The organism is Microbacterium sp. NPDC058389 (genome assembly GCF_042722305.1).
In the GTDB taxonomy this organism is placed as follows: Bacteria; Actinomycetota; Actinomycetes; order Actinomycetales; family Microbacteriaceae; genus Microbacterium.
On record NZ_JBHXJQ010000001.1, the window covers coordinates 171,313 to 283,626 of the forward strand.

Below are 112,314 nucleotides of genomic sequence, written 5' to 3' on the forward strand. Positions count from 1 at the left end.
CCACTAACGGGCCCGCCGCGGCGGCGCCCCGGCCGCGGTGGCGCTGTGGGGGGGCGGTGGACCGGGCGCCGCGCTAACCCCCACCCGCTTACAAATTCTACGTGGGCTTGCGGACCGGTGCCGCAATCCCCTCTTCTCATGGGTGACGACGGTGCGCCTCAGCGGCGGAAGCGGGCCGCCAGCTTGCGCTCCCGCCCGGATACGGGGGAGTCGGCCGGCACGATCGACCCGCGCCGCGCACGGCGGACGTCGACGATCGCGCCGATGGCGAGCGTGAGCGTGATCGCCCAGCTCAGCCAGGCCAGTCCCGTGCGCCACGTGAACGGCTGGCCGTCGCGGATGTCGCGCAGCAGCGCGATGCCGCTCGTGATCGCGGTGAGGATGCCGGTGCCGAAGAGGTACGTGCGCATGCCGCAACGTTATCGCGGCGGCCGGCCGACCGTGCGACCCCTTCGCATGCACACACCGCGTCGTCGAGGGGCGACAGGCGGCCCGACCCCGCTGTTAGCCTGGCCATGCCGAGTCCCGAACCGTCAGGAGCCCGCGTGACAAAGCCCCCGCCTGCAGAGCACACCTCAGAGCCCGACCGCAAGGCCGCGCTCGTGGTCGTCGCCAACCGCCTCCCCGTGGACAAGGTGACCGAGCCCGACGGCGGCTCGGAGTGGCGGCGTTCGCCAGGCGGGCTCGTCACGGCGCTCGAGCCGGTCATGCGGCGCGCCGACGGCGCGTGGGTCGGCTGGCCCGGCCAGCCGGACATCGAGGTCGAGCCCTTCGAGTTCGAGGGCACGCACCTGGTGCCGGTGTCGCTCAGCGCCGACGAGATCGAGAACTACTACGAGGGCATGTCGAACGACACGTTCTGGCCGCTCTACCACGACGTCATCTCGCCGCCCCGGTACCGCCGCGTGTGGTGGGACGCGTACGTCAAGGTCAACCGCCGGTTCGCCGAGGCCGCGGCCTCCGTCGCAGCGGAGGGCGGCACCGTATGGGTGCAGGACTACCAGCTGCAGCTCGTCCCGGCCATGCTGCGGGAGTCCCGGCCCGACCTCACGATCGGGTACTTCCACCACATTCCCTTCCCCGCATACGGCCTGTACTCGCAGCTGCCATGGCGGCGACAGGTTCTGGAGGGACTCCTCGGCGCCGACGTCATCGGCTTCCAGCGGGTCGCGGATGCCGGCAACTTCGCGCGCGCCGTGCGACGCCAGCTGCGGTACCAGACGAAGGCCACGGGCATCACCGTGCCCCAGGCCGACGGCACGACACGCAACGCGCTGGCGAAGGCGTTCCCGATCTCGATCGACACGTCGTCGTACATCGAGCTGGCGGAGCGCCCCGACATCCAGGCGCGCGCCGCCGAGATCCGCGCGAGCCTCGGCAACCCCAAGAAGATCCTCCTGGGCGTCGACCGCCTCGACTACACCAAGGGCATCCGGCATCGCCTGAAGGCGTTCGGCGAGCTCCTGGAGGACGGCCGGGTCAGCGTCGAGGACGTGACACTCGTGCAGGTCGCGAGCCCGAGCCGCGAGCGCGTCGACGCGTACATGCAGCTGCGCGACGAGATCGAGCTCACCGTCGGCCGCATCAACGGCGACCACGACACGATGGGGCACACCGCGATCCGCTACCTGCACCAGGCCTATCCCCGTGAGGAGATGGTGGCGCTGTTCCGCGCCGCCGACGTCATGCTCGTGACGGCACTGCGCGACGGCATGAACCTCGTCGCGAAGGAGTACGTGGCCACGCGCACCGACAACCGCGGCGTGCTCGTGCTGAGCGAGTTCGCCGGAGCGGCGGACGAGCTTCCCAGCGCCATCCGCATCAACCCGCACGACATCGGCGGGATGAAGGACGCGATCATGCGCGCCATCGAGATGCCCCCCGCAGAGCAGGGGCGACGCATGCGCGCGCTGCGCAAGAAGGTGCTCGAGAACGACGTCGACCGCTGGTCGAAGTCGTTCCTCGAAGCCCTGGAGGACGCGCGCCGCGGCAAGAGCAAGCGGGGCCGGGCATGACGGCGGCGACCGACGCGATCGCCCGGCTCGCGGCATCCCCCCGCCTGCTCGTCGCGCTGGACTTCGACGGCACGCTGTCGCCGCTGGAGGACGAGCCGATGGACGCGCGGATGCTGCCGGCCGCGCGCGACGCCGTCGACGCGCTCGTCGCCGCCCCCGAGACCGTCGTGGCGTTCGTGTCAGGGCGCAGCCTCGTGGATCTGCGGGTGATCGCCGAGCACGACGACGGATCGCGCGTGCTGCTCGCGGGGTCGCACGGCGCGGAGTTCTGGATCCCCGGCGAGGGCGTGGTCAGCCACGGCGAGGACGAGTCCGACGTTGCGCTGCGCGATGCCCTCCGGGCCCACGCGGAGCGCGCCACCGCGCACCTGGGTGGCGTGTGGATCGAGCCGAAGACCTTCGGCTTCGGCGTGCATACGCGCCGCGCCGACCCGGCGGACGCCGCCGACGCGAATCGCATCGTCGACGGGATCGTCGCAGCGGAGGCGCCGCACTGGCGTCGGCGCACCGGGCACAACATCGTCGAGTACGCCTTCCGTCACGAGGGCAAGGACTCCGCCGTCGCCGAGCTGCGCCGGCGCGTCGGCGCGACGGCCGTGCTCTTCGCGGGCGACGACGTCACGGACGAGGACGCCATCGCGAGCCTCGGCCCGGAAGACGTCGGCGTGCGCGTGGGGGAGGGACCGTCGGCGGCAGCCGTGCGGGTCCCCGACATCGCCGCGCTGGCGGCGCTGTTGGCCGGGCTCGCCGGGGAGCGCACGCGCGCCGTCGGCTGAGTCGTCATGCCGGACGAGCGGGTGTCGGAGCGGGAATAGACTGCAACAATGGCCCAGCCCGATTCACCCGCAGCTGATAACTCCATCGACATCAAGCCCCGCAGCCGCGTCGTCACCGACGGCATCGAAGCGACGACCTCCCGCGGAATGCTCCGCGCCGTCGGCATGGGCGACGAGGACTGGGACAAGCCCCAGATCGGCATCGCGTCCAGCTGGAACGAGATCACGCCCTGCAACCTGAGCCTCGACCGGCTCGCACAGGGCGCCAAGGAAGGCGTGCACGCGGGCGGCGGCTACCCGCTGCAGTTCGGCACCATCTCCGTCTCGGACGGCATCTCGATGGGCCACGAGGGCATGCACTTCTCGCTCGTCTCGCGCGAGGTCATCGCCGACTCGGTCGAGACCGTCATCATGGCCGAGCGCCTCGACGGCTCGGTGCTGCTCGCGGGCTGCGACAAGTCGATCCCCGGCATGCTCATGGCCTCCGCCCGCCTCGACCTGTCGAGCGTCTTCCTGTACGCCGGCTCGATCGCACCCGGCTGGGTGAAGCTCTCGGACGGCACCGAGAAGGACGTCACGATCATCGACTCGTTCGAGGCCGTCGGCGCGTGCCTCGCGGGCAAGATGAGCGAGGCGGACCTCAAGCGCATCGAGTGCGCGATCGCGCCCGGCGAAGGCGCGTGCGGCGGCATGTACACCGCCAACACCATGGCGTCGGTGGCCGAGGCGCTCGGCCTCAGCCTCCCGGGATCGGCCGCTCCGCCCTCGGCGGACCGCCGCCGCGACTACTTCGCCCACCGCTCGGGCGAGGCCGTCGTGAACCTGCTGCGCCAGGGCATCACGACGCGCGACATCCTGACGAAGGAGGCGTTCGAGAACGCCATCGCGCTCGCGATGGCCCTCGGCGGCTCGACCAACGTCGTGCTCCACCTGCTCGCGATCGCGCGCGAGGCGGAAGTCGAGCTGAGCCTGCACGACTTCAACCGCATCGGCGACAAGGTGCCGCACGTGGCCGACATGAAGCCGTTCGGCAAGTACGTCATGAACGACGTCGACCGTCACGGCGGCATCCCGGTGATCATGAAGGCGATGCTCGACGAGGGCCTGCTGCACGGCGACGCGCTCACCGTCACCGGCAAGACGCTCGCCGAGAACCTGGCTGACCTGAACCCCGACCCGGTCGACGGCACGGTCATCCACTCGTTCGACGACCCGATCCACGCCAAGGGCGGTATCACGATCCTGCACGGCTCGATCGCCCCCGAGGGCGCGGTCGTGAAGAGCGCAGGCTTCGACGCCGACGTGTTCGAGGGCCCCGCGCGCGTGTTCGAGCGCGAGCGGGCCGCGATGGACGCACTCGAGGCGGGCGAGATCACCGCCGGCGACGTCGTGGTCATCCGCTACGAGGGCCCCAAGGGCGGCCCGGGCATGCGCGAGATGCTCGCGATCACCGCGGCCATCAAGGGCGCGGGGCTCGGAAAAGATGTACTACTCTTGACGGACGGACGATTCTCAGGCGGCACAACCGGCCTGTGCATCGGCCACATAGCACCCGAAGCGGTGGACGCAGGTCCTATCGCCTTCGTGCGCGATGGTGATCTGATACGGGTCGATATCGCGGCTCGCACTCTCGACCTACTCGTCGATGAGACCGAGCTGAGCTCCCGCCGCTCTGGCTGGGAGCCGCTTCCCCCGCGCTATACCCGTGGCGTCCTTGCCAAGTACTCCCGTCTCGTGCGCTCCGCTGCGGAGGGCGCGACGACCGGTTGAGTCCTGGCGTCCGACATCGCTCCGACAGGAATCAGAGGATCCCTTTCATGTCAGCCGACACCGCCGCCATTCCCCGGCCGCCAGCCCGCACCGCCACGACGCCCGTGATCACGGGTGCCGAAGCGGTCGTCCGTTCGCTCGAGCTCCTGGGCGTCACCGATGTCTTCGGGCTGCCGGGCGGCGCCATCATGCCCGTGTACGACCCCCTCATGGACGCCGAGTCGGTGCGCCATATCCTGGTGCGCCACGAGCAGGGCGCCGGCCACGCCGCGCAGGGCTACGCAGCGTCGTCCAACAAGACCGGAGTCGCCCTCGCGACGTCCGGCCCCGGCGCGACCAACCTCGTGACCGCGATCGCCGACGCCTACATGGACTCGGTGCCGATCGTGTGCATCACCGGACAGGTCTTCTCGACCCTCATGGGGACGGATGCCTTCCAGGAGGCCGACATCGTCGGCATCACGATGCCCATCACCAAGCACTCGTTCCTGGTGAAGCGCGCCGAAGACATCCCGGGAGCCATCGCCGCGGCCTTCGAGATCGCCTCGACCGGCCGCCCCGGCCCTGTGCTCGTGGACATCACGAAGGATGCGCAGCAGACCGAGGCGCCGTTCGTGTGGCCCCCGAAGATCGACCTGCCGGGCTACCGCCCGGTGACGAAGGCGCACGGCAAGCAGATCCAGGCGGCGGCGCAGCTGATCGCCGAGGCCAAGAAGCCCGTGCTCTACGTGGGCGGCGGCGTCATCCGTGCGCAGGCGTCGGACGAGCTGCGCACGCTCGCCGAGTCGACCGGCGCTCCCGTCGTGACGACGCTCATGGCCCGCGGCGCGTTCCCCGACTCGCACGCACAGCACCTCGGCATGCCCGGCATGCACGGCACGGTGCCGGCGGTGCTCGCGCTGCAGGAGGCCGACCTCATCGTCGCCCTGGGCGCGCGCTTCGACGATCGCGTCACCGGGAAGGCGTCACTGTTCGCGCCGAACGCGAAGGTGGTGCACGTCGACATCGACCCGGCCGAGATCTCGAAGATCCGCACGGCCGACGTGCCGATCGTGGGCGACCTCAAGGACGTCCTCGTCGACCTCGAGGCCGCCTACCGCGTCACCGCCGCCGAGGAGTCCGCAGACACCACCGAGTGGTGGTCGTTCCTCGACGGCCTGCGCGACGAGTTCCCGCTGGGATACTCGCAGCCGACCGACGGTCTGATGGCGCCGCAGTACGTGATCCAGCGCATCGGCGAGCTGACCGGGCCCGAGGGCGTGTACGCCGCGGGAGTCGGCCAGCACCAGATGTGGGCCGCGCAGTTCATCAAGTACGAGCGCCCCAACGCCTGGCTCAACTCCGGCGGCGCCGGAACGATGGGCTACGCGGTGCCCGCCGCCATGGGCGCCAAGGTCGCGGAGCCCGACCGTGTGGTGTGGGCGATCGACGGCGACGGCTGCTTCCAGATGACCAATCAGGAGCTCGCCACCTGCGCGATCAACAACATCCCGATCAAGGTCGCGATCATCAACAACTCGTCGCTCGGCATGGTGCGGCAGTGGCAGACGCTGTTCTACGACGGACGCCACTCCAACACCGACCTGAACACGGGCCACGGCACGGTCCGCATCCCCGACTTCGTCAAGCTCGCCGAGGCCTACGGCTGCCTCGCGCTGCGCGTGGAGAAGGAGGAGGACGTGGATGCCGCGATCAAGACCGCGCTGGCGACGAATGATCGTCCCGTCGTGATCGACTTCGTGGTGAGCGCCGACGCCATGGTGTGGCCGATGGTGCCGCAGGGCGTCAGCAACAGCTACGTCCAGTACGCGCGGGACCACTCGCCCGCCTTCGCAGAGCAGGAGGACTGAGACATGACGAGTCACGTGCTGAGCCTCCTCGTCGAGGACAAGCCGGGTCTGCTGACCCGCGTCGCGGGCCTGTTCGCCCGTCGCGGCTTCAACATCGAATCGCTCGCCGTGGGCGTCACCGAGGTGCCGGGTCTCTCGCGCATCACGGTGGTCGTCGATGTCGACGAGCTGCCCTTGGAGCAGGTCACGAAGCAGCTCAACAAGCTGATCAACGTGATCAAGATCGTGGAGCTCGACCCCGCAGGGTCGGTGCAGCGCGAGCACATGCTCATCAAGGTGCGCGCCGACAACCAGACCCGCTCCAACGTGCTGGAGGTCGTGAACCTCTTCCGCGCGCAGATCGTCGACTACGCGCCGGACGCGCTCGTGGTCGAGGTGACCGGCGACAAGGGCAAGGTCGAGGCCTTCCTGCGCGCCCTCGAGCCGTTCGGCATCAAGGAGCTGGCCCAGTCGGGCCTCGTCGCGATCGGTCGCGGCGGCAAGAGCATCACCGAACGAGTGCTCCGCGGCTGAGCTTCGAAAGCTCTGACGCGGCATCCCGATTTCCCAAACCGCAACATCAAGGAGAAACAACGAAGATGGCTGAGATCTTCTACGACGCCGATGCCGACCTGAGCATCATCCAGGGCAAGAAGGTGGCGATCGTGGGCTACGGCTCGCAGGGCCACGCGCACGCCCAGAACCTTCGCGACTCGGGTGTCGAGGTCGTCATCGCCCTCAAGGACGGCTCGAAGTCCACCGAGAAGGCCCAGGACGAGGGCTTCGAGGTCAAGTCGGTCGCCGACGCGGCCGAGTGGGCCGACCTCATCATGATCCTGGCGCCCGACCAGCACCAGCGCTCGATCTACACGGAGTCGATCAAGGACAAGCTGACCGCCGGCAAGACGCTCGCCTTCGCCCACGGCTTCAACATCCGCTTCGGCTACATCCAGGCGCCCGAGGGCGTCGACGTGATCCTCGTCGCCCCCAAGGCCCCGGGCCACACGGTGCGTCGCGAGTACGTCGCCGGCCGCGGCATCCCCGACATCATCGCCGTCGAGCAGGACGCCTCGGGCACCGCCTGGGCGACCGCGCTGTCGTACGCCAAGGCGATCGGCGGCACGCGCGCCGGTGTCATCAAGACGACGTTCACCGAAGAGACCGAGACGGACCTCTTCGGCGAGCAGGCCGTCCTGTGCGGCGGTGTGTCGCAGCTCGTCGAGTACGGCTTCGAGACGCTGACCGAGGCCGGCTACCAGCCGCAGATCGCCTACTTCGAGGTGCTGCACGAGCTGAAGCTCATCGTCGACCTCATGTGGGAGGGCGGCATCGCCAAGCAGCGCTGGTCGGTCTCCGACACGGCCGAGTACGGCGACTACGTCTCGGGCCCGCGCGTCATCGACCCGCACGTCAAGGAGAACATGCAGGCCGTGCTCGCCGACATCCAGTCGGGCGCGTTCGCCAAGCGCTTCATCGACGACCAGGACAACGGCGCCGTCGAGTTCCACCAGCTGCGCGAGAAGGCCGCCCAGCACCCGATCGAGGCCGTCGGCAAGGACCTACGCGCCCTGTTCGCGTGGAAGCAGCAGGACGAGGACTACGTCGAGGGCTCGGCCGCGCGCTGATCCGACGCTCCGCAGAAGACCCGGTTCCCGTTCGCGGGGCCGGGTCTTCTGCGCGTCACCCGTTGTTCGCCGTTTGCTGAGAGTTTCCTCATCGTCCGACCCTTGTCGCGGACCGGCGGCGCATGGTGTGATCCTCGCCATGGGAGAACACATGCCTGACCACGCATCCGACGACCTCACCCCTCTCACGGATGATCCACCGCGGTCAGGCATCAGCCGCCGTACCCTTCTCGTCGGCGCGTCTGCGGCCAGTGTGCTCGCCGCCGCCGGGTGGGGCGCCGCGCCCAAGGCCGTGGCGGCGCCCGGTGAGAAGGTCGTGAAGATCGCGATCATGGGCACCTCCGACATCCACTCGAACGCACTCAACTGGGACTACTACAAGGACGCCGCGTACAGCGACAGTGCCAAGAACTCGATCGGCCTCGCCCGCGTGTCGAGCCTGGTGAACCAGGTACGCGCCGATGTCGGCCGCGAGCGCACGCTGCTGTTCGATGCCGGAGACACGATCCAGGGCACGCCGCTCGGGTTCTACTACGCCACGGTCGAGCCCGTGACGACGACCGGCGCGATCCACCCGATGGCGGCCCAGTTCAACGCGATCGGCTACGACGCCGTCGCGCTGGGCAACCACGAGTTCAACTACGGGCTCGACTTCCTCGACAACTGGATCTCGCAGCTCGACGCGCCGGCTCTGGCGGCGAACGCTGTGCACGCGGGCACGACGGTGCCGCGGTTCGAACCGTTCGTCATCAAGAACATGCACGCCGGCCGGGGGCTCCCCGCGATCCGCGTCGGCGTGCTGGGTCTCACGAACCCGGGCGTCGTGATCTGGGACAAGGCGAACGTGAGCGGAAAGGTCGACGTGCTCGACGTCGTCGAGACCGCCGCGCGCTGGGTGCCGGTCATGCGTCGCCGCGGTGTCGACGTCATCGTCGTGAGCGTGCACGCCGGCGACAGCGGTCTGTCGTCGTACGGCAGCGATCTTCCGGTCGAGAACGCGGCCGCGCTCCTGGCCGAGGAGGTGCCCGGGATCGACGTGATCCTGTTCGGCCACGCGCACAAGGACAAGCCGGAGGTCCTCGTGACCAACAAGGCGACCGGTGATCAGGTCGTCATGAGCGAGCCCGCGATGTGGGGTCAGCGTCTCAGCGTCTTCGACCTCGAGCTCGCGTTCTCACGAGGGTCGTGGAAGGTCGTGTCGAAGTCGGCGCATTCGATGAACGCGAACACGGTCGAGGACGATCCGGCGCTCGTCGCCGTCGTGAAGGCGCAGCACGACGCCGTCGTCGCGTACGTCAACACGGCGGTCGCGACCTCCACGGAGGTGCTCTCGGCCGCCGAGTCGTGCTGGAAGGACACCGCGATCCTCGACTACGTGAACCACGTCCAGGTCCAGACGGTCACGAAGGCGATCGCAGGCACGGCCGAGGCGTCCCTCCCGGTCATCTCGATCGCCGCGCCGTTCAACCGGGCGGCCACGTTCCCGGCGGGGCAGGTGACGATCAAGGACATCGCCGGGCTCTACATCTACGACAACACGCTGATGGCGTCGGTGCTCACGGGTGCGCAGATCAAGGACTACCTCGAATACTCCGCGAAGTACTTCGCCAAGGTGGCTCCTGACGCGCCCGTGGCCCCCGAGACGTGGACGAACGCGCTCGGCACGCCCGACTACAACTACGACCAGTTCTCGGGCGTGACGTACGACGTCGACATCTCGCAGGAGCAGGGCTCACGCATCGTGAACCTCCGGTTCGACGGTGCCGATGTCGCACCTGACCAGCGCTTCGTCGTCGCGGTCAACAACTACCGGCAGTCCGGCGGCGGCGGCTTCCCGCACATCGCCACGGCGCCCGTGGTCTACAACGCCCAGGTCGCGATCCGCGAGGCGATCGTCGCCTTCGCATCGGCCGCGGGAGTGATCGATCCGGCCGACTTCCATGTCGTCAACTGGCAGCTGGTGCGTGCCGGCACCCCGGTGTTCTGAACCGGCGGCGTGCGGCCCGGTCCTGGTGAAGGGGCCGGGCCGTCGTCGTGCGGGGCATCAATCGTCCGGCGCCGCGCCCGCAGTGGCGAGCAGGTCCTCGCAGAGGGGATGCCGCGCGCCCAGGTCCGCGAGGAAGCTCTGCCACTCCTCGGGCGTGAGCTCCCGTCCGGCGAGCCGGCACGCGGCGGCGGCCTGCTCTGCAGGATCGAGAGTCCGGTACTGTGCGCCACGGTCGCCGGAGGCGACGAACCCGCCGCCGTCCGCATCGATGGAGGATCCCTCCGAGTAGCGATAGACGTCGATCGGCTGGCCGAGCATCCGCCCCGATGCGAGATCCACGACGGTCAGGCCGTCGCGGCCGCCCGCGGTGGTGAGCAGCAGACGCCCCGCGTCGTCGACGCTCAGATCCAGGAACCACGCCGACTTCGAGGTGATCGACTCGGCCGGCTCCAGGTCGAGCGTGAGCGACAGCAGCCCGGACACGTCGGAGGCGATGACGCGGTCGCCGGTCACGACGGTGCGCGTCGTCTCGTCGAGCCCTTCGGCGACGACCTCGCCGGTGGCGTCGAACACCCGCGTCTGCCACGGCCGTGGCGCAGACGACCAGGTCGTGACCACGACGCGGGAACCGTCGGACGTCGCCGAGACCGTCACGGGGATGCCGTCGAGGTCCATCGGCGCGCCGACCCGGCGCAGCGTGACCTGGTCGTAGCGGACCAGGCGCGTCCGCTGGGTATCGTCGTCGAGGCTGATGAGGCCGTACAGGCGCCCGCCGGTCGCGGTGAAGAAGCGCTCGATCGTATCGTCCAGCACCGCCCGGGTGAGGATCGCGTTGGCGACGTCGTAGATGGCGTAGTGCTCGTTGTCGGTGCGGGGATCGTGGAACACGAGGAACAGGCGTGCCGGTGCGATCCAGGTGGCGGCGACGACGAACGCCTGCGTGCGCCACGGGTCGGGGTCGGTGAGCGCGGTGAGGTCGGTCGCCGCGCTCGCGGTCGCCGTGTCCCAGACGGTCAGCGGTCGCGGATCCTCGTCGGGGGCGCGCTCCGTGGCGGTGCGCGAGCCGAGGACCACATAGCGCCCCGACGGGTCCGTGCCTGTGAGGGCGTACGCGTCCGGGCCGCCGAACGACGTCGAGGCCGGTCCGCCGCCGTCGATGCGCATGCGGCCGATGCTCGGCGAGAGCGCATTCATGAACCAGACCTCGGTCTCGTCGTCGGTCAGCACCGGCTCGCCGGCATCCCCGAGCTGATAGTCGAACGGGTCCGACGCCAGCTCGCCGGTGTCGAGGGAGCGGATGACGATGCGGCCGGAAGGCGTTCCGCACACCACGAGGCGCTGCACGGCCGACGCCGTCATGCGGCTGCACTCGTCGCCCTCGGTCGGGACGATGCGCCACAGCGGAGCCCCGGCCGGGTCGAGTCCGGCGATGACCGAATCGCGCGCGACGATCATGGTTCCGTCGTCGGCGACGGCGAGTCCGACGCCTCCGGTGTCGGCAGGCACGGCGCCGAGCGCGTCGGCCCTGCCCGTCGCCGGATCGACGACGAAGAGCCGGTCGTCGATGTTGGTGGCCACGATGCGGCCGTCCGGCCGGAACGCGGACGCCGCGTACGACGAGGTGACGCCCTCCGTAGGCGCGGGGACGGTGGCCGTCACGCGGGTGAGCGCGCCGGTGTCGCGGTCGACGATGACGGTGGTGCCTGCCGAGGCCCAGGTCGCGAAGCGTCCATCGTGCGACAGGTCGACCGTCTCGCTCCACTCCTCGACGTGCACGGGCGTGCCGTGCGCCGCGCCCGTGTCGGTGTCGAAGAAGTACAGCATCTCGTCGCGGTCCACCGACGGATCGCGGTCCTCCCAGTCCGGCATCGGGAGCTCTTCGACATGCTGCATCACGAGGATCGTGCTGCCGTCGGCGCTCACCCTGATCCAGGGGCGGACCTCCTGCCGGCTGCGCGGGAAGTCCGTGGGGATGCTGCGGACGAGCGAGCCGTCGTCGACGTCGCGCACTTCGAGCGTGTCGTAGTCGCGCACCAGCGCCACGGTCCGTGTGCCGGGGATCGGCGCGGCGGCCACAGGCTGGGTCGTGTCGGGGATGTACGTCGTACCGACGAGTCCGGCGGCCGCCGACATCGTGCCCAGCAGCGCCGCCCTGGTGCGTGCGTCGTCTGGCCAGCGCTGCCAGGCCGCCACCGCCATCAACGCGGCGACGGCACGGTCGGTCCCGGTGAGGTCCAGGGATCGGCTGGTCGTGGCCTCGATCAGCCGGTCCTCCGCGGCGGCCGCGGCGTCGCGTCCTCGGCTGATCGCGACCCCGCCCGAGACGACCGCGGCGACCAGCAGGACGCCGGCACCCGTCAGCGTCCAGCGCAGCCGTCGGTTGCTGCGCGCCTCGTGGGCCGCGTGATCGGCGAGCGTGCGGAGCTCGCTCTGCTCGTGGGCGCTCGACTCGTCGATCAGGGCGCGCTCCGAGGCGGTGAGATCGGGATCGGACCCCTCGGCCCACTCGATGGCGGCCTGCAGCCGCGCACCGCGCAGCAGATCCTCGTCGCGCCGGCCGTCGGCGTCCCACAGCTCGGCTGCCGACGCCACGAGCGCCATCACCCGTGCGCTCGCCGCGTCCCGTTCGAGCCAGCCGTCCAGGCGCGGCCAGGCACGGGCGACCGCCTCGTGGGCGACCATCACGGTGTCGCCGTCGACGGTCAGCAGGCGCGCCGCGATCAGGCGGTCGAGCACGCGCCGGCGGGCGGTGTCGTCGACGAGCGGCTCGAGATGGGCGATCCTCCGCACCGACGCACCGTCGGGGCCGCGCTGCACGAGCCGCAGGAGCAGCGCATGGCAGGCCTCGGCCTGCTCGGGTTCGAGTGAGCGGTACAGCGTCTCGGCGGACTGCGCGATGGCCCCGGCGATGCCCCCGGATGCCTCGTACCCGGCGACCGTGAGGGTCGCTCCCTCGCGCCGGATCCACGTCTCGACCAGGGCGTGCGAGACGTGGGGGAGCGTGGCGCGCCGGTCGCCGGCATCCCGCAGGATCAGTTCGACGAGTCCGGGTTCCAGCCGCAGCCCCGCGCGTGCGGCCGGCTGCTCGATCGCCTCGCGCAGCCCGTCGGCCGTGAGCGGGCCGATCGCGTAGACACCGCGACCGATGAGGCCGCCGATGCGGGGGAGGCCCGTCGCCCGGTCGAGGAAGTCGCTGCGGAGCGTCATCAGCACGGTCGCGCCCGCGGCGACCGCGTCGGCGATGATCGTGCACAAGTCCTCCTGCTCGCGCTCGTCGAGCTGGAAGATCGTCTCGACCTGGTCCACCACGACGATGTCGGCGACGCCGTGCTGCGCGATGCGTGCGCGCAGCACGGCGGCGACGTCGCGTCCGGCCGTGACCACCGCCGCACGTCGACCGCCCGAGATCCGGGGGAGCACTCCGGCGAGCACAAGGGACGACTTGCCCGAGCCCGAGGCGCCCACCACGGTCGTCAGCGACCCCGGCAGTGCACGGTCGCGGATCGCCGCGACGTCGTCCTCGCGTCCGAAGAACACATCGGCGTCATCGGGTGAGAACGCCGACAGGCCGCGGTAGGGGCAGTCGTCGCTCACGCGATGCCGCGTCCGTGCGGGCGTCAGCGCAGGATCCTGCTGCAGCATCGACGCTTCCAGGACGCGGAGACGATGGCCGAGATCGATGCCGAGCTCCTCGGAGAGGCGGACGCGCGCCGCCCGCACGGTCGCCAGCGCCTCGGCCTGCCGGCCCGCACGGTAGTTCGCCATCGCGAGGATCGCCCAGCGGGACTCCCGGAGGGGCCGGGCGCGCACCAGGCGCTCCGCGTCGGCGATCACGGACCGGTGCTCGCCCTCGGCGAGCCGGGACTCCAGCAGCTCCTCCTCGGCGCTGTCGCGGATCTCGGTGAGCCGCTCGGACTCGACCGCGGCAGGCTCCCAGTCTGCGAGCTCCGGGTAGGGCGAGCCCCGCCACAGAGCCAGGGCGCGGCGGTAGGCGTCGACGGCGCGGTCGTGCTCGTCGTGCAGCGCGTGCTGGCGAGCGGCCGAGACGAGACGTTCGAACTCGAAGGCGTCGATGGTCGCGGGGTCGAGTCCCAGCGTGTACTCCGAGCCTCGGGTGATGACCGAACCGGCCCCGAGCCCCGCGCGGATCCGGGCGACGGCGGTCTTCACCTGCTGCGACCACGTGCGGGGGGTGCGCTCTCCCCAGTACGCCTCGGCGAGTTCGCCGGGCGCCACCGCCCGCCCCGCATACACGATGAGTGCTGCGAGGACCGCCCGCTCCCGCGGGCTCAGGGCGGGCTCGTTCCCCGTATCGAGCGGCCCCAGCACCCTGATGGCCATGCAAGAAGTGTGAGATCCGGCGACGTCCGCGTCAACGGCCTGGCCGTCGGCGAGTACCGGACGAGTACCGCAGGCCTGCGCGACGGATACCGGCCGTCACGACGCCGGATCCGCCACCGCGTGCAGACCGCACCGCGCGGCGCGACTCCGGCGATCGCGGGGCACACGTATCACAGGGGGCACCCGCCTGCTCTCCACTGAGCACAACGCCGAGACCCGGCGGGACCCGAAGGAAAGGAAAGGCCATGGACGCCAGCACTCTGACCCTGGCCGACCGCATCCACCGCGAGCGGACGGCCACGCTGTACCGCGAACACGAGAACCAGCTCACGATCGCCGACCGTGGCGTCGGCCTCACGCCGTCGCGCCCCGAGGTGCACGCGCACGCAAGCCTGGGGGTGTGGCTGCGAGAGCACTTCGCCGCACCGCGCCGGCCGCTGTTCTCATGATCGGAGGGACCTGCCGCAGACGGGGAGCGGCGGGTCCCACGGCGGGCGATCGCGGGGTCAGGCCGATCCGCGGACGATGAGTTCCGGTGCCAGCACCTCGTGCCGCGGCGGCATGCCCGGATCGTCGACGATGTCCAGGAGCAGACGTGTCATCTCGGCGGCGACGGCCTCGATCGGCTGCCGGATCGTCGTGACGGTCGGGCGGCACATGAGGGCGGCGATCGTGTCGTCGTATCCGATGACCGCGACGTCGCCGGGCACGTCGACGCCGCGTTCATGCGCCGCCAGGATCGCACCGACCGCCATGTTGTCGTTCGAGGCGAACACGCCGTCCACCCCCTGGGCGAGCAGCTGGATCATCGCGTGGGACCCGCTGTCGACCGAGAACGTGCCCGCGGCGGTGGCCACCTCGTCGAGCCCGAGGCGCCGCGTCGCCGCGAGGAAGCCCGTCAGCCGGTCTTCCGCTCCCGCGACCTCGGTCGGACCCGTGATGATGCCGAGCCGGCGGCATCCCCGCGAGAACAGGTGCTCGGCCGCGAGCCCGCCGCCGGCCCGGTTGTCGACGTCGACGTAGGAGATCGGCGCGGGGGTGCTCGGGCGTGAGAACAGCACGACCGGCACCTTCGCCGAGGACAGCATCGCCGGAAGGGTGTCGTTGGCCTCGGCCGAGACGAGCAGCACGCCGTCCGCGTTCCCTTCGCGTACGTAGTTGACCACGCGTTCGCGCTCGGCCTGGTCGACCGCAAGCATGAGGACGGGGTCCACGTTCCGAGGGCGCAGCGAGCCCATCAGCCCGCCCGCGACCCGGGCGAAGAACGGGTCGGCGAGAACCTCGCCGATTCCCCATTCCCGCATGCTGGTGTCGGTCCCTGACACGACGACGAGCACGATGCCGGTGCGCCGCGTCACGAGCGTCCGCGCCGCGCGGTTCGGGACGTACCCGGTCGCCGCGATCGCCGCCATGACCGCCTCAACGATGTGGGGCGCGATTCCGGACTTGCCGTTGACGACCCGCGACACAGAGGCGCGGGAGACTCCGGCGATGCGTGCGACCTCCTCGAGCGTGCTCGCGGTCGGCGGGTCGGGGAGGGGTGCGGGGCGCGCGTCGTCGGGATCCACGACGCCGAGCCTAGATGGTCGTCGCGGCCGGCGGGCGGGCGTCACGCTGAGAGCGCTCTATGAGAACCCAGAGAGCGCTCTATGCAAGGCCGCCGATCTCCGGCATACTGAGCGGGTCCGGCGCCCAGAGAGCGCTCTATGACAGGAACCGCGAGTACCCGGTCGAAGACGACCAGATCCAGGAGAGACGCCGCATGCATCGTGCAGCATCCCGTATTCCCGCGTTCCGAGACCGTACCCGACAAGCCTTCGCCGCAGCCACAGCGCTCGCGGTGGCGGTCGTCGCGGTCGGTTTCGGAGTCGGGGGAGCCGACCCCGCCCGCGCAGCCGATCCCGAGCTGCTGTCACAGGGAAAGACCGCGACAGCCTCGAGCGGCAACGCCGCGCTGGCCTTCGACGGCAAGACCGACACGCGCTGGGAGTCCGCCAGCAGCGATCCCCAGTGGATCGAAGTCGACCTCGGCAAGACGAGCACCATCACCGAGTTCGTCCTCAAGTGGGAGACGGCGCGGTCCAAGGACTTCATCATCGAGGTCTCTGACGACGGCAGCAGCTGGACGACGGTCCACACCACGACCAACGCCCCTGCGGGCAACAACACGGTCGAGACCTTCGCGCCGGACGGCGGGTCGGCGGAAGGCCAGTTCGTGCGACTGACCGGCACGTCGCGCACGACAGGCTACGGCCACTCCCTCTGGGAGTTCGAGGTGCGCGGATCGATCGCGGTGTCGTCGCCGACGACCCCGACCGGCAAGACCGTCGAGGTCGTCGGCACCTACGGCGACTGGCAGCTGTACGTCGATGGCAGCCCGTACACCGTCAAGGGCCTCACGTGGGGGCCGAAGACGACCGGGTCCGGCGCCATCTCGGCGGCGAACCTCGACGCCTACATGAACGAGCTCGTCTCCCTCGGCGTGAACACGATCCGGACCTGGGGCACCGACGCGGACTCGCAGGTGCTCTTCGACGCTGCAGCGGCTCACGGCATCCGCGTCATCGCCGGGTTCTGGATCCAGCCCGGCGGCGGACCCGGCTCCGGCGGCTGCCCCGACTTCGTCGCGGGCACCGACAGCTACCTCGACGCGGTGCGCTCCGACGTCGCCACGTTCGTCGAGAAGTACAAGAACCACGACGCGGTGCTCATGTGGAGCATCGGCAACGAGTCGCTGCTGGGCCTCGGCAACTGCTACACCGGTGCGCAGCTCGAAGACCAGCGCAACGCGTACGCGGCGTTCGTTGAGGAGCTGGCACAGGATGCCAAGACGATCGACGCGAACCACCCCGTCACCTCGACCGACGCGTGGGTGGGCGCATGGCCGTACCTGAAGAACAATGCGCCCTCGCTCGACCTGTACGCGATCAACTCGTACGGGGCGCTGTCGGGCGTGCAGCAGGCGTGGGAGGAGGGCGGGTACACCGTTCCCTACGTCGTCACGGAGACCGGTCCGCAGGGGGAGTGGGAGACTCCCGCCGACGCGACCGGAAAGCCGTCAGAACCCTCCGACGCGGCCAAGGCGCAGGCCTACCTCGACGCGTGGGCCGAGATCACCTCGAACGCCGGCGTCGCGCTCGGCGCGACGATGTTCCACTTCGGCACCGAGACCGACTTCGGCGGCGTGTGGTTCAACCTCTACCCCGGCGAGAAGAAGCGCGCCGCGTGGTACGCCGTCGCCCAGGCCTACGGCGGCTCCGCTGCGGCGGGCGACAAGGCGCCGACGATCACCGCAGTCACCGCGCCCACGTCCTCGGTCGTCGGCGGATCGACCTTCGAGATCGGCGCCGCTGTCGCGGACCCGGAGTCCGACCCGGTGGCCGTCTCGATCCAGCAGTCCGGCAACTATGCCACGGGCGCGAGTGCGCTGGCTCCGGCGACCGCGGTCGCCAAGAGCGCCGGCGTGTGGACCGTCACGGCACCGCAGGATGCCGGCGTCTGGAAGTTCTACGTGACCGCGACCGACGACCACGGGAACATCGCGTACGCGCCCGTCTCGGTGGCCGTTGCCGACGCGGCGGGCGTCAACGTCGCACTCGGCAAGGCGGCCACGGCGTCGTCGTCGCAGGACCCGGCGGCCAACGCGGTGGACGGCAGCACCGGGACCAAGTGGGGCAGCGCGCTCGACGGCAGCTGGCACGGCAAGGACGACGAGTGGTTCCAGGTCGACCTGGGCGCGACGTACCGGGTCAACCAGGCAAAGCTCCTGTGGGAGGGCCAGGCGTTCGGCAAGGACTACGACATCCAGGTCTCCGCGAACGGCACCGACTGGACGACCGTCTCGGAGCAGCGCGGCAAGTCGGCCGGCACGCACACCGTGGCGTTCGCCGAGACCGAGGCCCGCTACGTCCGCATGCGCGGAATCGCGCGCGGTGACGTCTACGGCTACTCGTTCTACGAGTTCCAGGTGTTCTCGCCGGACGGCCTCGCGGTCGGCTCGCAGGTGGTCTGCGGTCGTGACCTCGTGAACGCGGGCGGCGTCACGGCCTCGGCCTCGCACGGTGCGGGCAAGGACGCGATCGACAACAACGTGTGGGCGCGCTGGGACTCCGGTGTGGTCGAGACTCCGGCCGGCTCGGGCAACTACGTCGGGCGTGACGGCGAGTGGCTCCAGGTGGACCTCGGTCGTGTGACGAGCGTCTGCGGCATCAAGCCGTACTGGGAGGCCGCGTTCGCCGCCGACTACGACGTGCTCGTGTCGACCGACGGGCAGAACTGGACCACGGCGGCGCAGGCGCGCGGCGTCTCCGCGGCGGGCCCACAGGTGAGCCGCTTCGAGCCGGTCACCGCCCGCTACGTCAAGATCGTCTCGGTCACGCGCGGCACGCAGTTCGGCATCTCGATGTGGGACCTCGAGATCTTCGAGCCGCGCACGATCGTGATGCCGACCACCGAGCTGCTGGGCGACCGCGTGGTGGTGTTCGACCCGTCGATGGACGCGCTCGACATCCAGGCCGTCATGGACTCGGTCTTCGCCGACCAGGAGGAGGACCAGTTCGGTGCGGGACGCTGGCAGTTCTTCTTCACCCCCGGCGAGTACGCCGTCGATGCCCGAGTGGGCTTCTACACCTCGTTGTCGGGTGCGGGCCTCAACCCGACCGACGTCGACATCCACGGCGCCGACTGGGTGGATGCCGAGTGGTTCGGCATGAACGCGACCCAGAACTTCTGGCGCTCGGCAGAGAACCTCTCGTACACCCCGGACGGCGGCCTCGGCCGGTGGGCCGTCTCGCAGGCCGCCCCGTTCCGGCGCGTCCAGGTGAACGGCGACCTCCAGCTCGACTCCGGTCGCTACGGCTGGTCGTCCGGCGGCTTCATGGCGGACTCGAAGATCACGGGGTACGCCAAATCGTTCACGCAGCAGCAGTGGTACACACGTGACAGCTCGGTGGGGACGTGGGCAGGTGGAGTGTGGAACTTCACCTACTCGGGAGTCGAAGGCAAGTGGGCCAAGGGTGACGGCGTGAACGACGCGAAGGTGTCGATCCTCGACGCCGGCGACGACTGGCCGACTCCTCCGGTGACCGCGCTGGAGCACACCGGCGCGGTGGCCGAGAAGCCGTTCCTGTACCTGTCGGGTTCGGATGCCGACCTGGAGAGCGACTGGTCGGTCTTCGTGCCGGCCGTCCGCGAGGGCACCACAGGAACCACGTGGGAGAACGGCACGGACGCCGCCGACGGCACGTCGGTCCCGCTGAGCACGTTCTTCATCGTGAAGGCCGGCGCCACGGCGACCGAGGTCAACGCGGCGCTCGCCGCGGGCAAGAACCTCCTGTTCACGCCCGGCGTCTACGAGATGGACAAGACGATCGAGGTCACCCGACCCGGGACGATCGTGCTGGGCCTCGGCCTCGCGACGATCATCCCGACGGGCGACGGCTTCGGCATGCACGTGGCGGATGCCGCGGGCGTGCGGGTCGCCGGGTTGCTGTTCGACGCCGCAGTGACCGAGTCGCCGGCCCTCCTGGTCGTCGGCGACAAGAACGTGCACACCGACCACGCCGCGGACCCGATCGTGCTCAACGACGTGTTCATGCGCGTGGGCGGTGCGGTCGCCGGCAAGGTGAAGGCGGCCATGATCGTGAACGCCGACGACACGATCGTCGACCACGTGTGGTCGTGGCGCGGTGATCACGGTGACGGCATCGGCTGGAACCTGAACACGTCCGACTACGGGTTCGTGGTCAACGGCGACGATGTGTCGGCGTACGGGCTCTTCGTCGAGCACTACCAGAAGTACAACACCCTCTGGAAGGGCGAGAACGGCCGCACGATCTTCTACCAGAACGAGCTCGCGTACGACGTGCCCGATCAGGAGACGTGGACCCATGACGGCATCCGCGGGTGGGTGTCGTACAAGGTGGACGCGGGCGTGAAGAAGCACGAGGCGTGGGGACTGGGGTCGTACTCCAACTTCACGTCCGACACCGAAGAGAACGAGATCACGGTGGACAACGGATTCGAGGTGCCCAAGAACGTCCCGGGCGTCAAGATGCACAGTCTGCTGACGGTGTCGCTCGGCGGCGAGGGCATCTTCGAGCACGTGATCAACGGCGTCGGCGCACGCCAGGCCGACGCGGCGACGGTCCCGTCCTACGTGGCGGAGTACCCGATCCCGGGCGACGAGGATGCCGGGATCGACCCCGCGCCGGCGCCGAAGGATCCGGCGACGAACCCGGAGACGAGCCCCAAGACGGGTGAGCCGGGTACGGGTGAGCCGGGTACGGGTGAGCCGGGTACGGGTGAGCCGGGTACGGGTGAGCCGGGTACGGGTGAGCCGGGTACGGGTGAGCCGGGTACCGGTGAGCCGGGTACGGGTGAGCCGGGAACCGGTGAGCCGGGAACGGGCGAGCCGGGAACGGTCGGGCGCGTCGTCGTCGAACTCTCGGCAGGATCGGTCGTGCAGGGCGGTTCCGTGCTGGTCGAGGCCAGCGGACTCCCGACCGGTGCGACGGTCGAGGTGTGGCTGCACTCCGAGCCGAAGCTCCTCGCCACGGTGACCGCGAACGGGGCCGGCGAGGTCTCCACCTCGGTGAAGATCCCCGCCGACACCGCGGTGGGTGCGCACACCCTCGTGGTCACGGTTCCGGCGACCGGTGAGCAGGGTGTCGCCTCGCTGCAGGTGACCGCCGCAGGTGGCCTGCCCGCGACCGGCGTCGAGATCGGCGCCACCGTGACGCTCGCTCTGCTTCTGCTGGCCGGCGGTGTGACGCTGTTCCTCCTGCGACGCCGGAAGGTGCTGGCGGGCGAATAGCCGACAGGCAGATGGGTCGGTGGCGCGACTGCGCCACCGGCCCATCTGTCTGCCCCCGGCATCCGCACCCCGCCGGTAGGCTTCACCGCATGTCCGCATCGCGCCCCGTCGAGATCGCCGTCCAAGACCCCGCGGGGGCCCGCATCGCGATGGCGGGCGGCGCGACGCGCCTGGAGCTGTGCCAGGCCTTGGAGGCCGGCGGCCTGACGCCGTCCCTCGGGCTCCTGGAAGCCGTGCTGGCGGCGGTCGATCCCGTCGTCGTGAACGTGCTCGTGCGCCCGCGCGGTGGCGGATTCGTGTACGACCCGGACGAGGTCGCGATCGTGACCGCCGACATCCGCGCGTGCGTCGACCGCGGCGCGGGAGGCGTGGTCATCGGCACGCTCGACGCCGCCGGCGGCCTCGACGTCGACACGCTGCGCCGGTGGCGGGATGCCGCCGGCCCGGCGACCCTCGTCTTCCATCGTGCGATCGACGCGTCGGCCGATCCGTCGGCGGTGTTCGACGCGCTCGTCGCCGAGGGTGTGGACCGGGTGCTGACCTCCGGCGGAGCCCCGCGATCGATCGACGGACTCGATGCGCTCGCCGCCTTCGCGGCCCGGTCGGGCGACGTCGAGGTGATGGCGGGCGGCGGCGTGCAGCCCGCCGACATCGCCGCGCTCTTCGCCGCCGGCGTCGACGCGGTGCATCTGTCGGCCCGCTCCCGCGCCGGCCACGACGCGCCGTCCGGCCCGGGCGGCGGCTCCTCGGGCCACGACGTCACCGATGCCGCCACCGTGGCCGAAGCGGTGGCCGCTGCGGGTTGAGCGTCGCCGCGCGGGGAGCCGCGGCATCCATCGCGTGTTCGCTACGCTGGGCAGGTGACGAACGGCCGCGACGACGACGCCCTGTCGTGGGACGGCGATGACGATCCCACCCTGGATGTGGGCACGTCCGCCGATCCTGACGACACCCCGCCTGATCCGGCCGACGCCGACGTCGACGCCGCCGCAGGCGCCGAACTCCCCGACGGCTTCACGGCCGTCGGCAAGGGGAGCGAGACGGTGGGCGCCGCTGCGGCTCCGGACATGGCCCGCGCGGACCGGGGACCGATGGGCAACGGCGAGCTCATCGGCGTCGGAGTGCTCGGCGGCGTGTACGCGCTGTTCGCGATCGGCTGGATCATCGGCGGATTGCGGCTGCAGGACTGGCGTCCGTTCCTCGTCAGCGACGCGATGTACCAGGGGAGCCTGTGGCTCGCCGTGCTGGCGCCGGTGCTGTGGTTCGCGACGGTGTTCCTCCTCACGCGGGCGTCGCGCGCGTGGGTGCGGTTCGCATGGCTCGCGGCGGGCGTGGTGCTGCTGGTGCCGTGGCCGTTCGTGCTGATCGGGGCGGTGGGGCAATGACCGACGAACACGTGGATGCCGTCACCCCCGCGCCTGCGCGTCGCTCCGCGCCGACCTGGGCGGTGGCCGCGATCTCGGGCCTCATCGGCCTGTTCTACGCCTACGCGGTGTGGAACGCGATCGGCAACCTCGTCGAGACCATCGGGTTCCTCGGCGACAACGACCTCTCGCTGAACGCGCTCGGATGGTTCGTGTGGATCTTCGCGGCCGTCTTCCCGCTTCTGGTGTGGGCCGGCGCCTTCGCCATCGGCTTCCGCCGCCCCGCGCACGAGCTGTTCCTGGTCATGCTCACGGGCCTGGGCCTCGTCGCGGTCTTCTGGCTCAACGTGGTGGCGTATACGACGCTCAACACGTCGTCGCTGGTGGGCTGAGCGCCCACGGGCGTCACACGGTCAGAGGCGTTCGCGCACCCGCGATAGGCTGGAAGGTGAGGCCTCGCCCCCGACGGCGTGCGGCGCGGCAACGATCCCATCCGAGCAATGCCGCGTGCTCGCGCGCTGTCACCGAAGGAACACCGTGACGAAGCCTGTCGTTCTGATCGCCGAAGAACTCTCTCCCGCCACGATCGACGCCCTGGGTCCCGACTTCGACGTGCGCAACGTCGACGGCACCGACCGGCCCGCGCTGCTGTCGGCCCTGGCCGACGCGAACGCCGTGCTGATCCGCTCGGCGACGAAGATCGATGCCGAGGCGATCGCGGCCGCCCCCGTGCTCAAGGTCGTGGCCCGCGCGGGCGTCGGCCTCGACAACGTCGACATCAAGACGGCGACGACCGCCGGCGTCATGGTCGTCAACGCGCCGACGTCGAACATCATCTCCGCTGCCGAGCTCACGGTCGGCCACATCCTGAGCCTCGCGCGCCGCATCCCCGCCGCACATGCGTCGCTGTCGGGCGGCGCGTGGAAGCGCAGCTCTTACACCGGCACCGAGCTGTTCGAGAAGACGGTCGGCATCATCGGCCTCGGCCGCATCGGTGCGCTCATCGCCGCTCGCCTGCAGGCGTTCGACATGCGCGTCGTGGCGTACGACCCGTACGTCACGAGCGCTCGTGCGCAGCAGCTCGGCGTCCAGCTGCTGAGCCTGGACGAGCTGCTCGAGCAGAGCGACTTCGTCACGATCCACATGCCGAAGACGCCCGAGACCACCGGCATGATCAGCACCGAGCAGTTCGCGCGCATGAAGCGCACCGCCTATGTGGTCAACGTCGCCCGCGGCGGCCTGATCGACGAGGCGGCGCTGCACGCCGCGCTCACCGCGGGCGAGATCGCCGGCGCCGGCCTCGATGTCTTCACCTCGGAGCCCCCGGCCGAGGGGGGCACCGCCGCGGCGCTGCTCAGCCTTCCGAACGTCGTCGTGACGCCGCACCTCGGCGCCTCGACCGAGGAGGCGCAGGAGAAGGCGGGCGTGTCGGTCGCCAAGTCGGTGCGCCTCGCCCTCGGCGGCGAGCTCGTGCCCGACGCCGTCAACGTCGCGGGCGGCATCATCGACCCGTACGTGCGTCCCGGCATCCCGCTCGTCGAGAAGCTCGGCCAGATCTTCGCCGCGCTGGCGCACTCGCCGCTCACGAGCCTCGACGTCGAGGTGCACGGCGAGCTGCAGGCGTACGACGTCAGCGTCCTCAAGCTCGCGGCCCTCAAGGGCGTCTTCACCAACATCGTGAGCGAGACGGTGTCCTACGTGAACGCACCGCTGCTCGCCGAGCAGCGCGGCGTCGACGTGCGCCTGCTCGTCGACGACGACAGCCCCGAGTACCGCAACGTCATCACGCTGAGCGGCGCCCTGTCGGACGGCTCGCAGCTGTCGGTCTCGGGCACGCTCACCGGCACCAAGCAGGTCGAGAAGCTCGTCGCCATCAACGGCTATGCGATCGAGCTGCCCATCGAGACGAACCACGTCGTGATGCTGTACACCGACCGTCCTGGCATCGTCGCGGTGTACGGTCAGCGCTTCGGCGAGGCGGGTATCAACATCGCCGGCATGCAGATCGCGCGTCAGACCGCCGGAGGCCAGGCGCTGTCGGTGCTCACCGTCGACTCGCCGGTGCCAGACGAGCTGCTCGACGAGGTGCGCGCGGCGATCGACGCCGACCTCTTCCGCCAGATCGAGATCACCGAGTCCTGATCGGCGTGTGGATGCCTCGCCCCTGAGCCGCTCGTCGGCCCGGGGCGAGGCATCCGTCGTCTGCGGACACGGGCGCGAGTATGCGGTGAGTATCCGCAGAACCCGGTTCGATATCGTCGGTCCTCAACCTGGACTCGTCCACCTCTCCGGGGTGGCGGAGATCAGGAGGTACGGCCATGGACGCACGAGGCTGGACGGGTGCGATGGTGCTCGCCGGGATGATGCTGGGGCTCGCGGCGTGTCAGGCGCCAGGTCAAGAATCGGCCGAGCCGCTGCCGGCGGTCGTGCTGCCGGCTGCCGGCACGGTGATGATGCTGCGGCCGGCGTGGGCAGAGAACATGGCGCCGGATCGCATCGAGGAGGCCCTGCAGCGCGGGGCGGCGACGTCGGACGGCGCGTGCGACTGGGTCGCGGTGATCCTCAGCACGAACCTGATGCGCCAGGTCTGCCGCACCTGGTGATCCTCAGGTCAGTCGCGCACGGTGCGTTCCACGAGCGCCACGAGCGCGTCGAGGGCGGCGCCGTCGGGAACGACCGTGAGCGGGGCGTCGCCGCCGAGCGCGTTGTTGAAGTAGAGGCCGTCGCTGACGAGCATGACGAGGTCGAGTGCTGCGGCGTCGCGCGTGTGCGGTCGCAGCGCGTCCTCCCACCGGGAGCGCATCTCGTGAAGCGCCGCGATCGCCGCGGCGTTGCCCGACTGCGCCAGGCGTGACGCGGCGATGATCGCGCGGTCGAGGGGCTCGTCGTCCATGACCGACGAGCGCAGGAAGTAGGCGACCGGGCCCTCGGGTGCCGCGGCGATGGCGGCGAGGTCGGCATCGACGAGCTCCGACAGGCGCGCGATGAGCCCCGCCTCCATGGCCTCCTTGGTGCCGAAGTGGTACAGCAGGCCGCCCTTGGAGACGCCTGCGGCGCGGGCCGCGGCATCCATCGTCGCGGCGCGTTCGCCGTCCTCGATGAGGATCCGCTCGAACGCGTCCAGCACCTTCTCTCGGGCGAGGGGAGGGCGGCTCATGGCCTCGATGCTATCGACAGCGGGTGCGGCATCCTGATACTATACCGGCTGGACGGTATAGAAATGATGACTCTCACTCAAGAACTCTCGCTCGCCGACGCCCAGGGCCGGAAGGTCGGCTGGCGCGGCTGGGCTGCGCTCGTCGTGCTCATGCTGCCGGTGCTGCTGGTCTCGGTCGACAACACGGTGCTGAGCTTCGCGCTCCCCGAGATCGCGCTCGACCTGGAGCCGTCGAGCACGCAGCAGCTGTGGATCATCGACGCCTATCCGCTGGTGCTCGCGGGCCTGCTCGTCACCATGGGCACGCTCGGCGACCGGTTCGGGCGCCGCCGCATGCTGCTCATCGGCGCGACCGGATTCGCAGCCGTTTCTGTGCTCGCCGCGTTCGCGCCCACCGCCGCGCTGCTGATCGCCGCGCGCGCCGGCATGGGCGTGTTCGGCGCCATGCTGATGCCGTCGACCCTCTCGTTGCTGCGCAGCATCTTCACCGACCGCGACCAGCGCCGCCTCGCGATCGCCGTGTGGGCGGCCATGTTCTCGGCCGGTGCCGCCCTCGGTCCCATCGTCGGCGGCATCCTGCTCGAGCACTTCTCGTGGGGCTCGGTGTTCCTGCTCTCGGTGCCCGTGCTCATCCCGCTGCTGATCCTCGCGCCGCTCCTCGTGCCCGAGAGCCGCGACCCGAACCCCGGTCGTATCGACCCGCTCAGCATCGCGCTGTCGATGGCGACGATGATCCCGATCGTCTACGGCATCAAGGAGCTCGCCGCGCACGGTCTCGGCGTGAGCGCCTGGCTGCCGATGCTGCTGGGTCTCGGATTCGGCGTGCTGTTCGTGCGCCGCCAGCTGCGGGCCGCGAACCCGATGCTCGACATGCGCCTGTTCGGCCTCGGCACCTTCACGGGCGCCCTGCTCGTCAACCTGCTGAGCGTCATCGCGCTCGTCGGCTTCCTGTTCTTCGTGGCGCAGCACCTGCAGCTCATCGTGGGGCTCACGCCGCTGCAGGCGGGCCTCGCCCTGGTTCCCGGTCTCGTCATGATGATCGTGTCGGGTCTGGCCGTCGTGCCGATCTCGAAGAAGTGGCCCGCTCGCGTGGTCATCCCGGTCGCTCTGGTGTTCTCGGTGGCGGGGTACGTCACCGTGGCGTTCGCGACCGGCCCGGAGAGCGTCGCGGCCCTCGTGGCGGCCTTCGTGTCGCTCGGCATCGGCATCGGCGCGGCCGAGACGGTGTCGAACGAACTGGTGCTCGCGAGCGCCCCGCCGGCGAAGGCGGGGGCGGCCAGCGCCGTGTCCGAGACCGCGTACGAACTGGGCGCCGTGCTCGGCACGACCGTGCTCGGCGGCATCCTCACCGCGCTGTACCGCTCGAACCTCGTGGTCCCCCCGGGAGTCCCGGATGCCGCGGCCGACGCCGCCGCCGAGACGCTCGCCGGCGCGGTGCACGCCGCCGACGGCATCGGGGGAGACACCGGTGCCGCGCTGTTCGACGCCGCTGCCTCCGCGTTCGATGCGGGGGTGACCGTGACGGCGCTCATCGGCGCCGCCCTCGTCGTGATCGCCGGGGTCATCGCGGCCACTACCCTGGGAGAGTCCCGCCAGAAGTCGTAGGAGCCCCATGTCTCGTGTCGTGAAGCTGGCCGTCATCCCGGGTGACGGCATCGGTCCGGAGGTCATCGCCGAGGCGGAGAAGGTGCTGGATGCCGCGACATCCGGCAGCGACGTCCGGTTCGACAGGACGCGGTTCTCACTCGGCGCCGGGCGCTTCCTCGAGACCGGCGAGACGCTCACGGACGCCGATCTCGACGCGATCCGCTCGCACGACGCGATCCTGCTCGGTGCGGTCGGCGGCGTCCCCGGCGATCCGCGCCTGAAGAACGCCAACATCGAGCGCGGCCTGCTGCTGAAGCTGCGCTTCGAGCTCGACCACTACGTCAACCTGCGTCCGTCGAAGCTCTACCCCGGCGTGCCCGGCCCCCTGGCTGCGCCCGGCGACATCGACTTCGTCGTGGTGCGTGAGGGAACCGAGGGGCCGTACGTCGGCAACGGCGGATCGATCCGCACGGGCACGCCGCACGAGGTCGCCAACGAGACGTCGGTCAACACGGCGTTCGGCGTCGAGCGCGTGGTGCGCTACGCGTTCGACCTGGCCGAGCGCCGCAGCAAGAAGCTCACGCTCGTGCACAAGACGAACGTGCTCGTGCACGCGGGCGGCATCTGGAAGCGCCTCGTCGACGAGGTGGCGCTGGAGCACCCCGACGTCGCCGTAGACTATGTCCACGTCGACGCGGCCACCATCTATCTGGTCACGAACCCGGGCCGATTCGACGTGATCGTCACCGACAACCTCTTCGGCGACATCCTCACGGACCTGGCCGGCGCCGTCACCGGTGGCATCGGCCTCGCCGCCTCGGGCAACATCAACCCCGACGGCGCGTCCCCCTCGATGTTCGAGCCCGTGCACGGTTCGGCGCCCGACATCGCAGGCCAGCAGAAGGCCGACCCCACGGCCGCGATCCTCTCCGTCTCGCTGCTGCTCGACCACCTCGGGCTGCACGACGAGGCCCAGCGCGTCACGACCGCCGTCGAGGAGGACATCGCCACCCGCGGTGAGGCCGCCCGAACGACGACCGAGATCGGCGACGCCATCGCCGCCCGCCTCTCGGCTTAACCTGTATACGTCGCCGCACCGACGGAGGATGCACCCATGACCACCGAACTCCACCTTCAGGCGCCCTCGGCCTCGGGCCTCGTCTGGAACGTCCTGCCCGACGCCGAGCCCACGCCCGACGCCGAGCGCGAGGCGATCCTCGCCGACCCGGGCTTCGGCCAGCACTTCACCGACCACATGGTCGACATCTGCTGGTCCGAGAAGGGTGGCTGGCATCGCCCCCGCGTCCAGCCGTACGGGCCGATCCCGCTCGACCCGGCTGCCGCGGTGCTGCACTACTCGCAGGAGATCTTCGAGGGACTCAAGGCCTACCGGCACGCCGACGGCACGATCTGGACGTTCCGCCCCGACCGCAACGCCGCCCGGCTGCAGCGCTCGGCGCGCCGCCTCGCGCTGCCGGAGCTGCCCGCCGAGTACTTCCTCGAGTCCCTGCGCGAACTCGTCGCCGTCGATGGGGCATGGGTGCCGACGGCTCCCGAGACGAGCCTGTACCTGCGGCCGTTCATGTTCGCGAAGGAGGCCTTCCTGGGCGTCCGCGCGGCGAAGAAGGTCGCGTACTACCTGATCGCCAGCCCCGCCGGCGCGTACTTCACGGGTGGCGTGCAGCCGGTCAACATCGCGCTGTCGACCCGCTACGCGCGCGCCGGGCACGGCGGCACGGGCGCGGCGAAGACGGGTGGCAACTACGCGTCGAGTCTGCTGCCGCAGGCCGAGGCGTACGAGAAGGGCTGCCAGCAGGTGCTCTTCCTCGACGGCGAGTACATCGAAGAGCTCGGCGGCATGAACCTGGTGCTCGTCACGAACGACGGCCGGCTCATCACGCCGGAGTCGGAGTCGATCCTCGAGGGCATCACGCTGGCGTCGATCCTGCAGCTTGCGAAGGACCGCGGCCTCACCGTCGAGCAGCGCAAGGTGTCGATCGACGAGTGGCGTGAAGGCGCCGCCGACGGCACCATCATCGGCGCCTTCGCGTGCGGCACCGCGGCCGTCGTGGTGCCGATCGGCAAGCTCGTCGCAGAGGACTACGAGATCGTCCACGAGGGAGAGGCCTCGTCCGAGCTCGCCCTGTCGCTGCGCGAGGAGCTCACCGGCATCCAGTACGGCCGCGTCGCCGACCGCCACGGCTGGATGGTCCGTCTCGACGGCTGACCAATCGCCTGACGAAGCCCCCGCGGGTCGTGCCCGCGGGGGCTTCGCGCGTCCGAGGGGGCGGCTAGGGTGAGTGCGTGAGGATCGCGCGCTTCAGCCACAACGACGCCATCAGATACGGGATCGTCGACGAGGGCGAGCTGGTCGTCCTCGCGGGCGACCCGATGTTCGCCGGGTACGACACGACGGGTGAGCGTGTGCCGCTGGCCGACGTGGCTCTGCTCGCACCGGTGATCCCGCGGTCGAAGGTCGTCGCCGTCGGCCGCAACTACCGCGATCACGCGGCAGAGCTCGGCAACGACGTCCCCACGGCTCCGATGCTGTTCTTCAAGCCGAACACGTCTGTCGTCGGCCCCGGTGACGCGGTCGTGCTGCCGGCAGGCTCCGACTTCATCAGCTTCGAGGGTGAGCTTGCGGCGGTGATCGGCCGCATCGCCAAGAACGTTCCTGCAGAGCGCGCGCTGGAGTACGTGTTCGGCTACACGATCGCCAACGACCTCACCGCGCGCGACTGGCAGAAGTCGGACGGGCAGTGGGCGCGCGCCAAGGGCTTCGACACCTCGTGCCCGCTCGGGCCCGCGATCGAGACCGAGTTCGACCCTGCCGGCGACGCCGTGATCACGACGCGGCTGAACGGCGAGGTGCGCCAGCAGGGACCGATCAGCGACATGATCTTCTCGCTCGCCGACGTCATCGCGTTCGCATCCGCCGCGTTCACGCTGCTTCCCGGCGACGTCATCCTCACGGGCACGCCTGCCGGCGTGGGGCAGATCGTCGCGGGTGACACCGTCGAGGTCGAGATCACCGGGCTCGGCACGCTGCGCAACAGTGCTCGAGACGCGTGAGCTCGGAGCCTGGCATCGGTGAGGCCGGGCGCGCGTCGCCCGAGCTCTCCCTCGCCCCGACCGCCGACGAGGTCGCCCGCGTCCAGCGGCGCACCGTCTGGGTGCTCTCGCTCGGCCAGGTGCTGGGTGGGCTGGCCTTCGGTGCCACGCTGTCGCTCGGTGCGGTGCTGGCGGCGGAGCTGTCGGGCAACGACTCTCTGTCGGGTCTGGCGGCGGCATCCATCACTCTCGGTACGGCGCTGACGGCCGTGCCGCTCGCGGCGATCGCCCGTCGCCGCGGGCGCAGGCTCTCGCTCACCACGGGCATGGCGGTGGCGCTGGCCGGCGCCGGGCTCGTGATCCTCGCGGTCGCCCTGCAGGTTTTCGCGCTGCTGCTCGTCGGATTCGCGATCGTCGGCGCGGGGCAGGCGGCGAACCTGCAGTCGCGCTTCGCCGCGGCGGACCTGGCGACGGATGCCTCCCGCGGACGCGACCTGTCGATCGTGGTGTGGGCGACCACCATCGGCGCGGTGCTCGGGCCGAACCTCGTGGGGCCGGGGGAGGTGCTGGGCGACGCGCTCGGCATGCCGCCCCTGACCGGACCGTACCTCTTCACGATCGTCGCCCAGGCGCTCGCGATCCTGCTGTACGCGTTCCTCATGCGCCCGGACCCGCTGCTGCTCGCGCAGCGGGTCACCGCGACCGCGCCGGCCGCGGGCCGGGCGATCGCTCGCGCCGACCGGCCCGTGGCAGCGCGCTACGCGATCTTCGCGGTAGCGGCCGCGCACGGCACGATGGTGTCGATCATGGCGATGACGCCCGTGCACCTCACGCATCTCACGCACGCCGAGTCCGACACCGCGACACTGTCGATCATCGGCCTGACGATCAGTCTTCACATCGCCGGCATGTACGCGCTGTCACCGGTCTTCGGCATCCTCTCCGACCGCGTCGGGCGGGTGCCGACGATCCTCGTCGGGCAGGCCCTGCTCGCCGCCGCGCTGCTCACCGCGTCGTTCGGGCAGGACTCGACGGCCGCGGTCACGGTCGCGCTCGTGCTGCTCGGCCTCGGCTGGAGCGCGTCGACCGTGGCCGGCGCGACGCTCCTCGTCGAGTCGTCGTCCGAAGAGCTGCGCACGAAGCGCCAGGGCATCAGCGACTTCACGATGAGCATCGTGGGCGGGGCCGGCGCCATCGCCGCGGGCGCGGTGCTCGGCTGGATCGGCTACGGCGGGCTCGCGCTCGTCGTGATGGCGCTGGTGGCGGCCTCGGTCCTCATGGCACCGCTGGGCTGGCGTGCGTCGCGGCGTCCGGCCGCGGCGGGCGGTGCGCGAGCCGATGGCTGACTGGTCGGACGTCGGCGAGGCGTACGCGGCGTCGTTCGCGGCGCTGTGTGCGGGCGCGGTCGGCGCGGTGCTCGACGAGGCCGCTGCCCGCACGGAGGGCCGCGTGCTGCTGGACGTCGGCACGGGGCCAGGCACGGTGGCCGCGGCCGCCATGGCGCGGGGCTGGAACGCGGCCGGCGTCGACGCGGAGGAGTCCATGCTCGCCACCGCGCGCCGACTGCATCCCGGTGTGCCGTTCGGCCGGGGCACGCTGCCGCAGCTCGGCATCGAGGACGACACGGCGGATGCCGTCACCGCGAACTTCGTGCTGAACCATGTGCCCGACGCTCGAGTGTCGGCGGGCGAGCTCGCGCGTGTCGCGAAGCCGGACGGCGTGGTCGTGGCGACGATCTGGCACGGCGTGACCAGTCCGCTCCGGCCGATGTGGGACGCCATGCTCGACGCGGTGGGCCTCGACCGCCCGGCGGACAAGACGTTGCCGGCGGAGAAGGACTTCGGCCGCGACGCGGACGGCGTCGCGGAGATGTTCCGCGACGGGGGTCTCGTCGACGTGCGTGCGCGGATCGTCGCGTGGGACTACGCATTCGACCCGCAAGAGCTGTGGAACGGGGTCGAAGGCGGGGTCGCCACGGTGGGCGGGATCTACCGTGCGCAGGATGCCGCCATGCGGGCGCGCATGACCGACGCCTACGACCGCATCACCCGCGCGCAGGCCGGGGTGGACGGACGGGTGACCGTGCCCCACCGTGCGGTGCTGGTGTCGGGGCGCCCGGCCTGACAGCCGAGACCCCAGCCGTCAGAATCGGGTCTCGACCAGGTCGGTGACCGTCGCCGTGGCCGGGTCGAACGTCCCGTCGTCGAGCGAGTCCACGACCGGGACGAGCCGCCACTTGTCGAACATCGTGCAGGGATGCGACAGCCCGAGCACGACGGCGTCTCCGATCGTGAGCGCGGTGCCGTCGGCGACGCGCAGGAACCCGTGCTGATCGTTCAGCTTGGTCAGCTCGGCGCCGGGGAGCGGCATCCGCTCTCCTGCGGAGGTGAGCGCATACAAGGGGACCGGCAGGCCCTCGTCGTACGGGAAGTCGCGCTTGCCCGCGTCGATCAGCGCGAGCCCGGGCTCGGGCCGGGACACGACCCGCGCGATGCCGCGCGCGGCCGGTCGCAGACCGGCGCCTTCGAACGGCGAGTTCTGCCGGTAGTACCCGTGGTCATGCACGATGTAGGCGCCCGAGCGCAGCACGAAGCGCGCGGAGTCGCCCCCCTGGACGGCCGCGGCGAAAGCGGTTCCGACGACATCGGGGTAGGCGCTGCCGCCGGCGGTCACGAGCACGTCGCCGCCGTCGTAGAGCGGGGCGAACGCCTCGTGCGCGGCGAGGATCTCATCGACGAACGTGCGGGCCGCGTGGAGCCCTTCGGGCCCGCGTCCGTGCGCGACCGCTCCTTCGTATCCGGCGACGCCCGCGAGGCGCACGGCGGACGAGTCGGCGATCCGCTCGGCGAGCGCGAGGGCCCCCGCGGCGGAGCGGACGCCGGTGCGCCCGCCCGGTCGGCCGAGGTCGACGAGCACGTCGAGCGGGCGATCGGGCGACGCGCCCAAGGCGCGCTCGATGACCTCGACCGCGGCAGCGTCGTCGATCCAGCTCCAGATGCGGGTGCCGGCCGCTGCGGCGTCGGCCGCCCACCGGATCGCCTCGGGCTGCGCCAGTTGGTTCGCGAGCATGACGGCGGGGATGCCGGCATCCACGGCGACCCGCAGCTGCCACGGCGTGGCCACGGTGATGCCGGTGGCGCCGGCGTCCAGCTGCTGTCGCCACAGCTGCGGGGCCATCGTGGTCTTGCCGTGCGGCATGAGCTCGAGGCCGCGCGCGGCGACCCAGCCGGCGAGGAAGGCGATGTTGTCGTCGAGCGCGCCCTGGTCGAGGACGAGCAGCGGGGTCCACAGCTGTGCGAGCCGGGGGGCGCGCGAGAGGAACTCCGCGACGCTGAGGCCGGCGGCGTCCGCCGGCAGTCCCTTGTCGTCCGCGCCGAGGACGCGCTCGACCGGCATCATGCCTCCGGCAGGACCGCGACGACGTCGATCTCGACGAGGATGTCGTAGAGGTCGGAGCCGACGGTGGTGCGGACCGGGTACGGCTCGACGAAGAACTCGCCGTACGCGCGGTTGTACTCGGCGAAGTCGCGCTTGAGGTGCTGCAGGTGCGCCGTCACCTTCACGACGTCGTCGAACGAGGCGCCCTTGGCCTCCAGGACGCTGCGGACGTTGCGCAGCACCTGCTGCGTCTGCTCGTACACGCCGCCGGGCACGACCTCGCCGGTGGCGGGGTCCTGCGGGCCGAAGCCCGCCGTGAAGAGCAAGCCGGCCGCGGCGACGCCGTGGCTGTACGGGCCGGCAGGCTTCGGGGCGTTCTGGATCATGACGGCTTCCTTGGTCATGGGGTTCCTTTCGTGGAGGTGGTCGAAGCGGGCGGACGGCGCAGTCCGCGCCCGGCGAGCGCGCCGGTGAGGGCACCGTCGCGGAGAACCTGGGTGCCGTTGACGAAGACGTCGTCGATGCCGCGCGCGAGGGCGCGCGGGTCGTCGTAGGTCGCGGTGTCGACCGCGGTCACCGGGTCGACGATCGCGAGGTCGGCGGCGGCTCCCGGCACGACGGCACCGCGGTCGGCGAGGCCGAAGCGCTCCGCTGTGCGCGAGGCGAGGTGCACGGCGGCGCCCTCCCACTCGAACGAGCGCCCGACGTACGTGCCCAGGAAACGTGCGAACGATCCGGCGGCACGCGGGTGCGGCACGGCGCCGACGAAGATGCCGTCCGACCCGCCGGTGTGCGCGTCATGTGCGAACAGCCGGGCGAGGTTCTCGACGGGACGCTCGTCGCGCACGGCCATCACGGCGTTGACCTCGAGGCGGCCCGCGACGAGCAGATCGAGCGTGGCATCGACCACGTCTGTGCCGCGCTCGTCGGCGATCTCCGCGAGCGTGAGCCCGGGTGCCCACGCCCAGTCCGCGGCCGGCGTGTGGCCGATGCGGATCATCGCGGGCCACTCCGGTCCGAGGCTCGGCTTGTCTGCCACGCCCGGGAACCACGTGTCGCGCAGCCGCGCTCGCTCGGCGGGGTCGGAGAGGCGCGTGACGGCGGTGTCGACGTCGAGCGCGCTGTACTCGGGCGGCAGCACGGCCATCGACACCAGCGTGCACCCTCGCGTGTACGGGTACATGTCGAAGGAGAGATCCGCGCCGGATGCCGCGGCCTCTGCGAGCAGCCGATCGGCGTCGGCCGCGTCGACGTGCAGATGCGACACGTGCCCGCGGACGCCCGGGTGCACGTCGCCGCCCGTGCAGATCGCGACCACCTCGTGGAGCCCCGCTGCCGTGTTCGTCTCGTACCCGCCGCGCATGTGGGTCACGTAGAGCCCGCCCGCCTCGGAGAGGGGTGCGCACAGCGCCGTGAGCTCCTCGCGGTCGGCGAAGATCCCGGGCACGTAGTCGAGCCCGGTCGACAGCCCGAGGGCCCCGGCCTCGAGCCCTTCGGCGACGAGGCGCTGCATCTCGGCCAGCTGGACGGCATCCGCGCGGCCGGTGCGCATGCCCATCACGTGGTGTCGCACCGTGCCGGCCGGCACCAGGAACCCGACATTGAGCGGGGTCGCCTCGTCGTACGACGCCAGGAGCTCCGCCACGCCGCCGCCCGCGTACGTCGGGTGGGGGCCGTTGATCGCGGCGAAGTAGCGGGATGCCCACACGCCGTCGCCGGGGGCGTAGGACACGCCGTCCTGTCCGCCGATGACGGTCGTGATGCCCTGTCGCAGCAGCGCCAGCTGGACACCGGCGTCGAAGACCCGTCCGTCGACGTGCGCGTGGGCGTCGATGAAGCCGGGCATCACGAAACGGCCGCGGCAGTCGATGACATGGTCGCCGGGCAGCGTCGCGACGTCGCCGACGGCAGCGATCCGTCCCCCCGTGATCTCGACGTCCGCAGCATGCCGCGGGCCGCCCGTTCCGTCGATCACGATGCCGCCGCGCAGCACCGTGCGGTCGGGGTGGGGGGTCATGAGGCCTCCGTCGGGGCGAGGGCCGGCTGACCCGCGTGTGCAGTCTACGCAGTGCGGCGAGGCCGCCGACGGCTCAGCGGCCGAGCGCCGCGAGCGCCAGGTCGACGTCGTCCGCGTCGTTGAAGACGTGGAACGCGACGCGCGCGCGTCCTGCCCGGCCGGATGCGGTGAGGCCCGCGGCGGTGAGCCGGGCGAGGTCGCAGCCTCCGGGGTCGTTCCAGGTGACGATCGCCGACGCCCGTTCGGGGACGGGCAGACCGAGACCCGCGCGGAACGCCGCGGCGAGCCCTGTCGCGTGCGCGTGCAGGTCTGCGGGGTCGATGGCGGCGAACAGCTCCAGCGCGGGCGCGGCGCCGACGAACGCCTGCCACGCGGGCGAGACGTCGAACCGCCGTGCGTCGGTGGCGAGTTCGACCTCCCCGCCGTAGCACGACGACCACGGGTCGTCGCCGGCGTACCAGCCGGCGTGGATCGGCGTCATGCGGGAGGCGAGGCGCTCCGACAATGCGAGGAACGCGACGCCGCGCGGTGCGCACAGCCACTTGTACGCGTGGCAGACGACGGCGTCGAAGTCGGATGCCGCGACGGGAAGCCAGCCGACGGCCTGCGTCGCGTCGCACAGGGTGAGGGCGCCGTGCCGGGCCGAGGCGGCGACGATGGCCGCGGCATCCGCCACTTCGCCGGTGGCCGACTGCACGATCGAGAAGGCCACGAGCGCGGTGTCGGCCGACACGGCCGAGGCCAGCTCGGGCAGCGGAGCGGTGCGGACCCGGATGCCGCGCCCGGCGTGCACGAACGGGAGCACCATCGACGAGAACTCGCCCTCGGGCACGAGCACTTCCGCACCGTCGGGGAGCGATGCCGCGATGAGGCCCGCAGCGACCGACGTCTGCGAGCCGATCGCGACCCGCTCGGCGCCGACGCCGACAAGGGCGCCGAACAGTGCGCGCGAGCGCTCCACCGCCGCGCAGTAGGAGGCGAGATCGACGCGCCCCGCGGCGGCGGCGTCGAGGTCGGCCACGACCGCGTCCCGCGTGGCGCGGCTGGGCAGGCCCGCGGTGCACGCCGCGAGGTAGTCGCGCCCGCCGGGGAACGCGCGCTGTGCGGCGCGGATCGCGGGGGAGGAGACGGCCAGGGCGGACATGCCACCAGCCTGGACGCAACGATTGCTCACGTCTACGGCAGGTATTCCATGAAACCCATAACGAATGCTTATGCTCGGAGCATGACGGACGTGTTCGACGACGACCCCGGGTTCGACGCGCGGGAGCTGCGGCTCGTGAAAGCGGTGGCCGACGCCGGCTCGATCACGGGTGCGGCGCTGGAGCTCGGCTACAGCCAGCCCGCCGTCAGCCAGCAGCTCAAGCGCCTCGAGCAGCGGCTGGGCATCGCGATCGTCGAGCGCGTGGGTCGCAGCGTCCGCCTCACCGACGCAGGCCGCATCCTCGCGCGGCACGCACCCGCCGTGACGACGGCGCTGGATGCCGCGGCCGGCGAGCTCGCCGAGCTGCAGGGACTCCGCGCCGCGCGCGTGCGGCTCATGGCCTTCCCGTCGGCTTCGCCGACGGTCGTGCCGCGGCTGCTGGCGGACCTCGCGGTGCGGCATCCCGGGATCTCGCTCACGTACGTCGAGGCCGAGCCGCCCGAAGCGGTCGAGGCGGTGCGCGAGGACCGCACCGACATCGCGCTGACCTTCAGCTACCCGGGGGACCGCGACGACCCGCACGGGACCAGTGCGCGCGGGCTCGACGTGCGCTCGATCGGCGTCGACGAGATGCTCGCGGTGCTGCCCGCAGGGCACCCGGGTGCCGGTGCGGCGTCCGTCGAGGTCGCGTCGCTCGCCGACGACTCCTGGATCGCGGGGTGCCCCCGCTGCCGCGGACACCTGCTGGAGCTGTGCGGCCGCGCCGGGTTCGCCCCCCGCATCGCGTTCGAGACCGACAACTTCGTCGCCGTCGAGGGCCTCGTCGCGCAGGGGATCGGCGTCGCGACACTGCCGCGCATGGCCGTCGAGTCGTTCCCGCAGCTGCCGGGCCTGGCGATCGTGCCGCTGCCGGCGGGGGAGCGGCGCACGATCCACACCGTCACCGCGCGCGGCGCCGACCGCGTCCCCGCGGTGCGGGCCACGCTCACGGCCCTGGCGCGGCTCGTGGCCGGACCCACGTCGGGCGCCACGGCCGGCCCCGGCGGCGAGGCATCCGCGAACTAGAATCGACGGTGATGTCCTCTTCGCCTGATCCCCGCACCACGACCGCCACCGGCGCCGACGTCCGCGTCCGGTTCTGCCCTTCGCCGACCGGCCTCCCGCACGTCGGACTCATCCGCACGGTGCTGTTCAACTGGGCCTACGCCCGCCACAACGGCGGCAAGCTCGTGTTCCGCATCGAAGACACCGATGCGGCACGCGACAGCGAGGAGAGCTACCAGCAGCTCCTCGATGCGCTGCGCTGGCTCAAGATCGACTGGGACGAGGGCGTCGAGGTGGGCGGCCCGCACGCTCCGTACCGCCAGTCGCAGCGCCACGACATCTACCGCGACGTGCTCGACAAGCTCATCGCGGCCGGCGCCGTGTACGAGAGCTACTCGACGGCCGAAGAGATCGACGCGCGCAACGAGGCCAACGGCCGTGCCAAGCAGCTCGGCTACGACAACTTCGACCGCCACCTCACCGACGAGCAGAAGGCCGCGTTCCGTGCCGAGGGTCGCGAGCCTGCGTGGCGCCTGCGCGTGCCCGACGAGGACCTCACCTATGTCGACCTGATCCGCGGCGAGGTCACGTTCCCCGCCGGGTCGTTCCCCGACTTCGTGCTCGTCCGCGCGGGCGGCGTTCCGCTGTACCCGTTCGTGAACCCCGTCGACGACGCGCTCATGGGCATCACGCACGTGATCCGCGGCGAGGACCTCATGCCGTCGACCGCGCGTCAGCTCGCCCTCTACGGAGCGCTGGTGGATGCCGGCGTCACGACGTTCGTCCCGCGCTTCGCCCACATGCCGCTCGTGCTGGGCGAAGAGGGCAACAAGAAGCTCTCCAAGCGCGACCCGAAGGCCGACCTGTTCCTGCAGCGAGACAAGGGCTTCATCCACGAGGGCCTGCTCAACTACCTCGCGCTGCTCGGCTGGTCGATCGGTCCCGACCGCGACGTGTTCTCGCTCGAGGAGCTCGTGGCGGCGTTCGACATCGTCGACGTGAACCCCAACCCGGCCCGGTTCGACCAGAAGAAGGCCGAGTCGATCAACGGCGACCACATCCGGATGCTGCAGCCTGAGGACTTCGCGGCGCGCCTCGTGCCCTACCTGGCGGCCGCCGGCGTCGTGGCCGAGCCGCCGACGCCCGCGCAGCAGGCGACGCTCGCCGCGGCCGCGCCGCTCGTGCAGGAGCGCATGCAGCTGCTCGGCGACGCGCCGGGTCTGCTGGGATTCCTGTTCGCGGACGACGTGTCGTACCAGGACGACGCGCTCGCGTCGCTCCCCGCCAACGCGAACGAGGTGCTGGTGGCGTCGGTGGGCGCGCTCGAACTCGTGCCCGACACGGACTTCTCGGCCGCCGCGGTGCAGGACGCCCTCGCCGGCGCCCTCATCACCCCCGTCGAGGAGGGCGGCCTCGGTCTCAAGCCCCGCGTCGCCTACGGCCCGCTCCGCGTCGCGCTGAGCGGCCGCCGCGTGTCGCCGCCGCTGTTCGAGTCCATGGAGCTGCTCGGCAAGCCCGAGTCGATCCGCCGCCTCGGGGCGCTGGTCGACGCGCGCGGGTAGCGGCTCGGTTTGGAGCACGTGCCGCGGTGACGTAGACTCATTCCTCGGCACCGCTTCGGCGGAAACGCCTTGGGGTATGGTGTAATTGGCAACACGGCTGATTCTGGTTCAGTTGTTCTTGGTTCGAGTCCAGGTACCCCAGCAAGATGAAACCCCCGTTTGAACGGGGGTTTTCTTGTTCCTCCGAGGGCCGCGACCCGGCTCGCGTGCCGGTCCCGCCTGGGATCGGACGGTGGATGCCGTCACGCCTCGCCGTCGGCGAGCACCTGCGTGACGGCATCCCTTCCGAGCTCGAAGTAGTCGGGGTTGTCGTCGCTGTGGACGAGGAACATGAGGGCGACGGCAGCCGCCCAGGCGTGGGCGCGGCGCCACGTCGCGGGGTCGTAGCGCCCGCCGGTCGCGGCGACGAAGCGTCGGCGTGCCGGGGCGTCGAACGCGAGCCATGCCACGCCGAGGTCGTAGGCCGGGTCGCCGGCGGTCACGTCGCCGAAGTCGATGACGCCCGCGAGAGCGCCCTCCCGTGAGACGAGGTTGCCGGGGTGCAGATCGCCGTGGATCCACACCGGCGTTCGGCTCCACTCCGGCGTGGCGACGCCGGCGCGCCACACGGCGGCCAGCCGCTCGGCCGTCGCGTCGTCGAGCGTCCGGGTCTCGCGCAGCAGGGCGAGCCGCTCGGCGAATCCAGCGTCGCGCGTCGCGAGCGGGTGGCCGCGCACCGGGTTGACGGGGAAGTCCGCCGGAGCATCGGTGTGCAGGGCGACCAGTGCTGCGGCGAGCGGCGCCGCCCAGCCGCCGCGATCGACGCGCGGGACGTCCATTGCACGCTCTCCCTCGATCCACGGGACGATCGACCACGCCCAGGGGTAGACGCCCGCCGGAACGCCGCACACCACCGGCTCGGGGACGGACAGACCGAGGGGGGCCAGGCGGCGGGCGATCTCCGGCAGTACGCGCTGCTCGTTGAGGACGAGGGGCGCGGCCATCTCGCGTCGGGGGAGCCGCACGGCATACGCGTCGCCGAGTCGCCAGATCTCGCTGTCCCAGCCTTCCGCGACCTTGTGCAACGGCAGGGTCGCGGCGTTCGGGATGCGCGCTCCTGCCTGGGCGAGGACGAGCCCACGCACGAGGTCGGCGTCGATGGGGAACTCCGCGGCGGGCTTGTCGGGCATCGTTCGAACCTACTCCGTCCGACTCCTGCGCTCTCTTGTGTTTGTGTTGGAACATGTTGTAATGTGTGGGAATCCACGGAAGGACCCGCAGATGTACGCAACGGAGCGCCACGAGCAGATCGAGCTCCTGCTGGCCGCACAGGGACGCGTCAGCGTCGTCGAGCTGGCCGACCGCTTCGACGTCACGACCGAGACCGTCCGCCGCGACCTCGACCACCTGGAGTCGGTGGGTGCCCTGCGGCGCGTGCACGGCGGCGCCGTCGGGCGCGAACGCGCCAGCACCCGCGAGCCGTCGCTGGCCGAGCGGCTGGAGCATCACGGCGGCGCGAAGGCGGCCATCGGCGCCCGGGCGCTCGACGTGCTGGGCGATGACTTCAGCGGGTCCCTCTTCCTCGACGCGGGCACCACGACGGCGGCGGTGGCGGCAGCCCTCGCGCCGCGGCTGGCGGCGGAGCGCATCGAGGTGGTGACGCACTCGCTGACCCTGGGCCATGCGCTGGCGGCGGTCCCGGGGGCGTCCCTGTCGCTCATCGGCGGTCGCGTGCGCGGCCTCACCGCTGCCGCCGTCGGCGCCGATACGGTGCGGGCGATCGGCGCGCTGCGCCCCGACGTGGCATTCGTCGGCACCAACGGACTGTCCGCCGCATTCGGACTGAGCACCCCCGACCCGGACGAGGCCGCCGTCAAGCGGGCGATCGTCGCGTCGGCCCGCCGCGTCGTCGTGGTCGCCGACGCCGACAAGTTCGGCCTCGAGCTGCTCGTCGGCTTCGCGCCTCTCGAGGCGATCGACGTGCTCGTCACCGACACCGCTCCCGATGCCGAACTCGCGTCCGCGCTCGCCGACGCCGATGTGGAGGTCTGGCTCTCATGATCGTCACGCTCACCGCCAACCCGTCCCTCGATCGGACCGTGATGCTGCCCGCGCCGCTGCAGGTCGGCGAGGTGCAGGGCGCGCAGTCCGCGCGCGAGGATGCCGGTGGCAAGGGCATCAACGTCGCGCGGGCGATCGTCGCCGCCGGCGAGCCGTGCGTCGCCGTGCTGCCGCTCGCCGTCGACGACCCGTTCGACACAGCGCTGCGGGGGAGCGGCCTCGACGCGCATCGCGTGCCGGTCGCCGGTCACGTGCGCGCCAACCTCGCCGTGACCGACCCCGCAGGAATCACCACGAAGCTCAACCTGCCGGGGGCACGCCTGTCGCCCGACGAGATCTCGGCCGTCGTGGACGCGACCGTCGCGGCTTCGGCCGGCGCGCGCTGGCTGGTGCTGGCGGGGTCGCTCCCGCCGGGTGTTCCGGACGACTTCTACGTTCGGGTGATCGGCGCCGTGCGCGCCGTGCACGCGGAGAAGGCGCCTCTCATCGCCGTCGACACCTCGGGTCCGGCGCTGGCAGCCGTCGTCGCGCACGGGCGTCCGGACCTCATCAAGCCGAACGACGAGGAGCTCGGCGAGCTGGTCGGCACTCCGCTCGACGGCGCCGATGCGCACACGGCCCTCGACGTCGCGCGTGCGCTCGTGCCCGATCGCGTCGGTGCGGCGCTGGTCACTCTCGGTGCGCGTGGCGCACTGCTGGTCGCCGCCGACGGCGCCTGGGCCGCCGTCCCGCCGCCCATCCGCGTCGTCAGCACGGTCGGCGCCGGCGACAGCTCCCTCGCCGGCTACGTGCTGGGCGAGGCCCGGGGGGACGGCCCCGACGAGCGGCTGCGACGGGCCGTCCGGTACGGGGCGGCCGCGGCATCCCTTCCCGGCACACAGGCACCGGCGCCCGCCGACCTGCCCCACGGCGACGTACCCGTCACCCGTCTCGCCTGAATTCCCACCCGCCCGAATCACCCCTACGAAAATCGGAGGTCGTCATGGCCGACACCATCACCCCGGGCCTCGTGAGCCTGGACACCGCCCTCGGCGCCGACAAGTCCGCCGTCATCCGCTCCCTCGCCGAGCGCGTCGTCGCACAGGGACGCGCGACCGACGCCGAGGCGCTCTACGCCGACGCGTGGGCCCGCGAGCAGAAGGACGAGACCGGGCTTCCCGGCGGGATCGCGATCCCGCACGCGAAGAGCGCCGCCGTCACGACGCCGTCGCTGGCCTTCGCGCGCCTGGATCCGGGCGTCGACTTCGGCGCGACGGACGGCGCCGCCGACCTCGTGTTCCTGATCGCGGCGCCCGCCGACGCCGCCGAGGCGCACCTCGCGGTGCTGTCGAAGCTCGCCCGCAGCCTCATGCAGGAGGACTTCACGGCCGGCCTGCGCGCCGCCTCGTCGGACGACGAGGTGGTCGCGATCGTGCGCGCGGCCATCGGCGAGGCGGATGCCGCGTCCATGCCCGCAGCCGCCACGCCCGCAGCCGCCACGCCCGCCGCCGCGGCACCGGTGCCGGGTGCGCCTGGCATCGACGGCCGCCCCGCGCGCATCGTCGCCGTGACCGCGTGCGCCACGGGCATCGCGCACACCTTCATGGCGGCCGACGCGCTGACGGCGGCCGGCAAGAAGGCCGGCGTCGACCTCGTCGTGGAGCCGCAGGGCTCCAGCGGCTACCAGGCGCTGCCCCGCGAGGTGATCGACGCCGCCGACGCGGTGATCTTCGCGACCGACGTCGATGTGCGCGAGCCGCAGCGCTTCGCCGGCAAGCCGGTGGTCCGCTCGGGTGTGAAGCGCGGGATCGAGCAGCCCGCGCAGCTCATCGCCGAGGCCCTCGCGGCGGCCGAGGACCCGTCGGCCACCCGTGTCGGCGGCGAGGCGGCGGCCGCGGCATCCACGTCGTCCGAGACGCTGTCGTGGGGCGCCCGCATCCAGCGGATCCTCCTCACCGGCGTGAGCTACATGATCCCGTTCGTCGCCGGCGGCGGTCTGCTGATCGCGCTCGGCTTCCTTCTCGGCGGGTACGACGTCAACAAGGACGCCGCAACGGTCATCGTCGAGAATGCGCTGTGGGATCTGCCCGCCGGCGGATTGGGGCAGTACCTCGGCTCGGTCGCCTTCATGATCGGCGCGACGTCGATGGGCTTCCTCGTCTCGGCGCTCGCCGGCTACATCGCGTTCGCGATCGCCGATCGGCCCGGCATCGCGCCCGGGTTCGTGGCCGGCGCGGTCGCGGTGCTGATGAACGCCGGGTTCATCGGAGGCATCATCGGAGGTCTGCTGGCCGGTGTCGTCGCATGGTGGATCGGCACGTGGCGGGCGCCTCGCTGGCTGCGCGGCCTGATGCCCGTCGTCATCATCCCCCTGCTGGCGTCGATCGTCGCGTCCGGTCTCATGATCCTCTTCCTCGGGCGCCCCATCGCGACGCTGATGGAGGGGCTGAACTCGTGGCTCACCGATCTCGCCGCTACCGACGCGATCATCTTCGTGGGCGTGATCCTCGGTCTCATGATGTGCTTCGACCTGGGTGGTCCGGTCAACAAGGTCGCCTATGCGTTCGCGGTCGCCGGCCTCGGCGCGGGTTCGGCCGAGAACCCGACGCCGTACCTCATCATGGCCGCAGTGATGTGCGCCGGCATGGTGCCGCCGCTCGCGATGGCCCTCGCCTCGACCGTGCTGGCCCGCGACCTCTTCCCGCCGATCGAGCGCGAGAACGGCAAGGCCGCGTGGCTGCTGGGCGCCGCGTTCATCAGCGAGGGGGCCATCCCGTTCGCTGCCGCCGACCCGCTGCGGGTCATCCCCGCGTCGATGCTCGGCGGCGCCGTCACCGGGGCGCTTTCGATGGCGTTCGGCGTGCAGTCGCTCGCCCCGCACGGCGGCATCTTCGTCTTCTTCGCGATCGACCCGATCTGGGGCTTCGTCATCGCCCTCGCCGCGGGCACGGTGGTGGCGGCGCTCGCCGTCATCGGACTCAAGCGCTGGGTCGGTCGCAAGGAGCTCGAGCAGGCCGAATCCGGCGTACCCGTGGCGGCCTGACCCGGTCGTCCGACAGAATCGGATCGTCGACGCGCCCACTTCCGTTCCGGGCGGGTCGGACCAGACAGGAGAGAACCATGGCAGAACGTCAGGCCACCATCGCGAGCAGCTCGGGGCTGCACGCGCGCCCCGCGAAGCTGTTCGTGCAGGCCGTCCAGTCCCAGCCCGTCCCCGTGACCATCGCGGTCGAGGGCGGCGCCGACCTCAACGCCGGCAGCATCCTGTCGCTGATGGGGCTCGGCGCGTCGCAGGGCACGGTCGTGACGCTCAAGGCCGACGGCGAGGGCGCCGAGAAGGCGCTCGACGAGCTCGTCGCGCTGCTGGAGACCGATCTCGACGCACAGTAGGCAGGCTCTCATCCGGCTCCGGCGGGATGAGTCGAAGACGAGACGACGGATGCCGCGGGTCGAAGCCGCCGCAGCATCCGTCGTCTCGTGCGTTCCGGGTCAGATGTCGACCGAATCGCCCGGATCGAGGACGACGAGCTCGCCGCCGTCCTGCTGGGCGGCCCAGCCCAGGCGGCCGCGTCCCATGTCGCGCCCGGCGACCGACAGCGTGAGGTCGTGCGTGCCGAAGACCTGACGCGGTGCGACGGCCAGGACGAAGTCCATGGCCTCGCCGATCTTGAGCCACGGGGCGCCGACGGGTGCGGCGAGCAGCTTCACCGGGCGTCCGGGCTCGGCGTACGAGTCGCCGGGGTAGTAGAAGTCGTCGTTCACGAGCACGCCGACGTTGTCGACGACCGGGATCGTCCGGTGGATCACGGCGTGCGTGCCGCCGAAGAACTCCAGGCGGAACGGCTCGATCTCGACCACGTCACCCGGGTGGACGACGGTGACGTCGAATCCGGCGGCGGCCTTCGCGACCCCCTCGGGGCCGTAGATCGGCGTGTCGGGGAACTGCTCGAGGATGCGGTCGAGGTGGTCGGCCGTCCAGTGGTCGGCGTGCTCGTGCGTGATGACGACGGCGACGACGCCCTCCAGGTCTCCCAGCGGCGCGGTGAACGAACCGGGGTCGATGACGATGGTCCGGCCGCTGTCGGACAGGGTGAGCGTCGCGTGCTCGAACTTGGTGACTCGCATGCGTCGAGTCAATCGCTCCGGGGGGTGCGGCGGCAAGCCGCGCCGCACCTGCTGCCTCGATTTGGAGCGATGATGCGGGGCGTGGCATAATCGAACGGTTGCCTGAACGGCCCCATCGTATAGCGGCCTAGTACGCCGCCCTCTCACGGCGGTAACGCGGGTTCGAATCCCGCTGGGGTCACCAGTCAGGCAACACGTCGGAGTCCAGGCTCCGGCTCGCTGTACGGCCCCATCGTATAGCGGCCTAGTACGCCGCCCTCTCACGGCGGTAACGCGGGTTCGAATCCCGCTGGGGTCACCACCCGAAGAGCCCCGGTCCACGGACCGGGGCTCTTCGTCTGTTCGGGGATAGGCTCGGCCTCGATGGACAGCCGATTCCCCCGCTCGCTCTACCGGCGCGGCTCCGAGCCCGATCCACGGTTCAGCCTCGCCAACGAGCGGACGTTCCTGGCCTGGGTGCGCACGTCCCTCGCGATGCTGGCTGCAGGCGTCGCCCTCATCGCCCTGGACGTCGGCGTGTCGACCGGATTCCGCATCGCGTCGGCGGCGGTGTTCATCGTGCTCGGCGTGCTGTGCGCCGTGCAGGCGTGGGTGGGCTGGTACCGCACCGAGCGGTCGCTGCGCGAATCGCGCCCGCTTCCCGGCGCCGCCCTGGCGCCCGCGCTGACGGTCGGGGTCGTGCTGGCCGTCGTGCTGCTGGTGCTCGGCCTGCTCTGGTGACGCGATGAGCACCCCCGAGCAGCCGTTCGATCCGGGCCTGCAGCCCGAGCGGACACTGCTGGCCTGGCGTCGCACGTTCCTGGCACTGGGGGTCGCCGGTGCCGTCGCGGTGCGTTTCGCGGCCGAGGTGAGTCTGTATGCCGCGATCCCGCTGGGGCTGGTGCTCGTGGCGCTCGCGCTGACGGGCTACCTCCGCGTGGCTCGCCGTTACCGCCGCGTCCATGAGGGACTCCATGCCCGCGGCGAGCTCGCGACCGGGGGCGTCACGATCACGATCATGGCGCTGACCCTGCTGACCGTCGCGCTGTCGGTCGTCGTCTACCTCGTCGGCATGGCCGCGGAGCTCGCCTCGGCACCGAAGTGAGGCGTCCTCACTCCGTCTTCGACTCCTCGGTGGATGCCGCCGGCTCCGCGGGGCGCGCGTCCCGGGCCGTCCGCCGCCGGCGCACGGCGCGGACGATGAGCCACACGATGAGCCCGGCGACGGCCGCGACGGCGAGCCAGGGGATGAGGAACCCGATGGCCACGACGATGCCGTTGAGCGTGGCCACGAGGCCGTTCCAGCCGGCGGCGAGCCCGTCGCCGAACCCGGCGGGATCGGCGGTCACAGGCTCGACCTCGGGGGTGAGGGTGACCGAGAGCGTCGACATCGCGACCTGGTCGTCGAGCATCTTGAGCTGCTGCTGGTAGGACTCCAGCAGCGCCTGCCGCTCCGACAGGGCGGACTCGGCCGCGAGAAGGTCGGCGACGCTCGCGGCCTGCGCCATCAGCGCCTCGAGCCGGTCTACCGAGGCCTGTGCGGCGTCGATGCGCGCCTCGAGGTCGACGGTCTGTGCCGTCACGTCTTGCCGATCGACGTTGGACGCGGTGACGGTGCCGAGGTCGTCCAGGGAACCGCGCACGGCGGTCAGCTGGTCCGCGGGCACGCGCACGGTGATCCAGGCGCCGTCGGTCGGCGCCGGATACGGCATGACGTCGGGTGCGACGACGCCGTCCGTCATGCCGCTTTGCGCGGGATCGACCGGGGAGACCGTGCCGTCACTGCCGATGCTCATCGATTCGACATAGCCGCCGTGCAGCGCCGCGGTGTCGGCGACGCTGCGCACGGCCGCGTCGACGTCGTCGACCGTGACAGTGGCCGACGCGGTCGTCACGATGTCGCGACCGACTGTCGCGGTGTCGGTCGCGCCCGCTCCGGCGGACTCGTCCGCCACCATCGAGCCTGCGCTCGACTCGGGCGCTGTGTCCGCGGCTCCGTTCTCGGCGCCGCCGTCCGCCCGGGACGCCGGCGCGACGGCCGCGCTGTCGGAGCCTCCCGACGGGCTGACCATCGTGCCGACGCTCGGCGCGATGACAGCCGCGACCACGATGACGGCCGCCGCCGCGCCGCCAGCGATCCAGTACCGCCCGCGACGGCGGCGCTGCGTGGTCGCCCGCGACCGGTCGGCGGCGATGTCGGCGAACAGTGCGTCCTCGATCTCGTCGATGCGCTGCGGACTCAGCTCGGGAAGGGATGCCGCACCCTGCGGGTCCCTCGGCTGCGTGTTCATGTGCTCTCCTTCACGACGGTCCGCAGGCGCGTGCGGATGCGGGAGAGACGATTGCGGACGACGCCGTGCGTGATGCCCAGCTGCTCGGCGGCCGCCTGGTAGGCGTAGCCCTCGGTCGCACAGAGCCGGAAGATCTCGCGGTCGAGGTCGCCGAGGCCGGCGACCTCGCGCAGGATCGCGTCGGCCAGTGCGCCGTCGACGACCTGCTGCTCGACGTCGACCGTGTCTGGCAGGCTCTCGTCGGCCGGTGCGGCGGTGTGCTCGCGGTCGCGGCGCTGCCGCCGGACGCGGTTGGCGGCCTGGAAGCGGCAGATGGTCGCCAGCCACGGCAGCAGCGACTCGCCCGCCAGTTCGAAGCCGGGGAGCTTGCGCCACGCGACGAGGAACGTCTCCTGCGTGACCTCCTCGGCGTCCGCGGGGTTGCCGACCAAGCCGTGCGCGAGCCAGTACACCGGGCGCACGTAGGTCCGGTAGATGGCGCGGAAGGCGCGCTCGCTCCCGCCCGCGGCCAGCGCCGCCAGCGCGGCGTCGCCCTGCGGGTCGTCGTGCGAACCGTCGTCAGCCATCCCCATCCTCCGAACCCTCGAATCATCTCTCATCGAACAGGTGTCGGCCCACCCCGGATCGTCTCACCGGATCCGCCGCGATGCGCGAGGTGCGGCATCCCGAGCCTGTATCCTGATGCGAGCGAGAGGGAGTATCCCGAAACCGCGCATCCGTCATCACGGGTCCCGACAGAGCGACCCCGGGTGTGCGACGCCGGCCGGCAGGCCAGCGGGGGAGAGACTTTCGAATTCGACCGACCCCTCTCCGCATTCTCGAAAGGCCCGCAATGGACCTCGATCTCCCGCTGTGGTTCGAAGTCGGATCCCTGGTGATCCTGACGCTCATCCTCGTCGCCGACCTGCTGCTGATCCTCAAGCGCCCCCACATCCCGTCGGCCAAGGAGTCGACCCTGTGGGTGCTGTTCTATGTGACGCTCGCGCTGATCTTCGCCGGCTTGATGTGGATCTTCGCGGGCGGTGAGTACGCCGGTCAGTTCGTGGCCGGCTGGCTCACCGAGTACAGCCTGTCGATCGACAACCTGTTCGTGTTCGTGCTGATCATGAGCCAGTTCGCCGTGCCCCGCAGGTACCAGCAGGAAGTCCTGATGGTGGGCATCATCATCGCGCTCGTGCTGCGCGGCGTGTTCATCCTCCTGGGCGCCGCGATCATCGAGCAGTTCAGCTGGGTGTTCTACCTGTTCGGCGCGTTCCTGGTGTGGACCGCGATCCGGCAGGCGTTCCCCGGCGGCGACCATGAGGACGACGTCAAGCAGGAGGGCTTCGTCGTCCGTGTGCTCCGCCGCTTCATCGACATCAGCGACGAGTACGACGGCGCGAAGATCCGCACGGTCGTCGGCGGCAAGAAGATGTGGACGCCGATGATCATCGTGTTCGTGACGATCGGCGTCACGGACCTGCTGTTCGCGATCGACTCGATCCCTGCGATCTTCGGGATCACGCAGAGCGCGTTCATCGTGTTCACCGCGAACATCTTCGCGCTGATGGGGCTCCGTCAGCTGTACTTCCTGCTGGGCGATCTGCTCGACCGCCTGCGGTACCTCCACTACGGCATCGCGTTCATCCTGGCGTTCATCGGTCTCAAGCTCGTGTTCCACGCCATGCACGTGAACGAGCTGCCCTTCATCAACAACGGCGAGCCCATCGAATGGGCCCCCGAGATCTCGACCTGGATGTCGCTCGGCGTCATCGTCCTGTCGATGGCGGTCGCGACGATCGCGAGCCTCATCGCGTCGGCGCGCGACAAGCGGAATGCCGTGGATGCCGCACCCGCCGTCGAGGGGTCCACGGGCTCCGAAGGGCACTGAGAGCGGGTCCGCGCGAGTCGAGGTCCACCGAGCCGGTGGTAGCCTGGGCTCGTGCGGATCGCTCGCCTTCTCCTTAGCGGCCGCGACGAGTCCTAGTTCCCAGGCCTCCCTCGTCGCGGAGTTCGTCGCGGGCCCCACCCTCACGGCCCCGGTTCGTCGCGGGCGCCGTCTCATCCGAGGAGAACGACAGAGCAATGAGCACGATCGACGCATCCGGCATCCCGGACCGCCCCCGCACGCTGGCCGAGAAGGTCTGGGACGACCACGTCGTCGTCCGCGGCGAGGACGGCCAACCCGACCTGATCTACATCGACCTCCACCTGGTGCACGAGGTCACGAGCCCACAGGCGTTCGACGGCCTGCGCGCCGAGGGGCGCCCCGTGCGCCGGCTCGACCTGACGATCGCGACCGAGGACCACAACACCCCGACGCTCGACATCGACAAGCCGATCGCCGACCTCACCAGCCGCACGCAGATCGAGACGCTGCGCCGCAACGCCGAGGAGTTCGGTGTGCGCCTGCACTCGCTGGGCGACAAGGAGCAGGGCATCGTCCACGTCGTGGGCCCGCAGCTGGGGCTCACGATGCCCGGCATCACCGTCGTGTGCGGCGACTCGCACACCTCGACCCACGGTGCGTTCGGCGCCATGGCGTTCGGCATCGGCACGAGCGAGGTCGAGCACGTGATGGCGACGCAGACGCTGCCGCTCAAGCCCTTCAAGACGATGGCGATCACGGTCGAGGGCGATCTGAAGCCCGGTGTCACCGCGAAGGACATCATCCTGGCGATCATCGCGAAGATCGGCGCCAACGGCGGTCAGGGCTACGTGCTGGAGTACCGCGGCAGCGCCATCCGCTCCCTCTCGATGGAGGGGCGCATGACGATGTGCAACATGTCGATCGAGGCGGGCGCGCGCGCCGGCATGATCGCACCCGACGAGACGACGTTCGCGTACCTGGAGGGTCGCCCGCACGCGCCCCGGGGCCAGGACTGGGACGACGCCGTCGCGTACTGGCGCACGCTCCCGAGCGACGAGGGGGCCGTCTACGACGCCGAGGTGTTCCTCGACGCGGACGAGCTCGAGCCCTTCGTCACGTGGGGGACGAACCCCGGACAGGGTGTGTCGCTGTCGGGCGTGGTCCCGACGCCGTCCGACATCGCCGACGCCAACGAGCGAGCGGCTGCCGAGCGCGCACTGGAGTACATGGACCTGCAGCCGGGCACGGCGCTCAAGGACGTCGCGGTCGACGCGGTGTTCATGGGCTCCTGCACGAACAGCCGCATCGAGGACCTCCGTGCCTTCGCGTCGATCGTCAAGGGCCGCAAGAAGGCCGACGGCGTGCGCGTCATGGTCGTGCCGGGGTCGGCCCGCGTCCGGCTGGAGGCGGAGGCCGAGGGCCTCGACAAGGTGTTCGAGGACTTCGGTGCAGAGTGGCGCTTCGCCGGCTGCTCGATGTGTCTGGGCATGAACCCCGACCAGCTCGCGCCGGGGGAGCGTTGCGCCTCCACGAGCAACCGCAACTTCGAAGGACGCCAGGGCAAGGGCGGGCGCACGCATCTGGTCTCGCCGCTGGTCGCGGCGGCCACCGCCGTGCGCGGCACGCTCTCCAGCCCGAGCGATCTCAACGAGTTCGTCGGATCGGCTGCGGACGGACAGGGAGCCTGACATGGAGAAGTTCACCACCCACACCGGCATCGCCGCCCCGCTGAAGCGCTCTGCGGTCGACACCGACCAGATCATCCCCGCCGTGTACCTCAAGCGGGTCACCAAGACGGGCTTCGACGACGCCCTGTTCGCCAGCTGGCGGCAGGACCCCGAGTTCGTGCTGAACCAGCCTGCCTACCAGGGCGCGAGCATCCTCGTCGCCGGCCCCGACTTCGGCACCGGATCCAGCCGCGAGCACGCCGTCTGGGCGCTGCGCGACTTCGGGTTCAAGGTCGTCCTGAGTCCCCGGTTCGCCGACATCTTCCGCGGCAATGCGGGCAAGCAGGGCCTGGTCACGGGGGTGATCTCCGAGTCCGACCTCGAGGCCGCGTGGGCGGCGATCGAGGCCGACCCGGGCGTCGAGATGACGGTGGACCTGCAGGCCCGCACGGCGACGATCGGCGCGCTGGAGCTCGCTTTCGACATCGACGATTACACTAGGTGGCGGCTTCTCGAAGGGCTCGACGACATCGGGCTCACGCTGCGCGAAGCAGACAAGATCGCGCAGTTCGAGGCTCGCCGCGAGGCGTGGCGGCCGCGGACGCTTCCCGTTCCGTGAGCCGGGTCGGGCGCTCCAACAGGGCGCCCGGTCCACTGCAAACCGCCCCCGGGCAGCACCCGAGGCACCCCTCGGGTGACAGCCCCCGACCAATACAGTGAGGTCCACCGGATGAAGTCGCTTCTGAATGTCGCCGCGGGCGCCGAGACGATCGCGAAGTCGGGAGAGAAGCACGTGAACGGTGAAGTCCTCGCCATCCGCGGCGGTCGCCCCCTGACGGGGCGCGTCGAGGTCAAGGGCGCCAAGAACCTGGTCACGAAGGCGATGGTCGCCGCCCTCCTCGGCGAGACGACGAGCGTCCTGCGGGACGTCCCCGACATCAGCGACGTCCAGGTCGTCCGGTCCCTGCTCGAAGTCCACGGCGTGCGCGTGTGGGACGGCGAGGAGGAGGGGACGATCCACCTCGACCCCACCGGGGCCGTGGCCGCGCACTTCGAGGAGATCGACGCGCATGCCGGGGCATCCCGCATCCCGATCCTGTTCTGCGGCCCGCTGCTGCACCTTCTCGGTGAGGCACTCATCCCCGACCTCGGCGGCTGCCGCATCGGCGACCGTCCCATCAACTTCCACATGGACGCGCTGCGCGCGTTCGGCGCGGTCGTCGACAAGAGCTACGAGGGCATCCGCATCACGGCCCCGAACGGCCTGCACGGTGCCAACATCGAGCTGCCGTACCCGAGCGTGGGCGCGACCGAGCAGGTGCTGCTCACCGCCGTCCGCGCCAAGGGCGTCACCGAGCTGCGCAACGCGGCCATCGAGCCCGAGATCATGGATCTCATCGCCGTGCTGCAGAAGATGGGCGCCATCATCTCGTACGAGCCGAACCGCGTGATCTTCATCGAGGGCGTGGACTCGCTGCAGGGCTACGATCACCGTGCGATCTTCGACCGCAACGAGGCCGCCTCGTGGGCGTGCGCGGCGCTCGCGACGGACGGCGACATCTTCGTCGGCGGAGCCCGTCAGCAGGAGATGCTCACGTTCCTCAACGTGTTCCGCAAGGCCGGCGGCTGGTTCGACGTCCGCGAGGACGGCATCCAGTTCCGTCGCGACGGCGCGCTCAAGCCCGTCGTCGTCGAGACCGACGTGCACCCCGGCTTCATGACCGACTGGCAGCAGCCGCTCATCGTGGCCCTCACGCAGGCGCCGGGCGAGTCGACCGTCCATGAGACGGTGTACGAGAACCGCCTGGGCTTCACCGAGGCGCTCAACCAGATGGGCGCCGACATCGTCGTGCACCCCGACGGCATCGACGCTCCCGCCCGGCGCGTTCCTCGCCGGGCGCTCGAGCAGGCCGCCGTGATCAACGGCCCCACGCCGCTGCACGGCGCCGACGTCGTCGTGCCCGACCTCCGTGGCGGCTACAGCTACGTGATCGCGGCGCTCACCGCAGAGGGCGAGTCGGTGGTGCGCAACATCGGCATCATCCGCCGCGGGTACGAGAAGTTCCTCACCAAGCTCGAGATGCTCGGTGCCGACTTCGACGTCATCGGCTGATCCGATGAGCCCCCGTCGACCGCGCGCTTCGAGCGAGAAGACACGACCGAGTCTGTTCTGGCCGCTCGCGGCCATCATCATCCCGCTCATGGGCCTCGTGTTCAAGATCGAGGTCGAGGGCTCCGAGAAGCTCCCGCGCGACGGCGCGTTCGTGCTCGCGCCCAACCACGTGAGCGAGATCGATCCGCTCGTCGTGGCCATCGCGGTGTGGCGCATGGGCCGCGCGCCGCGGTTCATGGCGAAGGAGAGCCTGTTCCGCGTCCCCGTGCTCGGATGGGTGCTGCGCCACACCGGCATGGTGCCGGTGTCGCGGGCGACGTCCGCCGCTGCGGCCCGGGCGACGCTCGAGTCGTCCGAGACGCTGGTGCGCCACGGACGCGGCGTCATCGTCTACCCCGAAGGTTCGCTGACGCGCGAGCCCCACCTGTGGCCCATGCGCGGCAAGACCGGTGCGGTCCGGCTGGCTCTGGCCGGCGGCATCCCGGTCATCCCGATGGCGCAGTGGGGCGCCCAGCAGGTGCTGCCCCGGTACGGGAAGCTCAAGCTGTGGCCGCTGCGCCGCCGCGTCCGCGTGATCGTGGGCGACCCGGTGGACCTGTCGGCCTACACCGACGAGGCGACCTCGCAGACCGCGCTGGTCGCGGCGACGGACGTCGTGATGGCCGACATCGCGGGGCTGCTGTCGCAGCTGCGCGGCGAGCCTGCGCCCGAGGCCCGGTGGAATCCCGCCGACCATGGGCAGAAGGAGACGGGGCGCCTTGAGCCGTAGGCAGGATTCCGCTCGGCCGCGGGTCGCCGTCATCGGCGCCGGCAGCTGGGGCACGACGTTCGGCAAGATCCTCGCGGACGGCGGCGCGCACGTGACCATGTGGGCTCGACGCCCCGAGCTCGCGGGCGAGATCCAGGAGGGCAAGCGCAACAGCGAGTACCTCCCGGGCATCAACCTCCCGCGTGACATGCACGCGACCCACCACCTGTCCGAGGCGCTCGAGGGCGCGGAGCAGGTGTACCTGTCGATCCCGAGCCAGGCGGTGCGGCAGAACCTGAAGGCCGTACGCCCGCTGATCGCGAAGACGGACGCGCCGATCGTGTCGCTCATGAAGGGCGTCGAGCGGCGCACGGGGCTGCGGATGAGCCAGGTCATCGAGCAGGAGCTCGGCTGCGACCCGGCCCGCATCGCGGTGGCCTCCGGGCCCAACCTCGCGCTCGAGATCGCGCGCGAACAGCCCACGGCCGCGGTGATCGCGTCGACGAGCCAGGAGACGGCGGAGGCCGTCGCCCGGCGCGCGCGCAACAAGTACTTCCGCACCTTCGTGAACACCGACGTGATCGGCACCGAGTTCGGCGGCGTCCTCAAGAACCTCATCGCGGTCGCGATCGGCATCGTCGACGGCGTCGGCTACGGCGAGAACACCAAGGCGTCGATCATCACGCGCGGTCTGGTCGAGATGACCGACTTCGCCGTGGCCTTCGGCGCGCAGCCCGAGACGCTGCAGGGGCTTGCCGGCCTCGGGGACCTCATCGCGACGTGCCAGTCGCCTCTCAGCCGCAACAACACCGCCGGGCGCCTGCTCGGCCAGGGCTACCGCTTCGACGACGTGGTCAAGCAGATGAACCAGACCGCAGAGGGGCTCGCATCGGTCGCGCCCATCCTGCAGCTGGCGCGCGAGGTCGGCGTGCAGATGCCGATCGTCGAGCAGGTCAAGATGGTGCTCGACGGCACCATGAACCCTCGAGACATCGCGCCCCACCTGACGACAGACGACGACACCCCCCAGGGGGAGAGGACGCAGAATGGACAAGCCGGCGGTGGCGGTGCTCTTTGGCGGTCGATCCAGCGAGCACTCGATCAGTTCCGCAACGGCGGGAGGGGTGCTGCGGGCGATCGACCGTGACCGGTACCGCGTGATCCCGATCGGGATCACGCGCGACGGCGTGTTCGTCCTGGAGGACGACGACCCCGACAAGTTCGCGCTCGATGCCGACCGTCTGCCCGAGGTTGCCGACAACGGCACCCGCGTGGTGTGGCCCGAGGGCGGCGCCGACCGCACGCTGCGGGTGCGCCGCGCCGACGGCACGGTGGACGACCTCGGCCGCCTCGACGTCGTGTTGCCGATCCTCCACGGCCTGCACGGCGAGGACGGCACCGTCCAGGGCTTCTTCGACACGCTCGCCATCCCGTACGCGGGCGGCGGCGTGCTCGACTCGGCGCTGTGCATGGACAAGCACTTCATGAAGATCGTGCTGGCCGCCGCGGGTGTGCCGGTATCGCCGTGGGTGACGGTCACGCGTGCCCGATGGGACAGCGACCCCGGGGGCGTGCGAGCGGATGCCGCAGCCCTGGGTGAGCCGTCGTTCGTCAAGCCCGCGCGGGCGGGGTCGAGCGTCGGCGTCTCCAAGGTCCACGTGGCCGCCGAGCTGGATGCGGCCCTCGCGCTGGCGTTCGCGGAGGACGACAAGGTGCTCATCGAGTCCGCCATCGTCGGCCGCGAGGTCGAGGTCGCGGTGCTCGAGGGACGCAACGGTGCGGGCGCCCGCGCGTCGCTGCCCGGCGAGATCGTGCTCACGACGCGTGAGTTCTACGACTTCGAGGGCAAGTATCTGGGCGGTGACGGCGCCGACGTGGTGTGCCCGGCCGACCTCACCGACGCCGAGATCGCGGCGATCCAGGAGCTGGGTGTCCGCGCGTTCGACGCCGTCGACGGCCGGGGCCTCGCCCGCGTGGACTTCTTCCTCGCCGCCGACGGGCTCTACGTGAACGAGCTGAACACGATGCCGGGCTTCACGCCGATCTCGATGTTCCCGAAGTGCTGGATCGCGTCGGGCATGACCTACCCCGAGCTCATCACCGAGCTCATCGACACGGCGCTGGAGCGCGCGGCCGCCTGAGCCGCGCGGTCCGCGCGAGCGCGGGCACAGCCGGCCTGAGCCGGTCGTCGCCGCGCGTCAGCCCGTGGGCGCGTCCTGCTCCAGCGACTCCACGTTGGTGCAGGCCGCCTCGCTCACCGTGGCGTTCAGCACGACGCGTTCGCCGAGCTGCGTGAGCACCTCGTTGGGCGAGACCGCCTCGTTGTCGATGAACACCTCGACGGCGGGCTCGCGCCCGTAGGTCGTGACGAGGTACTTCGGCGCCTGCGTCTCGTCGACGATCCAGTCGACGCCGCCGAGGCTGATGCACTTGGCCTCGGTAGGTCCCGGAGGCGTCACGCCGCAGCGCAGCAGGATGGCCGAGCCGTCGTTGCCCCAGGCGCCGGTCGCCTGCGCGTCCGTCCAGATGCGCGACTGGCCGTCGACCGAGTCGGGCAGGCGGACGCTCACCTCGGCGCAGGCGGGGTCGTTCGCGTCCTGCGCCGGCTTCATGTCGACCGTGGTGGAGCAGCCGGCGAGGCCGATCGTGGCGACCGCCGCGAGTCCGGCAGCGAGCAGGGTCGGGATCACACGCACCCCTCCAGGCTAACCCGGGCGTGACGGCATCCCGATCCGGCGACGGTAGCGTGGACGGATGGTCGACGAGCACGCGGATCCGACGGTGGGCGAGTTGCGCGAGGGCGTGATCCTGCGGAGCATCCTGGAGCGGCTGGGGGAGTCCAACGCGCTGGTCGGCCCCGGTGACGACGCCGCGGTGATCGCCGCCGCCGACGGCCGCGTCGTGGCGACGGTCGACACGCTCGTGCACGGCCCCGACTTCCGCCTCGCCTGGTCGAGCGCGTACGACCTCGGCTTCAAGTCCGCGGCGGTGAACCTCGCCGATGTCGCGGCCATGGGCGCCACCCCGACGGCGCTCCTCGTGGCGCTGGCGATGCCCGAGTCCACGCATCTGTCCTTCGTCACGGGCCTCGCCGACGGGCTGCGTGCCGCATGCCGCGAGCTCGCTCCCGGATGCCGGGTCGAGGGCGGCGACCTGACCGTCTCGGACACGCTGACGATCGCGGTGACCGCGCTCGGCGCCCTCGCCGGGCGTGCACCCGTGCTGCGGTCGGGCGCCCGGGCGGGCGATGTCGTGGCCGTGGCCGGCGAGCTCGGCCGGGCGGGCCGCGGCCTCCGCGTGCTGTTCGAGCGGTTCACGGATGCCGCGCACGCGCCCGTGCCGGTCGACGAGAGCATCCTGACCCCTGCCGAGCGCCACGACCTCGCGGCCCAGCTGCGTCCTGCGCCGCCGGTCGCGCTCGGCCCGATCGCGGCGGACGCGGGGGCGACGGCGATGATGGACGTGTCGGACGGCCTGCTGCTGGACGCGTCGCGCCTGGCCGAGGCATCCGGCGTCTCCGTCGCGATCGAGTCCTCGGCGCTCGGGGGCGACGCGCACTCCGCCCTCACCGGGGGCGAGGACCACGCGCTGCTCGTGACGTTCCCGCCCGACAGGCCGCTGCCGGCCGGCTTCCGCCGCATCGGACGGGTCGTCGCGCGCGGCGCGGACCCGGTCCTCGTCGACGATGCGCCCTACGAAGGCCGCACCGGATGGGACCCGTATCGGGACTGGGACGCGCGCACCGGCTGACTCATGGCGCGCGGTGTCGCCGCCGACCGCTACGGTGACGGGGTGAGCGCTCTCCTTCCGCGTTCGGCCCCCGAACAGCAAGCCCTCCCTGCCGTGGCGATCGAACGCCTCGTCGCCGCGCTCGGCCGCATCCCGCACGTCCACACGGTGACCGTCGTCCGGCATGGGCATGTCGTCGGCGAGGCGACCTGGGCGCCGTATGAGCGCGACGAGCCGACGGCGCTGTACTCGGTCAGCAAGAGCTTCACCTCTCTCGCCGTGGGCATGGCGATCGACGAAGGGCGGTTCGGGCTCGACGATCGCGTGATCGACCTCCTGCCCGACGTCGCCCCCGCCGAGCCGTCCGATCACCTCGCGCAGCTGCGGGTGCGGCACCTGCTCACGATGACCACCGGGCACACGTCCGAGGCCGAGCTGGGGGAGGGCGACTGGGCCCGCGAGACCCTGGCCGCCGAGCTCGTGCACGCACCGGGGACGCACTGGATGTACAACACCCCGGCGACGCATCTGCTGTCGCTCATCGTGCAGACGCGCACCGGCGAGCGGCTCCTCGACTATCTGCGTCCGCGGCTCTTCGAGCCGCTCGGCTTCGTCGATCCGACCTGGCTGCAGAGCCCGACGGGAGTGGATGCCGGCGGCTTCGGCCTCTCGATCCGCCCCGAGGAGCTGGCGGCCTTCGGACAGCTGCTGCTGCAGCGCGGCACCTGGAGGGGCCGGCAGCTCGTGTCCGCGGCGTGGATCGACGAGGCGACGGCGTGGCAGGTCGCCAACGGGCAGGGCGAGTCCGACTGGAATCAGGGCTACGGCTTCCAGTTCTGGCGGTGCCGCCACGGCGCCTACCGTGGCGACGGCGCGTTCGGCCAGTATGTCGTGGTGCTGCCCGAGCATGATGCCGTGGTGGCGATCACCGGCGGCCTGCCCGACATGCAGCAGCCTCTCGACGCGCTCTGGGCTGAGCTGCTTCCGGCCTTCGACGCCGTGCCGGCCGCGACGGCGGACGGTCCCGCGGTGATCGTCCCGACCGTCCCGATCGCAGCACCCGGTGGCGAGCTGCGCGCTGACGACGTCTTGTACGAGTACGAGGACGCGCCGGTGCGTCGCCTGCGGGTGGCCGGCGGCGTCCTCACGATCGACGACCATGCGCTGCCGTTCGCGCCCGGAGCGTGGTCGGTGGCGGAGTTCCCGGCCGATCCCGGTGCGGGCCGCTTCTGGTACGGCGATCGCGTCGCCGTCGGAGGCGGGTGGCACGGCGACGAGTTCATCGCCGAGTTCCGGCTGCTCGGCGACGCGTCGACGCTGCGGCTGGTCCTGGGCGCCACGGGCAGGCTGACCATCACGCAGGACGTCGGCTTCGAGGGCCCGGACGTGTGGCAGGGCGACGCGGTTCAGGCGGTCGTCGCCCACCAGAGCGTGGTGTCGCCGTAGCGCTTCGACCGTGACGCCACGAGCCCGTCCGGCAGGGCGGGCTCGGGCGAGCGCGATGCGCGTTCGATGACGACGTCGGCGCCGTCGGCGACGAGCGGCGCGAGGAGCGCGAGGGTCGCCGCGAGCTCGGTCTCGCCCACGTCGTAGGGCGGGTCGAGGAACACCAGGTCGAACGGTCCCCGCGCCGTGCGCAGGTAGGCGTCGACCGCCGATCGGTGCACGCGGATGGCGCCGCCGTCGCCGATCGCCTTGGCGACCCGGCCCGCGTTGCGCTGGGCGACGGTCGCGGCACGCGGCGCCTTCTCGACCAGGTCGACGGATGCCGCGCCGCGGCTGGCCGCCTCGAGCCCGAGTGCGCCCGACCCGGCGTACAGGTCCAGAACCGCCGCGCCGTCGAGCACGCCGGACGACGCCAGCGCTCCGAACAGCGACTCGCGCACGCGGTCGCTGGTCGGACGCGTGCCGGCGTCCGGAACGTCGAGGACGAGGGAGCCGGCGCGGCCCGCGATGATGCGCGTCACCCCCTCACGATAGCCCGCGAGCGGGCGCAGCCGCGTCGCCGGCTGTCCGGGCCGCGCGATAGCCTCGGGGCATGACGTCCTTCACGCTCGATTCGCGTCTGGGCGGCGCGATCGGCGGCAAGACGGCGGCGGCGCTGGACCGCGCCTTCGGCATGACGACGGTCGGCGACCTGCTCGTGCACTATCCCCGGCGGTACGCGCGGCGCGGCGAGCTGACCCCGATCTCGACGCTGCCGATCGGCGAGCCGGTCACGATCGTGGCGGAGGTGCGGCGCGTCAACGAGCGCCGCATGAAGAACCGCAACGGATCGCTGCTGGAGGTCGTGATCAGCGACGGCAACGGCGAGATGTCGCTCACGTTCTTCAATCAGTCGTGGCGCGTGCGGGACCTCAAGCCAGGACGTCAGGGCATCTTCGCCGGCAAGGTCGGCGTGTACCGGGGTGCGCAGCAGCTCACGCATCCCGACTATGAGCTGTTCGAGGACGAGGACGCCGCGCGTCTGAAAGCCGCCGAGAACGCGCACCTGCCGATCCCCATCTACCCCGCCACGAGCACGGTTGCGAGCTGGCAGCTGCAGAAGACGGTCGAGCTCGTCCTCGACGGACTGGGCGAGGTCCCCGAGCCGCTGCCGCTCGAGGTGCGGGCGCGGCATGGCCTGCTCGACGCGCGGACCGCGCTGGAGCGCATCCACCGTCCGCAGCAGTTCGACGAGGTCGATCAGGCGCGTGCGACGCTGCGCATGCAGGAGGCGTTCGTGCTGCAGGTCGCGCTGCTGCAGCAGCGGGCATCGGTGCGTGCGATGTCGGCGACGCGGCGCAGTCCCGGCTCGCTGCTCGTGCGCTTCGACGAGGCACTCCCTTTTCCGCTCACACCCGATCAGGTGAGCGTGGGCGACCAGATCGTGCGCGATCTGCAGGGCGACTGGCCGATGAACCGGCTGGTGCAGGGCGAGGTGGGCTCAGGCAAGACGCTCGTCGCGCTGCGTGCGATGCTGCAGGTGGCGCAGGACGGCGGCCAGTCCGCGCTCATCGCGCCGACAGAGGTGCTCGCCGCGCAGCATGTGCGATCGATCGCGCGCATGCTCGGACCCCAGCTCGCCCCCGAGCTCATGCCGACCCTGCTGACCGGCCAGCTGCCGGCGGCCGAGCGTCGCAAGGCGGCGCTGCGCGCAGCATCGGGGCAGGCGCGCATCGTGGTCGGCACCCACGCTCTGCTGAGCCAGTCCACGACGTTCGCGGATCTCGGACTGGTGGTCGTCGACGAGCAGCACCGGTTCGGAGTGGAGCAGCGCGAGTCGCTGCGCGCGAAGGGCTCGTCGCCGCACGCGCTCGTGCTCACGGCCACCCCCATTCCGCGCACCGTCGCGATGACCGTGTTCGGCGATCTCGACGTGTCGACGATCCGCACGATGCCGGCGGGTCGCGCCGCGATCGAGACGTTCGTGGCGCCGCTCGCGGAGCGGCCGGGCTGGTTCGGCCGCGTATGGGAGCGGATCGCCGAGGAGGTCGCGCAGGGTCGGCAGGCGTTCGTCGTGTGCGCCGCCATCGACGCCGAGGCGCTGACCAAGGACGACACGGCCGACGAGCCCGCAGGGGATGAGGCGGGGGAGGCCCCTCGTACTCGCTGGGGCGTCGTGCAGGTCGCCGACCTGCTGTCGCGGCATCCCTCGTTCGATGACATCCGGGTCCAGATCCTGCACGGCAAGATGCCTTCCGACGAGAAGGATGCCGTCATGCAGGCGTTCGCGCGCGGCGACGTCGACGTGCTCGTGGCCACCACGGTCGTCGAGGTCGGCGTCGACGTGCCGAACGCATCGACCATGGCGATCCTCGAAGCCGACCGGTTCGGCGTGTCCCAGCTCCATCAGCTGCGCGGCCGGGTCGGTCGTGGCGGCGTGCCGGGGCTGTGCCTGCTGGTCACGGAGGCGCCGCAGGGCACGCCCGCGCGCGATCGCGTCGATGCCGTGGCCTCGACCCTCGACGGCTTCGCGCTGGCCGAGGTCGACCTCGAGCTGCGGGGCGAGGGCGATGTGCTCGGCGATGCGCAGTCCGGTGCGCGCTCCTCGCTGCGGCTGCTGCGGGTCGTGAAGGATGCCGACGTCATCGGCGAGGCTCGTGTCGCGGCCGAGCAGGTGCTCGAGGACGACCCCGCGCTCGCCCGCAATCCCGGCCTCGCCGCGGCGCTGGAGCACAGCGTCGGCATGGCCGAGCGCGCCGCGCTCGCGAAGAACTGACGCGCGGGCGCGTCCGCTGCGGCCAGTAGGCTGGTCGGCATGAGCAGCCGGATCGCCGTCGTCCCGGGATCGTTCGATCCGCCGACCCTCGGTCATCTCGACGTCATCCGCCGCGCGGCGTCGCTGTACGACCAGCTGCACGTGCTGGTGGTGCACAACCCCGGCAAGGAGGCGATGCTGCCGATCGCGCAGCGCCAGTCGCTGCTGGAGCAGTCGATCGCCGAGAGCGGCATCGAGGGCGACGTCGTGGTCGCGTCGTGGAGCATGGGCCTGCTCGTCGACTATGCGACGGACGTCGGGGCGAGCGTGCTCGTCAAGGGCATCCGCTCGCAGGTCGACGTCGCCTACGAGACGCCGATGGCGATCGTCAACCGGCACCTCGCGCATGTCGAGACCGTCTTCCTGCTTCCTGACCCGGCGCACGCTCTCGTGTCGAGCTCGCTCGTCCGCCAGGTCGCCTCGCTCGGCGGAGATGTCTCGCCGTACGTTCCGGCCGCCGTCGCGCGCTTTCTCGACACGGGCGCTCGCGGCATCTGACCAGCCGGCCGCGGCTAGGCTGGGTCCGTGGTCAGAAAGCATGTGACGGGTCCGTTCGCGATCCCGGTCCGCGATCTCGTTCATCGTCCGGGAGAGATGCGCGAGCACTCGTTCGAGGTCCCCGCTCCCGACAAGTGGGGTGAGGGCCTCGTCGCCGTCCCCGAGGGCGAGACCGTCGCCGTGGACGTGCGTCTGGAGTCGGTGCACGAGGGCATCCTCGTGTCCGGAGACATCGATACGGAGTACGCCGGGGTGTGCGGTCGGTGCCTCACCGACATCGCCCAGGGGCTCCAAGTCGAGTTCCAGGAGCTTTTCGCGTATCCTGGAGAAGACGAAGCTGACTTCGAGGTTCAAGACGACCACGTGGATCTTGAAACTCTGGTCAGGGAAGCGGTCGTCCTGTCGCTTCCATTTCAGCCGGTATGTCAGCCGGATTGCCCCGGCCTTGATCCGGCCACGGGTGAGCGACTGACCGACAGTGCCGGTGCAGAGCTGAGCCAGCCGGCCGATCCACGATGGGCCGCGCTCCAGGACTTCACCCCAGACGTTCCCCGCTCACGCGGGGATGATCCGACAGAAGAGAGTTAGCCATGGCAGGTAACCCCCCGAAGCGCAAGGTTTCCCGTTCGAACACCCGCTCGCGTCGCGCGCAGTGGAAGGCGGCGCCCATCACGCTGACGACCACCGTTGAGAACGGCAAGACCGTCTACAGCCGCCCGCACCAGGCGAAGGTCGTCACCGACTCGCAGGGCACCGAGCTGTTCCTCGAGTACAAGGGCCGCAAGGTCGCCGACGTCTGATCGTCGCACTGACGTGACCGACGTCACTGCCGAGCGCCTGTCGCTCGCAGAACTCACACAGAAGCTCGGGGTCGATATCGACCCCGAGCTTCTGTCGCTGGCGCTCACGCATCGGTCGTGGGCGTACGAGAACGGGCAGGTCCCGCACAACGAGCGTCTGGAGTTCCTGGGCGACTCGGTGCTGGGCCTGGCTGTGACCGTCCGGCTGTACACCGGGCATCCCGATCTCGACGAGGGCGCGCTCGCCAAGCGACGCGCGAGCGTCGTGTCGACCGTCGCCCTCGCCGAGATCGCGCGCGGCATCGACCTCGGACGGCACCTCCTGCTCGGACGCGGCGAAGACCTCACCGGCGGCCGAGACAAGGACTCGATCCTCGCCGACACGATGGAGGCCGTCTTCGGCGCCACACACCTGTCGGCGGGTCCGGATGCCGCCACCGCCCTCGTGCTGCGGCTCGTGGAACCGCTGCTCGCCGACCCCGAGCGGTACGGCGCGGCGATGGACCCCAAGACGGCGCTGCAGGAACTCGCCGCGCACGGTGCGATGCTGCCGCCCGCGTACTCCGTGACCTCGACCGGACCGGACCACGACCGGCAGTTCACCGCGACGGTGACCGTCGGCGACCTCACGGCGGACGGCACGGGCACCAGCAAGAAGCACGCTGAGATGGCCGCTGCGCTCAGTGCGTGGCGAGAGCTCACCGGGCGTGCCTGAGCTCCCCGAGGTCGAGGTCGTCCGAGCCGGCCTCGCGCCCGCGGTGACCGGTGCGACCGTCCTCGGCGTGTCGGTGTTCGACGAGCGCGCGCTGACGCGGCATCCGGGCAGCGGCGCGGACTTCGAGGCGACCCTGACCGGGCGTCGGATCCGTTCGTCGGTGCGCCGCGGCAAGTTCCTCTGGCTTCCGCTGGAACCCCGCGACGGGGACGGGCCCTCCGAACAGGCCGTCATCGGCCACCTCGGCATGAGCGGTCAGCTCCTGCTGCGCGCTCCGGGCGCCGCGCCGGAGCGGCACGAGCGCGTGCGCATCGACCTGTCGCATCCCGAGCACGGGGAGGTGTCGGTGGTCTTCGCCGACCAGCGCACCTTCGGCTCGCTCGCGATCGACGAACTCGTCGCGACGCCCGACGGCGCGGCCGGCGGATTCGGCGGGGACGAGGCATCCGTCCCCGCGCAGGTCGCGCACATCGCGCGCGATCCGCTGGATCCCGCCTTTTCAGATGTCGCCTTCCGCCGTGCACTGGCCCGCAAGGACTCCGCCGTCAAGCGGGTGCTGCTGGACCAGACCGTCGTCAGCGGCGTAGGAAACATCTACGCGGACGAGTCGCTGTGGGCGGCCCGTATCCATCCCGAGACGCCGGCGCGACTGCTGTCGACGCGCGCCGTCAACCGCACGCTCGCCGAGGTCCGGCATGTGCTCGACAAGGCGCTGGCCGAGGGCGGCACGAGCTTCGACGCGCAGTACGTCAACGTCAACGGCCAGGCCGGCTACTTCGCGCATTCGCTCAACGCCTACGGCCGCACCGGGGAGCCATGTCCCCGATGCGGCCGTCCGATCGTGCGCGTGTCGTTCACGAACAGGTCGAGCCACTACTGCGCGCACTGCCAGCGGCCGCCCCGGCAGCAGCGGGGCTGATCAGGCCTCGAGCACCTTCTTCCACGCGCCCGCGTACGAGGCCGGCACGAAGCCGATGGCCTCGTTGATGTCGAGCATGTGGCGGTTCTCCTCCGCGTTGAAGGTCGACACACGCGGCGACTGCGGCGCGATCGTGCGCCAGCGCAGCAGGTTGGCGCACTTCACGATCGTGCCGAGCCGATGCCCGCGATGCTCCTTCACGACGAGGGTGCCGAACTGCTGCGTGGCTCCCGCCGGATCGTCGGCGATCGCCAGCTCGTTGTACGCGGCGACGCGACCGGTGGGCACGTGGAGGACGGCGGCGACGGAGACCGTGAGGCCCTGCGCCTTCAGCCGGGCGTCGCGCCGCTCCACGCGCGCGGCGTCCCAGCGCTGCTCGTCGACGACGAGGCCGCCCTGCGGGGTGTCGGTCGACATGCGCGAGAGCGCGTAGGCGAATCCCTCCACGTACTCCGGCGGCGTCGGCGACGTCCAGGTGACCGAGCGGTAGTCCTCTCCGGCGGTGGCCTCGGCGTCGTGGAGCATCCGCTCGACGGGCGACGGATCCCCGGTCAGGTCGAACACGCTGTTGCGCTCCACCTGCTCGAGCGTGAAGCCGTTCGCCTGCTGCAGCCGTGCCTCCGCATCATCAGGGATCGAACCCCAGCCGGTCGGGGGCTCGAGCCGGTCGCCGACGGCGTCCGGGCGGTGCAGCGTCCAGGTCTGGATCGTCGAGATGCCCCGTTCGCGCGCCTCGCGCTCGACTTCGGCGAGCAGAGGCTTGTCCAGGCCCTGACCGCGGTGCGGCGGGTCGACCATGAGGTCGAACTCGATGGTGCTGGCGTCGGGCTGGTTCGAGATGAGCATCTTGACGACGCCCAGCACGGTTTCGCCGCGCAGGGCGGCGAAACCGAGCTGGGTCCAGTCCGCCTGGTCCTGCCACATGCCGAGCATCTCCTCGGGCTCCTCGCGCAGGTAGTCGTGGCCGGCGTCGTGCAGACACACGGCGTTGGCGATCCGGACCATCTCGACGAAAACCCGGGCGTCGGGCGCGTCGACGGATGCGGGGACGACGACGGGGCTGATGGTGACGACGTCGACGGCGAGCTCAGACATCGAGCACCTTCTTCCATGCACCGTCGTAGGCGATGGGCGCGAAGCCGATCGCCTCGTTGATGTCGAGCATGGGACGGTTCTCCTCTGCGTTGTAGGTGATCACGCGCGGCGAGGCGGGTGCGACGTCGCGCCAGGCCAGCAGCCCGGCGCACTTCACGAGCGTGCCGAGCTTGTGACCGCGGTGCTCCTTGAGGACGAGCGTGTCCTCCTGGTGGGACGCCTCGGTCCGGTCGTTCCCGATGACGAGCTCGTTGAACGCGCAGAGCTCGCCGGTGGCGACGTGCTGGGCGGCGGTGACGAGCAGCGTGCGGCCGACATCCGTGTACCTCGCGTCGTGCTCGGCGATGCGGCCGGCGTCCCACGCCTCTTCGGCGAACTCCATGGCGCCGGTCGGGGTGTCGGTCGACATGCGGGACTTCATCCACGCATAGCCGTCGACGTGCTCGGCCGGGGTGGGGGCGAACCACTGCACCACGCGGTAGTCGCCCGAGGCGGCCTGGGCGACGCTCAGCAGCCGCTCGACCTCGGCGAACGAGCCGGTCAGGTCGAAGGCGCTGCTGCGCTCGACCTGCTCGAGGGTGTACCCGTGGCGCAGGTAGAACCGTGCCGCGTGGTCCTCGGGGATCGAGCCGAAGCCCGTGGGAGGCGCAAGTCGCGGCCCGGCCGCGGCGGGGTGCTCGGCCCAGGACTGCAGGACCGTGCGGCCGCTGTCCTGGGCGGTGCGCTCGACCAGTTCGTACGCGGCCGAGCCGATTCCGCGGCTCCATGTGCGGCGCAGGAGCTCGATGATCCAGATGGCGGAGGTCGATCCCTCGTCGAGCGGGATGTCGACGCCGATGCGGCCGACGACCTCGTCGTCCTGCAGGACGATCCAGAAGTTCCGGATCTGGTGCTCGCTGCTGCGGTAGTGCGGCAACAGCTCCGCAGCGGTGATGGCTTCGTCGCCGTGGCCCGAGATCTCGCGGTAGATCTCGTTGCGGACGTCGACCATGGCGATGAAGTCGGCGGCGTCCGCCGCGTCGACCGACGCGGGGATCACGAGGGGTCGGAATTCGACGCCGGTGATGGTGTTCATTGTCGCTGTTTCCTTCGGTGATGGGAAAAGTGTGAGGGTGGGGTCCGCCGCCCGCAACGGGGCGGCGGACCCGGTGACGTTCACAGGCCCCGCGAGAGGATGACGCCGCGCACGTAGGCGCGTTCGCGCTGCGCGGCGTCTTCCTGTCGGCGGAACGCTTCGCTGTGCCGGTCGCGGACGTCTGCGAGACGGGGGGTGCGGGTGCTCCACAGGAGCAGACGCAGGCCGAGGTGCAGCGCGGCGCGGTCCACCAGCGAGATGCGGTCGTCGCGGCTCGGAAGCCGCAGCGTATCGGGCTCGCCCGGTTGGCGCTGCGGCGCGAGGAGTGTACTCATGATGGTTCTTCTTCCGATGGGAGGAGGGATGCCGACGGCGGGCGCCGACGGCGGGGATGTCGTACCGCAGCACGACGGGAAGGAGGCAGGGGGAGAGCGCTCAGCACCCGGGAGCGGGTGCGGCGCAGCAGACGGTCGTCGCCCGGAAACGGGCAGACTCGTCCCCTGCGGGGATCAGATGGCGGCGGGGAAACGGCCGCTCAGCACGACGCCGAAGGAGACGGTCCCCGACGTGAACGCACGAATCGCCTCGCCATCACGGGCGGCGACTCCAGTGTTGTCATTGATCATCATCGGTGGACCTCCTTTCTCGACTTCAGACGCGGAGAGTGACGCTAGCGCGGTTCTGGGGCCCGCGTCAAGGGAATTCGCAGATTCGTCTCGCGCATGGCGTGTCGCGGCATCCGATCATCCACGGCTCGGCACGCGGGATCGGCGGTGCGGCTCCGGTAGCGTAGGCGGGTAATCGACCGGGGGCGGAGGGCGCAGCCATGCACCTGAAGAGCGTGACGCTCAAAGGGTTCAAGTCGTTCGCCCAGCCGACGACCTTCGCTCTCGAACCCGGGGTGACCTGCATCGTCGGTCCCAACGGCTCGGGCAAGTCGAACGTCGTCGACGCCCTCGCGTGGGTGATGGGGGAGCAGGGGGCCAAGACCCTCCGCGGCGGCAAGATGGAGGACGTCATCTTCGCCGGCACCGCGACGCGCGGCCCGCTCGGGCGCGCGGAGGTGCAGCTGACGATCGACAACTCCGACGGCGCGCTGCCGATCGAGTACTCCGAGGTGACGATCAGCCGCACGCTCTTCCGCAACGGCTCCAGCGACTACGCCATCAACGGCGAATCGTGTCGCCTGCTGGACGTGCAGGAGCTGCTGAGCGACTCGGGTCTCGGCCGCGAGATGCACGTGATCGTCGGGCAGGGGCGTCTGGACAGCGTGCTGCAGGCGACGCCCGAGGACCGGCGCGGCTTCATCGAGGAGGCGGCCGGGATCCTCAAGCATCGGCGGCGCAAGGAGAAGACCCTCCGAAAGCTCGACGCGATGGAGGCGAACCTCACGCGACTGAGCGACCTGGCCGGCGAGCTGCGCCGTCAGCTGAAGCCGCTCGGCCGACAGGCCGAGATCGCGCGAGAGGCCGCGACGATCGCCGCCGTCGTCCGCGATGCGAAGGCGCGGCTGTTCGCCGACGAGCTCGTCGGCCTGCGCGAGGAGCTGGCTTCACACACGCGCAGCGAGCACGAACGCCACGCCGAGCGCCTCGTGCTGCAGGAGCGGCTCGACAACGCGAAGGTGCGCATCGAACAGCTCGAAGCCGACCAGCGCTCCGAGGCGGTCGACGAGGCGCGCCGCGTCGCCTACGGGCTGGAGCGCGTCCAGGAGCGGTTGCGCGGTCTGTACGCGCTCGCGGGTCAGCGGCTCGCCCTCCTGGGCGACGCCGAGGACGAGGAGCGCATCGAGCTCACCACCGTGTCGCAGGCGATGATCGACGAGGCCCGCACCGAGATCGACGAGGTGTCGGACGGACTGGGCGCTGCTCAGGATGCCGCCGCCGAGGCCGCCCGTGACGTGATGCGGGCGCGAGCCGAACTCGACGCGCTCGATGTCGACATCGCTGCTCAGAGCGCGCTGGTGTCGGAGCACGACATGCGCATCACCGCGCTGCGGGGATCCGCGGAGGCCGCGGCATCCGCCCTCGCCGCCGTGCAGGCGGCCGTGGAACGACAGCAGAAGGCGCTCGATGCGGCGCTCGCCCGCCGGGGGGAGGCGGAGCAGATCCTTGCCGGCGTGGATCCGGACCTGATGCCCCAGGAGGCGTCTGCCGACCACGCCACGGCGTACGAGGCGGCGCAGCGTGACGCGGCCGATGCCGAGACGGCCGTGGCCTCGTTCCGCGAACGGCTTCACGCGGCCGAGCGGGAACGGGAGGCGCTGACGGCTCAGACCGCCGCGCTCAGCCGGGCGCTCGACGTCCAGAACGGCGCCTCGTCGCTGATCGCTCAGGGACTCGACGGCGTGCGGGGTCTGGTCGGCGACGCCGTCCAGGTCCGACCCGGTTTCGAGGCGGCGATCGCTGCGGTGCTCGGACCGCTCGCCGAGGGGGTGCTGGTCGACGACCGGGCCGGTGCGTTCGCCGTCGCCGAGGCCGTCCGCGACGCGGACGCCGGGGTCGTCGACATCGTGATCGCGGACGCCGGCATGATGCGCCCTCCGTTCCCGCAGCTGACCGGAGTGGTGCCGGCGCGCGAGGTCGTGACGGCGCCCGAGGGCGTGCTGGGTGTGCTGTCGTTCGTCGTGGTGGCAGACGACCTCGACGCCGCGCAGACGGCCGGGCCCGCCCTCGCGGACGCCCAGCTGGGCGGCCCGGTCACGGTGGTCACCCGTCGTGGCGAGGTCTACACCGAGTACTCGCTGCGCGCCGGCACGGGTGCTTCGCGCTCACGCCTGGAGCTGACGGCCGAGCGGGATGCCGCGGCCGAGCGCCGCGACGAGGTCGCCGCGGTCGCCGAGACTCTGCGCGAGCAGCTGGCGGAGGCGTCGCGGTCGCTGGAGTCTGCGCGACAGCGCACCAAGACGGCGTTGACGACGCTGCGCGAGCACGATGCGGCGCTGGCCGCACACGCGGAGCAGCTCAACCGGGCGACCGTGCGGCACGAGGCCGCCGTCGCCGAGTGCGAACGCCTCGCGGCGGGGCTCGCGCAGGCATCGGCGGCGGTCGAGGAGGCCGAGGGGTCGGCACGGACGGCCGACGACCAACTCACGGCCGCGCTCGAAGCCCCCCGCCCGATCCTCGACGCGTCGGCGCGCGAGGGGATGCTGGCCGCGCTCGACGCCGCGCGCGACGGCGAGATGCGCTCGCGCCTGGACGTCGAGACGCTGCGCGAACGCATCCGCGCGGGCGAGTCCCGCGTCGTCGCGCTCGAACGCCAGCGCGAGCGCGAGAAGGAGGCCGCCGCGGAGGCCGCACGGCGGGCGGTCGTGCGACGGGCCCAGCGCGAGATCGCGGCCGGTGTCGCCGGTCAGCTCCCCGCGGTCATCGACTCCGTCGACCGCTCGCTCGCCCAAGCGCGCGCGGAGCTCGCCGCCGCGGAATCGGCGCGCACCGCGCTGACGACCGAGCTCGCCGGGCTCCGCGCCCAGGAGTCCTCGGTCCGGGAGCGGCTCGCCGGGCTCACCGAGAGCGTGCACAGCCTCGAGCTGCAGATCCACGAGAAGCGGCTGCACGTCACCGGGCTCCTGGAGCGGGTGCAGTCGGAACTCGGGCTCGCGGAAGACATTCTGGTTTCGGAATATGGTCCCGATCAGCCGATCCCCGCCGATGACGTGCTCACGGCGCCCCTGGCCGACGAACCCGGTGCCGACGACGCCGCGATCGAGGTCGACGCTGCGACGGTCCCGTTCGATCGTGCGCGACAGCGTCGACGGCTTCAGGAGGCCGAGCGCAAGCTTGCGCAGCTCGGTCGGGTCAACCCGCTCGCGCTGGAGGAGTTCGAGGCGCTCGAGCAGCGGCACAAATTCATGACGGAGCAGCTCGCCGACCTGACGCAGACCCGGAAGGACCTGCTGACGATCATCGAAGAGCTCGACGAGCGCATGCAGACGATCTTCCTGGCGGCGTTCGAAGACACCCAGGTCGCATTCGGCGAGGTGTTCCCGATCCTGTTCCCCGGTGGCACGGGATCCATCACGCTGACAGACCCGGACTCTCCGCTCACCACCGGAATCGAGGTGGCCGTGCGTCCGGTGGGCAAGAAGATCGAGCGCCTCTCCCTGCTGTCGGGCGGCGAGCGGTCACTGGCGGCCGTGGCGCTGCTCACCGCGATCTTCAAGGCCCGGCCGAGTCCGTTCTACATCCTCGACGAGGTCGAGGCGGCGCTCGACGATGCCAACCTGGGGCGCCTGCTCGGCGTGTTCGAGCAGCTGCGGGAGTCCAGCCAGCTGATCGTCATCACGCATCAGAAGCGCACGATGGAGATCGCCGACGCCCTCTACGGCGTCTCGATGCGCCAGGACGGCGTCTCGGCCGTCGTGGGCCAGCGCGTCGGCGAGCGCGTTGCGTGACCGCCGGGCGCATACCCATCTGCCCGCCCTTTGACGATAGGTTGCCAGCCATGATCCACCTTCTCCGCTCAGCCGCCGGCGTGGGCATCCTGATCGTCGGTGCCGTCACGCTCGCCGGCTGTGCGCTGCCCATGCCCACCATCGTCGGTCCCGCGGACTCGTCCCAGGGGCCGTCCGACGAGCCGACCACCGACGACGAGGCCGCGACGGACGAGACAGGCGTCGGCGACCTGCCGTTCGACGTCGAGTTCGACGCGACCACGATGACGCTGCAGTGGACCGACCCGTTCATGACGGACTCGAACTACACCGTGAGCGCCGCCGACGACGGCAACGGAAGCTGGGGGTACACCGACACCCGCACCGGGTGCGTCGCCACGTACTACCAGGGCACGATCACCGACCTCGACACGTCGCTGGACGACAGTGCCCTGACCGATTCGATGCTCGCGATCGTGCTCACCAGCGACGGCGACGCGGTGACCGGGGACGACGTCGCGCAGTACGCATACGACGATGGCATCCCGCTGTCGCCGTCGGGGACCGTCGACACCCGCAGCATCACGAGCTCCAGCGACGACGGCACCAGCTGGCTCGACACGGCCCGCATGTTCGGGTCGGTGGGCGGCGGCATCTACCTCGGGATCCAGTGCCCGTCCGGCCAGGACGCGACGGCCGAGCTCGACACGCTCATCAGCGACGGCCTCGCGGCCACGATCGTCCCCCTGCAGTGAGCGCGGCGACGGTCGGGCCGCCGGACGCCCGCCTCTAGGCTGGAGACATGGCAGAGAGCTCCTGGTCGCTCGGCCGCGCGTTGCGCGGCATGTTCGTCAAGCCCACGATCGACGAGACCACGTGGGAGGACCTCGAGAGCGCGCTGCTGACGGCCGACTTCGGCCCGGACATCACCGAGCGCATCGTCGACGAGCTGCGCGAGAAGGTCGAGCGTTTCCGCACGACCGACCCGAAGGACCTGCAGCGGATGCTGAAGGAGACGCTGGAGGAGCACTTCGCGAAGTTCGACACGACCCTGCGGCTCACCGAGCGTCCCGCGGTCGTGCTGGTCGTCGGCGTCAACGGCGTCGGCAAGACCACCACGATCGGCAAGTTCGCGAAGTTCCTGCAGCGGTACGGGCGTTCGGTCGTCGTCGGCGCGGCCGACACCTTCCGCGCGGCCGCCGTCGACCAGCTCGCCACATGGGCCGAGCGCGGCGGCGCGGCCATCGTGCGGCCGCAGCAGGAGGGCCAGGACCCGGCATCCGTGGCATTCCAGACGATCGAGTACGCCAAGAGCACCGGCACGGAGATCGTGCTCGTCGACACCGCCGGCCGCCTGCACACCAAGGGCGGGCTCATGGACGAGCTCGGCAAGATCCGGCGGGTGATCGAGAAGCAGGCGCCGATCAGCGAGGTGCTGCTGGTGCTCGATGCGACGACCGGGCAGAACGGCGTCATGCAGGCGCAGGCGTTCCTGGAGCACGCCGGCGTCACGGGGCTCGTCCTCACCAAGCTCGACGGGTCGGCGAAGGGCGGATTCGTGCTCGCCGTGCAGGAGCGCACCGGGATCCCGGTGAAGCTCCTCGGGCAGGGCGAGGGCATCGGCGATCTCACGGGTTTCACGCCGCACGTGTTCGCGGCATCCCTCGTCGACTGATCGGCCGTGACCGTGCCGGATCGCCGCGACGGCGTGTCCGGACTTTCGCCGACGCGCTCGGTGCGGTTTCATGGGGGCATGGCGATCGAGCACGACTACTTCGGACTCCTCGAATCGGGCCCCGACGGATCCATCTTCTGGTCGGAGAACGTCGAACTGGGAGATCAGTCGGTCACGGTCGACCTCACGGCGCCCGACCAGGACGACGTGTCGCCGGCTGCGCTCGATGTCGCCGCCGCGCTCATCTCGTCGCTGGAGGCCATCGACCTGAGTGCGCGCAACGCGATGGTGAACGAGCTCAACGACCGTACGAGCGAGGTGACCGAGTACATCCTGCAGCAGCAGGAGGCGCTGGGTGAGGCGCTCGACGACGTACTCGTCGACATCTCCGGCGACGTCCACATGGACGTCATCCGGTCGCTGCAGCTCATGAGCATGACGATCCTCGCCGACGAGCACGGCGGCTCCGACCCGTTCGCGGTGCTCGAGTACGCGCTCGACCCCGATGCCACCGACGACGTGCTCCTGGTGAACCTCGACTCCGACGGGGCGGTCCAGTCGGTCACGAGCGCCGACTGACGACGATGGGCCGCGGCGTCGAGCGTGTCGCGCTCACGGTCGGATGCGTCGGCCTGCTGGTGGTCGCGATCGCAGGATGCACCGCGGCGCCGGCCGCGTCAGATGCGGACTCTCCGGCACAGTCGCAGCCTGCCGTCTCGCAGCCGGCCGACCCACCGGCTGCGTCGCCGTCGCCGCCGGTCGAGACCGCCACGGAGTGCGTCGACGGCACGTGGAACGCCGACCTGGACGGCTTGATCGGGCAGCAGGCGCAGCAGCTCTCGGCGACGGGCCTGGACGTGACGTCGGCCGACGCGACGGGCAGCCAGACCCTGTCGATCGGCCGAGAGGGCGTGCTGGGGTTCGACGCCGACATGACGTTCGTGCTGGCCGTCGACATGGCCGGCGGCCTCACGATGACCATGACACAGACGCACACCGGAGTTCTTTCGGCGAACTGGGAGTGGTCGGACGATGCCACCGCCGACGGCGGCACCATACGCTTCTCGGACTTCGACGACTCCGGCTACGACGTCCAGACCGCGATCGACATCAACGGCCAGTCCGCCGAGTCGCCGTTCCCACCGCCGTCGGTCGCTGCCGCGGACGTGCCGACGGTCGTGACCTGCGACGGCAACACGCTCACCACGCATCCGGAGGGGTCGCCCTTCACGACGACCTGGACGCGCGGCTGAGTCAGGCGCCACCGACGCGTGCTGCCGGTGACGCCTGACTCCGACGGCGCGGTCCCGTCGGCCACGAGCCGACGGGACCGCACCCGCATCCAGACGGGGGATCCGGACTCAGACCGCCTGCGCGAAGCCGCGGTCGACGTGAACGTCCTCGGCGATGTGCGCCAGGTGCGGGGGGATCTCGCGCCCCTTCGAGAGCATCGACTGCGCCCACAGGCGTCCGGCGCGATAGGACGAGCGCACGAGGGGGCCGGCGAGCACGCCGAGGAAGCCGATGCGCTCCGCTTCCTCCTTGAACTCGACGAACTCCTGCGGTTTGACCCAGCGCGCCACCGGGAGGTGACGCGGTGAGGGCCGAAGGTACTGCGTGATGGTGATGATGTCGGTGCCGGCCTCGTGGAGGTCCTGCAGAGCCTGCACGACCTCCTCCGGCTCCTCGCCCATGCCGAGGATGAGGTTCGACTTCGTGATGAGCCCCGCGTCGCGGGCCTGCGTGAGCACGTCGAGCGAACGCTCGTAGCGGAACGCGGGCCGGATGCGCTTGAAGATGCGCGGCACCGTTTCGACGTTGTGCGCGAACACCTCCGGTCTGCTGTCGAACACCTCGCCGAGCAGTGCCGGGTCGCCGTTGAAGTCGGTGGCGAGGATCTCCACACCCGTGTTCGGGTTCATCGCGTGGATCTGGCGCACGGTCTCGGCGTGCAGCCACGCACCGCCGTCGGGCAGGTCGTCGCGGGCGACGCCGGTGACGGTCGCGTAGCGGAGGTTCATGCGAACGACGCTCTCCGCGACGCGACGGGGCTCGTCGGTGTCGTAGTCGGCAGGCTTGCCGGTGTCGATCTGGCAGAAGTCGCATCGCCGCGTGCACTGCGAGCCGCCGATGAGGAACGTCGCCTCGCGGTCCTCCCAGCACTCGTAGATGTTGGGGCAGCCGGCCTCCTGACAGACCGTGTGCAGCTCTTCGGTCTTCACGAGCGAGTGCAGGGCCTGGTACTCCGGCCCCATCTTCGCCTTCGTCTTGATCCACTCCGGCTTGCGCTCGATCGGCGTCTGCGCGTTTCGGACCTCCAGGCGCAGCAGCTTGCGTCCGTCCGGGGCTGCGGAGGGGGTGGATGCCGCACCCGGCGTCGTGCAGGCGCTCACGCGGTCACGCCCGCGTACTCGGCCTCGAACACGCGGCTCACGGTGCCGATCACGTCCTTCGGGGCGATGTCGGCCCCGACGATCTCGCTGATGGTCGTGACGCCGGCATCCGTGATCCCGCACGGGATGATCCCGCGGAATCCGGCGAGCGAGTTGTCGCAATTGAGGGCGAAGCCGTGCATCGTGACGCCGCGCTGGACGCGCACCCCGATCGCAGCGACCTTGTCCTCGCCGAGCGGCCGGCGCACCCACACCCCGCTTCGGCCTTCGACGCGGTAGCCGTCGACGCCGTGCACGGCGAGGGCGTCGATGAGCAGCCCCTCCAGGCGCCGGACGTGGGCGACGACGTCGACAGGCTCGTGCAGGCGCACGATCGGATAGCCGACGAGCTGACCGGGGCCGTGCCACGTGATCTTGCCGCCGCGGTCGACGTCGACGACGGGCGTGCCGTCGGTGGGGCGCTCGTGCCTCGCCGTGCGCGCGCCGGCGGTGTACACCGCTTCGTGCTCGAGCAGCAGGAGGGTGTCGGGCCGGGTGCCCTCGACGACTTCGGCATGGATGCGGCGCTGCATTTCCCAGCCGTCCAGGTAGGGGACGTAATCGGGGGAGAGGCCGACGGTCTGGATCTCGAGCATCGTGCTCCTTCGCTCTGACGCGTTCGCTCGTGGCGATTGATGGATCGCGTCCAACAATACATCTCCGTGGAACGTCGGATACCCGCGGTAGCGTGCGCGCCATGACGATCGATCACGGCCGGGAGGCCGACATCGCACTGGAGCTTGCCGACCGGGCCGGTGCTCTTGCGGACTTCGGCGACGCGCTCGGCCGCGCGGGCGTGAGCATCGAGGGCGGCGGTGTGTGGGTCCACGAGGGCCGCGGGCTGGCGCACTTCCTGGTGGCCGATGTCGCCGGGGCGACCGCGGCGCTGGCAGCGTCCGGGCTCGGCCCCGTGGTGGCGAGCCCGGTGATCGGCGTCCATCTCGCCCAGGACGTCCCGGGCCAGCTGGGAGCATTCACCCGGCGACTGGGCGATGCCGGCATCCGCATCCTCGTGCAGTACAGCGACCACGACCATCGGCTCATCGTCGTGGTGCCCGACGCCGATCACGCTGCCGCCACGCGCATCGCCGAGGAGTGGGAGCGGGAGCGCATCGCACGGGGGTCATAGGGTGGCTTCATGTCCACCGAGCCGCGTGCGGGGCGCCCCAGGGCGTCGTCGCGCGAGACGATCGCCGAGGCCGCGTGCGAGCTGTTCCTCGAGCAGGGGTACGAACAGACGTCGATCGTCGACATCGCGAACCGCGCCGGCGTCAGCCGCTCGAGCTTCTTCAACTACTTCGGCTCCAAGTCGGACGTGCTGTGGGCGGGCCTCGACGAGCGGCTCGCCGCGTTCGAGGCGCAGCTCGCCGTGGACGAGGGGACGGATGCGGCCACCGCGGTCCGCCGCGAGGCCGAGGCCATCGCGACGGACTTCGCGCCGGACAGCCTCGCGCTGGGGATCGTCCACGCCGCGGCGATGGGCATCGAGGCGGAGTACGAGCGCGACGCCGCGCTGAGGCGTGCCCGCGTGGCCCGGGCGGCGACCGCCCGGTTCGCCCGCGGCGGCGCCGACCGGATCCGCGCCGAGGTCGCCGGCGCCGCGTGGGGCGGAGCCGTGCTGGCCGCGATCGAGGCCTGGGCGCACGACGGTGCCGGTCGCACGTCGCTGGCGCGCTTCCTCGCGCGCGCGGCGGACTCCGCAGCGACACTGCGCCCACTGCCTGCGGGCGAGGTGCGTCAGCTGCGGGTCGTCGCCAGCGCGGCCGACTTCGACGAGGCTCTCGAGTTCTACCGCGACGTGGTCGGGATGTCGCAGGCCGAGGCCTACGAGGCCGAAGGCGGCGCCCGCGTGGCGATCCTCGACGCCGGCCGCGCCACGCTGGAGCTGTCCAACCCGGCGCAGGTGAGGTTCATCGACCGCGTCGAGACCGACGGCGATGCACCCAGTGAGAAGATCCGGCTGGCACTCGAGGTCGACGACACGGCGGCCGCGGTCGCGCGCGCGACCGACGGGGGAGCCGTGCTGGAGGCATCCGCCCGCGAGACGCCGTGGCGCTCGCTCAACGCGCGCCTGCGGGGCCCCGCGGGGTTGCAGCTGACGCTGTTCCAGGAGCTCGGCGAGACGGAGTAGCGCCGCGCGCGGACGTTTCGCGGACTGCCGGACAGGTACGGGGTAGAACACCCCCGACACTGGAGGCACCATGACCCCCGACCTGCTCGACGAGCTGCTCGACCGCTCGGCACCCGCGACGCGGACGATCGATTCCCCCGATCTGCGAGCGATGATCGGTGACGCGGCGCGCGAGGTGCGCCCGCCCCGGCGACGTCGCGTCGGCATCGCCGCGGGCGCCCTCGCCGTGCTGCTCGTCGGAGGCGCCGGCGTCGCGACGGCGACGGACCTCGTCCCCTGGGATGAGCGCGCGCAGGACCCGTACGCGCTCCTGTCCTTCCAGCTTCCCAGCGGAGTCACATGCGAGCAGCGCATCATCGAGCTGGCCGCCGATCCCGCTGCAGCTCGCTGGCTCCGCGAGTTCTCCTCGGAGCGCGACTTGGTGGCGATGGCGGACGTCGAGGGCTATCTCGCCCGTATGGACACATGGGAGCAGCCGCAGTACTCCGACCGTGACGACCGGCTGTGGCAGGGCATCAACGGAGCGGTGTGGGAGCTGGTCCTGGCCCAGGCGCATGAGGCGGGGTTCCCCAACGGCGCGCTCGCGGGCTCCTCGTCTCAGACGTACTGCGTCGACGGTGCCGGCCAGATCGTGTACCCGAACGGCGACCTCTACGCGCCCGGTGCGGGGTCGTGAACCGTGGCGACGCGCGTCTGACCGACGCGCTGGGTGCGGCATCCCCGGATCTGCTCGCCTACCTGCAGCGGCGCGTCGGTCTCGACGACGCGCCGGACCTGCTGGGAGAGACGATGGTGGTGGCGTGGCGCAGGGTGCACGACCTGCCGGCCGAGCCCGAACGCGCCCGCATGTGGCTGTTCGGCATCGCACGCGGCACAGTGCTCAATCACGCGCGGGGCGAGCGGCGCCGGTGGGCACTGGCCGATCGCATCCGCACAGACGGCGGGAGGGATGCCGCGTCGCCGGCCGCAGACGAGGGCGCCGAGGTGCGTGACGCCATCGCCCGCCTGGAGCCGGATCTCGCCGAACTCGTGCGGCTGGTCCACTGGGAGCGCTTCACGATCGGGGAGGCCGCCGAGGTGCTCGGAGTGGCGGCATCCACTGCGCGCGGACGGTACGCGAGGGCCAAGGACGAGCTGCGTGCGGCCCTCGGCGCCGAGCCTGTGGCGCCCGGTCGCTGAACGTCGGCCGGGAGCGGCGCCGGTCGCCGGTAGAATCAGGGCATCATGGCGACTTTCGGCACTCTCTCCGACCGGCTCACCGAGACCTTCCGCAACCTCCGCACCAAGGGCAAGCTCACGCCCGCGGACGTCGACGGCACGGTTCGTGAGATCCGGCGCGCGCTGCTCGACGCCGACGTGGCGCTGCCCGTCGTCAAGGAGTTCACCGCCAAGGTGCGCGAGCGCGCGCTCGGCGACGAAGTGAACCGCGCGCTGAACCCGGCCCAGCAGGTCGTGCAGATCGTCAACGAGGAGCTCGTCGCGATCCTCGGCGGCGAGCAGCGCCGCCTGCAGTTCGCCAAGAACCCGCCGACCGTCATCATGCTCGCGGGCCTCCAGGGCTCGGGCAAGACGACGTTCGCCGGCAAGCTGTCGCGTCAGCTCGCGAAGGACGGCCACACGCCGCTCCTCATCGCCGCCGACCTCCAGCGCCCGAACGCCGTGAACCAGCTGCAGGTGGTGGCTGAGCGCGCCGGAGCCGCGATCTACGCGCCCGAGCCCGGCAACGGCGTCGGCGACCCGGTCAAGGTCGCCAAGGACGGCGTCGAGGTCGCGCGCCGCCAGCAGCACGACGTCGTCATCATCGACACCGCGGGCCGCCTCGGCGTCGACGCCGAGATGATGAAGCAGGCTGCTGACATCCGCAAGGCGACGGACCCCGACGAGGTGCTGTTCGTCATCGACGCGATGATCGGTCAGGATGCCGTCAACACGGCCAAGGCCTTCCAGGACGGCGTCGACTTCACCGGCGTCGTGCTCTCGAAGCTCGACGGCGACGCCCGAGGCGGCGCCGCGCTGTCGGTCGCCTCGGTGACCGGCCGCCCGATCATCTTCGCGTCGACCGGTGAGGGTCTGGACGACCTCGAGGCGTTCCACCCCGACCGCATGGCGTCGCGCATCCTCGACCTCGGTGACATCCTCACGCTCATCGAGCAGGCCCAGCAGGCCTTCGACGAGGAAGAGGCGCTGAAGGTCGCCGAGAAGCTCGCGACCGAGCAGTTCACGCTCGAGGACTTCCTGGCGCAGATGCAGCAGATGCGCAAGATGGGCTCGATGAAGAAGATGCTCGGGATGCTCCCGGGCATGGGCTCGATGAAGCAGCAGCTCGACGACTTCGACGAGCGCGAGATCGATCGCACGGAGGCGATCATCCGCTCGATGACACCGGCCGAGCGCCGCAACACCAAGATCCTCAACGGCTCGCGCCGGCTGCGCATCGCCCGCGGTTCGGGCATGACCGTCACCGACGTCAACCAGCTCGTGCAGCGATTCGACCAGGCCGCCAAGATGATGAAGACCGTCGCCCGTGGCGGCGTGCCCAACATCCCCGGCATGGGCCCGATCCCGGGCGCCGGGCGCCCGGGCGCTTCGTCGAAGCGCGGCAAGCAGCAGAAGGCGAAGGGCTCGCGGTCGGGCAACCCGGCCAAGCGCGCCGCCGAGAACGCCGGCATCGCGGCGGAGGCGCCGCAGACGCCGACGGGTTCGGGCTTCGGCCTCGGCGGCGGGGCGAAGGGTGCGCCCACCGAGGCCGACCTCGCCGAGCTGCAGAAGATGCTCGGCCGCGGCTGACCTCTGACGCGTGGATGCCGCGGGCCGCGGCATCCACGATCTCAGTGCCCCAGGTTCGCGAGGTGCTCGCGCAGTGTCGGACCGGAGCGGAACTCGCCCACCAGGTGGCGGACGACCTCGCGCAGGTCGCCGTCGGCGGCGTCGGCGACCGCCAGCTGTCGGGCGTAGCTCGCCCCGCCGCTGAGGATCGCCTCGATGCCCGCGAGCTCGCGGGCGCACTTCAGCTCGACGGCGATGTCGCCGACTTCGGAGAGCGTCTCGCGGAGATGGTCGACCACCGGTCGCTGCGTACCCAGATGGTCGACGATGACGCGTGCGTCGAGCCCGTAACGCGCGGCGCGCCACTTGTTCTCGCGGATGAACCACGGCTGGATCGTCTCGAGGGGAAGGCCCTCGTCGAGTCGGCGTGAGAAGTGCTCGACGAGCACCTGCACGAGGGCTGCGACGGCGGCGAGCTCAGGAAGCGTCGACATCCCGTCGCACGCGCGCACCTCGATGGTGCCCCAGCGGGGGGCGGGCCGGATGTCCCACCGCACTTCGGTCGCGTCGGCCATGACGCCGGTGCGGACCAGATCGTCGAGGTAGCCCTCGAACTCGCTCCAGTCGTGCAGCGGCCACGGGAGCCCCGCGGTCGGCAGCTGCTGGAACACCAGCGCGCGGTTGGACGCGTACCCGGTCCGCTCACCGGCCCAGAACGGGCTCGATGCCGACAGCGCCTGCAGATGCGGCAGATAGACCGCGAGGGCGTTGATGATCGGGAACACCTTGTTGACGTCCTCGACGCCGACGTGCACGTGGATGCCCCAGATCATCATGTTGCGGCCCCACCACTGGGTGCGCTCGATGAGCTTGTGATACCGGGTCTTGTCCGTGACGCTCTGGTCGTACCACTGCGCGAACGGATGGCTGCCCGCGCACAGCAGGTCGACGGCATGCGGATCGGTGTAGGTGCGCACGGCGGCGATGGCGTCGGCGATGTCGTCGACGGCGGCGGCCACCGTGTCGCCGATGCCGCTCGTGACCTCGACGGTGTTCGTCAGCAGTTCGCCGGTGACCGTGTAGCGCTCCAGCGACGAGTCGTCCTCGAGTGCGGCGAGCAGGCCGGGGGCCTCGGGGACGAGGTCGCCCGTCTCCCGGTCGGCGAGCATGAGCTCCCACTCCAGTCCCACCGACGAGCGGGCCGATGTCGCGAAGGGCTCCGTCATGCGCACATTTTGGCACGCGGATGCCGCAAGCCGGACGGACTGCGACGCGGCGCGTCACGCGCGCTCACCGCGGCACGCTGAAGACGTCGATCGCTCCGCCGACGATCGTGAAGCGCAGCAGCGCTCCGTCCAGCTCCCGCTCCACGACGGCCGGCACGCCGGCCTGGTCGCACACGATGTCCGACCAGCCGCCGGTGACGTAGTCGGTCCGCAGTAGGATGCACATTCCGTCGCCGTCCTTGAGGTCTGCGATCCACGGGTGGAGCGTGTCCACGCTCTGGAAGCCGTGCGCCGACCCCACGTCGATGCCCTGCTCGTCCAGCGCGACGCTGGTGCCGAGGATGAAGCGCCGAGCCGTCAGCACCGGATCCGGTGCGAGGGCGAAATGCGTACCCGGAGCGGGCGGGAACACCGCCGGCAGGCGCGTCCACTGCCCGCCGACGCCTTCCACGTCCTCGCCGGTCGCGGACATCGGCGTCGGCTCGGCCAGGACGGGTGCCTGGCTGGGTCCGTGCGTCGTCGTGGGTGACGGGCTGGGGCCGGCGGGCGCCTCGAGCCGATGGCCGGAGAGTGCGGTCGCGGTGACCCCGCCGACCGTCGCGGCGACGAGCACGACGGCGACGATGCCGGCGATCCGGGCGCGGCGCGGGGCGGCCGGCCGGATGCGCTGTGTGCCCGCGATGAGCAGGTCCCGCATGTCGTCGTGCTCCCGGGGCGTCAGCTCGTCGTTCATGACAGCACCTCCAGCCGTGCGAGCTCCCCGCGCAATCGCGCCTTGGCACGGGAGAGCCGGGACTTCACTGTCCCGACCGGGATGCCGAGAGCGGCGGCCGCCTCCGTCTCGCGGTAACCCTGCATGACCGTCAGCACCACGACGCTCTGCTCCTTCTCGGGCAGCCGCCGAAGTGCAGCGAGGGCTCCCGTCTCATCAGGCGCCTCCGGCGCCGCCACGGCGGCCGCGGCGGGGACGCGGCCGAGCAGCGCGCGGTATCGGCGTGCCGAGCGCTCGAGGTTGCGCGCCGTGTGGGAGACCGTGTTCAGCAGCCAGGGCAGCGGCGATCCGTCGACCAGGCGCACCGAGTCGCGTCGCCGCCACAGCTCGAAGAAGGCGACGGCGACCGCGTCCTTGGCGTCCTCGCGGGTGGTGAGCAGCCGCGCGGCGTGGCGGAACAGCCTCGCCTCATGGCGGTCGAACAGGCGCGCGAGGCCGTGCGGGTCGCCCGCGCTGAGCGCCCGCCAGTCGGCGGCATCCTCGTCGTCCATACCCTGTAATGTCCGCTCGTCGTCGGATGGTTCGATCCTCCTCCTGCGGCGCACTCGACACCGGGTTCGCAACGGCTCCGCAGGTATGGGACAATTGTGGGTCGGAACGTGCGCTCGACCCTCTATCCAGCGTGTCGTTCCTCCTCTGAGCTCCCGCCGGGTGTGCACCCCACGCTCCAGGCGACCGGTTCGTTCCCTTTCCACACATTCAGGAGAATCGTGGCTGTCAAGATTCGTCTCAAGCGCCTGGGCAAGATCCGCGCGCCTTACTACCGCATCGTCGTGGCCGACTCGCGCACCAAGCGCGACGGCCGTGTCATCGAGGAGATCGGCAAGTACCACCCCACCGAGGAGCCCTCGTTCATCGAGGTCGACTCCGAGCGTGCGCAGTACTGGCTGAGCGTCGGCGCGCAGCCGACCGAGCAGGTGCTCGTGCTCCTCAAGCTGACCGGCGACTGGGGCAAGTTCAAGGGTGACAAGGACGCCGTCTCGACGGTGAAGACCCGCGAGGACAAGGCCGCTTTCGAGGCCGACGCCTCGAAGAAGTCGGTCGTCAAGCCCAAGGCTGAGAAGAAGGTCGAGGAGCCCGTCGAGGCTCCCGCCGACGAGGCGACCGACGCGGCCGACGCCGCCGAGTCCGCCGAGTAATCCGTTGCTCGCCGCCGCGCTCGAACACGTCGTCAAGGGGATCGTCGATCACCCGGATGACGTTCGCATCGACTCGTCCACGTCGCCTCGCGGCGACGTGCTCGAGGTGCACGTGCACCCCGAAGACCGGGGTCGCGTGATCGGGCGCGGCGGCCGCACGGCCAAAGCCCTGCGCACCCTCATCACTGCCCTCGCCGACGGTCGCCGCGTGCGTGTCGACGTGGCGGACGACTGAGGTGGCAGGCGAAGACACCACGGGAGCGGGCGAGGACGCCCGCCAGCCCGTGAACGCCGTTCCGCCGGTCGGCAAGACCCAGCTGCGCGTCGGGCGTCTCGTGAAGGCCCACGGCCTCAAGGGTGCCATCAAGCTCGAGCTGTACACCGACGATCCGGACGGGCGCTTCGTCCCCGGCGCGACCTTCACCCTTCAGGTGCCGGAGTCGTCGCCGTGGCACGGCAAGCCGCTCACCGTCCGCGACTTCCGGTGGATGAACAGCCACCCCGTCGCGTTCTTCGAAGGAGTCGAGGACCGCAGCACGGCGGAGGAGCTGATCCGCGCCATCCTCTGGATCGATGAGGACGCGCAGGCCGCGTCCGCCGAAGAGGACGCGTGGTTCGACCACCAGCTCGTGGGGCTCGACGTCGTGCGCGATGGCGCCGTCGTCGGCAGGGTCGCCCGCATCGAGCACCTTCCCGCGCAGGACCTGCTGATCGTCCGCGTCGGCGACGACGAGGTGCTCGTGCCGTTCGTCAAGGCGATCGTCCCGGAGGTCGACGTCCCCGGCGGCCGTGTCGTGGTGACGCCGCCGCCCGGGCTGTTCGAGGAGCTTCCCGACGAGCCGGACGACGAGGCACCCGCCCAGGTCGCCCGTGCCGAGGATGCCGCCGCCGAGACCGAGGACTGACCGGCTTCACAGCCGTCGCCTGCCGTCCGTGCAGCAGATGTGATCTGCGGGAAACACGGCGGGACATGCCCCGGAACCTCCATGCCCGAGCCTGGATGGCATGGGTGATGCCGGCACCGCACTGAGCGCTCCACACGGCGCCGCCGTGGGCGCCGAGCTGACCGTGCGCACGGTCTGCTCGTACTGCGGCGTCGGCTGCGGCATCGCCGTCACGGCCGCCGACGCCGGTGCGGGGCATCCCCGCGCCATCGCGAAGGTGGCCGGCGACCGGGAGCATCCGACGAACGCGGGACGCCTGTGCACCAAGGGCGCGACGCACGCCGAGCTGATGCAGGCGCCCGGGCGGCTGACGACGGCGCTCGTACGACCCGCCCGCGGAGAGCCTGCGGTGCCGGCTCCGGTCGCCGAGGCGGTGAGGGATGCCGCGGCCCGCCTGCGCGCGATCGTCGACGAGCACGGGCCCGATGCCGTCGCGCTGTACGTGTCGGGTCAGATGAGCATGGAGGCGCAGTACCTCTCGAACAAGCTCATCAAGGGGTACCTGCGCGGGATCCACATCGAGTCCAACTCGCGCCTGTGCATGGCCTCTGCCGGCACCGGATACAAGCAGTCGCTGGGCGCGGACGGCCCGCCGGGCTCGTATGAGGACTTCGACCGCGCCGACCTGTTCTTCGTGATCGGCTCGAACGCCGCCGATTGCCACCCCATCCTGTTCCTGCGGATGGCCGACCGCCTCAAGCAGGGAGCGAAGCTCATCGTGGTCGATCCGCGGCGCACCACGACCGCCGATCGCGCCGACCTGTTTCTGCAGATCCGGCCCGGCACCGATCTCGCACTGCTGAACGGCCTGCTCCACCTCCTGGTCGAGGCCGGCGACATCGACGAGGAGTTCATCGCCGCCCACACCGAGGGCTGGGAGCACATGCCCGAGCTGCTCGCGGAGTACCCGCCCGGTCGCGTCGCCGACCTCACCGGACTCGCCGAGGAGGACATCCGCACAGCGGCGCGCTGGATCGGCGAGGCAGGCGAGTGGATGACCCTCTGGACGATGGGGCTCAACCAGTCGACGCACGGCACATGGTCGACGAACGCGATCTGCAACCTGCACCTGGCGACCGGTGCGATCTGCCGCCCAGGCAGCGGCCCCTTCTCGCTGACCGGCCAGCCCAATGCGATGGGCGGCCGCGAGATGGGCTACATGGGGCCGGGGTTGCCCGGCCAGCGCGCCGTGTTCAGCGCCGACGACCGCGCGTTCGTCGAGGAGCAGTGGGGGATCGCCCCGGGTTCGATCCGCGCGGAGTCCGGCGCGGGCACGATCGACATGTTCCGCCGCGCCGCCGCGGGCGAGATCAAGGCGGTGTGGGTCGTCTGCAGCAACCCGGTCGCGTCGGTCGCCAACCGCCGCACCGTCATCGAGGCGCTGGAGACGGCGGAGCTCGTCATCGTGCAGGACGTGTACGGCGAGACCGCGACCACGGCCTACGCCGACGTCGTGCTGCCCGCGACGCTGTGGGTCGAGGCTGACGGCGTGAGCGTCAGCAGCGACCGCACGATGACCCTCGTGAAGGAGATCGTCCCTGCGCCGGGCGAGGCGCAGCCCGACTGGCTCACGATCTGCCAGATCGCCCGTGCGATGGGCTACGACGGGTTCGACTTCGCCTCCAGCGAGGCGGTGTTCGACGAGATCCGCCGCTTCTGGAACCCGCAGACCGGCTGGGACGTTCGCGGTGTCACGTACGAGCGGCTGCGGCAGACGCCCGTGCAGTGGCCCGCGCCGCCGGAGGACGTCGAGACGCGGCATCCGATCCGCTACCTCAACGACGGCGTCAGCCAGACGCTGCGGGTCGAGGACGACGGCACCGTGCCGCGATTGGCGTTCGCGACGGCGTCGCGCCGTGCGCAGTTCCTGGCACGTCCGCACCTCGATCCCGCGGAGCAGCCCGACGACGACTACCCGTGGGTCCTCAACACCGGCCGCCTGCCGCACCACTGGCACACGCTGACGAAGACGGGCAAGGTGGCCAAGCTCGCGAAGCTGCACCCGGGTCCTCTCGTCGAGGTTCATCCCGTCGATGCCGAGCTCCACGGCATCGGCGACGGCGACCTCGTCGAGGTGGCGTCGCGTCGTGGCCGGTTCGTGGTTCCCGCCGTCGTGACCGATCGCGTCCAGCAGGGCGGGCTGTTCGCGCCGTTCCACTGGAACGACGAGCACGGCGAGTACGTCACCGTGAACGCCGTGACGAGCGATGCCGTCGATCCGCTGTCCGCGCAGCCCGAGTTCAAGTACGCCGCGGTGTCGCTGCGGCGCGTCGGTCCCGCGCCCGCCACCACCGACGACGGCTCCGCGGTCGAAGCGGCGCTGATGGGCGCGGGCGTGACCGTGACGCCGCCCGAGCTCACCGACATCGAGGGCGCGTACCTCGCCGGCTTCCTGTCGATGGTGCGCTCGGTCGCGCTCGCTCCCGGGCAGGTGCCGGTGCTGCCGCCCGAGGCCCCGCTCGGCGACCTCGTGCGCGGCTGGTTCGACGGCGTGCTGGCAGGGGCGTTCTCGCGCACGGCTGCGGCGGGAGGGATGCCGGCGGCCTCTCCCGCCGCAGCCGACGAGGTCGTCGTGCTGTGGGGGTCGCAGACCGGCAACGCGGAGGAGTTCGCGATCGCCGCGACCGCGGCGCTCGGCGCGCGCGGCATCCCCGCCCGGGCGCGGAGCATGGCCGAGCTGCGGGCGGCGGATCTCACCGAGGTGCGGCGGCTGCTCGTGGTGACTTCGACCTTCGGAGACGGCGGACCACCCGACAACGCCGCGTCGCTGTGGCACGACCTCAACGCCGACGGCGCGCCGGAGCTGTCGGGACTGCAGTACGCCGTGCTCGCCATGGGCGACTCGAACTACGACGACTTCTGCGGCCACGGCCGCCGCCTCGATGAGCGGCTCGGCGAGCTCGGCGCGACGGCGCTGCTGGAGCGCGTCGACGTCGAGCCCGACGCCGACGCGCCGCGCGAGGCGTGGCTGGCGCAGATCCTGGCGACGCTGTCGGACGCGGGGCCCGGGGTGCCGGCATCCCTCACCGTGGCGACGGAGGTCGTCGCACCGGCGAAGCGACTGTTCAGCCGCGCCAACCCCGTGCACGCGATGCTCGTGCGCAACGAACTGCTGAGCGGGCCCGGATCGCAGAAGGAGGTGCGGCGCTTCGCGTTCGACCTCTCGGACTCGGGAGCCGCGTACGAGGCAGGTGACTCGCTGGGGGTCGTGTGCGCGAACGCACCCGCCGTCGTGGCGGAGTGGCTGGACGCCACCGGGATCGCACCGAGCGCCGTCGTCGAGCTCGACGGCGAGGAGCGCACGTTCGCCGACGCGCTTCGCACGCGCCTGGACATCACCAAGACGCCGCTGGACCTTGTGCGCTTCGTCGCGCAGCGCAGCGGCGACAGCATGCTCGCGACGCTGCTGCGGCGAGAGAACAAGAGCCGCCTCGACCAGTTCCTGTGGAGCCAGCAGGCGATCGACCTCGTGCGGGACTTCCCGGTGAGTGCTTCGGCCGAGGAATGGGCGGGTGTGCTCAAGCGCCTGCAGCCGCGGCAGTACTCGATCTCGTCGAGCCCGAAGACCGACCGCGACACCGTGGAGCTCACCGTGTCGGTCGTGCGGTTCGAGACCGAGGCCGGGCGGTCCCGCGGCGGGGTGTGCTCGACGTTCCTCGCCGACGGCGACGGACGCGCGGCGCCCGTCTATCTGCAGCGGTCGCCCGCGTTCCGGCCGCCCACCGGCGCCGACACGCCGATGATCATGATCGGGCCCGGCACGGGCGTCGCGCCGTTCCGCGCATTCCTGCACGACCGGCGCGCCGACGGGCATTCGGGTCGCAACTGGCTGTTCTTCGGCGAGCAGCATGCGGCGAGCGACTTCTACTACCGTGACGAGCTCGTCGCCATGCGTGACGACGGCTTCCTGACCCGGCTCGACGTCGCGTTCTCACGCGACCAGCGCCAGAAGGTCTACGTCCAGGACCGCATGCTCGAGCACGGCGCGCAGCTGTGGCGCTGGCTGCAGGACGGCGCCCACGTCTACGTGTGCGGCGACGCGAGCCGCATGGCGAAGGACGTCGACGCGACGCTCGCCACCGTCGCGCAGCAGCACGGCGGTCTGGACGAAGCGGCTGCGGGGGAGTACCTGCGCACCCTCGCCGCCGACGCGCGATACGTACGCGACGTCTACTGACGCTCAGCCCGCCGCCTCGCACCGGCCGATCGGTCGGCGCCGGCCGCGCGAACGAAGACGGAGTGGATGCCTCGGCCCGAGGCATCCACTCCGTCTTCGTGGTGGCGGCAGCGCGGAAGGGTCAGATGCGCTGCTTCGCGAGCGAAGCGCGCGGGATGACGTAGACGAACAGCGTCAGGAGCAGCAGTGCGACGTAGGCGCCCACGAACCCGACGAACGCGGCGGTGTAGCCGCCCGTCGCGAGCTGCGACGCGTTGAGCACCTGCGGGACGAGGAAGCCGCCGTACGCTCCGATCGCGGAGATGAGACCGAGCGCAGCCGCGGACTTGCGCAGCATCCTCGTGGCCTCGACACTGCCCGGCTGGTCGCCGCTGGCCACGGAGCGGGCGGCGAAGATGCTCGGGATCATGCGGTAGGTCGAGCCGTTGCCCATGCCCGTGGCGGCGAACAGCACGAGGAACACGCCGAGGAACACCGGGAAGCTGTGCAGCGGCAGCGTCCACACGAGCGTGAGCGCGCCGAGCGCCATGACGGCGAAGGCGCAGACCGTCACCCGCGCGCCGCCGAAGCGGTCCGCCAGACGGCCGCCGTACGGACGCGCCAGCGACCCGACCAGCGCGCCGAGGAACGCCAGTGTCACCGCGGCCTGGCCGACCTGGATCGTGGCGAATTCCGGGAACTGGTCGGCGATGAGCTTCGGGAAGACACTTGCGAAGCCGATGAACGAGCCGAACGTGCCGATGTACAGCATCGCCATGATCCACAGGTGCGGCTCGCGCAGGGCCGCCGCCGAGCCCGCGAAGTCGGCCTTGGCCGACGACAGGTTGTCCATGTACCGCCACGCGCCGAACATCGCGACGAGGATGAGCGGGATCCACATCCAGCCCGCGAGCGAGATGTTGAGCGTCGCACCTGCACCGAGGGTCACGACGATCGGCACGGCGAACTGCGCGACCGACGTGCCGAGATTGCCCCCGGCGGCGTTGAGGCCCAGCGCCCACCCCTTCTCCTTCTGCGGGAAGAAGTAGGTGATGTTGGCCATGGAGCTCGCGAAGTTGCCGCCGCCGACGCCGCCGAGAGCGGCGACCAGCAGCAGGACGCCGAACGGCGTGTCGGGGTTCGACACGACGACTCCCAGGAGCACCGCCGGGATGAGCAGCAGGCCGGCCGAGACGATCGTCCAGTTCCGGCCGCCGAAGATCGCGACCATGAACGTGTACGGGAAACGGAGGGTCGCGCCGACGAGGCTGGGCAGCGAGATCAGCCAGAACGACTGCGAGCTCGTGAGGTCGAAGCCCGCGGCGGGCAGCATCACGACGACGATGCTCCACAGCTGCCAGATGATGAAGCCGAGGAATTCCGCGAAGATCGACCAGCCGAGGTTGCGACGTGCGATCGCGCGCCCTTCGGTGCGCCAGAACGCCGGATCCTCGGCGTTCCAGCCGTCGATCCAGCGGCCGCGGCGACGCGTCAGCGAGCTGAGGGGCGGGGCAGCGGCATCCGTCGTCGACGGGGTCACGGTCGTGGTCATGGCGCCTCCTGGTGGACCGACAGTGCGGGTGAGTGTGCGTCCACGCTACGAACGGGGTGTTTCGGGCGGTCGGGCCGGCGGGTTACCTCTCCGTCACTTCTCGATCACCCGCCGCGAGAAGGCGAGGTGGGGGCGCCGTCACACGTCCGAAACACACGGGCCTTCTAGACTCGGAGCATGCGCGTCGACATCGTCACGATCTTCCCGACGTTCTTCGACGTGCTCGGAGTCTCGCTCATCGGTAAGGCGCGTGACCGCGGCATCCTCGACATGCACGTCCACGACCTGCGCGACTGGACCCACGATCGTCACCGCACCGTCGACGACACGCCGTACGGCGGCGGCGCCGGCATGGTCATGAAGCCCGAGCCGTGGGGCGAGGCGCTGGACGCCGTCCTGAGCGAGGACGCCGTCCTGCTGGTGCCGTCGCCCGCCGGCGAGCTGTTCTCGCAGCCGCTCGCGCGCGAGCTCGCGCAGGAGCAGCACCTCGTGTTCGCCTGCGGCCGCTACGAAGGCATCGATCAGCGCGTCGTCGACCACTACGCCTCCCGCGGCCGCGTGCGGCTCGTGAGTCTCGGCGACTACGTCCTCAACGGCGGCGAGGTGGCCGCGATGGCCGTCATCGAGGCCGTGTCGCGCCTGATCCCCGGCGTCGTCGGCAATCCCGAGAGCCTGGTCGAGGAATCGCACGAGCTCGGGATGCTGGAATACCCGAGCTACACGAAGCCGGCCGAATGGCGCGGGCTGGAGGTGCCGCCGGTGCTGCTGAGCGGCAACCACGGCGCCATCGCGGCCTGGCGGCGCGAGCAGAGCCTGGAACGCACCAAGGCGCACCGCCCCGATCTGCTCGAGGGCATGGACGTCGCGGCGACCGACTGATCGCCGGAGCCCGCGTCAGACGGGATCGACGACGTCGAGCCGGTACCCGCGCTTGACAACGGTCCTCACGAGGTCGGGCGTCCCGAGCGCCTCGCGCAGCCGGGCCACCGCCATCTCGACCGCGTGCGTGCTCTCGCCGGAACGGGGGAGCACCGTCTGCAGCCGCTGGCGTGACACCACTGCGCCACCCGCGTCGAACAGCGCGGCCATCAGATCGGCGCCGGTGCGCGACAGCGGGATGTGACGGCCGTCGAGCACGACGCCCGCGCTGCGCAGCTCGAGCCTGCCGGAGCCGGTCGGCAGGGAGTCCGCGTGACCGCCGCCGAAATGCGACACGACGGCGCGCACGAGCGCACCCAGCCGCCCGCGCTCCGCGATGAGCGGTTCGACGCCGGCGTCCTGCAGCGGCCCCGCGGTGATGGGACCCACCGCGGCGAGCAGCAGGCGTCCACGTCGCGAGCGCTGCACGATCGCCTCGAGCGCCCCCTCGCGGGCGGCGGCGGCCATCCACTCTGCGGCGCCGGGCGCGGACGTGAACAGCACGGCGTCCACCTCTCCCTGCGCGGCGGCCTGCACCGAGCGTGCGACCACGGCGGGGTCGGGAGGCGGGCCCCAGCGATACACCGTGAGGCTCACGACGTCGGCGCCCGCATCCCCGAGCAGTTCGTCGAGCCCGTCCGCGCCTGAGCCGTGGTGCTGCACCGCGACCCGGCGGCCGGCGACGCCTTCGGCGAGCAGGTACTCGCCGAGCTCGGCGGAGGTCTCGGACTCGGCGACCCAGTCCGCGGTGAACCCGGCCTGCTGGATCGCTCCGCGCGCCTTGGGGCCACGTGCGACGATCTGCGCACCGGCGAGCGCCGCGTGCAGCTCGTCGGCGAGTCCCGCCTCGTCGGCGGCCTCCATCCAGCCGCGGAAGCCCACCCCCGTCGTGGCCACGACGATGTCGGGACGCGTGTCGATCAGCGTGCGCGTGGCGGCGACCAGGGAGTCGTCATCGATGTGCGGCACGATCGTGAGCGCGGGCGCGTGGCGCACGACGGCGCCGTGACGCTCCAGCGCGGCGGCGAGCTCGGACGAGCGCCGGTCGACGGCGATGACGACGGTGCAGCCGTCGAGCGCGGCCGAGAGGGTGGGGCGGGTGGTGGAGCTCAACGGACGGTGTCACCTGTCATCTCGTGCGCGGGGAGCAGCAGTTCGGCGCGGGCGACATCGCCGACGACGATGACCGCGGGATTGCGGATGCCGGTGCGCCCGGCATCCAGCACCGCCCTCCCGAGCGTAGTGCGCGTCGTCCGCTGGTCGAGGTGGTGCCCGCGTTCGACGATCGCGACCGGACGGTCGGCGGGCACTCCCGCGCGCAGCGCGTCTGCCGCGATGCGCGGGATCGCGCTGACACCCATGAGGATCACGGTGGTGACCTCGGGGTCGCGCAGCGCGGCCAGCGCAGACTCGCTGACCGGTCCCTGGCCGTGGACGATGTGCACGGCCGTCGCGACACCGCGGTGGGTGACCGGGATGCCGGCAGCCTGCGGCACGGCGACAGCGCTCGTGACGCCGGGGACGACGTCGACCGGGATGCCGGCGGCCAGACATGCCGCGACCTCCTCGCCGCCGCGGCCGAACACGAACGGGTCGCCGCCCTTCAGGCGGACGACCTGCTTGCCCTCTCGGGCGCGGGCGACCAGCAGGGCGTTGATCTCGTCCTGCGGCACCGGGTGGTGCCCGGGCAGCTTGCCGACGTCGATGACCTCGGCGTCCGCGCGCAGCTCGCCGCGCAGGTCGGTGGGGCCGAGCCGGTCCATGACGACGACGTCGGCCGTCGTGAGGAGCCTCCAGGCCCGGAGCGTCAGCAGGTCGATGGGGCCCGGCCCGCCGCCGACGAGGTGGACGCGGCCCGTCATGTCGCGTTCCCGTCGGGGCGCTCGTCCCAGCGGACCAGCACCACGCCGTCGTCGACCGCCGTCGGCCACACGTGCAGGTTCGCCGGCTCCTTGCCCTGCGCGTCCAGGCACACGCCGGTGCGCAGGTCGAAGACCTGCTTGAACATGGGCGAGGCGACGGTGGGGGCATCCTGCCGGGTGCCGACGATGCCGCGCGAGATGACGTTGGCGCGGCTGAAGGGGTCGAAGTTCGACACGGCGTAGACACGCCCGTCACGGCCGTCGGGTCCGCGCGTGAGGAACAGTGCGATCTGGGTGCCGCCGAGGAGGGCGGCGCGCCCCCGCTCGACCTCCAGGTCGGCGAGGGCGCACACCCGCATCCAGCCGGGCGGGGCGCCCTGCGTGTCCGGGTGCGGCTGTGCGGTCGTCTGCGACTCGATGACGGTCATCGGCGCACCTCCAGGGTCGTTCCGGCGATGAGGACGCCGCCGGCGCCCCGCTCGTCGGCGGTGGCGGGGCGGGGCTGACCGCGTTCGGCGACATAGGCGAGCGACGGATCAGGCGTGGTGGGCGCGTTGACGAACGAGGCGAACCGGCGGAGCTTCTCGGGGTCGTGGAGCGTCGCCGCCCACTCGTCCTCGTATGAGCCGACGTGCGTCGCCATCGCCGCGTCGAGGTCGGCGCAGATGCCGAGGCTGTCGTCGAAGATGACGGCGCGCAGTCCCTCGATCCCGCCGTCGAGCTCCTCGAACCACGGAGCGGTCCGCTGGAGGCGGTCGGCCGTGAAGATGTAGTACATCAGGAACCGGTCGATGGCCGTGAGCAGGTCCTCGTCGCTCAGCCCCTCGGCCAGCAGCACCGCGTGGCGCGGCGTGAACCCGCCGTTTCCGCCGACGTACATGTTCCAGCCGGCCTCCGTCGCGATCACGCCGACGTCCTTGCCGCGCGCCTCGGCGCACTCCCGGGCGCAGCCCGAGACGCCCAGCTTGAGCTTGTGGGGCGAGCGCAGGCCGCGGTAGCGCAGCTCGAGGCGCACCGCCATTCCCACGGAGTCCTGCACGCCGTAGCGGCACCACGTCGATCCGACGCACGACTTCACGGTCCGAAGCGACTTGCCGTACGCGTGCCCGGATTCGAAGCCGGCGTCGACGAGCCGCTTCCAGATGTCGGGCAGCTGCTCCAGGCGCGCGCCGAACATGTCGATGCGCTGGCCGCCGGTGATCTTCGTGTAGAGCCCGAAGTCCTGCGCGACCTGCCCGATGACGAGCAGGCCCTCGGGGGTGACCTCGCCGCCCGGGATGCGGGGCACCACCGAGTAGCTCCCGTCCTTCTGAAGGTTGGCCATCACGTGGTCGTTGGTGTCCTGCAGCGTCGCATTCTCGCCGTCGAGCACGTGCCCGCCGACGAGGGTCGACAGGATGCTCGCCAGTGCCGGCTTGCAGATGTCGCAGCCGCGCCCGACGCCGAACCGTTCGATGACGGCGCTGAAGGTGTGCAGGCCCGACACGCGCACGGCGTCGAAGAGCTGTCGGCGCGACATGTCGAAGTGCTCGCACAGCGCGTTGCTCACGGTCGCGCCGGTCTTGGCGAGCTCGGTGCCCACGAGCTTCTTCACCATCGTGAGGCACGACCCGCAGGCGGCCCCGGCCTTGGTGCACGCCTTCACGGCCGCGGCGTCGGTGCAGCCCTCCTCGTGCACGGCGTGGCGGATACGTCCTGCGCTCACGCTGTTGCACGAGCAGACGAGCGCGTCGTCGGGCAGATCGCCGGTCGGGGCCGCGACGCCGCCCTCGGGCATGAGGTAGGCGGCGGGGTCGCCGCCGAGCGCACCGCCCACGAGCGGGCGCAGCGAACCGTACGCCGACGCGTCGCCGACGAGGATGCCGCCGAGCAGCGTCTTCGCGTCGTCCGAGAGGACGAGCTTCTTGTACACGCCCGCCACCGGGTCGGCGTACACCACGTCGAGCGCGCCCGGCGTCTCGGCGAACGCGTCGCCGAAGCTGGCCACGTCGACCCCCGAGAGCTTGAGCTTGGTCGACAGATCGTAGCCGGGGAAGGATGCCTCGCCTCCGAGTAGCCTCGTCGCAGCCACTTCGGCCATGGCATAGCCGGGCGCGACCAGTCCGACGCACTGGCCGTCGTAGTTCGCGACCTCGCCGATCGCGAGGACGCGGGGGTCCGAGGTCTGGCACCCGGCGTCGATGAGCACTCCGCCGCGCGGATGGACGTCGAGCTCCGCGGCGCGCGCGAGTTCGTCCCGGGGGCGCACCCCGACGGTGAAAACGACGACGTCGGTGCGCTCGTACGATCCGTCGCGGAACTCCAGTCCGGTCACCTGGCCGGTGCGATCGGGGTCGAGGCGCGTCGTGACCGCCTCGGTCCGGACTCCGATGCCGCGCGACTCGATCAGGCGGCGCAGCGCGCCCCCGCCGGCAAGGTCGAGCTGGGCCGACATGAGCCGGTCGGACGACTGCACGACGGTGCAGTCGACGTCGAGGCCCTGGAGCGCGCCCGCGGCCTCCAGGCCCAGCAGCCCGCCGCCGATGACGGTGCCTGTGAGGCGGCGACCCAGCTGAGCGGAACGCTGCTGCACGAAGGCCTCGAGCCTCTCGACGTCGTCCAGCGTTCGGTACACGAAGCAGCCGTCGAGCCCGAAGCCGTCGACCGCCAGCCGCGCGGCGTACGAGCCGGTCGCGAGCACGAGCCGGTCGTAGCCGACGCTCAGCCCCGACCGCGTGGTCACGCGCCGTGCGGAACGGTCGATGCGGACGACCGCGTCCCCGCGCAGGAACCGCACGCGGTCGTCGTCGAAGAACGAGCGGTCGAGGGTGAGGTCGTCGGTCGAGGCGCCGGCGAAGAACCCGGTGAGCCCGACGCGGTCGTACGGGTGGCGGTCCTCCTCGCCGATCAGCGTGACGTGCCAGCGCCCGTCGGCACGGCTGAGCAGGCTCTCCACGAACCGGTGCGCCACCATGCCGGCGCCCACCACCACGACATGCGTGCCGAGGGCGGGCAGGGTGCTCATGTCGTCACGGTACGCGGGCGATGTTGCATCGGTGTCAGCGTCATGTTTCCGGCTGTCGACTCGGTCGCGGTGGGCCATGGCTCCTCCTGATCCGGCGGGGATTCGGTGACAGCGACGTTAGGAGCGCGGTGTTTCGCCACCGGGGCACGCACCGTTACCCCGAACGAACGTTTCGCTCACAGCGGCCGCACACGCGACGTGAGAGGAGCGCGCGGTGTCGCACGGACGCCCGCGCGCACCGGCCACTTGTCCCGTGCCCCGAAGAGGAGGATTCTCGGCTGCATGGGGACACTCGCTTGGCGCGAGCTCGAGTTGATCCGCTCCCAGTTCGCATTCCCGCTGCGCGATCGCATCGTGACCAACAACGCCGCGAGCACGCAACCGCCGCTGGCGGTGCTCGAACTGCTGCGCGACCTGTCGGAGACGTACGAGAACGTCCACCGCGGTCAGTCCGACGCCTCCATCCGCACCACGGAGATGTTCGAGGCGTCCTTCGACACCATCGCCGCGTGGATCAACGCACCGTCGCGGCGCACCCTCTCGATGCACCGCAGCACCACCGAGGCGATCAACGCGGTCATGTACTCGCTGATGGCCGACTTCCGCGACGGTGACAACGTCGTCACCACCCTGATGGAGCACAACTCGGACTACGTCCCCTGGCATGCGCTGTGCCGCGAGATCCTGCCGCGGTTCGGGCGGAGCGTAGAGGTGCGGCTCGCGCGCTTCGATCACGACACCGGGGCGCTCGACCTGGCGCACCTGGCGTCACTGGTCGACGCGCGGACGAAGCTGGTGTGCTGCACCGGCGGATCGAACTTCCTCGGGACGAAGCCGCCGCTGGCCCAGGTGCGCGCGATCGCCGCCGCGAGCGGCTACGTGCAGCCCGACGGCCGCGACGGCGCCCTGCTCCTCGTCGACGGAGCGCAGCTGTTCGCGAGCACCCGCGTGGACGTGCAGCAGATGGGGGCCGACTTCGTCGCGTTCTCGTTCCACAAGCTGCTGGCGCCCTTCGGGGTCGGCGTGCTCTACGCGAGGGAGGAGCTGCGCGCGACGCTTCCGCCGTTCCTGTACGGCGGCGACATGATCGCCGAGGGGCAGGTGTTCCCCGATCACGTCGAGTACAACGACCTGCCGTGGAAGTTCTCCGCCGGAACGCCCAACATCCTCGGCGTCATCGCGTCGGCGCAGACGCTGCGCCTCATCGTCGACATGGTCGGAGCCGACCCCGCTCGCGCATGGTTCCGCACCGACGACCCACTGGCGCCGGGTGCGGTCGACGCGGCGATGACGGTCGTCGGCGGCCACGCGGCATCCCTGACCCAGCAGGCGTTGGAAGGGCTGTCGCAGGTCGCGGGGCTGCGGATCTACGGGGTCCCGCCGGGGGAGGAGCGGACGCCGCTGGTCGCCTTCAACGTCCGCGGCCGGTCGCCGTTCGCCATCGCTCGTGCGCTCAATGCGCAAGGAGTCGAATCGCGTGCCGGATGCCACTGCGCGACCCTTGCGCACCACGACCTCGGCATCGAACCCGCGGCGAGCTGTCGCGTGAGCTTCGCCGTCTACAACACGCCCGACGAGGTCGACCGCGTGGTGGCAGCTGTGCGTCGTGCCGTCGACAGGCCCGAGGACTTCCCGTCAGTGGCGACGCCGGGCGTGGCGACGGGCGGCACGGCGTCGGCTCCGGACAGCGGCGCGACCGCCGCGCAACCGCGCTTCGGTAGGGTGTAGCGACCTGACGCGAGGAGGACGCGCGTGCACACCTGGCCGGGATCGGCGTATCCGCTCGGCGCGACGTTCGACGGGAGCGGCACCAACTTCGCGCTCTTCAGCGAGGGGGCCGAGCGGGTCGAGCTCTGCCTGTTCGGCACGCGCGGCGCGGAGACGCGTATCGATCTCGTCGAGGTCGATGCCTTTGTCTGGCACGCCTACGTGCCCAACGTGCAGCCCGGCCAGCTCTACGGGTACCGCGTGCACGGTCCGTACGACCCGGCGAACGGGCTCCGGTTCAACGCGGCCAAGCTGATGCTCGATCCCTACGCCAAGGCGGTGGAGGGCGCGGTGCGCTGGGGGCAGCCCGTGTACGGCTATACGTTCGGCGAACCCGACTCGCGCAACGACGACGACTCCGCCGCCGACATGATCAAGGGCGTCGTCGTCAACCCGTTCTTCGACTGGGCAGGGGACCGGCGGCCGGGGACGCCTTACGCCGAGACGCTGATCTACGAGGCTCATGTCCGCGGCCTGACGATGCGGCATCCCGCCGTCCCCGAGGAGATGCGCGGCACCTACAGTGCGATCGCGCATCCCGCCATCATCGATCATCTGACCAAGCTCGGCGTCACCGCGATCGAGCTGATGCCGGTGCACCAGTTCGTCGACGATGCGATCCTGCAGCAGAAGGGCCTGTCGAACTACTGGGGCTACAACACGATCTCGTTCTTCGCCCCGCACAACCGGTACGCCGCGACCGGTCAGCTCGGTCAGCAGGTGCAGGAGTTCAAGGGCATGGTGCGAGCGCTCCACGCCGCAGGGATCGAGGTCATCCTCGACGTGGTCTACAACCACACCGCCGAGGGCAATCATCTCGGGCCGACTCTCTCGATGCGGGGCATCGACAACGCGGCGTACTACAAGCTCGAGGACGACAGGCGGTACTACACGGACTACACCGGCACGGGGAACAGCCTCAACGTGCGCAACCCGCACTCGCTGCAGCTGATCATGGATTCGCTGCGGTACTGGGTGATCGACATGCACGTCGACGGGTTCCGGTTCGACCTCGCCTCGGCGCTCGCCCGCGAGTTCTACGACGTCGACCGGCTGTCCACGTTCTTCGAGCTCGTGCAGCAGGACCCGGTGGTCTCGCAGGTGAAGCTCATCGCGGAGCCCTGGGACGTCGGTCCCGGCGGCTACCAGGTCGGAAACTTCCCGCCCCAGTGGACCGAGTGGAACGGCAAGTACCGCGACACCGTCCGCGACTTCTGGCGCGGCGCGCCGCAGGCGCTGGGGGAGTTCGCCTCGCGCCTCACGGGGTCGAGCGACCTCTACGAGCACTCGGGACGCCGGCCGGTGGCATCCGTCAACTTCGTCACCGCGCACGACGGCTTCACGCTGCGCGACCTCGTGTCGTACGACGAGAAGCACAACGACGCCAACGGCGAGGACGGTCGCGACGGCGCCGACGACAACCGCTCCGACAACTTCGGGGTCGAGGGTCCCACCGACGATCCGGCGGTGCTGACGATGCGGGCTCGGCAGCAGCGCAACTTCCTCGCCACGCTGATGCTCAGCCAGGGCGTCCCCATGCTGCTGCACGGAGATGAGCTCGGGCGCACCCAGCAGGGCAACAACAACGCCTACGCGCAGGACAACGAGATCACGTGGATCGACTGGGATGCCGCCGACCGGCCGCTCCTGGAATTCACGGCCGCGGTGAGCCGCCTCCGGCGGGACCATCCCACGTTCCGGCGCCGCCGGTTCTTCGAAGGGCGCCCCGTGCACCGGAATGTGGGTTCGCCCGTCCAGGACATCGCCTGGCTCCGACCCGACGGGTCGCTCATGCAGCCGGAGGACTGGGATTCCGGGTTCGGCCGCGCTGTCGGCGTGTTCCTCAACGGACAGGGCATCCGCGAGAAGGACCGGCGCGGCGACGCGATCACGGACCGCCATTTCATCGTGCTCTTCAACGCGGGCGACGACATCATCGACTTCCGCATCCCCGTGGTCGAGTACAGCCCCGACTGGGAGGTCGTGATCGACACGGCGGGGGAGCGAGCCGACTCGGCGCTCGTCAGCCCGGGCGACACCGTTCGCCTCGCGGCGAAGTCGCTCATCGTGCTGAGCGAGCACCCCCGCGTCGAGCTCGAGGTCGACCACTCCGTCGCGGCGTCGCTCGCGGCGCTCGCCGGCGCCGCGATGCCCGCGCACGCTCCACGCGCGGAGCTGCGCACCTGAGCGACGGCGCCGAGGTCAGGAGACGCCGAGCCAGGACCGGTCGGTGAGGACGATGGGACCGTCCTCGGTGATCGCGACCGTGTGCTCGGCGTGCGCGCCGCGCGAACCGTCCACCGAGCGCAGCGTCCAGCCGTCGGGGTCGGTGACGAGCTCGTCCGTCGTCTGCAGGAACCACGGCTCCAGAGCGACGACGAGGCCGGCGCGCAACGGGTAGCCGCGACCGGCCTTCCCGTCGTTCGGGACGTGGGGGTCGCCGTGCATGATGCGACCGACGCCGTGCCCGCCGAAGTCGGTGTTGATCGAGTAGCCGTCGCCGTGGGCCACGCCCGCGATCGCCGCCGAGATGTCGCCGATGCGGTTGCCGACGGTCGCGGTCCGGATGGCGGCATCCAGGGCCCGCTCCGTCGTGTCGATGAGGGCGAGGTCCTCGTCGCGTGCGGTGCCGACCACGAAGGAGACGGCCGAGTCGGCGACCCACCCGTTCACCGACACGGCGAAGTCGAGCGAGACCAGGTCGCCGTCGCGCAGCGCGTAGTCGAACGGGAGACCGTGCAGCACGGCGTCGTTCACCGACGTGCAGATGACCTTCCCGAACGGGCTCGCACCGAACGACGGGTGGTAGTCGATGTAGCAGGACTCGGCGCCAGCGCGGCGGATGAGGTCGTGCGCGCGACGGTCGATCGCCAGGAGGTTCGTCCCCACCTTCGTCTCGTCGCGCAGGGTCGCCAGCGTCTCGGCGACGAATCGCCCGGCGGGCTTCATCGCCTCGATCTCGGCAGGGGTGCGCAACTCGATCATGTGGTGTTCCTCTCGTTCCTCCCTCCATTCTGCCGGGCCTGCGGCGGTCTGGCTGGGAGGATCCTTCGCGGCGCGCAGGAGCGGTCCCATGCGGACCGGCACCGGCGTAGCATCGGAGGCATGTGGCTGCGTCGCGCGTTCTTCGGCTGGCTGATACCCGCGGCCTTCCTGCTTCCGCTGTGGCTGTTCGTCGGTTGGGCTGTCTTCAACGCGGGCGGCTGGGCCTTCCTGTGGGTGCTGTTCCTGGCCATCCCCGGCGTGTTCGTGTGGCAGCTGATCCTCACCCTCCTGGTGCGCGCGAGGGGAACCGTCCGCGCGCAGCGCGCGGTGTCGTGGTGGGACGTCCTCGGCTTCACCGTGTGGCACGGCCTCGTGATCTCGCTCGGCTTCTTCGTCGAGTCGTGGTGGGCGCCCGTCATGGTCGTCGCGATCCTCGCCGGCATCGGCCTGTTCTGGCTCGCGCTCTGGCAGCTGTGGAGCGAAGCGCGACCGTCGCGCGTCGTCCTGCACACCACCGAGGGCGTCGCCTACATCCCGCCGCCGCAGGAGTCGGCCGACGGCCCGACGGCCGCGGCGCGCGAGGTCATCGTCATCACGGAGAAGCAGGCGCCGCCCACCAGCTGAGGCGTTTTGGCGGGTCGGGGCATCCGTGGCACAATGGTTGTTTGTGCCCTGACCGGTTCTGCCTCAGGGGAACCAGCTGGACGGCGTCACGCCGAAGGCCTGCGGCACACCGAATCCTTCAGAACACTTCCCGCGGTCGACCTGTGGCGGCCGCAGAGAGAGACGATCATGCAGATCCTCGACGCCGTCGACGCGGCTTCGCTCCGCTCCGACATCCCCGCCTTCGACGCCGGCGACACCGTGAAGGTGCACGTCAACATCACCGAAGGCAACCGCTCGCGTATCCAGGTCTTCCAGGGCGTCGTCATCGGCCGCTCGGGCGATGGTGTGCGCGAGACCTTCACGGTCCGCAAGATCAGCTTCCAGGTCGGCGTGGAGCGCACGTTCCCGGTGCACTCGCCGGTCATCGACCACATCGAGGTCGTCACCCGCGGTGACGTGCGTCGCGCCAAGCTCTACTACCTGCGCAACCTCCGTGGCAAGAAGGCCCGCATCAAGGAGAAGCGCGACTACTGATACGTCGTCGCCTGTGCGCATCGAAGCCCCGGACCACTGGTCCGGGGCTTCGTCGTTCCCGGCACGCACGCGTCGACGTGCGGGAACGGCCCCGGAGTGTGTCACCCTTGAAGGCGGGCTCGCCGACGGACGGCGCCCGCGGAGGAACTCGATGACGACTGAGAAGTCGGCCCCGGCCGAGCCGTCGCCCACCGCCGGCACCGAAGCGACGGCGACGATCCAGCCGCGCCGCCGGGGATGGCTGATCTTCCTCCGCGACGTCCTCGTGATCATCCTGATCGCGGTGCTCGTCTCGCTCGTCGTCAAGACGTTCCTCGTGCGCTCGTTCTACATCCCGTCCGGCTCGATGGAGGACACGCTCCTCATCAAGGACCGCATCCTCGTCGACGAGATCACCCCGCGCTTCAACGGATACGACCGCGGCGACATCGTGGTGTTCCGCGACCCGGGCGGATGGCTCCCGCCGAGCACCGAGCCCGCACGCCCGCCGGTCGTCGAGGCGTTCGAGTGGGTGCTGTCGCTCGTGGGCCTCGCCGCGCCCGACAGCGACGACCACCTCGTGAAGCGCATCATCGGGCTGCCCGGAGACCACGTGGTGTGCTGCAACGCCATCGGCCAGATCACCGTCAACGACGTGCCCATCGACGAGACGGACTACGTCAAGTTCCCGCCCGGCGAGACCGCCGCGTCGGCCGACGCGTTCGACGTGACCGTCCCGGACGGCAAGCTCTGGGTGCTCGGCGACAACCGCTACCGCTCCAAGGACTCGCGGTACAACACCGACCAGCCGGGCAAGGGCTTCGTCCCGATCGACAACGTCGTCGGACGTGCCTTCCTCGTGACGTGGCCGTTCGACCGCTTCGGGCTGCTGGACTTCCACCACGAGGTGTTCGCCGGGGTCCCGGCGCCTGAAGGAGGCGACGGCTCGCAATGACCGTCGTCGAGCCCCGGCTCACGCTCGAACGCCGGCTGCTGCGCGAGCACACGCTCGTGATCGCGTGCGACGAGGTCGGCCGTGGCGCCCTCGCCGGACCGGTGGCCGTCGGTGCCGCGGTCGTCGACGCGCCGCGCTCGCGAAAGCGCGTCCCGCAGGGGCTGCGCGATTCGAAACTCGTCCCGGAACTGCGCCGGCACGACGTCGCGGCACGGGCCGCGTCCTGGGTCGCCGCGAGTGCCGTCGGCTGGGCGAGCTCGCAGGAGATCGACGACATCGGCATCATGCGCGCGCTGGGGCTGGCCTCGGTGCGGGCTCTCGCCGACCTCCGCGGTCAGGGCGTCGTGGTGGAGGACGCCATCGTGATCCTCGACGGCAACTACGACTACATCTCGCCCGCGGGCGCGTGGGCGCTCACGATACGCCCCGTCATCAAGGCCGACCGCGACTGCGCGTCGGCGGCCGCCGCGTCGGTGATCGCGAAGGTCGCGCGCGACGACCTCATGACCGAGCTGCACGAGGAGCTCCCCGCGTACGACTGGGCGCGCAACAAGGGCTACGCGAGCCCCGACCACCGCGCCGCGATCCGTGAGCACGGCATCAGCCGGCACCACCGTGCGTCGTGGTCGATCGCGGAGGCGCCGACGCTGTTCTGAGCGTCGCGTTCGCGGCCCGCGGACGCGGGAGCGCGGCATCCCTCTCCACCATAGGATGGAGGCACCATGGACGACGAGGTGTTCGAAGACTACGACCGTGAGCTCGAGCTCGCCCTGTACCGCGAGTACCGCGACGTCGTATCGCAGTTCCAGTACGTGATCGAGACCGAACGACGGTTCTACCTCGCCAACGAGGTCAACGTCGTCCGCCGCGACACCGAGCACGACTTCTACTTCGAGATCTCGATGTCGGACGTCTGGGTGTGGGACATCTACCGTGCCGACCGATTCGTCAAGGCCGTGCGCGTGCTGACGTTCAAGGACGTCAACGTCGAAGAGCTCTCGCGCCGCGACTTCCACCTCCCCGAAGAGCTGTCCCTCGACACCTGACGCCTCCTCCACAGCTGCGCGAACCGGATCGGTCCGCCGCGTTGTGAACGGATGCCGCCTCCCGGCGCCCGCGCGCCGCTCCCGGCGAGTGACGATGCCGGAATGGCAGACAAGGACGAGCTCGGGCGCGCCGGCGAGGATCGCGCCGCACGATACTTCACAGACCTCGGCTACACGGTCCTCGCGCGCAACTGGCGGTGCCGGTCCGGCGAGATTGACCTCGTGGTCGCGGATGGCCGCGCCGTCGTCGTGGTCGAGGTCAAGACGCGACGCGGCGAGGACTTCGGCCACCCGTTCGAGGCGATAGACGCGCGCAAGCGGGCGCGGTTGTGGCGCCTCGCCGCTGCGTGGGCGGCCGAGCATCGCGATGTCGTGCAGGGGAGACGGCTCCGCATCGACGCGATCGGACTGACCGGACCGCACCCGGCCAGCGCGAGTCTGGAGCACCTCGTCGACGTGGAGGTGCCGTGAGCGTCGCACGCACGTGGGCGGTCGCCCTGGTCGGAGCCGAAGGAGAGTGCGTCGAGGTCGAGGCCGACCTGTCGCAGCAGACCCCCGAGTTCCGCATCATCGGCCTGGGCGACAAGGCGCTCGGCGAAGCCGTGCAGCGCGTGCACAACGCGTGTGCGAACAGCGGCACACCGCTGCCGCGCCGCCGGCTGACGGTCAACCTGTCTCCCGCGAGCCTGCCCAAGCAGGGGTCGGGTTTCGACATCGCGATCGCCGTGGCGTCGCTGGCCACCGAACCGGGAATGGATGCCGCGTCCGTCGCGTCGACCGTGCACGTGGGCGAACTGGGTCTCGACGGCCGGCTGCGCCCGGTGCCCGGCGTGCTCCCCGCTGTCGTCGCCGCGCGACGGGCCGGGCACCGGCGCGTGGTGGTCCCGCATGCGAACGGCCCCGAGGCCGTGCTCGTCGACGGGATCGAGGTGCTCGCGGCAGTGAACCTCGCCCAGGTGGTCGCGTGGCACGGCGGCGAGGTCGAGGTGCCCGACGACGAGCCGGTGGCACTCGCCGACGAGGGCGCACCCCGCGCCGACAGCCTCGACCTCGCCGAGGTCATCGGGCAGCGCGAGGCCGTCGAGGCGCTCATCGTCGCGGCGGCGGGCGGGCACCACCTCCTGATGTGCGGACCGCCCGGTGCCGGCAAGACCATGCTCGCGCGCCGGCTGCCCGGCATCCTTCCCGCGCTCGACGACCGCGCCGCCCTCGCGACGGCGTCGATCCGCAGCCTGTCGGGCACGCGGGTCGTAGAGCTCTCCCGCACACCGCCGTTCGAGGCGCCGCACCACAGCGCCTCGGTCGCGGCGCTGGTGGGCGGCGGCTCGCGGGTCGTGCGCCCCGGCGCGATCGCGCGTGCCAGCGAGGGCGTGCTCTTCCTGGACGAGGCCGGAGAGTTCCCGGCCGCCGTGCTTGACGCGCTGCGCCAGCCGCTGGAGACGGGGTCGATCGCCATCCACCGCGCCGGCGCGCACGCCGAGTACCCGGCGCGGTTCCAGCTCGTCCTCGCGACGAACCCCTGTCCGTGCGGCGACTACGGCATCCGCGGCGGCAGCTGCGTCTGTCCGCCGGCGGCCATCCGCCGCTACCTCGGGCGGCTGTCCGGACCCCTGGTGGACCGCATGGACATCGAGCTGACGCTCACGCGCGTATCGGTCGCCCAGCGCGATGCAGCCCCGGTGACGTCGACGGCGGTGGCCCGCGAACAGGTGGGTGAAGCGCGCGAGCGCGCCCGGCACCGGCTGCAGCGCACCGGGTGGCGCGTCAACGCGGACGTGCCGGGGACGTGGCTGCGCGAGGGGCCGATGGCTCCCGAGCCGACGGTGCGGCGTCCCCTCGATGCGGCGCTCAACCGGGGAGCGATCACGCTGCGCGGCTACGACCGCGTGTTGCGCGTGGCGTGGTCGCTCGCCGACATCGAGGGGCGTCCGCGGCTCGGCGGAGAGCACATCGGACGCGCCCTGTACCTGAAGAAGGGCCTCGCGCTGTGACCGCGATCGATCTCTCCGTCGACGCCGCGCGCGCGGCGCTCGCACCGCTGCGCCTGGGTCTCTCCGACGACGAGGCCGTGGATCGGTACGCCACCGCGATGTGGTGCCAGCTCGTCGAGCCGGGCGATTCGGTGGCAGGCCGCGTCGTTGCGACACACGGGCCGGTGGACGCACTGGAGCGTTTGGTCGCCGGGGCCGCGTTCCCGGATCTCACAGCCCGCGAGGCCGTCGCAGCGCAGAAGCGGTGGATGCCGAGGCTCGCTCCGCGTGGGGTGACGGACGCCGTGCGCATCGCGGCGGCCCGTCGGGTGGCGTTCGTCACGCGCCGGGACGCCGTCTGGCCCACGCAGCTCGACGATCTGCAGGATCACGCCCCGCTCTGTCTGTGGGTGCGCGGCGATGTGTCCGCCCTGACGCGCCTCGATCCCTCGATCGCGCTCGTCGGCGCCCGCGCCGCGTCGGGGTACGGCGATCTCGTGGCGAGAGAGCTCGCCGCGGAGCTCGCCGGCGGCGGCATCCCTGTCGTGTCGGGCGGTGCCTACGGGATCGACGGCGCCGCGCACCGGGCCGCTTTGAGCGTGGGCGGTACGACGGTCGCGCTCCTGGCAGGCGGCGCGGAGCGCGCCTACCCCGCGGGTCACACCCAGCTGATCGACGACATCGCCGACACCGGCCTCGTCGTCAGCGAGGTGCCGTGCGGTTCCGCCCCGACCAAATGGAGGTTCCTGCAGCGCAACCGGCTGATCGCCGCGCTGACGACAGCGACCGTCGTGGTCGAGGCCGGGTGGCGCAGCGGCTCGCTGAACACGGCAGGACATGCGGCGGATCTCGGACGGGGGCTCGGCGCCGTGCCGGGACCGATCACCTCGCCAGGGTCGGCCGGCACGCACCGGCTGATCCGCGACTACGGCGCCGCGTGCATCACGGGCGCCGACGACGTCCGGGAGCTCCTGGGGCTGCCGACCGCAGCGGCCGAGAGGTCGGGGGAGGCACGCACCGACGACTCGACCCGCGTGCGGGACGCGCTGAGCAACAGAGTCGGACGGGATGCCGCCGAGATCGCGCGCAGAGCGGGCATGGCGGTCGACGAGGTCCGGACCCTGCTCGGGCTGCTGCAGCTGGAGGGTGTTGTGCACGTGGGTGTCGACGGGTGGCGGACGACGGCCGGGCGCGGGTGAAGGTCGGCGGTCGCGGGGCGTCGCGTCGCCCGCCGCCGGGAGTCGAGCCATGCTGGGGTCATGAGGATCGACGAGGCCGCCGAGGCCTACCTGCGACACCTGGAGCAGGTGCGCAGGTTGTCGCCGGCCACGGTCCGCGCGTACCGGTCCGACCTTGCCGGACTCCACGCCGCGTGCGGCGACAGCGAGCTGGCCGACATCGACCTCGAAGCGCTGCGTGACTGGCTCTGGCAGGCGGTGCAGCGGGGTGACAGCCGTGCGACGATCGCGCGACGCACCGCCGCCGTGCGCGGCTTCTTCGCCTGGGCGACCGAGACCGAGGCCGTCGACGCCGATCCCAGCCTGCGGCTCGTCTCGCCGAAGCGGGGGAAGACGCTGCCCAAGGTCGCGACCGCCGAGACCCTGGACGAGCTGCTGACGGCGATGGCCGAGGCGGCGGCCGCGGGCGACCCGGGCGCGCTCCGCGACCACGCGGTGCTCGAGCTGCTGTACGGAGCGGCCGTGCGCGTGTCCGAGCTGTGCGGCCTCGACATCGACGACCTGGACCCGGATCGGCGCACGGTGCGTGTCCTCGGCAAGGGGGCCAAGGAGCGTGTGGTGCCCTTCGGTTTGCCCGCCCTGCGCGCGGTGGAGGCGTACCTCGTGCGCGGGCGTCCGGTGCTCGCGGCGCGGGCCGTCGAACCCGGCGGGACGACGGCATCCGCATTGTTCCTCGGCGCCCGCGGCGGACGGCTCGGACCGCGAGCCGTGTATGACCTCGTGTCGCGGCGACTCGGGCCGGAGCTCGGAGCACAGGTCGGACCGCATGCGCTGCGGCATTCGGCGGCGACCCACCTGCTCGACGGCGGCGCAGATCTGCGTGCGGTGCAGGAGATCCTCGGCCACGCGAGCCTGGGCACGACGCAGATCTACACGCACGTGTCGAGCGAGCGCCTGACGGCGTCCTACCGGTTGGCGCACCCGCGCGCCTGACCCGTCAGCAGCAGGGAAGGAGCACCGCGCGCGGCACGCCGCCGAGGAGCAGCAGCGGATTGACGTACTCGCCGTCCAGCCGGACCCCCAAGTGCACGGACCCAGGAACCGTATGCCCGCCCAGCGCCACACTGCCGACGAGCTCACCGCGCTCGACCGGCGTGCCGGCCACCAGTTCGGAGTCGATGGGCTCGAGCGTCGTCACCAGGCCGTCGCCGTGGTCGATCGTGAGGATGCCGCGGCCCGCGACAGGACCCGAGAACGCGACGATGCCCGCCGCCGGCGCGATGAGGCCGTGGCCGTCCAGCGGCCGCAGATCGATACCGCGGTGCCCCGGCCCGTACGCGTGCGGTGGGGCGACGAACGGTTGTTCGAGCCGGAACGGCCGCGCGGGCCACACCCACCCAGACCCGCGCGGTGCAGCGGCGGCGGAGTCCGAAGCCGGGGCGGCCGCCGTCGGTGACGAGGCCGACGCCGCCGCGACCACGAGGCCCGGCGGAGCGGCTCCCGACCACGCCACGAGGGCAGTCACCAGGCCCGCGGCGACTCGCCGCCGAGTTGCCGGGGAACGGGGTGGGTGGAGCGTCATCCTCCGAGACTCGCGCAGCGCTCGGTGAGCGTGCTCCCGGCGCCGAGGTCCGGTGGAGAACCCGTCCTCCGGCGGTCCGGGGGAGGAAGGGCGAGGACGCCGCTCCTGATACACTGGGTGTCGCACTCCGCATGTCGGAGTGACTCCGCGTGCCCTCAGCGTGACGGAACCCGGCCCGAAAGGGACGACGTCCGTCCACGCGGCATCCATTCCCAACGGTCCTTGCGAACGCCTCACAGCGAACGCGGGGCGGGCATGTGCCGGGCACCAGGCTCGCCGGCCGACGGTCGGCGCGACACAACCGCAACAGGCGCTCGATGCGCCAGAACAGGAGACCGGCCATGGCCGTCGTCACCATTCGCCAGCTGCTCGACAGCGGCGTCCACTTCGGACACCAGACCCGCCGGTGGAACCCGAAGGTCAAGCGCTTCATCCTCACGGAGCGCAGCGGCATCCACATCATCGACCTCCAGCAGTCGCTCACGTACATCGACAAGGCGTACGAGTTCGTCAAGGAGACGGTCGCCCACGGCGGCACCATCCTCTTCGTCGGCACCAAGAAGCAGGCGCAGGAAGTCATCGCGGAGCAGGCGACGCGCGTCGGCCAGCCCTACGTGAACCAGCGCTGGCTCGGCGGCCTCCTCACCAACTTCTCGACGGTGTCGAAGCGTCTTGCCCGCATGAAGGAGCTCGAGGAGCTCGACTTCGAGGACCCGGCTGCGAGCGGCTTCACCAAGAAGGAGCTCCTCCTCAAGAAGCGCGAGCTCGACAAGCTGCACAAGTCGCTCGGCGGCATCCGCAATCTGCAGAAGACCCCGTCGGCCATCTGGGTCGTCGACGCCAAGCGCGAGCACCTCGCGATCGACGAGGCTTCGAAGCTCGGCATCCCGGTGATCGGCATCCTCGACACCAACGCCGACCCGGACGAGTTCCAGTACCCGATCCCCGGCAACGACGACGCGATCCGCTCGGTGGGCCTGCTCACCCGCATCATCGCCGACGCCGCCGCCGAGGGCCTCATCCAGCGCCACCAGCCCACCGACGAGGCCGCTGACGCCGAGCCGCTGGCCGACTGGGAGCGCGAGCTGCTCGAGCAGGGCGCCGCCGCTGCCGAGGCCGACGCCGTCGAGCTGGCCACCGAGGCCATCGTGGCCGAGGCTGTCGCCGAGGAGCTCGCCGCCGAGGGTGACCTCGAGGACGCCGTCGCCGTCGAGGCCGTCGCCGAAGAGCTTGCCGCCGAGGCCGTCGTGGCCGAGGCCGTCGCGGAGGAGCTGGCCGCCGAGGCCGGCGACGCCAAGGCGTAATCGCATCTTCCCGCCCGGCGGAGTCGTCTGAGGACGGCTCCGCCGCGGCATCCACGAGAACTCACAGAATCAAGGAGCCGCCACCCATGGCAAACTTCACGATCGCCGACATCAAGACGCTGCGCGAGCAGCTCGGCACCGGCATGGTCGACACCAAGAAGGCGCTCGAGGAGGCCGACGGCGACCTCGAGAAGGCCGTCGAGATCCTGCGCCTCAAGGGCGCGAAGGGCAACGCCAAGCGCGCCGACCGCTCCACCAGCGAGGGCCTCGTCGCCGCGAAGGAGGTCGACGGTCAGGTCACGATCATCGAGCTCAACACGGAGACCGACTTCGTCGCGAAGAACGAGCGCTTCATCGCCCTGGCCGACAAGGTCCTCGACGCCGCTGCCGCCGCGCACGCCGAGTCGGCCGAGGCCGCCCTCGCCGCTCCGGCGGGCGCCCAGACCGTCGCCGAGCTCATCTCGGACGAGGCCGCCATCATCGGCGAGAAGGTCGAACTGCGTCGCGTCAGCACGCTGTCGGGCGACCACTTCGAGATCTACCTGCACAAGACCAGCAAGGACCTGCCGCCGCAGGTCGGCGTGGTGCTCGCCTACTCGGGCGACGACGCCGAGACGGCGCGCAGCCTGGCGCAGCACATCTCGTTCGCGAACCCGTCGTACCTTTCGCGCGACGAGGTCCCCGAAGCCGATGTCGAGAAGGAGCGCGAGATCGTCACCGAGATCTCGCGCAACGAGGGCAAGCCGGAGGCAGCCCTGCCGAAGATCGTCGAGGGCCGCGTCAACGCGTTCTTCAAGCAGGTCGCCCTGCTCGACCAGGACTACGCGAAGGACAACAAGCTGTCCGTCGCCCAGGTCGCGAAGGACGCCGGCCTGACCCTGACGGGCTTCGCCCGCTTCAAGGTCGGCGCCTGACCTTCTGAGAAGGCCCGCATCCGGATTCCGGTGCGGGCCTTTTCTCATGCCCTTCGGGCTCTTTCCTGGGTAGTCTGCGGCTTGCCCGCTAGTTTGTCGTCATCGAGAGGATCACCGTGATCAACGAGAACACCGGACGCCGTCGCGTCCTCCTGAAGCTGTCGGGCGAGGCGTTCGGGGGAGGGCAGCTCGGTGTGAACCCCGACGTCGTCGGCCAGATCGCACGCGAGATCGCCGAGGCCGTCGACCGGGTCGAGATCGCGATCGTCGTCGGCGGCGGCAACTTCTTCCGCGGCGCCGAGCTGAGCCAGCGCGGCATGGACCGCGGACGCGCCGACTACATGGGCATGCTGGGCACGGTCATGAACGCGCTCGCGCTGCAGGACTTCCTCGAGCAGGCGGGCGCCGCCACGCGCGTGCAGTCGGCGATCTCGATGACCCAGGTCGCCGAGCCGTACATTCCGCGCCGGGCCGAGCGTCACATGGAGAAGGGGCGCGTCGTGATCTTCGGTGCCGGCGCCGGTCTTCCGTACTTCTCCACCGACACCGTCGCGGCGCAGCGCGCGCTCGAGATCGACGCGCAGGAGGTGCTCGTCGCCAAGAACGGCGTCGACGGCGTGTACACGGCAGACCCGAAGAAGGATGCCTCGGCGACCAAGATCGACCGGATCACCTACCTCGACGCACTGCAGCGCGGCCTCAAGGTCGTCGACTCGACCGCCTTCAGCCTCTGCATGGACAACCGGATGGACATGCGCGTGTTCGGCATGGAGCCCGCCGGCAATGTGACCCGCGCCCTGCTGGGCGAATCGATCGGCACGCTCGTCACGGCGTGACGCCTGCGCCGTCGGTAGACTTGACCAGCCCCATCCATACGAAGGAGACACTGTGATCGCGGACGTCTTGGCAGATGCCGGAGCGCGCATGGACCGCGCCGTCGAGGCAGCGAAGGAGGACTTCGCGACGGTGCGCACCGGTCGTGCGAACCCGCAGCTGTTCCAGAAGGTCCTCGTCGACTACTACGGGACCCCGACGCCGCTGGCGCAGCTCGCTTCGATCAACAACCCCGAGGCGCGCACGCTCATCGTCACCCCGTACGACAAGTCGGCGCTGAAGGCGATCGAGCAGGCGATCCGCGACATCCCGAACCTCGGCGTGAACCCCACCAACGACGGCAACATCGTGCGCATCACGATGCCGGAGCTCACCGAGGAGCGCCGCA

101 protein-coding genes, 3 tRNA genes and 2 pseudogenes (1 of these 106 only partly in view) are annotated in these 112,314 nt (G+C 71.1%); 76 read left to right on the plus strand and 30 right to left on the minus strand.

The window, feature by feature from the left end:
- Window positions 1-158: 158 nt before the first annotated feature.
- Complete coding sequence (locus tag ACFWJ8_RS00950) at window positions 159-410, minus strand: hypothetical protein (protein ID WP_378807850.1); 252 nt, start codon at window positions 408-410, stop codon at window positions 159-161.
- A 105-nt stretch (window positions 411-515) separates the two neighbouring features.
- Here ACFWJ8_RS00950 and ACFWJ8_RS00955 point away from each other — a divergent pair, with 105 nt between their 5' ends.
- The 7 genes from ACFWJ8_RS00955 to ACFWJ8_RS00985 all read left to right on the plus strand — a co-directional run bounded on the left by ACFWJ8_RS00955 (window position 516) and on the right by ACFWJ8_RS00985 (window position 10,002).
- Complete coding sequence (locus ACFWJ8_RS00955) at window positions 516-2,015, plus strand: trehalose-6-phosphate synthase (protein WP_378807852.1); 1,500 nt, start codon at window positions 516-518, stop codon at window positions 2,013-2,015.
- A complete protein-coding gene (otsB, locus tag ACFWJ8_RS00960; protein WP_378807854.1) occupies window positions 2,012-2,791 on the plus strand; it encodes a trehalose-phosphatase in 780 nt (259 codons plus the stop codon). Before ACFWJ8_RS00955 ends, otsB begins: the two co-directional genes overlap by 4 nt.
- Before the next feature lie 48 nt (window positions 2,792-2,839).
- The gene (gene ilvD / locus ACFWJ8_RS00965; protein ID WP_378807856.1) at window positions 2,840-4,561 is read left to right on the plus strand and encodes a dihydroxy-acid dehydratase; all 1,722 of its coding nucleotides are present in this window, start codon (window positions 2,840-2,842) and stop codon (window positions 4,559-4,561) included.
- Window positions 4,562-4,608: 47 nt separating this feature from the next.
- Window positions 4,609-6,411, plus strand: a complete 1,803-nt coding sequence (locus ACFWJ8_RS00970; RefSeq protein ID WP_378807858.1) for an acetolactate synthase large subunit — start codon at window positions 4,609-4,611, stop codon at window positions 6,409-6,411.
- Between the two features lie 3 nt (window positions 6,412-6,414).
- The gene (gene ilvN / locus ACFWJ8_RS00975) at window positions 6,415-6,924 is read left to right on the plus strand and encodes an acetolactate synthase small subunit (RefSeq protein WP_141894242.1); all 510 of its coding nucleotides are present in this window, start codon (window positions 6,415-6,417) and stop codon (window positions 6,922-6,924) included.
- Window positions 6,925-6,989: 65 nt separating this feature from the next.
- A complete protein-coding gene (ilvC, locus tag ACFWJ8_RS00980; protein ID WP_378807861.1) occupies window positions 6,990-8,015 on the plus strand; it encodes a ketol-acid reductoisomerase in 1,026 nt (341 codons plus the stop codon).
- Window positions 8,016-8,166: 151 nt separating this feature from the next.
- Window positions 8,167-10,002, plus strand: coding sequence for a bifunctional metallophosphatase/5'-nucleotidase (locus tag ACFWJ8_RS00985; protein ID WP_378807864.1), 1,836 nt, complete (start codon window positions 8,167-8,169; stop codon window positions 10,000-10,002).
- Between the two features lie 57 nt (window positions 10,003-10,059).
- Here the strand turns inward: ACFWJ8_RS00985 and ACFWJ8_RS00990 are convergent, their stop codons facing one another.
- A complete protein-coding gene (locus ACFWJ8_RS00990; RefSeq protein ID WP_378807866.1) occupies window positions 10,060-14,343 on the minus strand; it encodes a BTAD domain-containing putative transcriptional regulator in 4,284 nt (1,427 codons plus the stop codon).
- A 245-nt stretch (window positions 14,344-14,588) separates the two neighbouring features.
- Between ACFWJ8_RS00990 and ACFWJ8_RS00995 the strand changes: the two genes are divergently transcribed.
- Window positions 14,589-14,792: a hypothetical protein gene (locus ACFWJ8_RS00995; RefSeq protein WP_378807869.1), complete on the plus strand. Its 204-nt coding sequence runs from the start codon at window positions 14,589-14,591 to the stop codon at window positions 14,790-14,792.
- A 57-nt stretch (window positions 14,793-14,849) separates the two neighbouring features.
- On the opposite strand, the gene ACFWJ8_RS01000 is transcribed toward ACFWJ8_RS00995, so the two are convergent.
- Complete coding sequence (locus ACFWJ8_RS01000) at window positions 14,850-15,911, minus strand: LacI family DNA-binding transcriptional regulator (RefSeq protein ID WP_378807871.1); 1,062 nt, start codon at window positions 15,909-15,911, stop codon at window positions 14,850-14,852.
- 194 nt (window positions 15,912-16,105) lie between these two features.
- Here ACFWJ8_RS01000 and ACFWJ8_RS01005 point away from each other — a divergent pair.
- A pseudogene (locus ACFWJ8_RS01005) lies at window positions 16,106-18,739 on the plus strand (discoidin domain-containing protein); the annotation flags it as partial.
- Between the two features lie 1,911 nt (window positions 18,740-20,650).
- Here the strand turns inward: ACFWJ8_RS01005 and ACFWJ8_RS01010 are convergent.
- A pseudogene (locus ACFWJ8_RS01010) lies at window positions 20,651-21,256 on the minus strand (pentapeptide repeat-containing protein); the annotation flags it as partial.
- On the opposite strand from ACFWJ8_RS01010, the gene ACFWJ8_RS01015 reads away from it, so the two are divergent.
- The 5 genes from ACFWJ8_RS01015 to ACFWJ8_RS01035 all read left to right on the plus strand — a co-directional run bounded on the left by ACFWJ8_RS01015 (window position 21,247) and on the right by ACFWJ8_RS01035 (window position 25,124).
- Window positions 21,247-21,963 carry a copper homeostasis protein CutC gene (locus ACFWJ8_RS01015; RefSeq protein WP_378807873.1) on the plus strand — a complete coding sequence of 239 codons (717 nt, stop codon included), beginning with the start codon at window positions 21,247-21,249 and terminating at the stop codon, window positions 21,961-21,963. The pseudogene ACFWJ8_RS01010 and the gene ACFWJ8_RS01015 overlap by 10 nt on opposite strands.
- Before the next feature lie 54 nt (window positions 21,964-22,017).
- The gene (locus tag ACFWJ8_RS01020; protein WP_378807876.1) at window positions 22,018-22,542 is read left to right on the plus strand and encodes a DNA polymerase III subunit gamma/tau; all 525 of its coding nucleotides are present in this window, start codon (window positions 22,018-22,020) and stop codon (window positions 22,540-22,542) included.
- Window positions 22,539-22,913: a bacitracin resistance protein gene (locus tag ACFWJ8_RS01025; RefSeq protein WP_378807878.1), complete on the plus strand. Its 375-nt coding sequence runs from the start codon at window positions 22,539-22,541 to the stop codon at window positions 22,911-22,913. Before ACFWJ8_RS01020 ends, ACFWJ8_RS01025 begins: the two co-directional genes overlap by 4 nt.
- A 145-nt stretch (window positions 22,914-23,058) precedes the next feature.
- A complete protein-coding gene (gene serA, locus ACFWJ8_RS01030; RefSeq protein WP_378807880.1) occupies window positions 23,059-24,663 on the plus strand; it encodes a phosphoglycerate dehydrogenase in 1,605 nt (534 codons plus the stop codon).
- 176 nt (window positions 24,664-24,839) lie between these two features.
- The gene (locus tag ACFWJ8_RS01035) at window positions 24,840-25,124 is read left to right on the plus strand and encodes a hypothetical protein (RefSeq protein WP_378807883.1); all 285 of its coding nucleotides are present in this window, start codon (window positions 24,840-24,842) and stop codon (window positions 25,122-25,124) included.
- An 8-nt stretch (window positions 25,125-25,132) separates the two neighbouring features.
- Here ACFWJ8_RS01035 and ACFWJ8_RS01040 read toward each other — a convergent pair whose 3' ends face one another.
- Window positions 25,133-25,678: a TetR family transcriptional regulator gene (locus ACFWJ8_RS01040; protein WP_378807885.1), complete on the minus strand. Its 546-nt coding sequence runs from the start codon at window positions 25,676-25,678 to the stop codon at window positions 25,133-25,135.
- A gap of 66 nt (window positions 25,679-25,744) precedes the next feature.
- On the opposite strand from ACFWJ8_RS01040, the gene ACFWJ8_RS01045 reads away from it, so the two are divergent.
- From ACFWJ8_RS01045 to ACFWJ8_RS01070, 6 genes are all read left to right on the plus strand, one after another.
- On the plus strand, window positions 25,745-27,283 hold the full coding sequence (locus ACFWJ8_RS01045; RefSeq protein WP_378808648.1) for an MFS transporter: 1,539 nt from the start codon (window positions 25,745-25,747) through the stop codon (window positions 27,281-27,283).
- Between the two features lie 7 nt (window positions 27,284-27,290).
- Window positions 27,291-28,343, plus strand: coding sequence for a 3-isopropylmalate dehydrogenase (locus ACFWJ8_RS01050; protein WP_378807887.1), 1,053 nt, complete (start codon window positions 27,291-27,293; stop codon window positions 28,341-28,343).
- 36 nt (window positions 28,344-28,379) lie between these two features.
- Window positions 28,380-29,492 carry a branched-chain amino acid aminotransferase gene (locus ACFWJ8_RS01055; protein ID WP_378807888.1) on the plus strand — a complete coding sequence of 371 codons (1,113 nt, stop codon included), beginning with the start codon at window positions 28,380-28,382 and terminating at the stop codon, window positions 29,490-29,492.
- Window positions 29,493-29,569: 77 nt separating this feature from the next.
- Window positions 29,570-30,337 (plus strand): fumarylacetoacetate hydrolase family protein, encoded by a 768-nt coding sequence (locus ACFWJ8_RS01060; RefSeq protein ID WP_378807891.1) that lies wholly within the window; start codon window positions 29,570-29,572, stop codon window positions 30,335-30,337.
- Window positions 30,334-31,662: an MFS transporter gene (locus ACFWJ8_RS01065; RefSeq protein ID WP_378807893.1), complete on the plus strand. Its 1,329-nt coding sequence runs from the start codon at window positions 30,334-30,336 to the stop codon at window positions 31,660-31,662. Before ACFWJ8_RS01060 ends, ACFWJ8_RS01065 begins: the two co-directional genes overlap by 4 nt.
- A complete protein-coding gene (locus tag ACFWJ8_RS01070) occupies window positions 31,655-32,440 on the plus strand; it encodes a class I SAM-dependent methyltransferase (protein WP_378807895.1) in 786 nt (261 codons plus the stop codon). Before ACFWJ8_RS01065 ends, ACFWJ8_RS01070 begins: the two co-directional genes overlap by 8 nt.
- Before the next feature lie 18 nt (window positions 32,441-32,458).
- On the opposite strand, the gene ACFWJ8_RS01075 is transcribed toward ACFWJ8_RS01070, so the two are convergent.
- The 4 genes from ACFWJ8_RS01075 to ACFWJ8_RS01090 all read right to left on the minus strand — a co-directional run bounded on the left by ACFWJ8_RS01075 (window position 32,459) and on the right by ACFWJ8_RS01090 (window position 36,855).
- The gene (locus ACFWJ8_RS01075) at window positions 32,459-33,712 is read right to left on the minus strand and encodes an alanine racemase (protein ID WP_378807898.1); all 1,254 of its coding nucleotides are present in this window, start codon (window positions 33,710-33,712) and stop codon (window positions 32,459-32,461) included.
- Window positions 33,712-34,098 carry a RidA family protein gene (locus ACFWJ8_RS01080; RefSeq protein WP_378807901.1) on the minus strand — a complete coding sequence of 129 codons (387 nt, stop codon included), beginning with the start codon at window positions 34,096-34,098 and terminating at the stop codon, window positions 33,712-33,714. Before ACFWJ8_RS01080 ends, ACFWJ8_RS01075 begins: the two co-directional genes overlap by 1 nt.
- Window positions 34,095-35,711 (minus strand): amidohydrolase family protein, encoded by a 1,617-nt coding sequence (locus ACFWJ8_RS01085; RefSeq protein ID WP_378807903.1) that lies wholly within the window; start codon window positions 35,709-35,711, stop codon window positions 34,095-34,097. The genes ACFWJ8_RS01080 and ACFWJ8_RS01085 overlap by 4 nt, the downstream gene beginning before the upstream one ends.
- Before the next feature lie 73 nt (window positions 35,712-35,784).
- Complete coding sequence (locus tag ACFWJ8_RS01090; protein ID WP_378807905.1) at window positions 35,785-36,855, minus strand: aminotransferase class V-fold PLP-dependent enzyme; 1,071 nt, start codon at window positions 36,853-36,855, stop codon at window positions 35,785-35,787.
- Between the two features lie 81 nt (window positions 36,856-36,936).
- Here ACFWJ8_RS01090 and ACFWJ8_RS01095 point away from each other — a divergent pair, with 81 nt between their 5' ends.
- The 3 genes from ACFWJ8_RS01095 to ACFWJ8_RS01105 all read left to right on the plus strand — a co-directional run bounded on the left by ACFWJ8_RS01095 (window position 36,937) and on the right by ACFWJ8_RS01105 (window position 39,603).
- Entirely contained in the window at window positions 36,937-37,920 is a 984-nt protein-coding gene (locus tag ACFWJ8_RS01095) for a LysR family transcriptional regulator (protein ID WP_378807907.1), read from the plus strand.
- Between the two features lie 11 nt (window positions 37,921-37,931).
- Window positions 37,932-39,461 carry a glutamate--tRNA ligase gene (gene gltX / locus ACFWJ8_RS01100; protein ID WP_378807909.1) on the plus strand — a complete coding sequence of 510 codons (1,530 nt, stop codon included), beginning with the start codon at window positions 37,932-37,934 and terminating at the stop codon, window positions 39,459-39,461.
- Window positions 39,462-39,531: 70 nt separating this feature from the next.
- A tRNA-Gln gene (locus ACFWJ8_RS01105) sits at window positions 39,532-39,603 on the plus strand.
- A gap of 100 nt (window positions 39,604-39,703) precedes the next feature.
- Here the strand turns inward: ACFWJ8_RS01105 and ACFWJ8_RS01110 are convergent.
- Window positions 39,704-40,630 (minus strand): aminoglycoside phosphotransferase family protein, encoded by a 927-nt coding sequence (locus tag ACFWJ8_RS01110; RefSeq protein ID WP_378807911.1) that lies wholly within the window; start codon window positions 40,628-40,630, stop codon window positions 39,704-39,706.
- A gap of 91 nt (window positions 40,631-40,721) precedes the next feature.
- Between ACFWJ8_RS01110 and ACFWJ8_RS01115 the strand changes: the two genes are divergently transcribed.
- From ACFWJ8_RS01115 to ACFWJ8_RS01130, 4 genes are all read left to right on the plus strand, one after another.
- Entirely contained in the window at window positions 40,722-41,501 is a 780-nt protein-coding gene (locus tag ACFWJ8_RS01115; RefSeq protein ID WP_378807913.1) for a DeoR/GlpR family DNA-binding transcription regulator, read from the plus strand.
- Complete coding sequence (locus tag ACFWJ8_RS01120; RefSeq protein ID WP_378807915.1) at window positions 41,498-42,439, plus strand: 1-phosphofructokinase family hexose kinase; 942 nt, start codon at window positions 41,498-41,500, stop codon at window positions 42,437-42,439. Before ACFWJ8_RS01115 ends, ACFWJ8_RS01120 begins: the two co-directional genes overlap by 4 nt.
- A gap of 44 nt (window positions 42,440-42,483) precedes the next feature.
- Window positions 42,484-44,523, plus strand: coding sequence for a fructose-specific PTS transporter subunit EIIC (locus ACFWJ8_RS01125; RefSeq protein WP_378807917.1), 2,040 nt, complete (start codon window positions 42,484-42,486; stop codon window positions 44,521-44,523).
- Window positions 44,524-44,600: 77 nt separating this feature from the next.
- Entirely contained in the window at window positions 44,601-44,870 is a 270-nt protein-coding gene (locus tag ACFWJ8_RS01130) for an HPr family phosphocarrier protein (protein WP_378807919.1), read from the plus strand.
- Window positions 44,871-44,969: 99 nt separating this feature from the next.
- Here the strand turns inward: ACFWJ8_RS01130 and ACFWJ8_RS01135 are convergent, their stop codons facing one another.
- On the minus strand, window positions 44,970-45,605 hold the full coding sequence (locus ACFWJ8_RS01135) for an MBL fold metallo-hydrolase (protein ID WP_378807921.1): 636 nt from the start codon (window positions 45,603-45,605) through the stop codon (window positions 44,970-44,972).
- Window positions 45,606-45,713: 108 nt separating this feature from the next.
- Here ACFWJ8_RS01135 and ACFWJ8_RS01140 point away from each other — a divergent pair.
- The 4 genes from ACFWJ8_RS01140 (at window position 45,714) to ACFWJ8_RS01155 (ending at window position 46,689) form a co-directional block, all read left to right on the plus strand.
- A tRNA-Glu gene (locus ACFWJ8_RS01140) sits at window positions 45,714-45,789 on the plus strand.
- 41 nt (window positions 45,790-45,830) lie between these two features.
- Window positions 45,831-45,906: transfer RNA gene (locus tag ACFWJ8_RS01145), tRNA-Glu, on the plus strand.
- Window positions 45,907-45,968: 62 nt separating this feature from the next.
- Window positions 45,969-46,325 carry a YidH family protein gene (locus ACFWJ8_RS01150; RefSeq protein ID WP_378807923.1) on the plus strand — a complete coding sequence of 119 codons (357 nt, stop codon included), beginning with the start codon at window positions 45,969-45,971 and terminating at the stop codon, window positions 46,323-46,325.
- Between the two features lie 4 nt (window positions 46,326-46,329).
- Window positions 46,330-46,689 (plus strand): DUF202 domain-containing protein, encoded by a 360-nt coding sequence (locus ACFWJ8_RS01155; RefSeq protein ID WP_378807925.1) that lies wholly within the window; start codon window positions 46,330-46,332, stop codon window positions 46,687-46,689.
- A 7-nt stretch (window positions 46,690-46,696) separates the two neighbouring features.
- On the opposite strand, the gene ACFWJ8_RS01160 is transcribed toward ACFWJ8_RS01155, so the two are convergent.
- Together ACFWJ8_RS01160 and ACFWJ8_RS01165 are read right to left on the minus strand one after the other, a co-directional pair.
- On the minus strand, window positions 46,697-47,875 hold the full coding sequence (locus ACFWJ8_RS01160; protein WP_378807927.1) for a DUF4349 domain-containing protein: 1,179 nt from the start codon (window positions 47,873-47,875) through the stop codon (window positions 46,697-46,699).
- A complete protein-coding gene (locus ACFWJ8_RS01165; protein ID WP_378807930.1) occupies window positions 47,872-48,441 on the minus strand; it encodes an RNA polymerase sigma factor in 570 nt (189 codons plus the stop codon). Before ACFWJ8_RS01165 ends, ACFWJ8_RS01160 begins: the two co-directional genes overlap by 4 nt.
- A 266-nt stretch (window positions 48,442-48,707) precedes the next feature.
- Between ACFWJ8_RS01165 and ACFWJ8_RS01170 the strand changes: the two genes are divergently transcribed.
- The 7 genes from ACFWJ8_RS01170 to ACFWJ8_RS01200 all read left to right on the plus strand — a co-directional run bounded on the left by ACFWJ8_RS01170 (window position 48,708) and on the right by ACFWJ8_RS01200 (window position 56,393).
- Entirely contained in the window at window positions 48,708-49,745 is a 1,038-nt protein-coding gene (locus ACFWJ8_RS01170; RefSeq protein ID WP_378807932.1) for a TerC family protein, read from the plus strand.
- 194 nt (window positions 49,746-49,939) lie between these two features.
- Window positions 49,940-51,412: a 3-isopropylmalate dehydratase large subunit gene (gene leuC, locus ACFWJ8_RS01175; protein WP_378807934.1), complete on the plus strand. Its 1,473-nt coding sequence runs from the start codon at window positions 49,940-49,942 to the stop codon at window positions 51,410-51,412.
- Between the two features lies 1 nt (window position 51,413).
- Window positions 51,414-52,010, plus strand: coding sequence for a 3-isopropylmalate dehydratase small subunit (leuD, locus tag ACFWJ8_RS01180; protein WP_378807936.1), 597 nt, complete (start codon window positions 51,414-51,416; stop codon window positions 52,008-52,010).
- 111 nt (window positions 52,011-52,121) lie between these two features.
- Window positions 52,122-53,504: a UDP-N-acetylglucosamine 1-carboxyvinyltransferase gene (gene murA, locus ACFWJ8_RS01185; RefSeq protein ID WP_378807938.1), complete on the plus strand. Its 1,383-nt coding sequence runs from the start codon at window positions 52,122-52,124 to the stop codon at window positions 53,502-53,504.
- Window positions 53,505-53,508: 4 nt separating this feature from the next.
- Window positions 53,509-54,273, plus strand: a complete 765-nt coding sequence (locus tag ACFWJ8_RS01190; RefSeq protein ID WP_378807940.1) for a lysophospholipid acyltransferase family protein — start codon at window positions 53,509-53,511, stop codon at window positions 54,271-54,273.
- Window positions 54,239-55,399, plus strand: a complete 1,161-nt coding sequence (locus tag ACFWJ8_RS01195; RefSeq protein WP_378807942.1) for an NAD(P)H-dependent glycerol-3-phosphate dehydrogenase — start codon at window positions 54,239-54,241, stop codon at window positions 55,397-55,399. The genes ACFWJ8_RS01190 and ACFWJ8_RS01195 overlap by 35 nt, the downstream gene beginning before the upstream one ends.
- Window positions 55,299-56,393 (plus strand): D-alanine--D-alanine ligase family protein, encoded by a 1,095-nt coding sequence (locus ACFWJ8_RS01200; protein ID WP_378807944.1) that lies wholly within the window; start codon window positions 55,299-55,301, stop codon window positions 56,391-56,393. Before ACFWJ8_RS01195 ends, ACFWJ8_RS01200 begins: the two co-directional genes overlap by 101 nt.
- 57 nt (window positions 56,394-56,450) lie before the next feature.
- Here the strand turns inward: ACFWJ8_RS01200 and ACFWJ8_RS01205 are convergent, their stop codons facing one another.
- The gene (locus ACFWJ8_RS01205; protein ID WP_378807946.1) at window positions 56,451-56,948 is read right to left on the minus strand and encodes a DUF3515 family protein; all 498 of its coding nucleotides are present in this window, start codon (window positions 56,946-56,948) and stop codon (window positions 56,451-56,453) included.
- 58 nt (window positions 56,949-57,006) lie between these two features.
- On the opposite strand from ACFWJ8_RS01205, the gene thiL reads away from it, so the two are divergent.
- Window positions 57,007-58,002 carry a thiamine-phosphate kinase gene (thiL, locus tag ACFWJ8_RS01210; protein WP_378807948.1) on the plus strand — a complete coding sequence of 332 codons (996 nt, stop codon included), beginning with the start codon at window positions 57,007-57,009 and terminating at the stop codon, window positions 58,000-58,002.
- 42 nt (window positions 58,003-58,044) lie between these two features.
- Entirely contained in the window at window positions 58,045-59,427 is a 1,383-nt protein-coding gene (locus ACFWJ8_RS01215; protein ID WP_378807950.1) for a serine hydrolase domain-containing protein, read from the plus strand.
- Here the strand turns inward: ACFWJ8_RS01215 and rsmD are convergent.
- Window positions 59,388-59,948 (minus strand): 16S rRNA (guanine(966)-N(2))-methyltransferase RsmD, encoded by a 561-nt coding sequence (gene rsmD / locus ACFWJ8_RS01220; RefSeq protein WP_378807952.1) that lies wholly within the window; start codon window positions 59,946-59,948, stop codon window positions 59,388-59,390. The genes ACFWJ8_RS01215 and rsmD overlap by 40 nt on opposite strands.
- 71 nt (window positions 59,949-60,019) lie before the next feature.
- On the opposite strand from rsmD, the gene ACFWJ8_RS01225 reads away from it, so the two are divergent.
- From ACFWJ8_RS01225 to mutM, 6 genes are read left to right on the plus strand one after another with little or no spacing between them, the layout of a single operon-like run.
- Complete coding sequence (locus ACFWJ8_RS01225; protein WP_378807954.1) at window positions 60,020-62,182, plus strand: ATP-dependent DNA helicase RecG; 2,163 nt, start codon at window positions 60,020-60,022, stop codon at window positions 62,180-62,182.
- 39 nt (window positions 62,183-62,221) lie between these two features.
- On the plus strand, window positions 62,222-62,719 hold the full coding sequence (gene coaD, locus ACFWJ8_RS01230) for a pantetheine-phosphate adenylyltransferase (protein ID WP_378807956.1): 498 nt from the start codon (window positions 62,222-62,224) through the stop codon (window positions 62,717-62,719).
- A 42-nt stretch (window positions 62,720-62,761) separates the two neighbouring features.
- Window positions 62,762-63,307 (plus strand): YceD family protein, encoded by a 546-nt coding sequence (locus ACFWJ8_RS01235; RefSeq protein ID WP_378808650.1) that lies wholly within the window; start codon window positions 62,762-62,764, stop codon window positions 63,305-63,307.
- A gap of 2 nt (window positions 63,308-63,309) precedes the next feature.
- Window positions 63,310-63,519 carry a 50S ribosomal protein L32 gene (rpmF, locus tag ACFWJ8_RS01240; RefSeq protein ID WP_055965500.1) on the plus strand — a complete coding sequence of 70 codons (210 nt, stop codon included), beginning with the start codon at window positions 63,310-63,312 and terminating at the stop codon, window positions 63,517-63,519.
- Window positions 63,520-63,532: 13 nt separating this feature from the next.
- Complete coding sequence (gene rnc, locus ACFWJ8_RS01245) at window positions 63,533-64,234, plus strand: ribonuclease III (protein WP_378807959.1); 702 nt, start codon at window positions 63,533-63,535, stop codon at window positions 64,232-64,234.
- Window positions 64,227-65,153 (plus strand): bifunctional DNA-formamidopyrimidine glycosylase/DNA-(apurinic or apyrimidinic site) lyase, encoded by a 927-nt coding sequence (mutM, locus tag ACFWJ8_RS01250; RefSeq protein WP_378807962.1) that lies wholly within the window; start codon window positions 64,227-64,229, stop codon window positions 65,151-65,153. The genes rnc and mutM overlap by 8 nt, the downstream gene beginning before the upstream one ends.
- Here mutM and ACFWJ8_RS01255 read toward each other — a convergent pair whose 3' ends face one another.
- The 3 genes from ACFWJ8_RS01255 to ACFWJ8_RS01265 form a co-directional block, all read right to left on the minus strand.
- On the minus strand, window positions 65,154-66,248 hold the full coding sequence (locus tag ACFWJ8_RS01255) for a GNAT family N-acetyltransferase (protein WP_378807965.1): 1,095 nt from the start codon (window positions 66,246-66,248) through the stop codon (window positions 65,154-65,156).
- The gene (locus ACFWJ8_RS01260; RefSeq protein ID WP_378807967.1) at window positions 66,241-67,323 is read right to left on the minus strand and encodes a GNAT family N-acetyltransferase; all 1,083 of its coding nucleotides are present in this window, start codon (window positions 67,321-67,323) and stop codon (window positions 66,241-66,243) included. The genes ACFWJ8_RS01255 and ACFWJ8_RS01260 overlap by 8 nt, the downstream gene beginning before the upstream one ends.
- Before the next feature lie 80 nt (window positions 67,324-67,403).
- Complete coding sequence (locus tag ACFWJ8_RS01265) at window positions 67,404-67,658, minus strand: hypothetical protein (RefSeq protein WP_378807970.1); 255 nt, start codon at window positions 67,656-67,658, stop codon at window positions 67,404-67,406.
- Between the two features lie 491 nt (window positions 67,659-68,149).
- Between ACFWJ8_RS01265 and smc the strand changes: the two genes are divergently transcribed.
- The 5 genes from smc (at window position 68,150) to ACFWJ8_RS01290 (ending at window position 74,623) form a co-directional block, all read left to right on the plus strand.
- A complete protein-coding gene (gene smc, locus ACFWJ8_RS01270; RefSeq protein ID WP_378807973.1) occupies window positions 68,150-71,716 on the plus strand; it encodes a chromosome segregation protein SMC in 3,567 nt (1,188 codons plus the stop codon).
- Between the two features lie 50 nt (window positions 71,717-71,766).
- Window positions 71,767-72,450, plus strand: a complete 684-nt coding sequence (locus ACFWJ8_RS01275) for a hypothetical protein (RefSeq protein WP_378807976.1) — start codon at window positions 71,767-71,769, stop codon at window positions 72,448-72,450.
- A gap of 47 nt (window positions 72,451-72,497) precedes the next feature.
- On the plus strand, window positions 72,498-73,370 hold the full coding sequence (ftsY, locus tag ACFWJ8_RS01280; RefSeq protein WP_378807979.1) for a signal recognition particle-docking protein FtsY: 873 nt from the start codon (window positions 72,498-72,500) through the stop codon (window positions 73,368-73,370).
- A 78-nt stretch (window positions 73,371-73,448) separates the two neighbouring features.
- Complete coding sequence (locus tag ACFWJ8_RS01285) at window positions 73,449-73,949, plus strand: DUF2004 domain-containing protein (protein ID WP_378807981.1); 501 nt, start codon at window positions 73,449-73,451, stop codon at window positions 73,947-73,949.
- A 5-nt stretch (window positions 73,950-73,954) separates the two neighbouring features.
- Complete coding sequence (locus tag ACFWJ8_RS01290) at window positions 73,955-74,623, plus strand: hypothetical protein (protein WP_378807984.1); 669 nt, start codon at window positions 73,955-73,957, stop codon at window positions 74,621-74,623.
- A gap of 108 nt (window positions 74,624-74,731) precedes the next feature.
- Here ACFWJ8_RS01290 and lipA read toward each other — a convergent pair whose 3' ends face one another.
- Entirely contained in the window at window positions 74,732-75,763 is a 1,032-nt protein-coding gene (lipA, locus tag ACFWJ8_RS01295; RefSeq protein WP_378807986.1) for a lipoyl synthase, read from the minus strand.
- Window positions 75,760-76,443: a lipoyl(octanoyl) transferase LipB gene (gene lipB / locus ACFWJ8_RS01300; RefSeq protein ID WP_378808653.1), complete on the minus strand. Its 684-nt coding sequence runs from the start codon at window positions 76,441-76,443 to the stop codon at window positions 75,760-75,762. The genes lipA and lipB overlap by 4 nt, the downstream gene beginning before the upstream one ends.
- A 56-nt stretch (window positions 76,444-76,499) precedes the next feature.
- Here lipB and ACFWJ8_RS01305 point away from each other — a divergent pair, with 56 nt between their 5' ends.
- The 5 genes from ACFWJ8_RS01305 (at window position 76,500) to ffh (ending at window position 80,720) form a co-directional block, all read left to right on the plus strand.
- A complete protein-coding gene (locus ACFWJ8_RS01305) occupies window positions 76,500-76,931 on the plus strand; it encodes a hypothetical protein (protein WP_378807988.1) in 432 nt (143 codons plus the stop codon).
- Window positions 76,932-76,940: 9 nt separating this feature from the next.
- On the plus strand, window positions 76,941-77,933 hold the full coding sequence (locus tag ACFWJ8_RS01310; RefSeq protein WP_378807991.1) for a TetR family transcriptional regulator: 993 nt from the start codon (window positions 76,941-76,943) through the stop codon (window positions 77,931-77,933).
- A gap of 70 nt (window positions 77,934-78,003) precedes the next feature.
- Window positions 78,004-78,609 (plus strand): hypothetical protein, encoded by a 606-nt coding sequence (locus ACFWJ8_RS01315; protein ID WP_378807993.1) that lies wholly within the window; start codon window positions 78,004-78,006, stop codon window positions 78,607-78,609.
- Window positions 78,606-79,112, plus strand: coding sequence for an RNA polymerase sigma factor (locus ACFWJ8_RS01320; RefSeq protein WP_378807996.1), 507 nt, complete (start codon window positions 78,606-78,608; stop codon window positions 79,110-79,112). Before ACFWJ8_RS01315 ends, ACFWJ8_RS01320 begins: the two co-directional genes overlap by 4 nt.
- 45 nt (window positions 79,113-79,157) lie before the next feature.
- Window positions 79,158-80,720: a signal recognition particle protein gene (ffh, locus tag ACFWJ8_RS01325; protein ID WP_378807999.1), complete on the plus strand. Its 1,563-nt coding sequence runs from the start codon at window positions 79,158-79,160 to the stop codon at window positions 80,718-80,720.
- 41 nt (window positions 80,721-80,761) lie between these two features.
- Here ffh and ACFWJ8_RS01330 read toward each other — a convergent pair whose 3' ends face one another.
- From ACFWJ8_RS01330 to ACFWJ8_RS01340, 3 genes are all read right to left on the minus strand, one after another.
- Window positions 80,762-81,925, minus strand: coding sequence for a glutamate--cysteine ligase (locus tag ACFWJ8_RS01330; RefSeq protein WP_378808001.1), 1,164 nt, complete (start codon window positions 81,923-81,925; stop codon window positions 80,762-80,764).
- A gap of 64 nt (window positions 81,926-81,989) precedes the next feature.
- Window positions 81,990-82,658, minus strand: coding sequence for a hypothetical protein (locus ACFWJ8_RS01335; protein WP_378808003.1), 669 nt, complete (start codon window positions 82,656-82,658; stop codon window positions 81,990-81,992).
- A complete protein-coding gene (locus ACFWJ8_RS01340; RefSeq protein WP_378808006.1) occupies window positions 82,655-83,188 on the minus strand; it encodes an RNA polymerase sigma factor in 534 nt (177 codons plus the stop codon). The genes ACFWJ8_RS01335 and ACFWJ8_RS01340 overlap by 4 nt, the downstream gene beginning before the upstream one ends.
- Before the next feature lie 219 nt (window positions 83,189-83,407).
- Between ACFWJ8_RS01340 and rpsP the strand changes: the two genes are divergently transcribed.
- From rpsP to ACFWJ8_RS01360, 4 genes are all read left to right on the plus strand, one after another.
- Window positions 83,408-83,836 (plus strand): 30S ribosomal protein S16, encoded by a 429-nt coding sequence (rpsP, locus tag ACFWJ8_RS01345; protein ID WP_378808008.1) that lies wholly within the window; start codon window positions 83,408-83,410, stop codon window positions 83,834-83,836.
- 4 nt (window positions 83,837-83,840) lie between these two features.
- Entirely contained in the window at window positions 83,841-84,071 is a 231-nt protein-coding gene (locus tag ACFWJ8_RS01350) for an RNA-binding protein (RefSeq protein WP_109210617.1), read from the plus strand.
- A 49-nt stretch (window positions 84,072-84,120) separates the two neighbouring features.
- Entirely contained in the window at window positions 84,121-84,741 is a 621-nt protein-coding gene (gene rimM, locus ACFWJ8_RS01355) for a ribosome maturation factor RimM (RefSeq protein WP_378808656.1), read from the plus strand.
- Window positions 84,742-84,841: 100 nt separating this feature from the next.
- Entirely contained in the window at window positions 84,842-88,957 is a 4,116-nt protein-coding gene (locus ACFWJ8_RS01360; RefSeq protein WP_378808011.1) for a molybdopterin-dependent oxidoreductase, read from the plus strand.
- Window positions 88,958-89,078: 121 nt separating this feature from the next.
- Here the strand turns inward: ACFWJ8_RS01360 and ACFWJ8_RS01365 are convergent, their stop codons facing one another.
- Complete coding sequence (locus ACFWJ8_RS01365; RefSeq protein WP_378808013.1) at window positions 89,079-90,488, minus strand: MFS transporter; 1,410 nt, start codon at window positions 90,486-90,488, stop codon at window positions 89,079-89,081.
- A gap of 177 nt (window positions 90,489-90,665) precedes the next feature.
- Between ACFWJ8_RS01365 and trmD the strand changes: the two genes are divergently transcribed.
- Window positions 90,666-91,367, plus strand: a complete 702-nt coding sequence (gene trmD, locus ACFWJ8_RS01370) for a tRNA (guanosine(37)-N1)-methyltransferase TrmD (protein WP_378808014.1) — start codon at window positions 90,666-90,668, stop codon at window positions 91,365-91,367.
- A gap of 15 nt (window positions 91,368-91,382) precedes the next feature.
- On the opposite strand, the gene ACFWJ8_RS01375 is transcribed toward trmD, so the two are convergent.
- Genes ACFWJ8_RS01375 through nirB form a run of 4 tightly spaced genes read right to left on the minus strand, consistent with a single transcriptional unit; the run spans window position 91,383 to window position 96,272 of the window.
- Window positions 91,383-92,519, minus strand: a complete 1,137-nt coding sequence (locus tag ACFWJ8_RS01375) for a uroporphyrinogen-III synthase (protein WP_378808016.1) — start codon at window positions 92,517-92,519, stop codon at window positions 91,383-91,385.
- Complete coding sequence (cobA, locus tag ACFWJ8_RS01380) at window positions 92,516-93,268, minus strand: uroporphyrinogen-III C-methyltransferase (RefSeq protein WP_378808018.1); 753 nt, start codon at window positions 93,266-93,268, stop codon at window positions 92,516-92,518. The genes ACFWJ8_RS01375 and cobA overlap by 4 nt, the downstream gene beginning before the upstream one ends.
- Window positions 93,265-93,696: a nitrite reductase small subunit NirD gene (gene nirD / locus ACFWJ8_RS01385; protein ID WP_378808021.1), complete on the minus strand. Its 432-nt coding sequence runs from the start codon at window positions 93,694-93,696 to the stop codon at window positions 93,265-93,267. Before nirD ends, cobA begins: the two co-directional genes overlap by 4 nt.
- Window positions 93,693-96,272: a nitrite reductase large subunit NirB gene (gene nirB / locus ACFWJ8_RS01390; protein WP_378808023.1), complete on the minus strand. Its 2,580-nt coding sequence runs from the start codon at window positions 96,270-96,272 to the stop codon at window positions 93,693-93,695. The genes nirD and nirB overlap by 4 nt, the downstream gene beginning before the upstream one ends.
- Window positions 96,273-96,554: 282 nt before the next feature.
- On the opposite strand from nirB, the gene ACFWJ8_RS01395 reads away from it, so the two are divergent.
- On the plus strand, window positions 96,555-98,000 hold the full coding sequence (locus ACFWJ8_RS01395; protein WP_378808026.1) for an aminotransferase class V-fold PLP-dependent enzyme: 1,446 nt from the start codon (window positions 96,555-96,557) through the stop codon (window positions 97,998-98,000).
- 24 nt (window positions 98,001-98,024) lie between these two features.
- A complete protein-coding gene (gene glgX, locus ACFWJ8_RS01400; protein ID WP_378808029.1) occupies window positions 98,025-100,226 on the plus strand; it encodes a glycogen debranching protein GlgX in 2,202 nt (733 codons plus the stop codon).
- Window positions 100,227-100,241: 15 nt separating this feature from the next.
- On the opposite strand, the gene map is transcribed toward glgX, so the two are convergent.
- Window positions 100,242-101,024 carry a type I methionyl aminopeptidase gene (map, locus tag ACFWJ8_RS01405; protein WP_378808032.1) on the minus strand — a complete coding sequence of 261 codons (783 nt, stop codon included), beginning with the start codon at window positions 101,022-101,024 and terminating at the stop codon, window positions 100,242-100,244.
- 120 nt (window positions 101,025-101,144) lie between these two features.
- Between map and ACFWJ8_RS01410 the strand changes: the two genes are divergently transcribed.
- The 9 genes from ACFWJ8_RS01410 to ACFWJ8_RS01450 all read left to right on the plus strand — a co-directional run bounded on the left by ACFWJ8_RS01410 (window position 101,145) and on the right by ACFWJ8_RS01450 (window position 108,285).
- Window positions 101,145-101,648: an MFS transporter permease gene (locus ACFWJ8_RS01410; protein WP_378808035.1), complete on the plus strand. Its 504-nt coding sequence runs from the start codon at window positions 101,145-101,147 to the stop codon at window positions 101,646-101,648.
- Window positions 101,649-101,816: 168 nt separating this feature from the next.
- Window positions 101,817-102,164, plus strand: a complete 348-nt coding sequence (rplS, locus tag ACFWJ8_RS01415) for a 50S ribosomal protein L19 (protein ID WP_018171083.1) — start codon at window positions 101,817-101,819, stop codon at window positions 102,162-102,164.
- A 151-nt stretch (window positions 102,165-102,315) separates the two neighbouring features.
- On the plus strand, window positions 102,316-103,098 hold the full coding sequence (lepB, locus tag ACFWJ8_RS01420; protein ID WP_378808038.1) for a signal peptidase I: 783 nt from the start codon (window positions 102,316-102,318) through the stop codon (window positions 103,096-103,098).
- Complete coding sequence (locus tag ACFWJ8_RS01425) at window positions 103,095-103,754, plus strand: ribonuclease HII (protein ID WP_378808040.1); 660 nt, start codon at window positions 103,095-103,097, stop codon at window positions 103,752-103,754. Before lepB ends, ACFWJ8_RS01425 begins: the two co-directional genes overlap by 4 nt.
- Before the next feature lie 66 nt (window positions 103,755-103,820).
- Window positions 103,821-104,144 carry a DUF2469 family protein gene (locus ACFWJ8_RS01430; protein WP_045297888.1) on the plus strand — a complete coding sequence of 108 codons (324 nt, stop codon included), beginning with the start codon at window positions 103,821-103,823 and terminating at the stop codon, window positions 104,142-104,144.
- Between the two features lie 102 nt (window positions 104,145-104,246).
- On the plus strand, window positions 104,247-104,615 hold the full coding sequence (locus ACFWJ8_RS01435; protein ID WP_378808043.1) for a YraN family protein: 369 nt from the start codon (window positions 104,247-104,249) through the stop codon (window positions 104,613-104,615).
- The gene (locus ACFWJ8_RS01440) at window positions 104,612-106,135 is read left to right on the plus strand and encodes a YifB family Mg chelatase-like AAA ATPase (protein ID WP_378808046.1); all 1,524 of its coding nucleotides are present in this window, start codon (window positions 104,612-104,614) and stop codon (window positions 106,133-106,135) included. The genes ACFWJ8_RS01435 and ACFWJ8_RS01440 overlap by 4 nt, the downstream gene beginning before the upstream one ends.
- Complete coding sequence (dprA, locus tag ACFWJ8_RS01445; RefSeq protein ID WP_378808048.1) at window positions 106,132-107,313, plus strand: DNA-processing protein DprA; 1,182 nt, start codon at window positions 106,132-106,134, stop codon at window positions 107,311-107,313. The genes ACFWJ8_RS01440 and dprA overlap by 4 nt, the downstream gene beginning before the upstream one ends.
- A 60-nt stretch (window positions 107,314-107,373) precedes the next feature.
- Window positions 107,374-108,285 (plus strand): tyrosine recombinase XerC, encoded by a 912-nt coding sequence (locus ACFWJ8_RS01450; protein WP_378808050.1) that lies wholly within the window; start codon window positions 107,374-107,376, stop codon window positions 108,283-108,285.
- Between the two features lie 4 nt (window positions 108,286-108,289).
- Here the strand turns inward: ACFWJ8_RS01450 and ACFWJ8_RS01455 are convergent, their stop codons facing one another.
- Entirely contained in the window at window positions 108,290-108,817 is a 528-nt protein-coding gene (locus ACFWJ8_RS01455) for a peptidoglycan DD-metalloendopeptidase family protein (RefSeq protein WP_378808053.1), read from the minus strand.
- A gap of 398 nt (window positions 108,818-109,215) precedes the next feature.
- Between ACFWJ8_RS01455 and rpsB the strand changes: the two genes are divergently transcribed.
- From rpsB to frr, 4 genes are all read left to right on the plus strand, one after another.
- Complete coding sequence (gene rpsB, locus ACFWJ8_RS01460; RefSeq protein ID WP_378808056.1) at window positions 109,216-110,178, plus strand: 30S ribosomal protein S2; 963 nt, start codon at window positions 109,216-109,218, stop codon at window positions 110,176-110,178.
- Between the two features lie 86 nt (window positions 110,179-110,264).
- On the plus strand, window positions 110,265-111,092 hold the full coding sequence (gene tsf, locus ACFWJ8_RS01465) for a translation elongation factor Ts (RefSeq protein ID WP_378808058.1): 828 nt from the start codon (window positions 110,265-110,267) through the stop codon (window positions 111,090-111,092).
- Between the two features lie 116 nt (window positions 111,093-111,208).
- Window positions 111,209-111,928, plus strand: a complete 720-nt coding sequence (gene pyrH, locus ACFWJ8_RS01470; RefSeq protein ID WP_378808060.1) for a UMP kinase — start codon at window positions 111,209-111,211, stop codon at window positions 111,926-111,928.
- Window positions 111,929-111,980: 52 nt separating this feature from the next.
- Window positions 111,981-112,314: the 5' portion of a ribosome recycling factor gene (gene frr / locus ACFWJ8_RS01475; protein WP_378808063.1), read on the plus strand. It continues 221 nt past the right edge of the window; the window shows 334 of its 555 coding nt (coding positions 1-334); its start codon is at window positions 111,981-111,983; its stop codon lies off the right edge, out of view.

Bases quoted from the DNA above. Each gene is read 5' to 3' on its own strand.
- ACFWJ8_RS00950 (WP_378807850.1), bottom strand. From the start codon at position 410: ATGCGCACGTACCTCTTCGGCACCGGCATCCTCACCGCGATCACGAGC.
- ACFWJ8_RS00955 (WP_378807852.1), top strand. From the start codon at position 516: ATGCCGAGTCCCGAACCGTCAGGAGCCCGCGTGACAAAGCCCCCGCCT.
- otsB (WP_378807854.1), top strand. From the start codon at position 2,012: ATGACGGCGGCGACCGACGCGATCGCCCGGCTCGCGGCATCCCCCCGC.
- ilvD (WP_378807856.1), top strand. From the start codon at position 2,840: ATGGCCCAGCCCGATTCACCCGCAGCTGATAACTCCATCGACATCAAG.
- ACFWJ8_RS00970 (WP_378807858.1), top strand. From the start codon at position 4,609: ATGTCAGCCGACACCGCCGCCATTCCCCGGCCGCCAGCCCGCACCGCC.
- ilvN (WP_141894242.1), top strand. From the start codon at position 6,415: ATGACGAGTCACGTGCTGAGCCTCCTCGTCGAGGACAAGCCGGGTCTG.
- ilvC (WP_378807861.1), top strand. From the start codon at position 6,990: ATGGCTGAGATCTTCTACGACGCCGATGCCGACCTGAGCATCATCCAG.
- ACFWJ8_RS00985 (WP_378807864.1), top strand. From the start codon at position 8,167: ATGCCTGACCACGCATCCGACGACCTCACCCCTCTCACGGATGATCCA.
- ACFWJ8_RS00990 (WP_378807866.1), bottom strand. From the start codon at position 14,343: ATGGCCATCAGGGTGCTGGGGCCGCTCGATACGGGGAACGAGCCCGCC.
- ACFWJ8_RS00995 (WP_378807869.1), top strand. From the start codon at position 14,589: ATGGACGCCAGCACTCTGACCCTGGCCGACCGCATCCACCGCGAGCGG.
- ACFWJ8_RS01015 (WP_378807873.1), top strand. From the start codon at position 21,247: ATGTCCGCATCGCGCCCCGTCGAGATCGCCGTCCAAGACCCCGCGGGG.
- ACFWJ8_RS01025 (WP_378807878.1), top strand. From the start codon at position 22,539: ATGACCGACGAACACGTGGATGCCGTCACCCCCGCGCCTGCGCGTCGC.
- ACFWJ8_RS01035 (WP_378807883.1), top strand. From the start codon at position 24,840: ATGGACGCACGAGGCTGGACGGGTGCGATGGTGCTCGCCGGGATGATG.
- ACFWJ8_RS01040 (WP_378807885.1), bottom strand. From the start codon at position 25,678: ATGAGCCGCCCTCCCCTCGCCCGAGAGAAGGTGCTGGACGCGTTCGAG.
- ACFWJ8_RS01045 (WP_378808648.1), top strand. From the start codon at position 25,745: ATGACTCTCACTCAAGAACTCTCGCTCGCCGACGCCCAGGGCCGGAAG.
- ACFWJ8_RS01050 (WP_378807887.1), top strand. From the start codon at position 27,291: ATGTCTCGTGTCGTGAAGCTGGCCGTCATCCCGGGTGACGGCATCGGT.
- ACFWJ8_RS01055 (WP_378807888.1), top strand. From the start codon at position 28,380: ATGACCACCGAACTCCACCTTCAGGCGCCCTCGGCCTCGGGCCTCGTC.
- ACFWJ8_RS01070 (WP_378807895.1), top strand. From the start codon at position 31,655: ATGGCTGACTGGTCGGACGTCGGCGAGGCGTACGCGGCGTCGTTCGCG.
- ACFWJ8_RS01075 (WP_378807898.1), bottom strand. From the start codon at position 33,712: ATGCCGGTCGAGCGCGTCCTCGGCGCGGACGACAAGGGACTGCCGGCG.
- ACFWJ8_RS01080 (WP_378807901.1), bottom strand. From the start codon at position 34,098: ATGACCAAGGAAGCCGTCATGATCCAGAACGCCCCGAAGCCTGCCGGC.
- ACFWJ8_RS01085 (WP_378807903.1), bottom strand. From the start codon at position 35,711: ATGACCCCCCACCCCGACCGCACGGTGCTGCGCGGCGGCATCGTGATC.
- ACFWJ8_RS01090 (WP_378807905.1), bottom strand. From the start codon at position 36,855: ATGTCCGCCCTGGCCGTCTCCTCCCCCGCGATCCGCGCCGCACAGCGC.
- ACFWJ8_RS01095 (WP_378807907.1), top strand. From the start codon at position 36,937: ATGACGGACGTGTTCGACGACGACCCCGGGTTCGACGCGCGGGAGCTG.
- gltX (WP_378807909.1), top strand. From the start codon at position 37,932: ATGTCCTCTTCGCCTGATCCCCGCACCACGACCGCCACCGGCGCCGAC.
- ACFWJ8_RS01110 (WP_378807911.1), bottom strand. From the start codon at position 40,630: ATGCCCGACAAGCCCGCCGCGGAGTTCCCCATCGACGCCGACCTCGTG.
- ACFWJ8_RS01115 (WP_378807913.1), top strand. From the start codon at position 40,722: ATGTACGCAACGGAGCGCCACGAGCAGATCGAGCTCCTGCTGGCCGCA.
- ACFWJ8_RS01120 (WP_378807915.1), top strand. From the start codon at position 41,498: ATGATCGTCACGCTCACCGCCAACCCGTCCCTCGATCGGACCGTGATG.
- ACFWJ8_RS01125 (WP_378807917.1), top strand. From the start codon at position 42,484: ATGGCCGACACCATCACCCCGGGCCTCGTGAGCCTGGACACCGCCCTC.
- ACFWJ8_RS01130 (WP_378807919.1), top strand. From the start codon at position 44,601: ATGGCAGAACGTCAGGCCACCATCGCGAGCAGCTCGGGGCTGCACGCG.
- ACFWJ8_RS01135 (WP_378807921.1), bottom strand. From the start codon at position 45,605: ATGCGAGTCACCAAGTTCGAGCACGCGACGCTCACCCTGTCCGACAGC.
- ACFWJ8_RS01150 (WP_378807923.1), top strand. From the start codon at position 45,969: ATGGACAGCCGATTCCCCCGCTCGCTCTACCGGCGCGGCTCCGAGCCC.
- ACFWJ8_RS01155 (WP_378807925.1), top strand. From the start codon at position 46,330: ATGAGCACCCCCGAGCAGCCGTTCGATCCGGGCCTGCAGCCCGAGCGG.
- ACFWJ8_RS01160 (WP_378807927.1), bottom strand. From the start codon at position 47,875: ATGAACACGCAGCCGAGGGACCCGCAGGGTGCGGCATCCCTTCCCGAG.
- ACFWJ8_RS01165 (WP_378807930.1), bottom strand. From the start codon at position 48,441: ATGGCTGACGACGGTTCGCACGACGACCCGCAGGGCGACGCCGCGCTG.
- ACFWJ8_RS01170 (WP_378807932.1), top strand. From the start codon at position 48,708: ATGGACCTCGATCTCCCGCTGTGGTTCGAAGTCGGATCCCTGGTGATC.
- leuC (WP_378807934.1), top strand. From the start codon at position 49,940: ATGAGCACGATCGACGCATCCGGCATCCCGGACCGCCCCCGCACGCTG.
- leuD (WP_378807936.1), top strand. From the start codon at position 51,414: ATGGAGAAGTTCACCACCCACACCGGCATCGCCGCCCCGCTGAAGCGC.
- murA (WP_378807938.1), top strand. From the start codon at position 52,122: ATGAAGTCGCTTCTGAATGTCGCCGCGGGCGCCGAGACGATCGCGAAG.
- ACFWJ8_RS01190 (WP_378807940.1), top strand. From the start codon at position 53,509: ATGAGCCCCCGTCGACCGCGCGCTTCGAGCGAGAAGACACGACCGAGT.
- ACFWJ8_RS01195 (WP_378807942.1), top strand. From the start codon at position 54,239: ATGGGCAGAAGGAGACGGGGCGCCTTGAGCCGTAGGCAGGATTCCGCT.
- ACFWJ8_RS01200 (WP_378807944.1), top strand. From the start codon at position 55,299: ATGGACAAGCCGGCGGTGGCGGTGCTCTTTGGCGGTCGATCCAGCGAG.
- thiL (WP_378807948.1), top strand. From the start codon at position 57,007: ATGGTCGACGAGCACGCGGATCCGACGGTGGGCGAGTTGCGCGAGGGC.
- ACFWJ8_RS01225 (WP_378807954.1), top strand. From the start codon at position 60,020: ATGACGTCCTTCACGCTCGATTCGCGTCTGGGCGGCGCGATCGGCGGC.
- coaD (WP_378807956.1), top strand. From the start codon at position 62,222: ATGAGCAGCCGGATCGCCGTCGTCCCGGGATCGTTCGATCCGCCGACC.
- rpmF (WP_055965500.1), top strand. From the start codon at position 63,310: ATGGCAGGTAACCCCCCGAAGCGCAAGGTTTCCCGTTCGAACACCCGC.
- ACFWJ8_RS01255 (WP_378807965.1), bottom strand. From the start codon at position 66,248: ATGTCTGAGCTCGCCGTCGACGTCGTCACCATCAGCCCCGTCGTCGTC.
- ACFWJ8_RS01260 (WP_378807967.1), bottom strand. From the start codon at position 67,323: ATGAACACCATCACCGGCGTCGAATTCCGACCCCTCGTGATCCCCGCG.
- ACFWJ8_RS01265 (WP_378807970.1), bottom strand. From the start codon at position 67,658: ATGAGTACACTCCTCGCGCCGCAGCGCCAACCGGGCGAGCCCGATACG.
- smc (WP_378807973.1), top strand. From the start codon at position 68,150: ATGCACCTGAAGAGCGTGACGCTCAAAGGGTTCAAGTCGTTCGCCCAG.
- ACFWJ8_RS01275 (WP_378807976.1), top strand. From the start codon at position 71,767: ATGATCCACCTTCTCCGCTCAGCCGCCGGCGTGGGCATCCTGATCGTC.
- ftsY (WP_378807979.1), top strand. From the start codon at position 72,498: ATGGCAGAGAGCTCCTGGTCGCTCGGCCGCGCGTTGCGCGGCATGTTC.
- ACFWJ8_RS01285 (WP_378807981.1), top strand. From the start codon at position 73,449: ATGGCGATCGAGCACGACTACTTCGGACTCCTCGAATCGGGCCCCGAC.
- ACFWJ8_RS01290 (WP_378807984.1), top strand. From the start codon at position 73,955: ATGGGCCGCGGCGTCGAGCGTGTCGCGCTCACGGTCGGATGCGTCGGC.
- ACFWJ8_RS01305 (WP_378807988.1), top strand. From the start codon at position 76,500: ATGACGATCGATCACGGCCGGGAGGCCGACATCGCACTGGAGCTTGCC.
- ACFWJ8_RS01310 (WP_378807991.1), top strand. From the start codon at position 76,941: ATGTCCACCGAGCCGCGTGCGGGGCGCCCCAGGGCGTCGTCGCGCGAG.
- ACFWJ8_RS01315 (WP_378807993.1), top strand. From the start codon at position 78,004: ATGACCCCCGACCTGCTCGACGAGCTGCTCGACCGCTCGGCACCCGCG.
- ffh (WP_378807999.1), top strand. From the start codon at position 79,158: ATGGCGACTTTCGGCACTCTCTCCGACCGGCTCACCGAGACCTTCCGC.
- ACFWJ8_RS01330 (WP_378808001.1), bottom strand. From the start codon at position 81,925: ATGACGGAGCCCTTCGCGACATCGGCCCGCTCGTCGGTGGGACTGGAG.
- ACFWJ8_RS01335 (WP_378808003.1), bottom strand. From the start codon at position 82,658: ATGAACGACGAGCTGACGCCCCGGGAGCACGACGACATGCGGGACCTG.
- ACFWJ8_RS01340 (WP_378808006.1), bottom strand. From the start codon at position 83,188: ATGGACGACGAGGATGCCGCCGACTGGCGGGCGCTCAGCGCGGGCGAC.
- ACFWJ8_RS01360 (WP_378808011.1), top strand. From the start codon at position 84,842: ATGGGTGATGCCGGCACCGCACTGAGCGCTCCACACGGCGCCGCCGTG.
- ACFWJ8_RS01365 (WP_378808013.1), bottom strand. From the start codon at position 90,488: ATGACCACGACCGTGACCCCGTCGACGACGGATGCCGCTGCCCCGCCC.
- trmD (WP_378808014.1), top strand. From the start codon at position 90,666: ATGCGCGTCGACATCGTCACGATCTTCCCGACGTTCTTCGACGTGCTC.
- cobA (WP_378808018.1), bottom strand. From the start codon at position 93,268: ATGACGGGCCGCGTCCACCTCGTCGGCGGCGGGCCGGGCCCCATCGAC.
- nirD (WP_378808021.1), bottom strand. From the start codon at position 93,696: ATGACCGTCATCGAGTCGCAGACGACCGCACAGCCGCACCCGGACACG.
- nirB (WP_378808023.1), bottom strand. From the start codon at position 96,272: ATGAGCACCCTGCCCGCCCTCGGCACGCATGTCGTGGTGGTGGGCGCC.
- ACFWJ8_RS01395 (WP_378808026.1), top strand. From the start codon at position 96,555: ATGGGGACACTCGCTTGGCGCGAGCTCGAGTTGATCCGCTCCCAGTTC.
- map (WP_378808032.1), bottom strand. From the start codon at position 101,024: ATGATCGAGTTGCGCACCCCTGCCGAGATCGAGGCGATGAAGCCCGCC.
- ACFWJ8_RS01410 (WP_378808035.1), top strand. From the start codon at position 101,145: ATGTGGCTGCGTCGCGCGTTCTTCGGCTGGCTGATACCCGCGGCCTTC.
- rplS (WP_018171083.1), top strand. From the start codon at position 101,817: ATGCAGATCCTCGACGCCGTCGACGCGGCTTCGCTCCGCTCCGACATC.
- lepB (WP_378808038.1), top strand. From the start codon at position 102,316: ATGACGACTGAGAAGTCGGCCCCGGCCGAGCCGTCGCCCACCGCCGGC.
- ACFWJ8_RS01425 (WP_378808040.1), top strand. From the start codon at position 103,095: ATGACCGTCGTCGAGCCCCGGCTCACGCTCGAACGCCGGCTGCTGCGC.
- ACFWJ8_RS01430 (WP_045297888.1), top strand. From the start codon at position 103,821: ATGGACGACGAGGTGTTCGAAGACTACGACCGTGAGCTCGAGCTCGCC.
- ACFWJ8_RS01435 (WP_378808043.1), top strand. From the start codon at position 104,247: ATGGCAGACAAGGACGAGCTCGGGCGCGCCGGCGAGGATCGCGCCGCA.
- ACFWJ8_RS01450 (WP_378808050.1), top strand. From the start codon at position 107,374: ATGAGGATCGACGAGGCCGCCGAGGCCTACCTGCGACACCTGGAGCAG.
- rpsB (WP_378808056.1), top strand. From the start codon at position 109,216: ATGGCCGTCGTCACCATTCGCCAGCTGCTCGACAGCGGCGTCCACTTC.
- tsf (WP_378808058.1), top strand. From the start codon at position 110,265: ATGGCAAACTTCACGATCGCCGACATCAAGACGCTGCGCGAGCAGCTC.